Source organism: Corynebacterium sp. MSK150 (assembly GCF_030229215.1).
Classification (GTDB): domain Bacteria; phylum Actinomycetota; class Actinomycetes; order Mycobacteriales; family Mycobacteriaceae; genus Corynebacterium.
In genome coordinates, this window is sequence record NZ_JASPHM010000008.1 from 24063 (window position 1) to 132633 (window position 108571).

Sequence of the window (108571 nt, forward strand, 5' to 3'; positions counted from 1 at the left end):
ACCCCTCCAAGTGCTCCGGCAGCACCTGCACCACAGGCACCCGCGGCACCAACTTCGCCACAAGCTCCCCAAGCACCAGCGGCACCAGCCGCTCCTGCAGCACCGGCCGCACCCGCAACGCCGGCTGCACCGCAGACTCCCGCAGCACCGAGTGCACCCACCCCTCCAAGTGCTCCGGCAGCACCTGCACCACAGGCACCCGCGGCACCAACTTCGCCACAAGCTCCCCAAGCACCGGCAGCGCCCGTCGCACCAGCTGCTCCCGCAGCACCGAGCGCACCCACCCCTCCAAGTGCCCCGACAGCACCTGCACCAAAGGCACCAGCCGCGCCGACCTCTCCTAGCGCGCCCGCAACGCCTGCAGCACCTGCAGCACCGAAACCGCCAGAGGCCCCTGCTGCGCCCACGCCGCCAAAGGCTGAGCCGCCAGCCGCACCGGCCCCGCCAGCACCGCCGGCGGCTCCGGCACCACCGGCGTCGGAAAGCGTGCCAAAGCCACCTGAATCTGAGTAGGCGCGCAGGGGCATTGGTGCGTACGCTGTAGTCCATGCATTTTAATGCGGGACTCCCCACCGATGCCCTGCTGCTGGCGGCAGGCGCAACTGAAAATACAAATTCCCTCGTCTCTTTCGCTTGGATTATGGCCGCGGCTCTACTCGCGCCGCTGGTCTCTTATATGTTGGGCTACCGCCTGCCGTCGGTGGCCCTCTTGTTGATTTTCGGCATGATTATTGGCCCTTCCGTACTCGACCTCGCCGCCGAGGACGAAGGCATCGAAATGCTCAAGGAGCTCGGCGTGGGCGCGCTGTTCCTCCTCGCGGGCTTTGAGATTCAAATCTCTACCCTCAAAACCAAAGAAGCCGGAACGGCCCTATCTACCTGGATCATCTGTGCCCTCGCCTGTGGCGTGGGCGCCTACTTCTTGGTGGATAACGTGCCAGGTGCCATCGTCGTCGCCTTGGCACTAACATCAACGGCGTTGGGCACGCTCACGCCGATGCTGAAACAGGACCGCATTCTGGGCACCAAGGTGGGCAACTCCGTGATGATTCATGGTGCCATTGGTGAGGTCGCCCCCATTACCGCAATGGCGCTGTTGCTGGGTACTCGTTCCACGCTGACGACGATGATCATTTTGTTGTTCTTCATCATCATCGCCGTTGCCGTCGCCGTCATGCCAGCGGCCATCGCCTCGACCATCCCTTGGGTAAAGGCCGCCTTTATCTCCGGTGCGGGCTCCACCAACCAAACGATTTTGCGTCTTATCATCCTGATTCTGGCCATCCTCATGGCCGTAACCGCAGTCTTTGAGCTCGATATCGTGCTCGGCGCCTTTGCCGCTGGCATTATTTTGAACCGCATCATCCCGGATGAATTCCACCGCCGCCTGGAGCACCGCCTCGATGTGGTGTTTTATTCGATGCTTATCCCGGTCTTCTTTGTGGTCTCCGGCATGAGCATTAGCTGGGATACCATCGCCAATAATCCGTGGAAGGTACTGGGCATTCCAGCCCTTATTCTGGTGACGCGTGGTCTGCCGGTCTTCCTGCGCGAAAACGTAGCGCATACCGGATCCGATATTGAAACCATCCGCGAGCGCCTCCAAGTGGGCTTGTATTCCGCCACCGGTCTGCCGATCATCGTGGCGGTGACCACCTTGGCGGTGAACTCGAAGATTATGGAACCCGAAAATGCCTCCATCTTTGTCTCTGGCGGCGCACTTACCGTCGCCCTCTTCCCATTCCTCGCCAGCCTGGTAGGAGGAAAGAAGCAGCCCGAAAAGAAGGACGAGGCAAACTCTACCGCTGAGACCAAGGACCTATAGGCAGCGTTCGCTAAGAGCACGCCCCTAGCAGGGAGGAAATTTCCTAAACTGGGAAGCGTGAGTAATAACTTTGGTTCTTCCCCTATCAATCGGACCATGCGCCTGTCCGATTCCGAGCGCAACGATGCCATCAATGACCTCGCCCGCGCCGTGGGTGAAGGCCGGTTAACCATGGAGGAGTTCGAGGACCGCTCGGACGACGTCATGCGCGCTAGCACCCACCAAGACCTCGTGCCCGTCTTTCAAGACATTCCGGCGCGTGGTTCCCACGAGGTCAAGGTCTATTCCCGCGGTGAGGTCACGCGCGCCCATAATGCGGGCAAGAAGCCAAAGTTTGCGACCGCCCTTTCCGGCTCGGTGCTGCTTGCCGTTGCCAGCCCAACGCTTATCGTGATGAGCGCGACCTTGAGCAGCCCATGGCTTTTGCTCGGGGGCGCGGTAGCAGCCGCGCTCATCCCTATCCTGTGGATTCTGCTCTACGTTGCCAAGGTGGGCCCTTCCTCGTGGCACGCCCCATCCGTGCGCCAAATTGAAAAGGAGCAATTGCGTGAGATTCGCGCGCTCACGGCGCATGAGCGCGCACAGCAAAAAATGATCGAAGAAAAGATGTGGGCCGATCGCCGCATGCAAGCCGGCGAAATTACCGGACAGGCCATGGATCTGGCCAAGCGCAAGTTCAACGAGTGGAATAAGAAATAGTCATCGCCACTGTTAAAGCGTTTTGTGTGGCTGTGAATCGTGGCACAATATTCCCATGACTTCTCCGAAACACCGCATCTTTGACCAGTCCGACAAACTCAAGGGCGTCGCGTATGACATTCGCGGCGAGGTCTCTGCGGAAGCGGAACGCATGGAGCTCGATGGCCACACCATCTTGAAACTCAACACCGGTAACCCAGCCGTCTTCGGATTCGAGGCTCCCGATGTCATCATGCGCGATATGATCGCTGCCCTGCCTACTTCCCAGGGCTATTCCACCTCCAAGGGAATCATTCCTGCTCGTCGGTCCATTGTTACCCGCTACGAGCTAGAAGATTTCCCACCCTTTGATATCAACGATGTCTTCTTGGGCAATGGCGTCTCCGAGCTCATCAGCATGACCACCCAGGCGCTGCTTAATAATGGCGATGAGGTTCTCATCCCGGCGCCGGATTATCCATTGTGGACCGCAGCTACGTCCCTGGCAGGTGGCACCCCAGTGCACTACCTGTGTGATGAGGACGATGATTGGAATCCATCCATCGAGGACATCGAGTCCAAGATCACGGATAAAACCAAGGCCATCGTGGTCATTAACCCGAATAACCCAACGGGTGCGGTCTACTCGCGCGAAGTGCTACAGAAGATAGTAAATATCGCCCGCGAGCATAACCTGCTCATCTTGGCTGATGAGATCTATGACCGCATTCTTTATGACGGCGCGCAGCACATCTCCATCGCTTCGCTCGCCCCAGACCTGCTCACCATCACATTTAATGGCTTGTCCAAGGCCTACCGCGTGTGTGGTTACCGCGCTGGTTGGATGGTGCTCACTGGCCCTAAGCACCACGCCCGTGGCTTCATCGAGGGACTGGAGTTGCTCGCCGGAACGCGCCTGTGCCCGAATGTGCCGGCGCAGCATGCTATCCAGGTGGCGCTAGGTGGCCGGCAGTCCATCTACGAGCTCACCGGTGCCGGCGGGCGCCTTCTGCGCCAGCGCAATATTGCCTATGAAAAGCTCAACGAGATTCCGGGCGTTTCTGCGGTAAAGCCAATGGGCTCGCTGTACCTCTTCCCTCGCTTGGATCCGAACGTGTATGAGATCCATGATGATGCCAAGCTCATGCTGGATATTTTGAAGGCAGAAAAGATCCTCATGGTGCAAGGCACCGGCTTTAACTGGCCGAACCCGGATCACTTCCGCGTGGTGACGCTGCCGTGGGCATCCCAAATTGAAAACGCCATCGAGCGCCTTGGCAACTTCCTGGTGAGCTATAAGCAGTAGTTTTTCTCCCCCACCAGTTGCTAATGATACTGATAGTCCATAACAATATGGTGCATGGGAAGACATTCTGCGGGACCTAGATCTCAGCCGACCCCTAGTTCATGGCGTCGGCTCTCTACTTCGATAACTCAGCATCCATGGCGAATAACTTTGCTCGGTGTGCTCGTCACAGCGCTTATTGCCACCATTGCGGGCATGGCATTGCTGTGGCCTCAGAGTCCAGCCTCCGAGCACACCTCCACCGATTTTCGGCAAACCTATGCCCTCAACCACCCACAGGTCGAGGGCACGGTCGATACGACAGACCACTCGGCTTGCCAATCGGAACTTACTGGGCAGGCCTTCGATACGCCGCCACTTATTCCTGGGACTGAGGAAGTGCAGTGCGACCGTGCCCTAGTCAACATCACCTCCGGCGAGGACGAAGGACGCATGACCCAATTGGTCACCTACGGCAATGCCGGCGATCCGCAGCTCAAACCGGGCGACAACATTGTTCTTTCCAAGGCTAATGACCCTTCCGGTGCTGTGTCCTATGCTTTCGCTGATTATCAGCGCACCGGAAACCTAGCTCTGTGGGCAGTTATCGTGGCCGTCGTCATTATCGCTTTTGCGGCCTGGCATGGCGTGCGCGCCCTTATCGGCTTGGCGTTCAGCCTAGGCGTGATCTTTGCGTTCCTCGTCCCTGCTCTTATCGACGCCCATAACCCCCTCTGGTCCGCCCTTGTCGCCTGTTCCGCCATCATTCTGTTCGCCGTTCCTCTTGTCCACGGCCTAAATTGGAAATCGGCATCGGCGGTGGGCGGCTCCCTTATCGCTCTCATTCTTGCAGCAGCGTTAGCGTGGGCCGCTATCGATAGTTCGCAGCTACAAGGCTATAGTTCCGAGGACAACCTGAAGCTACTTCTTTATATGCCCAACGTGTCCATCGTGGGCGTGCTCTTATGCGGTTTTGTGGTCGGTGCCTTGGGCAGCCTTGCCGACGCCGCCGTGGCCCAAGCATCCACCATTACCGAACTCCACGGAGCGGACCCTGATGCTCGCCCTTCACAGCTTTTCCTCTCCGCAATGAAGGTGGGCCGCGACCATATTGCCTCAATGGTTTATACGCTAATTCTCACCTATACCGGCGCGGCCTTGCCGCTGCTCATGCTGATTACCGCAGCAGAACGCCCCGCAGGCCAGATTTTAAGCAGCGATCTCGTCGCAACGGAGCTGCTGCGTTCCGGAGTAGGTGCGATGGCCTTGACCCTCGCGGTTCCCATCACTACGGCCATTGCAGCTTTCACAGTGCCACAGCGCGCACAAGCTTAGGGCCCTTATACAGAAGGCTGAGCAGCGAAATAATCACACTGCTCAGCCTTTGTACCTCAGAAGTAGAGGACCTAGAGGGTGCGCCCCAAGGCCTCAACCTTCCAGCCCGCCTGCTGCCAGTCCGCGACAGGCAGCACATTGCGGCCATCGATAATGTGCTTATTGTCCACGAGCTGGCCTGCCTGCTGCGGATCCAATTCCTTGAACTGCTTCCACTCGGTTGCCAGAATAACTAGCTCAGCTTCGCGCAGGGCATCGTCAGAGTCCGCGGCGTAATCCAAGGTGGGGAATACCTTCTTCGCGTTGTCCATGCCTTCTGGGTCATAGACGGTTACTGCCGCGCCAGCCAGCGACAGGGAACCGGCAACGGCAAGGGCGGGCGAATCGCGCACGTCATCGGAATTCGGCTTAAACGCGCAACCCAATACGGTCACGCGGTGGCCAAGCAGGGAGCCATTGAAGGCTTCCTTGGCAAGGTCCACCACGCGGTCACGGCGGCGCATATTGATAGCATCCACCTCACGCAGGAAGGTCAGCGCCTGGTCGGCGCCAAGCTCGCCAGCGCGGGCCATGAAGGCGCGAATGTCCTTGGGCAGGCAACCGCCACCAAAGCCGAGGCCGGCGCCAAGGAACTTGCGGCCGATGCGCTCGTCGAGCCCAATGGCGTCGGCAAGAGCGGTAACGTCTGCACCAGCAATCTCGCAGATCTCAGAAACGGCGTTGATAAAGGAAATCTTGGTGGCTAGGAACGCATTAGCGGAGACCTTGACCAGCTCTGCAGTCTGCCAATCCGTCACGATAAACGGGGTGTCTTGCGATAGCGGCTGGGCATAGACCTCGCGCGCTACCTCTTCGGCGCGGCTTTCACCCTCGCGCACGCCGAGAACAATGCGGTCTGGGGTGATGGTGTCCTTGACGGCGTAGCCCTCACGCAGGAACTCCGGGTTCCACGCGATTTCCACGGTGGTGCCTTCTGGGGCAAGCTCATTGGCTAGCTCTTGGAGCTCCGCCGCGGTTCCCACCGGAACGGTGGACTTACCAAAGATGATGTGATCACCCTTGAGCTTGGGCACCAGATCCGTAATGACGGCTTTCACGTAGGTCATATCGGCCGCATAGGAACCACGGCGCTGCGGGGTACCTACACCCAAAAAGTGCAGGTTGCCGAACGCGGCTGCTTCTTCATAGTCCGTGCTGAAGTCAAGACGGCCGGCCTCGATATTGCGCTCGAGAACCTCCGGTAGGCCCGGTTCATAGAACGGAACCTTGCCCGATTTAAGAGCGGAAATTTTATTGTCATCTACGTCCACGCCTAGTACTTCATGGCCAAGCTCGGCCATGCAGGCAGCATGGGTTGCACCCAAGTATCCGGTGCCGATTACAGTCATACGCATAAAGCCCCATATTAGAGGCTCTATGTGAATGCCGGTTTAAGCCTATCGAAAATTCAGGTAAGACTTCGATGGCGTCGGTCCGCGCTGACCCTGGTACTTCGAGCCCAGCGAGCCGGTGCCATATGGGCTTTCCGCTGGTGAAGTCATCTTGAAGATAGCCAGCTGCCCCACCTTCATGCCCGGCCACAGGGCAATAGGCAGGTTGGCGGTATTAGAAAGCTCGAGCGTGATGTGGCCGGAAAAGCCTGGGTCAATAAAGCCCGCGGTGGAGTGGGTCAACAATCCTAGGCGGCCGAGGGAAGACTTGCCTTCCAAGCGGCCGGCCAAGTCTGCCGGCAGGGTGAATTTTTCCAGCGTGGCGCCGAGCACGAACTCGCCTGGGTGCAGGATGAAGGACTGATCTTCTTCTACCTCCACCAAGGTGGTGAGGTCCGGCATTTCCTCTTTGGGGTCAATATGCGTGTACCGCGAGTTATTGAAGACTCGGAAATACTTATCCAGGCGCACATCTACGGACGAGGGCTGGATAAGTTCGCTGTCGAAGGGCTCGATGCCCAGTTCTTCGGCGTCAATGGCGGCACGGATATCACGATCTGAAAGAAGCACGGCCCCAATTCTACTCATGCTAAAGGCCGCGGTGTATAGTAGGCCGGAGCGTACAAACGCGCAGTGCCGACGTAGTTTAATGGTAGAACTGCAGCTTCCCAAGCTGCTAGCGCGGGTTCGATTCCCGTCGTCGGCTCCACTTGTTTTCCCATTTCATGGACTAATTTCATACCTACAGGATGGACCATGACAGCCCCTATCTTCACGCCTAAAACCACAGCGGATCTTCGCGCTGAGCGTGAGCATGTACTTCAAGATCTTGCGCCCCGCACAATCGATGAGCTCCACGAACAGCGCGCGGTTGATCAAATCTTGGTCATCGACGAGGCAACTCTGAATCGGTATGAAGCCCTGTGCTTTGTTATCGGCGACTAGACAGACACGTTTTCTCTCAAAGCTACATCTTCCCTAGCCTGAGATTCAAAAACTACCCCCACGCCAATACCAGGACGCACCGCAACAGACCCCACACAGGAAGGACACAATGGGCAAGCAGGAACCAGCGGAAAACACCGACGCAGCCAAGAAAAAAGGCACCAACCACAACGCCATCATCGCGTTGATCCTGATTCTCGTCGGCCTTGGCGTCCTGCTCTACCCCGTCGTAGCCACGCAATGGAATAACTACAACCAGTCCCGCGCCGCGGAAGAGTACGCAAAGCTCGAAGAACAAGCCCCGCCTGAGGTTCTGCACACCGCGTGGGAGGAAGCACAAGCCTACAACGCCGGGTTGGGCCAAATCAGCATTGGCGACGCGTGGACCACCACCGATAACGAAAACTCCCCCGAGTACCAGCGCTACCGCCAGTACCTGTCGGTATTGTCTGAGACCGATGCCATGGGTCGTATCGTCATCCCCTCTATCGATTCCGATCTGCCCATTTATCACGGCACTTCAGAAAAGGCGCTCTCCCGCGGCGCTGGCCACCTCTACGGCACGGACCTACCTGTCGGCGGCGTAGGTGATGGCGAGGGTCGGCACGCAGCACTTTCCGCCCACACAGGCCTACAAAATGCCACGCTGTGGGACAACCTCACCAAGGTCAAGAAGGGCGATGCTTTCTACATCGCCGCCGGCGGCGAGAAGCTCAAATACGAGGTACACGATATTCGGGTCGTCGAGCCTGCGGACACCAGCTTGCTCCACCGTGAGCCAGGCCAGGACCTCGTTACGCTCATTACCTGCACCCCCTACGGTGTTAATACCCACCGCTTGCTCGTCGCAGGCCACCGAGTGCCGATGGATCCGGAAGACGAGACCGCGTTCAACAGCTCGGGTGTTCACTGGCAGTGGTGGATGTGGGCCATCCTGGCTGCCACTGCCATCATCGTGCTTCTGCTCATCTACTGGTGGCGCAAATATGTCAGCAACGCCAAGGACACCGCGCTTGACGACGACCCGCAAGACTCCTAACCGCCAATGAACATGCAATAAGGCCCGCCCTTCCCTGGAAGAGCGGGCCTTTTCTAAAAGTAGCCGCAAGCGGTGGTTCTATACCCAGCGGCGTCGCAAAGCGAGGCACCCTGCCGCGACAATTGCGGCGCCAGCGAGAGCCCACAGGCCTACGCCCTCACCACCGGTCTTGGGCAGTGCACCCTTGGTGATGTCAGCGACCTGAAGGACGCCGATCTTCTTCACACAGTTGGCAGCGGTGTCAGACTCAGCGCACCTATTACTGGTGATCGCGGTCCCTCCGGAGAGCACCTTGATGACTGCATTGCCATTCTGATCCCACTCCGTCGAGAACTTGATCGGCGCGGGCAGCAGGTTATAGCCGTTCGGCGCCTTCGTCTCGATGAGGTAATAAACGCCAGGGGCATCCAAGCCTTCGAGCTTGACGCGGCCTGTGGTGGTGGTCGTGGACTGCTTCACCACGGGGTTAGCATCAACGTTGACGCTGCCATCCGCGTTTAGCTTCAGGTTGCCGTTAGCATCACTGCGGTGGACGGTGAACTGCGCGCCGCCAAGCAAACCGTCGGTTTGGATCTCGTCCGGGTTGTCCGGATTATAGCTCGCCTTTTCGAGCAGGACGTCCATAGTTTCCTTGGTCTCCAGCGGGATACAGTCAGTATCCTTCCAGCCGCCTATTTCTGCCTCGTTCATGAGTCCAAAGTTGGGCTCGTGCAGGCCACCCTTGGTGTAGCAGCGGGAGTTACCTGCAGGCTGGCTCGGGTACCCAGCGGGTACGGAGGTGCTATCCAGCTTTGTACGGTCCAGCTTGAAACGCACCGTTACCTCGTAGACGTGCTGCCCAGTGCTTCCGTCAACACCCTTGGGTTTAATGATCTTCGGAGTGTCATTCTTGTTGAGCTCAAAGGGGCCGGCACCTTGGTACGCACGCGGCTGGCTGGTCTTGTTGAACTCGTCCTTGAAGATCACAGTGGCCCCAGTAACCGTGGCAGCACCAACAAACCTCGGGGTGTCCGTGAGCTTGCCGTAGATCACGTCGTTGGTGTCGAAGCCAGGTGCGTCCGGTGCCTCAACTACGACGTTGTACTTCGCGGTATATTCATTCGCTGCACCAGGAACAGGTTGCGGTGTGCTGTCGACGGCAACCTTATTGAAACAGGCTTCAGTAGCGACGTTGTCATCTTCAGCCGGGCTAGACTCCCCGTCCGTAGCCTGGAAAGCAACCTTGTTCGGACTACATACCGTCTTGAGGTTGCCGTTCTCATCTTTTCGCACCGGCGCAGAGACGACATACTCTACCTTCGCGTGTCCGGGAAGGGTACCCACGTAACCCTTCATGTACCCCACCTCACCACTTGTGGCTGACGGCACGTCCATCCCGGCGTAAATGCCGCTCTCAGGTTTGATCTCATTGGGCCCCGGACCACGGCCGTTGACCACGGTAGATCCCGGACCAAAGCCCTCAAACTTTGCCGTGGGGTCGGTAGCGTTCACACCATAGTGAGTATCCGTTGGTAGGTATTCCCAGAACGTACCACCCGAGCTGGCATTGTCCGTAGTGTTTTCCACGGAGATAGTCCAAAAAGTCCGCACCTCACCGTCCACCACCTTGGTCTCGGAGCGTTGCTTCTTCACCGCAATGTTTGATTGCAGCGCTGGCGGCGGCGGAACTAGGTCGGAGGCCGCGTCCGTGTTAAATGAAGCAGGCAGGTTGTTCATTATGTTGACCAGCTCGAACTTCGGGCTATCATCATCTGGGTTGGTGATCTTTAGCTCAAAGCCCAGCTGATTCGCATTCGCACTACCCGAGCCAAAGCCCAGGTTTCCATTGGAGTAGGTCCACGCCTTGCCCCAAGAAGCAGAGGGGTTCGAGATCGTGCGCCCATCGAAGGTCTTGATGCCGGTGAGATCCCAGGTCCTGATGTCGCCGGTCTGTGTGTCAATGCGTTCAAGGATAAGCTTGTCGCCTGCCTGAGCCTTACTCTGGAAACCCCACATATACTTCTGGGCCTGCGGGAGCACCGCCCAGTCCTCCGAGTAGGACTTCTGGCTTCCTAGCACGCGTTGAGCCGTGACTTTGTCGACGTCGACCTTATAAAGGTGACGGCTACCAGAAGTGGACGTGTTGGCCACAAAGAATCCCTCGCTGGTGTACACGCCAGCGTTGAGGACATCCCGGTCGCCGCTCGTTTCAAACGGGGTACCGGTACTTCCGGCCTTTAAAATAGGCCCAAGATTATATACTTCACCGGTTGCCGGATTGATCTGAAGGAGATTTCCTGCCGGGTAGCAAGGATCACCATTTCGGCCGCGACTCTGGCTCACCGCATAGAGCCAGTTATCACTCGAATCAAAGGCTAGAGCATTGTACACCCAGGGAGTGGACTCTCCCACCTGGCGAAAGTCTCGGCCTTGGTTGACTTGACGGCTCAGAATGGAAGTGTCTCGGCGAAGATCCTTAGGTTCACTGGTTACAACGTAGACAGGGCTACCGTCGGCAAATTCAGCTGGGGTGAGATCGCGCTTTGGCTGTCTGCTTGTAACCGGATCTTGGCACTCCTCTTTCGCAGGAACGGTGAAGGAAGCTGTAAACACTGTATCGGCTGGCCCGCGGTGAACACCCTTAAACTGAATCTGTGCGGTGCCACCAATAGTAATCTGCGGCAGGATGACTTGGTATTCCTTGGCGCTAATCCTTTTGTAGGTCACCTTCGCCTCATACCAACCTCCGTTGGCACCGGTGTAATAGATCGTCAGGTCATCAGGGTTAGTCGATAAATAACTGTTAACGCTGGATTTGAGGGTAACCACCGTGCCTTGCGGAATGGACAGCTGGCCGCCAAAAAGCTCACCGGCCGGAATCTTAAAGTTCGGGATATAGCGGGTTCCCTTGAGCACGTATCCATCGTTTACCATCGTGATGGTGCGGTCGCCTGCAGCGTACGGGGTAATGTTCGGCGCCGCCATCAGACGGGCTGGGGCCGCGTCAACGTCAGCAATATCAAGCGGCTCAGTCACCTCCGAAGGGGCTTCTAAGGCTTCGCTGGATTCAGGTGATGACGTGCTGGTAGTCTCCTCGGCTACTCCACGCACGTCGACGGACATCCCGCTCAGTTCGGATTCCTCTGCGACCGCTGGGATCTTCAGTGAGAAAGCTGCCCCTGCTGGCACGTCAGTAGAAAGGCCAGCGATTCGGAAAGTCACTGAAGAACTGGTTGATTTTACAACGAGGTTGTCTCCTTCGCGGACGGGGATCACTTCGCCGTCGATAGTCAGTGTGTAGGCCGAGCCGTCGAACTCCAGTCCTGCAGTCTCAACAGTGAATTCCAACTCCTCCACGGTTCCGGCGTCAACAAAGTGGCCTTCAAATGTTGCGGAGTCGCCAACAGTCAGGCTCAGTTGGTCTGCGGAATCGAGCTTGGTGCGCAGGGTTGTGGTTTGTGCTTCGGCTACGGCACCAACGATTCCGGGCAGAGCAGCCGGTGCAGCAACACCAACAACGAGAGCCAGTGCAGCAATGAACGCCGCAAGAGCACGCCAGCGGTACACAACCGGCTCGACCGGATGAGAATCTGTCCAGGACATTAGCGTCCCTCGCTTTCTGAATTCTTCCTACGGCTAAAGGCAATCATCACGAAACCAGTGGCGATCAACACCATCGCTGCGGCAACCACACCGAGTACCTGCGCACCGGTCATCGCCAATGAGCCACTGTTCCCCGACGGAGCTGCCGGAGTGGAGGTCTTACCTGCACCTGGAGTACTCGACGGTGTTGTCTCGGGTTGGTGTGGCGGATTCCCAGGCTTAGTCGGTGGATAGTTTGGAGTTGTTTGCGGCGTGTTCGGATGCGACGGCGGAGTAGTCGGCGTCGTGGGCGGCGTTGGTGTTTCATCCGGTTTGTGAGTCTTGGCCACAATTACTCCTGGCACTGGTTTCGGATTGTCCGCCACAGTGTGGAATGGAACCGCTACCACAAATGGGTTGATCTCCCGGTAGGAGTTATCTGGCGCCGACGACGTCACTACGTAGAAGCCATCCGCTAGACCGTCAAAGGTCACTTCTCCATTGGCATCGGTGACCTGGTCCACGTGCACGTCGGTACGCCATTCACGAACCTCGGCCAGACCCGCGTCTTGCACGCGTGCTACATCGTCAGCGTTGTTTGGATCTAGGCCGGCGAGCCGGGCCAGATGTATCGTGACTCCCTGAATCTTTCCCGAAGGTGCCTGCCCATCGTCGTCGGGATTGCCCTGCGTAAGCCGAACAGTCACCGTATCCGTATCTACGGTGCGTTCCGCACCAGTAGTCTGTTGCCCGACAACCTGTACCGCACCCGCAGCAACGACGCCCGGCCCTGCGAACGCAACCGCACACGCTACTCCGACGGCAACCACTCGGGCCGACCATGCATTTGTCAACCTCTTCATCGCCTTACTCCCGCACGCTACTTTCCTTATTAATAACTTCTTGCACCCCGGTAGCCGCCTTCTGGCGACGCAGCCACCACACCAGCCAACACCCAATGACAATCACCGCAGCCAACAGCGCGTACATCCACCATTGCCAGCCCGGACCATGGGAGTTTTCAAACACCGACTCCTCCCCAGGCTCCATAGGAACCTGATGGCCACGCACCAGCAAGCGATGCGTGTTGATCCCGTACGGGGTGCACGTAATCAGTGTGACGTAATCCTGATCAGCGACTGGCCGTAGGCCATCTACCTCGCTCGGCAGCACAACTTGAATGTCGTCTACGACGTACTTCAATTTGTGGCCAGCAACCTGGATATAGAACACATCTCCCTCGGTGGCAGAGTCGAGGTGATCAAACATCGTCGAATTTGCCAGACCCGTATGCCCCGTAATGACGGAATGGGTTCCTGATCCACCGACCGGCAGGTCAGAACCATACAAATGCCCCAAACCACGCTGCAGTGTCTTATCTGCGGTGCCATGAAACACCGGAAGATCAACGTCTACTGCTGGGAACACGAGGCGGGCCATCGCTTCGGTCTCACCCAACTGCTTCAAATAAGCCTCATAGTCGGGATTGTCTACCCCGATACGGTTCAGCCACGGATCCAAGATCGGACCCGACGTATGTTCTTCGTTGTATGCATGTGCAGCATCCCACACCGAATCCTGCACCTGCGCCGGTGTCTCTTTATCCAGTCGCGCATATTCCTGCGCCACTCTTGAGGCGTTCCAATTGTTCCATGCGGTCGAGACCACTGGGTACAGCATCACCAACAACCCAACGACAACGATTACCGCCGGAAGGACTAGGCCTCCACGGAGCCTGTGCCGTCGGCCTGCATTTTGGCCTACCACCGTAGTCAACGACCCGCACCACCCAAAACAATGCCCCACGCGCTAGCGCAGCGCGACCGGGATTACAACGAAAGAGAATGAAGGGGACTGAAGTCTATACCTAGCCCAGTCCCCTCACTGGGTCGAGCACCATATTTTGATTACCCGACCCGCAGCGCAGACCATCATGGACAGTCTGCGCCACCGGAACTACGCCCGGCTATTAGTTGCGCGCGGTACGACGAGCGAACCAAGCACCAGCAGCAACAATTGCTGCGCCAATAGCAGCCAGGATGCCCACACCGGCACCACCGGTCATCGGCAGGTTCGGGGTGTCGCGCTTGATGTTTTCAATTTCAGAAACAAGGGTGACGGCGTCGTCACCCTCGAGCTCACCAGTCTTCGCGATGTTCTCGCGGGTGAACTCAATTTCGGTAACAGGGTTTTCCGGCAGTGCGTAGCCCGCTGGAGCCTTGGTTTCCTTCAGACAGAACTTCTTGATGTCGGTGACCTGTGCGTTATCTGCGAAGTCGGTGACGTGCAGTCCGTCGATGGTGATGGTGCCGTCAGCACCGGTGGTCCACTTGTCCTGCTCCTTGACGGTCAACTTACCGCCCAGCTTATTTGCCGCGGTGCACTGGTATAGCTCGAACTCAGCACCTTCCAGGACCTTACCGTCCTCCTTGCCGTCCTTCTTCACAACCTTCAGCTTGCCGTGGTAGGTCACGACCTCATTGGTCTTGTTCTTGACCTCGTTGCCGGTGTTCGGGTTGTTGAAGATGACGTCAGCCTGGTTCTTCAGCTCAGTGGTGTCGCCCACTTCCTTGCGCTTGACCTCGAAGGTCAGAGACATCTTGTCACCGGACTTAACCTTGGCAAGGCCCTGGTCGGTCAGCTTAACGACGAGCTTGTTTCCGTTCTCAGCCGGATTGTTGACCTCGTAGTCACCGGCACCCAGAGCGGTCTCTCCAGCCTTGACCTCGGTGACCTTCTGGAAGTCCAAACGCTGGTCCAGCCGATCCTCGAAGCGGAAGGCGGTCAGGCTCTTACCCGCACCCCAGGTCGGAGCATCCGCGTTGATGGTGTAGGTGTACGCGTCCTGGATGTTCTGATCTGCATCCTTGACAGTCTTCTTGGTCGTGGTTTCCGTGTTCTTCGGGTACGCGATGACGTCGTAGTTCCAGGCATCCGATGCCTCGTTAACCATCGGCACCGACACGATGAACGGAGCGCCGGCAACGATGCCGTCCGGAGCGTTAGTTTCCTCTACCAAGTAGATGCCCAAAGGCAGATCAGTGAAAGCTGCCTTGCCATCAGTGCCGGTGGTTTCTTTCTTGGTTTCCGCAGTCTTCTTGTCGTCCTTGACGTCAGCAGCCGACTTCGGGAACGCCGCCCAATCATCCTTCTGCAGGTCGTAATCGAGCTTGGTGATCTTGTAGGTCACGCCAGACAGAGCCTCACCCGGAACGCCTGCCATTTCCTTACCGGTAGCCGCAGTACCAGACTCAGCACCCTTCTTCTTGAAGAGGGTGATAGAGCCCTTTTGGTTGAAATTGATGTTTGCCTTGTTCACGGCGCCCTGCTCAGCAGCAGGCTGTGCATCGACAGCACCGTCTTGCGCCAGGGCCCCCGGAGCGGAGATACCCATAGAGAGGCCAACGACGGCAGCGAAAGTAACCGAACGAGCGGTACGAGAGATCTTGTTCACGGAAACTGGTCCTTTACACGAGTTCTGAAATGAGGCACCGCGCCTCATTGGCTGTGTGCAATCCATTCCCCACGGTTCACGCACCATGACCTGACTCGTTGCTAAGAATCTTTCGCCTGCCGAGAGTAGTTTTCAGGTGGAAACGTCTACGCAGGCCCCAACCTTAACTAACGATAGCCTGTGGATTACATAACTAGATTCTACCCCAGCGTGTTGGGCAAAGTCCCCGACTAAAGCTCCTCCCCCGCAAAACCGGCTAAACTTCTCAAGAATCCGCACGGTCCACCCAAACGTGAAGACTCCTTCTGCAGTTCAACTAATGCTTTCGAGACGTCATCTAGTTTTGTGTGAAACTGAACACATTGCCCCTTTAAGAGGGTAAGCCTGCTCGATTTTACACCCGTTACATAGAATGCAAGCTTCACGCAGGAGAGTAGCTTCCCAGAGAGCACCTTCCAACGACGACGAAACGAACCATATATGCTGCCAATACCACCAGGTAGAACATCCCCTTTGATGACCCATAAAAGGAAGCGTCACCAAGAGCGCTCAAGGTACCCTGAACTCATTTAGATTCTCAGCCTTCAACAGCCCACGTACCAAAGAGTTAATAGCGTTAAGATTCCTGACAAGAGCTCTCTACGTACTCTGAGCCTCGTCGACAGCACGAAGAAGCGCCGCATAGGCACCGCCGCACGCAAGCAGCTCGGCGTGGGTGCCGCGCTCGACCACGCGGCCAGCGTCGAGGACGATGATCTGGTCGGCATCGCGGATAGTGGACAGGCGGTGGGCGATGACCAAGCGGGTAGCATTCGCGCCAAGCACTGCCTCCTGGATGGCGCGCTCCGTCTCGTTGTCGAGGGCGGAGGTGGCCTCATCCAAGATGAGCACCCGTGGTTGGCGCAGCAACGTGCGGGCAAGCGAAAGGCGCTGCTGCTCACCGCCGGAGAAGCGGTAGCCGCGCGAGCCCACCACTGTGTCCAGACCTTCCGGCAGCGCGGCGATGACCTCGTCCACGCGCGCGGCGTTAAGCGCCGCCCACATCTGTTCCTCACTCGCATTCGGCTGCGCGAAGAGGAGGTTCTCCCGCACCGTGCCGTGAATCAGGTAGGTCTCCTGGGAGACCACGCCAACGACCTCCGCGCGCTGCTCAGGTGGAATATCGCGCAGGTCGACCCCGCCCAGGTGCACGGTGCCTTCGGTCGGATCGGCAAGGCGCGCAAAAAGTGCGGCCACCGTGGACTTGCCGGACCCGGTATGCCCCACTAGCGCGGTGGTGGTGTGGGCGGGGATGGAAAGGGAGACGTCGGAAAGCGCGTCGGTGTCGGTGCCGGGGTAGCGGTAGGAGACGTGCTGGAGGGTGAGGGAGGCGTCGGCAAGCTGCGCGGGCTCGGTGGCCTCATGAAGCTCGGGTTTTAAGTCCAGGTACTCGAAGATGCGGCTAAACAGCGCCATCGACGCCACCCACTGCGCGCCCACGTTGAGCAGGCCGGTAATGGGACGGAAGATCTGGGTCTGCAGGGTGGAAAAGGCGATGAGCGTGCCAATCGTAATGCCCGGGCGCAAGCCGGCCGCCAGGTAAATCAGGGCCGGCATCACGCCGAAGATGATTTGCGTCAGCGCCATGCGCCAGCGCCCGGCCAACTGCGATTCCAGCTCCAAACGGATGAGGGAGCGGGAGGTTTTCTCAAAGCCGTCATAGACGCGCTCCTGCGCACCCAGCGTGGCCGCCAGGCGCATGCCGGACACGGACAGGTTCTCCGAAATGGTCTGCTGCAGCGTCGCCTGCGCGCGGCTGTTTTTCTCCATGAGGCTGCGGCGCAGAACGGCGGCGCGGCGGGTCAGCCACACTGCAGGCGGCAGTACCACCAGGGACAAAAGCGAGAGGGTAGGCGAAAGCGCCACCATCGCCACCAACGTAGCCACAGTCATGGTGAGGTTGCTGGCCACGGATGTCGCGGTTGTGGTCACCATGCCGCGCATCGCCGCGATGTCATTGGTCAGGCGCGACTGAATCTCACCGCCGCGGTTATTGGTAAAGAACTGCAGCGACTGGCGCTGCAGGTTGGCAAAGACCTGCGTGCGCAGCTCGTGCATGATGGTGTGCCCCACCCGCGCCGACAGAAAGGACTGGATAACGCCGATGGCCTGGGAGACCACGGTGATGGCCAGCATGCCGCCGACGAGCCACAGCAGCAGCGCGGTGTCGTGTTCAGGAATGGCCTCATCCACGGTGCGGCGCACCAGGAAAGGCTGCACCACCGTCAGCCCGGAGGTGGCGATGATGAGTGCCACCACCAGCAACAGCGTGCCGCGGTGCGGGCGAAACAGGCCGGCGACGCGGCGGAAGGCAACCGGGTGCTGGGCCAGCTGATCGATGTCCGCCGGGTCCTTCACCGCGGTGTGCATCGGCCGGGTCATGGCTTAACCGCAGGTAACGATGGGCTGCGGGTCGTAGACCGTGGTGGTGGTCTCCCGGGAGATCTCCTTGCCGGAGAGGTCCTTGATCACGCGGGTATCGGAGGTGGTGAAGCCCGGCGCGCCGGAGGAGGGCGAGCAATCCTCGCTCACCGACTTGCGCTGCGGCTCCGTCTTGGCCCAGCGGCCGTTGTTCACAGACTCAACGTCGACGGTCTTAGTGCCCTTCAGGCGCACGGTGATCTTGCCGCCACCAAAGTCGGTCTCAATGCGGACTGGGGTATTGAAGGTATTGGTGAACTGCAGGTCGATGGCGCCCTCGTACACGGTGGCCTCGCGGCCGGCTGGGTAGCGGGAAATGTAGTACGAGTGCGGGGTGTGGGCGGTGTCTTCCATGCCCGCAAAGTAGGCAGCGTTGTACAAGGTGGTGGCAAACTGGGAGATGCCGCCGCCCACGGCGGAGCCGGAGTGGCCATCGATAATGATGCCGGACTCAACGTAGCCTTGCGCCGTGCCGCGAGGGCCCGTGTGGCCGTTGAGGGAGAAGGTCTCGCCTGGGTTGACCACGGCGCCGTTGACCTGTTGGGCTACCAGCTCGATATTCTTGCCGGAGGCAGCGGAGTAGCCCTCAGTGGTGAACTCGCCCACGGTGTCGTTGAAGGTCGCCTTCTTGGCATCGTCGGTGGTGAACTCTGCCGGGTCCGGCTTGTAGGTAGCATCCCACTCGCGGTCATCGCCGGTCACGCGCTTGTCAAAGTCCTGCATGGTCGGCTCCCAGTCGATGATCTCGCCATCTTCGGACGGGGTGATCTGCTTGTCGTTGCCGTTGAAGGAAATCTTGGCATTTACGCCGGGGACATCGGCTCCCTCGGAGCGCTCGGCCAGCAGCTCCTGCGCGCGGTTGGTATCCACGGCGAGCTTGAGCTTACCGTCCTTCTTTTCAATGCTGGTGAACTGGGAGATTTCCGGCTTATTCAGGGTAGCGGTGACATTATTCTTGGCCTTCAATGTAATGGGATTATCCAGCGCCTTGGCGGCATCGCCGGTGCGCATGGCCTCGATAGCTTCATCATTGATGGCCGGCTCTACTTCTTCTGGGTCCACGTCTACGCCCTCGGAATCGAGCCAATTATCCGTAACCGCATTGTGCAGGGAGCCGGCATCCACGGTTTGGCCGAGCTTGGGGTCGGTGACCTTGAGCTCACCATTGTTGAGCTCCAACATGCCATCAACTGGATCGGTGGAGAGATCCTTCTTCACGCGGTCCAAGGCCGGCTGAAGTTGGACCTCGTCCACGTTGGTTTCTACCGGAATATCCCGGGTGGGGCGGAAGAAGCTATACAGGCGGGTAAAAGGATTGAGGGAAGGTTCTTCAATATTGTCTACGGCGCGCTGGTTATCCAGGGCAAGGCCCGATTCGGAGGGAACGAGTTCCGTGTGGAGGTCGCCGGAGGTAACGCTCACGGGCTCGGTTTCTACGCCCGCGAGCTCATCTTCGAGCTTCTCCACGGCGGCGGTGCGATCCATGGCGGAAATATCCACGCCGTTGACGGAAACGGCGCGCGGAATCTTGTCCTGGTTTGCTGCGACATCCCAGGCATAAGCAATGCCCGCGATCAGGACAAGGCCGACCAATGCGCCGAGCGCGATGAGCCAGCCTTTAGCACCATTTTTTCCTTCTGCCTTTTTCACGCCTTAAAGGTTAACGGTTTTAGTGGCATTTTTCCTAGTCCTGTGCAGGCTCGGGTGCAGCGCCGGCCGGGGGAGCGCTGACATGGCGAGCCGCGTCCGCAAGGCGTTCGAGTGGCAGGCGGCCGCCGTTGACGGCGCCGACGACGGCGTCGATCACCGCATTAATATCGCCTTCGGTGGACCACAAGGGCATGTCGGCTCCGGCATTGAGGGAGGCCACGACGGCGTCGGCAAGCGGGAGCGAATCTGCAATCGCCTTCATGCCGCCGATGTCATCGGTGTAGATGGGCCCGTCGTACTGCAAGGTCTCGCGGGCTAGGCCATAGGCTTCCGGCAGAATGGAAGCGGGAGTCTGACCATCGCCCAGGCCGGGCACGGCGAGGTGGCCCATCATGAGCGCGGCATTGGGTGCTTGGGGAAGAGCGGTTTTAAAAGGAATGAACTCGTGGCCTTCTAGTTCTTCCAGCGGCGGGGTAACGGCCTCGGCCAGGTGGGTATCGCCAGAAGCACGGCCGTGTCCCGGGAAATGCTTGAATACGGCCTTGACCCCAGCGGATTCCAGCCCGCGGGCAAAGGCCGCGCCATACTCGCCTGCTTGGACCGGATCGGTGGAAAAGGATCGATCTCCCACCACCTCTAGGCCATTGCCATCGACGTCAAGCACCGGTGCAAAGTCCACGTTGATGCCATGCGCCTTCAGGCTCGTGCCCATCTCGTGCGCAAGCTGCTCCACCTCTTGTGGGGAACGCTCGGCCGCCATCTGTTGCGGCGCGGGATATTCGCCCAGGATCTCCGAGAAACGTTGCACGCGCCCGCCCTCAAAATCGATGGAGACCTCAAAGTCGCGGCCTACCTCCTGGCGCAGGGCATTAATATCGCGGCCCTCTTCCTGCAGCAGGTTTGGATCCGCCCAGCTAGGAATAAAGAGTCCGCCTACACCGGCATCCAGCTTGGCCTTGGCATCGTCGTAGTTGGTAACCGGCGGCATCAGCACCGAGGCGGCCATGGCGCGGATGTCCTGCTGCGGGGCGGCCTCCTGCGAAGTCTCTTCGGGCGCTTCGTGCGTCGCGGCAGGTGAGCTTGACGCAGCCGGGGTGGTGGAGTTTTGGCTCTCGTTGTCCTCTTGGGTGGAGGTAGAGCAGGCTCCCAAGGCCGTCACGAAGGCGAGGCTGGCAAGGATGCGCGGAGTTTTCATGCCTTCTAGTGTGCAATATTCCTCGCGTTCTGTCGCAAGCGGTGGGTAGACTAGTGACATGAGTAACGGCGAGACAATGCTAATTGCCTACGATGGCACCGAACGAGCCGGCCGCGCCCTCGAGTACGCGGCCCAGCTGCTGCGGCCCACCACGGTAGAAATCCTCACCGCCTGGGAGCCGGTAGCCCGGCAGACCGCACGCGCCGTCAGCCGCACCGGAATGCACCAGTCCACCGTTTCCCCGGACCGCGTCGAAGAGGATCCGGCCTATGAGGAGGCGCTAAAGATTTGTCGCCAAGGCATCGAGCTGGCCGAAAGCCTGGGCCTAGCCGGCCGTGCCCACCTGGTGGAATCCGCCACCACCATCTCCTCCGCCATCATTGATGCCGCGCATGAGCTGGACGTGGACGTCATCGTGACCGGTACCCGCGCCCTGACCGGGTTCCGCGCGTGGTGGACCAACTCCACCGCCGACCAGATTGTGCGCAATGCCGGCCTTCCCGTCTTCATCGTGCCGCAGGAAAACGAAGATGACGCGGACGATGATGAGGCAGAATACTTCTAAATAGCTGCTAGTATCTTTAGCCATGGCTCTGGAAACCGATTCTTTGAACAAGCGCACCCTTGGCCCTGCCATCGGTAGCGCTGTTGTGGGCATCGCGCTCGGCGTCATCACCATCATCGGCATCGCACAATTCTCGGGCACCGATACCGTGCCAGAAGGCAATGCGGTTTCTGCTTCCGATGCGGTTTTGGGCGGCCCTGAGTACGGATCCCGCAACTAGGTGTGCGTACCCTCCGCGGGCGGCTTGCCCGCCCCTACCCGCTGGGGATTTTTGCCCTAGCGCTCATCCTTCTCGTGCAGCCGTGGGGGTTAACGGCCGCCGATACCAAGCATGATCTGGCAGCCAATCCGCTGCACTTTCTCCGCGGGGCGCTTAGCGCCTATACGGATACCTTTACCCTGGGGCAGCTGCAGAATCAGGCCTATGGCTATCTCTTTCCCCAGGGACCTTTCTTCGTTTTAACCCAGCCACTGCCCGATTGGGTGGCCCAGCGCCTGTGGTGGTTGCTGGTCTTGAGCGTCGGCTTCATCGGATTCCATAAGCTCGCTTGCAAGGTGGGCCTGCGTGGCTGGTGGGTCTGGGTGGCAGCGATGCTCTACGCGTTCTCGCCTCGCGCGCTTTCTACCCTGACCGCCATTTCTTCTGAGACCTGGCCGGTCATGCTCGCTCCCTGGGTTATCCTGCCCTTCCTCAACACCAAGCTCACCTGGCGCGATGCCGCCGCGGCCACCATCCCGGTGGCGCTGATGGGTGCGGTCAATGCCACCGCGACCATCGCGGCGTGTATCCCGGCCGCTGTAATCCTGCTCTACCGCCGCGCCTTCACGCCCGGCGCGGCCTGGCTCTTAGGCTGCCTGGCGGTATCGGCGTGGTGGATCGGCCCGCTCGTCGTGCTAGGCCGCTATGCCCCGCCGTTTACGGAATTCATCGAATCCGCGCGCGTGACCACGCGCTGGCTCAACTTGCCAGAGATTCTGCGCGGCACCACGAGCTGGACGCCGTTTGTCGATACCGAGCGCGTTGCCGGCTATGAGCTAGCCACCGAGTCCTTCTTTGTGCTGTTCACCATGGGAATCGCAGCCGTGGGCATGTACGGGCTCACCAAGCTGCCGCGCGTGTGGTCCGTCATGCTGGTGGTGGGCATCGCTGTGCTGGGCTGCCAGGTGGCGTGGTACCTCGATGCGCTCGATGGACCGCTGGCCGCGCTGCGCAACCTGCATAAATTCGATCCGCTGGTGCGCATCCCGCTGCTGTTAGGCGTGGCGCGCGCCTGCGCCCATCTTCCACTACCGAGGAGTTTGCGCCCCACCAAGAGGCAGACGGTGGGTGCACTGACGCTGCTGTTGTGCATCGCGGTGGTCTCCCCGGCATGGTCACAGCGCTTGCTGCCGCTGGGCGCCTATAAAGAGGTGCCCTCCTACTGGCACGAGGCCACGGACTTTATCAATACCCATGCCGCCGATACCCGCACGCTTATCTACCCAGAGGCGTCCTTCGCCCGGCAGACCTGGGGGTGGACGCGCGACGAGCCGGCCCAGCCGCTGCTCGATGTCCCTTGGGCCGTGCGCGATGCCATTCCGCTCGTGCCGCCAGAGGCCATCCGCGGGCTCGACGGCGTCATGGCCGCACTCAAGGAAGATCCGGCTACCGGCGTGCGCTCCCTGCAGCGCCTGGGCATCGGCGCGGTCATGGTGCGCCACGATCTCTTCACCGGCGAGGACGAGGCCCTGGCCAGCAAGTTTGGCGGCGAAGTCCATCGCTTCGGCGAAGTCGATGTCATCCTGCTCAACCACGCCGGCATGTCCTTAGGGCCCACGGACCCAGTGCGCGTGGCCGGCGGCGGGGAAGCCTTGGCGCTTCTCGACGCCCACTCCACCCCCACCACCCGCCAGCTCGTCGATCGCGACGCCGATATCGTCACCGATACCCCGACACTCACGGACCGCAACTACGGCACCCTCGATGGCCCCATCTCCGCGCCCATGGCCGCGGACGACCCCAGCCACGTGAATAACCGTCTGCGCGATTATCCCTCCGCTGGGCCGCTTACCCAGGTGGAAACCCACGGCGGTTCGGTAGCGGTCTCCTCCTCGGCCGCCGATGCCACCGCCTTTGGCGGAGCCCAGCCGGAAAAGTCCGCCACGGCCGCCGTGGACGGGGAGAACTCCACCGCCTGGTGGCCCGCGCCGGGCGATGATGCCGGGTGGATTGAACTGCGCGGCGAATTCACCCAGCCGCGCCTCAAGCTCATGGCCACCAGCGCCACCACGGTAACCGTGCGCTCTGGCAGCGCGGCCGTAGACGTGGACTTACAGCCCTTCCGCTCGCAGGAAGTCCGCGTTCCCGGTGGCGATACCGAGTCCATCCGCGTGGAGTTATCCCACCGCACCGGCATCGCGGAGTTAGGGGTGAAAGGCCAGCCGGTCGAGCGTGTGGTGACCGTCCCGGATACCTCCCCTGACGTGCACCAATTCTTCTTCCAGCGCATGCTGCAGGATACCGGCGTGCTCATCCGCGATTTCACGGCGCCGCGCCCCATGCGCGTGACGGTGGATTCCACCAAGCCCGTGCTTATCGACGCCCACCGCTACTCCCCCGGCGAATCCCTCACCCTCAGCCCTGGCACGCACCGCGTGCGCACCACGGGGCCGTGGGTAAGCCTGCGCGAGGAGGGCTGGCAACCAGCGGGCTCCTCCGAGCCCACCGGGTACTCGATTGCAGCCGCTGATGAGGATCGCCTCTTGGTCACCGGTCGCGCCTTCAATAAGGGCCTGCGCGGCTACCTAGGCGAGGAAGAGCTCGCCCCGCGCGAGATCGATGCGGCCACCCAAGCTTTTGTCATTCCGGCCGGCCGCTCCGGTGACTTCCGCATCACCTTTAGCGCCCAACCGGTTTACCGCGCCACCCTCCTCTTCGGCGGTGCGCTGGGGTTACTTGCCCTCGGCCTGTGCATCCTGGCGGCCGCGCGGCGCCCGTCCCAGCCTGCTTGGCGCGCGCCGCGCGGCGGTGCCGCTTCGGCCGTGGTCGCACTCGGCGCGCTGGCCCTCACCGGCTGGCCGGCCGCGGTCGCGGCCATTGCCGCTTGGTTAGTGCTGCGCTGGACCACCATCCCGCGCGCCTACCTCGCGCCCGGTGTCGTGGCGGCGGCCGGGGCGATCCTCGCCCGCGCGCCGTGGACATCAGGATCCTATGCGGGCGATTCGCTCCTGCTTAGCTGCTTGTGTGCCGCGGGCGTGGCCTGTCTTTTCGCCTCCGACCGAGGAGAAGATCCCGGCCGGGACGCTCGATGAGCGTATAGCTCGCGGCCGAGACCACCACGGTGGCCACCACCGTTACAGCCAAAATCACCCAAAAGTCCAGGGGCTTCCCGCTAAACAGCGGCACCCCGGTAAGCGGAAACGCTAGTCCCAGAATGGCCACATGCCATAAGAAGATGGAATAGGACCACGCGCCCAGTGCTTGCATGAGCGGGCTGGTCAGCCAAGACTTATCCCGTGGGGCGAGCGCTACCGGTATCACCACGACTGCGGCAAAGGCCGCTCCCGCAATGATCCGGCGGGAAAATTCACCTGGCTCTGGATGCACCAGCCCCTGCGGCCCGAACCACTCACGGCTGGAAATCCACAGCACCACCGCTGCCACGAGCCACCATGCCCAGCGCGGCCGCAGCACGCGTTGCACGCGCCGGCTAACACCGGCCTCTTCGCATTCCGCGGCCAGCATTCCCACGGCAAACCACGAAGCATATGCCGGCGGCCAAATCTGCGAATTGACCTGATCCTTGGCGTAATCGGCCACAAAGGGAACAAAACCCCAGGCCCAGCTAACAACGGCGCCCAGCGCGATGGCTGCTACCCGCCAGCGCCGCGGCAGCGTACCGAGGAGCCACACCAACAAAGGCAAGGCAAGGTAGAAGAAGAACTCCACGCATAGCGACCACAGGTGGGTAAGCCCCGGCGCTAGCCCGTCCACCACATAAATCTGGGTGGAGGTGAGGTTGCTCAGCAGTTGGGTGAGGGTGAGCGAGTGGGCGTCGGGAAGCAGGAGCATCACCGCCACCACGCAGGCATAATATGCCGGTAACAGGCGCGCCACGCGCGAGCGCCCGTAGCCGGATAAGGTGTGCAAGCCGCGGCGACGCCACAAGAGGAAGGCGCTAAGGGCAAAGAAAACGGCGACAAAAAAGTCGAAGCGCCCCGCAAAGCCCCACCCGGTTCCGGTCTGAAAAGACACGTGGGTAACAATGATTCCAAGGGAGGCGACCGCGCGTAGACCGTCTAGCTCCGGCAGATGCTGGGGTACGCTTTTCACAGATGCCTGCGGCTGCACGCTTGCTCCTAACCCCGGATCGACCTGAAACTGATTGGACATATTACTGCAATGAAACGCTACCTTTGGCCACGCTCGCCACTGGCGTGGGTTGTCATTGCCGCCGTCATTTTTTTGGTGCTGGGCACCGTGGTGCCGCCGCTGTATAACAATCAGACTCGGCCGCTGGCCTTCGACCAAAACATCAACACCGTCACCGCGCCGTCGGCCGGGGTGTGGATGGAAGCGCCCGAGTTCATCGCCGGGGCCAAAGCCTCTGGCGATAGCAAGGACCCGCAGTGCCAAGAAAAGCAGGCACCCATGTGGTGCTATCTGCACCACGACCTGCTCACTATCGAGCGCAATACCACCACCTCTGAGGTGGCAGAAGATGATGCGCTCGCTAACTCCGATTCGCTCTCTCGCCTGCTCGCCGGCAATACTCCCCTTGCCCAAATCACGGAGCATTCCGTGTTGAACCGCGAGTCCACCTACCCAGTCGCTGCGCCAAAGGATAAATGGGACTTTGTCCTACCGGCGCTGGATACCGGCATGGCCCGTACCGACTTCGAGCGCGATGGAATCAACTACTTCTTTCCCTCCGGTACCGAGCAGCGCTCCTATCCGTTTTTCGATCTAGCGACGCAATCCTCCACGGCGGTGGACTTCACCACGATGGAAAGGCTCGACGGTATCCCTACCTATTCTTTCCACCACGATATCCAGCCCATTTCCTTGGCTGATATGCGCAAAAGCATTACCGCCGAGGTCGATACCGGCACCGGCGATAAGCAACTAGCGGCCAAGGATTTCCGCATCTCCGGGCCGGCGAAGCGGTTCTACGACGCCGAGTCGCGCGAACTCCTCGGCCTAGATGCCACTGACCGGGTCACGGTGGAGCCCTTCTACACCATCGGCCGCGATATCTCCGTCGAGCCCACCACCGGCACCATGGTGGACCTGCGCGAGAACATCAAAATCTTCTTCGCCGCGGACGAAAAGCAGGCCGGCACCATGGTGGCGAATGATGATACAGAGGACCGTTCCATCTTTGCCGCCGATTTGCGCTGGTCCGATGAGACCCGGGCGGAGCGCCTGAATGAGGTGCGTCCGGTCATTCGCACCATTCGCGCCTTGATGGTGGTCGGCTGGGCCGGCAAGGCTATCGGCGTTGGTCTATTGCTCTGTGCTGCCTATATGTACATGCGCCGCCATCGTGAAGGCTAGGCGTCTTTTACTCCTCGCATGGGGCGTCCTCCTCGTGGCCGCGGTGTGCTGGCCCTTTGCTTTGCCCGGCGAGTTCTTGTGGCGCGATATGGCATTGCTTGACCATCCGGCGCTTTCCCCTTCTGCCTTTGGCGGCGGCAGTCTGCCTGCCCGCAACGCACCGCAAGACGGTTTCCTTGCTCTCGTAGGCGGCGCGTGGGCGGCACGGGTGCTCATTTTTGCCGCCGCCGCGTCCTCCGCGCTCACCGCGGCGCGCTGGGCACGCTCTACAGTCGCCGCGGTGAGCGCGATGGCGGTGGCGGTGGCCAATCCCTTCGTCATCGAGCGTCTCTTGCAGGGCCAGTGGTCGCTTGCGGTGGCTGCGTGGCTGCTGCCGGTCATCGCGTGGGCAGGAAAACAACGCAGCTGGGTGGCGTGGCTAGCTATGTGGGGAGCATCGCTTACCCCTACGGGTGGTCTCTTTGCCGTGGTGACCGCGGCGGTGACCTGCCGCAAGCGGGTAGCCCTCGGCGGCGTGATCTTGTGTTTGCCGTGGGCCATTCCGGGCATGTTCAATCCCGCCGCACCCGGCGATACCGCAGCGGCGGTGGCCGCGTTTGGCCCGCGGGCGGAAGACTACGTCGGCACCGCGGGCGCGCTGCTGCGACTCGGCGGCATATGGAATGCGGAAGCGGCCATCGGGTTCGCTGTGTGCGGTGTCATCGTGGCAGTCATCGCCTTGCTCGGGGCGTGGCGGGTTCCCGCGCGGTTAAGCGTCCTCGCGGCGATGGGGCTTGGCGGGGCGATGTTCTTCTGGCTGGTTCCCGGCGCGCTGGTGTGGTCCATCGATCACGTACCGGGGGCGGCGCTGCTGCGCGATAGCGGGAAACTGACCATGTTGGCGTTGCCGCTCTATGTGGCCTCGCTGGGGGCGCTGCCGAATCTGCCAGCGGCACTGGCAACCGTGGCTGCGACCGTGCAGCTGCTGCCCGTTCCGGGACGCCTCGCAGTGTTCGCGCCGCGGGATACGGGGATAGATGAGCAGTTGGTGCGCGCGATTGACGGCCGAGTGGCCTTCTTCCCAGACCGCGCCAACCTCGTGGAGGTTCCCGGCGGCGTGGCCGTCGACCCCTATTCCAAGGCGGTAGCCATGGTGGAATCGGGAGAATTGAGCGTGGACGGGACCGTGGTGGACCAAGCCTCGCCGCAGTACCGCGCGGCACTGCGCGCGTGGGAAGAGCACGATATGGACCGGTTGGCCGAGATCGGCATTGGCGTAGTCGTGGTGGACGGTGCCATAGCCGCGGAAACGAACGCGCCGCGGCCGCAGGTTCCGTGGGCGCTTACCGCTTTGTGGATGGCGTGTCCGCTACTAGCCCTTGCAGCAATTCCGCGAACTGCTCGCCGGTCTTCTCCCACGAGAAGCTAGCGGCAAAATCCCGCGCGTTGGAGCCGAGGGTGCGGCGCAGTGGGGCGTCGGCAAGCAGCTGCTTGGTGGCCGCCACGAAGTCCTCTTCGCGCTCTACCAGGATGCCGGTCTTGCCGTTAATAACGCTGTCACGCAGGCCAAATGTATAACCTACAGTGGGGACTCCATGTTGGGCCGCCTCCATTACTGCCAAACCCCACCCCTCTTTGCGCGAGGGCATCAGCAGGGCATCGGCACGGGCCAGCAAAGCGTGCTTATAGTCCTCGGTCACCTGGCCGCGGAAGCGCACGCGATCGCTTACCCCATGCTCCTCGGCATAGGCGCGCAGGTTAGCCTCCCACCAGCCGGAGCCGATGACGTCCAGGACCGCGCCCGGGGTCTGCGCCACCGTATCCATGGCATGCTCGATCTGCTTATGTGGCACTAGGCGCGAGAGCGTGACCAGGTGCACCTCGGCCTCTCGTTCCAGGGAAGGAACATGGTCCGGAACCGGGTCCAGGCCATTGGCGATGATGTGCGCGCCCTTAATGCCCAGCGCCTCTAAATCCTCACGGGAGGCCTCAGACACGGTGACATAGGGAGCGCCGCGATACACGCGCGGGGCCACCCGGGACTCGAGGAACCAACCGAGCCGGCCGAGGAGTGGACCTGCCACCGGCCACTGTTCGCGGTGGCAATGGTGAGTAAGCAGCACCGTCGGTGCTCCAGACACCAGGCGAGCGAAGAAGGGGATGCCATTTTGTGTATCAATCACCGCATCCACTCCGCGCAGGTCCCCCAGCCCCAGGCGGCCGGCCAGCATCGCCGCCCAACCACGCGGATACACGCCAAATTTGGCGCCGCCGCGACTATAGCGCACGCCGTCGCGCACCTCCCGGCGCGCGGCATTCATGTGCTTGGAGGTGCGAAAGACCACCTCGTGGCCCTGGGCTGCCAGGTACTCGCCCACGCGCTCCAAATAGCGCTCCGAGCCACCGCCTTGCGGGTGGGTGGAATCGCGCCAGCATAGTAAAAGAATCTTCATCGTGAGGTATTAGCCTAGTGGGTTATGAGACATACCCGTGAGATGGCCACGCTCCGCCGCTCCATTCAGCTGCTGCGTTCCTTCCGCTTTGAGCAGACGCACCCGGAGATTTTTTACGGCGGGCTCGCGGAGGATACGGCCGCGCTGGTGGAGAACCTCGGCCGCGACCTGGGCGTGCAGCTTTCTGGGGCACGGGTGCTCGATGTCGGCGGCGGCCCAGGCTATTTTGCGGACGCCTTTGCCCGGCGCGGCGCCCGCTACGTGGGATTGGAGCCGGATGCGGGCGAAATGTCGGCGGCCGGTATCCACTTGAGCAATTCCGTGCGCGGCGATGGCACCAACCTGCCCTTTGCCGATAATTCCTTTGACGTGGTCTATTCCTCTAACGTGGCTGAGCACATCCCCAATCCCTGGGATATGGGCGAGGAGATGCTGCGCGTAACCCGCCCCGGTGGCCTCACCATCCTGAGCTACACGGTGTGGCTTGGCCCCTTTGGCGGCCACGAGACCGGCCTGTGGGAGCACTACATTAGCGGCGAGTTTGCCCGCGACCGCTATACCCGCCGCCACGGCCATCCGCCCAAGAATGTCTTTGGCACCTCGCTTTTCGACGTCCCCTGCTCCGCCGGCCTTGCCTGGGCTAAGAGCACCGGCGCGCTCAAACTCGCCTTCCCCCGCTACCATCCCAGCTGGGCTTGGTGGCTCACCCGTGTACCAGGGGTGCGGGAGTTTGCGGTGTCTAACCTGACGTTGGTGTTACAAATGTAGCCCCCAACAACGCTGACGTCGCTGGGGGCTAGTTAAGCCTGGTTCTTAAGAGGCGTTTTCTACGCGCTCCTTCAGGGCGTGGAACTGGTCCCACACCTCGGACGGGACGCGGGAGCCCAGGAAGTTGAGGTAGCTGGCGTTATCCTGCATATCGCCTTCCCAGTCCTTCGGGTTGACGGCAAGAGCGGCGCGAACGTCCTCGATATCGAAGTCGATGCCCTCGAGGTCGATATCCTCGGCGCGGGCGGTGTGGCCCACGACGGTTTCCTCAGCCTCAACGTTGCCCTCAATGCGGTCAATGATCCACTTGAGCACGCGGGAGTTCTCGCCGAAGCCCGGCCACAGGAAGCGGCCGTCGTCGCCACGGCGGAACCAGTTAACCAGGAAGATAGACGGCATGCGGTCGCCACCCTTTTCACCCATATCGATCCAGTGCTGCAAGTAGTCACCAGCGTTGTAGCCAATGAACGGCAGCATAGCCATCGGATCGTGGCGCAGGGTGCCGACGCTGCCCTCTGCTGCAGCGGTCTGGCCGGAAGCCAGCAGGGCACCGATCATGGTGCCGTGGTTCCAGTCGAAGGCCTGGGTTACCAGCGGAACGGTGGTCTTGCGGCGGCCACCGAAGAGGATGGCGTCGATCTTCACGCCCTGCCAGTCGTCGTACTCCGGAGCGGCGCTCGGGCACTGAGAAATCGGAACGCAGTAACGAGAATTCGGGTGCGCTGCCTTTGTAGAAGATTCCGGAGTCCAGTCTTCGCCGGTCCAGTCGATGAGGTGCTCTGGCGCCTCCTTGGACATCTCCTCCCACCAGACATCGCCGTCGTCGGTAAGCGCAACGTTGGTGAAGATGGTGTTGCCCGGCTCCATGGTCTGCATGGCAATCGGGTTGGAACCGTAGTTGGTACCAGGGGCCACGCCGAAGAAACCGTTTTCCGGGTTAACTGCGTAAAGGCCGTCCTCGCGCAGGTGCAGCCAGGCAATATCGTCACCGACGACCTCAGCCTTCCAGCCCGGAATGGTCGGGGTAATCATGGCCAAGTTGGTCTTGCCGCACGCCGAGGGGAAGGCGGCTGCAACGTGGTACTTCTTACCTTCTGGATTGGTGAGCTTCAGGATGAGCATGTGCTCAGCCATCCAGCCTTCTTCCTTGGCCATGACAGAAGCGATGCGCAGCGCGTAGCACTTCTTCGCCAGGATGGCGTTGCCGCCGTATCCGGAGCCGTAGGACCAGATTTCCTTGGTTTCAGGGAACTGGGTGATGTACTTGGTGTCATTGCACGGCCACGCAACATCTTCCTGGCCCGGCTCTAGTGGGGCACCCACGGAGTGCAGGGCGTGGACGAAATCGCCGTCGGTACCAATCTTGTCCAAGGCTTCCGCACCCATACGGGTCATGATGCGCATGGAGAGCACCACATAGGCGGAGTCAGTCAACTGCACGCCCAACTTCGGTTCCGGATCGCTAATCGGACCCATGCAGAAGGGAACCACGTACATGGTGCGGCCCTTCATGGAACCACGGAATGCTTCCGTCATCTCCTCCTTCATCGCAGCAGGCGGTGCCCAGTTATTAGTAGGACCAGCGCCATCTTCGTGCTCGGTGCAGATGAAGGTGCGGGATTCCACACGGGCAACGTCGGAAGGGTTGGAGCGAGCCAGGTAGGAATTAGGGCGCTTTTCCTCATTCAGCTTGATAAGCGTGCCCTTTTCCACCAGCTCTGCGGCCAAACGGTCAGCCTCGTCCTGGGAGCCGTCTACAAAGACCACCTGGTCCGGCTGGAAGAGCTCAACGTTCTCGCTGATCCAGCCGATAAGCTTTTCGTTTTTAGTCGGCAGCTCTCCGACGAGCCCTGGGATAGTGGCGGTCATTAGTAATTCTCCTGAGGGTGGGTATGAAAATTGGGGAAATAAATCCCCAACTGTGCCTTTCACCTCAAGATTAACGTGCTTGTCCGAATAATTTGCGCAGATTTTGTCACACCGGTTATATCCACCGCGTTTACCAGAACTTCACCAAGCGCAACCACAGATACTGTGTTAAAAATCGCCTTTTCCCATCCCCCTGTCTGGGGGTCTATTACCCTCCCCAGCGGCAATCAAAACGATCATCTTCCACCCCCAACCGGGACCACTGGTTATACCCGGATTGACCTCGCCACACGTGACCCACGGCGCGGCGTATTGCTTGGCAGGGCTAAGCAGGGAAAAATAGGCCGCAATGAATAACACAGATAACTCTCAAAACACCCGCGCTGGAGAAATGCCTCCAGGTCGCCCGCCACAGACCGACTTCAATGCCGTATTCAACAACGAGCTCGACTACCCACGCCTAGGCAACGTCACCTTCCGCCGCGGCACGCTGACCGAAAATCAGCATGAGCTTTTTGAAAAGCGCTGGCCAGAACTAGGCCGCACACTGGAAGACGAGGTCATTGACCTCGACGCCTGGTTTGGCCGCAGCGGCGCCAAGACCATCGTGGAAATCGGATCCGGCACGGGTACCTCTACCGCCGCCATGGCGCCGAAGGAAGCCGATACCAATATCATCGCCGTCGAACTCTACAAGCCGGGCTTGGCCAAGCTACTGGGCCAGATCGAGCGCGAAGGCATCGACAATATCCGCATGATTCGCGGCGATGGCATCGAGGTCATGGTGCGCATGTTTGCTCCGGAATCCCTTGATGGCATCCGCGTCTTCTTCCCGGATCCCTGGCCAAAGGCCCGCCACCATAAGCGCCGAATCATCCAGTCGGGAACACTCAATCTTTTTGCTTCCCGCCTGAAGAAGGGCGGCGTGCTGCACGTTGCTACCGACCACGCCGGATACGCCGAGTGGATCGATGAGCTTGTGGACGTAGAGCCGAGCCTGGATTACAAGGGTTGGCCGTGGCCAGAGTGCCCGCAGTTGGTGGACCGTCAGGTCATCACCAAGTTTGAGGGCAAGGGCCTAGATAAAGAACACGTCATCACGGAGTATCTCTGGGAGAAGAAATAAATGAGCACCTACCTACTTGTCTGGGATGCGCCCAATATGGACATGGGCTTAGGCTCTCTGCTCGGTGGCCGCCCCACCGCCGCACACCGCCCGCGCTTCGACGCCATCGGCCGCTGGCTGGTACACCTTGCCCAGGACGTTGATGCGGAGCCACGCGCCGATGTCTTTACTAATGTCACCCCGGGCGGCGCCGATGTCATCCGCCCATGGGTTGAAGCCATCCGCAACGTGGGCTTCGGCGTTTTTGCCAAGCCCAAGATCCACGAAGACGACGACGTAGATCCGGATATGCTCGACCACATCGAAAGCCTCCGTGAGGATCTAGCTGGCGTGATTGTTGCCTCCGCCGATGGCCAGAATTTCCAGGAGCCTTTGGAAAAGCTCATCGCGGAAGGCCTTCCAGTGACGGTCCTCGGTTTCCATGAGCATGCCGCGTGGGCCGTAGGCCACGCAGATATCAATTTTGTGGACCTGGAAGATATCGAGGGTGTATTCCGCGAGCCGCTACCGCGCGTGAACCTGGATAATCTGCCTGAGGGTGGTGCATGGCTGCAGCCATTCCGTCCCCTGGCTGCGCTGCTTAATAACCGCTAGGAGGCTGCCCCAATGTTTGAAAAATGGGGACGCTTTTCCTATGCGCACCGCCGGCTCATCCCCGCCATCATCGTCGCCGCAATCCTTGCGCTCTTCATCGGCTTTGGCTTGCAGCTCGAAGACCGCATGAGCCAGGAGGGCTGGGAGGATCCCAATGCGGCGTCGACAAGCGCGGCCCAGATCGAGCAGGAAGCATTCGGCCGCGATAACTCCGGCGATGTCATCTTGCTCTTCCATTCCCCCGATGAGAACTTCGACGCCGCCAAGCAGCACTTGGCGCAGTTGAAATCGGAGTACCCGGACCAGATTGACTCGGTGACCAGTTACTTCGACACGAAGAACCCGAACCTGGTCAATGCTGATCACTCGCTGGCTTTCGCCGCTATCGGCCTGAAAGGCGATGATGAGCAGACGCTGAAGGATTTCCGCGCCATCGAGGGCGCTCTTACGGATACCACCGCACCGGTGGAGATTGCGGGCGCCACCGCGGTTGCTGATGCTCTTGATGAGGGAATGTCCCACGATATTTCCCGCGCCGAAAAGGCCGCCCTGCCACTGGTAGGTATTCTCCTGCTGGTGGTCTTTGGCTCCGTCGTCGCGGCCTGCATGCCGCTGGTGGTCGGTGGGCTCTCCATCTTGGGCTCTTTGGGCATCCTGTCCATCCTGGCCGGTTTCTCGCAGGTCAATGTCTTTGCCCAGGCCGTCGTCACACTGCTAGGGCTTGGCCTAGCCATCGATTATGGACTCTTTATGGTCTCGCGCTTCCGCGAGGAGCTGGATAAGGGCCGCTCCACCGAGGAGGCCGTGGCCACCACCACCGCAACAGCCGGCCAAACTGTGGTTTTCTCCGCAGCCATGGTCGCCGTTGCGCTTTCCGGCCTCTTCCTCTTCCCCCAAGCCTTCCTGAAATCCGTGGCCTATGGGTCCATTTCTGCAGTCGGCTTGGCCGCGCTCCTTTCCGTCACCGTGCTGCCGTCCATTTTTGGCATGCTCGGCCCCAAGATCGATACCTGGTCCGTGCGCCGTACCTCGCGGACGGCTCGCACTATTCAGGACACCTGGTGGTATAAGCTTCCACGCTGGGCCATGCGCCATGCCCGCGGGCTGACCATCGCCGTATGCGGCCTGCTCATCGCGCTTACCCTGCCCGTCATGAGCATCACCTTCGGTGGCATCAACGAGTCCTACCTGCCGCCCGACCAGGACACCCGCGTGGCACAGGATAAATTCAACGAGGAGTTCCCAGCCTTCCGCACGGAGCCGGTCAAGCTCGTGGTGGAAAATGCCTCGAACCAGCAGCTTGTCGACGTCGTCATGCAGGTCCGCGGCCTCGACGGCCTCACCGAGCCCATGGCGCCGACGACCGCCACGAAGGATGGCACCACCGTCCTTTCCGCCGGCATTGAAGACCGCGATGATTACGCGAAGATCGTGCACGAGCTGGAGAAGGTCAAGGCCCCTGAGGGCGTGAACCTCTACGTGGGCGGTACTCCCGCCATGGAGGTGGAGTCCCTCGATGCACTCTTCCACACGCTGCCGTGGATGGCGCTCTACGTGGTGCTGGCTACATTCCTGCTCATGGCCCTAGTCTTCGGCTCCTTTGTACTGCCGATCAAGGCCATTGTGATGACACTGCTGACCTTGGGCGCAACGCTGGGCATCTTGACGCTGATGTTTGTTGCCGGCTTGGGCTCGGACTTCCTCAACTTCACGCCCGGCCCGCTCATGAGCCCGATTTTGGTGCTCATCATCGCCATTGTCTACGGCCTGTCCACCGATTACGAGGTCTTTTTGGTCTCCCGCATGGTGGAGGCCCGCCGACGCGGTGCTTCCACCGACGAGTCTATTGCGGCCGGCACCGCGCATACCGGCGGCATTATTACCGCAGCGGCGCTCATCATGATCGTGGTCTCCGGCGCTTTCGGATTCTCCGATATCGTGATGATGAAATACATTGCCTACGGCATGATTTTTGCCCTGCTTATCGACGCCACCATTGTCCGCATGCTCCTCGTTCCGGCCGTCATGCACTTGCTGCGCGAGGATAACTGGTGGGCCCCTAGCTGGCTGCGCCACGCCACCACCACTTTGACTGGCGGTGCGACGCACCGCGGCAAGACTGTTCCCTTCACTGAACTCAAACAACGCCTCGAAGGGGGTAAGTAAGTGAAGAATTGGCTGCGCCTCATCGCCTCGCTCATCGTCCTGCTGGTCTTGGTTTATGTCTTCCGCGATGAGCTGGACTTCCTGCGCGAAGGCTTCTCGCGGCTGTCTCATTCCAACCCGGCCGCGATAGCACTGGTGATCCTCGCATCCATCATGGCGGTGCTCGCCATGGGCGAGGTCATGCGCTTGCTCATTCGCGCCGGCGGCGTCAAGGTGCCGGCCGCAGAAACCGCAGCACTGACGTTGGCCGCTAATGCCTGGTCCACCACTCTTCCGGCCGGCCCAGCCTTTTCCGCCATCCTCACCTTCTATGTGCAGCGCACATGGGGCGCGTCCGTCATGCTGTGTGGCTGGTTCTTCGTGCTGTCCTCTGCAATTTCCACGATGTGGCTCGTGCTCATTGGCTTGGGCGGCGTGCTCTTTCTGAACGCGGATATGGCGCTCTGGTCCCTCATCGGCACCTTGGTGCTCATGCTGGCGCTTTCTGGCGGCCTCTTCTGGCTGACCAATCATCCGGATACCATCATGCGCTGGCTCAACCGCCAAAAGCTCATTAAGGGCTCCAAGCGCGAAGCCCTCTTGGACCAGGTCAAGAATCTGGAGGAAGTTCACCTTACCCGCCGCCAATTCGGTTGGGTGTCCTTCTACTCTTTGGCCAACCGCCTGATCGACATGGTCTCGCTATGGGGCTGCGTGTGGGCCGTTACCGGCCACCTGCCCGCCCTGCACGCTGGCGAGGACACCACGACGATGGCCGGCGTGGCGCTGGCCTATCTCACCGCTAAGCTGGCCGGTTCCGCTCAGGTCACGCCGGCCGGCCTCGGTACGGTGGAAGCCGCGATCATCGCCACTCTTGTGGCCACGGGTATGACCGCGGTGGACGCTACCGGCGCGGCCATCATCTACCGCCTTATCTCCTTTGCCTTGATCACCATCATTGGCTGGCTAATCTACTTCTGGCACTATGCCCGCAAGGGCGTTACCTACGCCGCCTTGAACCGAAAGGAAAACGCATGAGAATCGCCCCCATTATCGATATCATCGCCCTGATGCTCTTCGCCGTGGCTGCCCGTCTCGCCCACGGCGGTTTGAGCTTTTCCACCTGGATAGATGCCTTTTGGCCCTGGGCCGTAGGCGCGCTTATCGGCTGGGTCATCATCCTGGCTACCAAAGCGCAAGGCAAGTGGAAGGAAGGCGGCATCGTCTGGCTGAGCACCGTCGTGGGCGGCATGGCCCTGTGGATGCTCGTCAATGACCGCCTACCCAATTGGAGATTCCTCATCGTAGCGACGGTGATGTCCGCACTATTTTTCTTTGGCTGGCGGCTTTTCGCCCGCAAATAAAAATAAGGAGGGTTAAACCCTCCTTATTTTTTCTCCACTTACTTGGAGATTACCGGTACGCCTGCCTGATTGAGAATATCAACGATGAAACCGATAAGTTCGCTGACGATATCCACAGCGCTAGACAGAATCATAGATAACTCCTTCACTAGGATTAGCTCTTTATATGCTATCCAAGCACAAGGCATTACATCGGCGCAATAGTGTGCTTCTTCGGCAGATCGCTTTCCTGCTTGGTGGCCAGTTGGCGCAGTGCCTGACGGAGCGCCAAGCGCGACTGATTCGGCTGAATCATCGCATCTAGATAGCCGCGCTCGGCCGCAACATACGGAGCGGTCATGGTCTCATCGTAGAAGTCCATGAACATCTTCTTGGTCATCTCTCGCTGCTCAGGGGTCTCGGCGGCCTCGAGCTGCTTACCGGCGATCATCACCACGGCAGCGGCCGCGCCCATCACGGCGATCTGCGCGGTCGGCCACGCCAGGTTGATATCACCGGTCAGGTTCTTCGAGCCCATCACCGCATAGGCACCGCCGTAGGCTTTGCGCACGATGAGCGAGACCTTCGGCACGGTGGCTTCCACCACGGCGAAGGCGAACTTGGCGCCGCGGTGGATAAGTCCCACCTTTTCCTGTTCCACGCCCGGCAGGTAGCCCGGGGTATCCACCACAAAGACCAGCGGAATATTGTAGGCATCGCAGATGCGGATGAAGCGCGCGCCCTTATCGGCGGCGTCGGCATCAATGCAGCCCGCAAGGTGCATGGGGTTATTGGCCACAAAGCCAACGGTCTTGCCATCGATGCGACCGAAAGCGGTGATCATATTGGGCGCGAAGTTCTCCTGAATCTCAATGAGATCCTCGTCATCGCCCAATTGGGTCAACAAGTCCATCATGTCGTAGCCAGCATTGGTGTCATCCGGCATGAAGGCGTTGAGCTCTTCGTCTTCGGCCACTTCGGCGTCGGCAGGCGCAGCGAACTCCGGCGCCTCATCAAAGCAGGTCAGCGGCAGGTGATCGAGGAGATCGCGGACCATATCAAAGGCGTCGTCCTCGGAAGGGACGACCGCCGAGACATTACCGTTGAGCTCCTGCTGGCGAGCACCGCCCAGCTCGGCGGAGGTGATGTCCTCACCGGTAACCTCACGGATGACGTTCGGGCCGGTGACATACATTTCTGCTTCCTCATCCACGGCAATGACAAAGTCCGTGGTCACAGGAGCATAGACGGCGCCACCGGCGGACTTGCCCATCATGATGGAAATCTGCGGGCTGCGGCCGGACAGCGGGAGCTGGCGGCGGGCGATCTCGGAATACATGGCCAACGAAGTCACCGCATCCTGGATGCGGGCGCCGCCGGAATCCTGGATACCGATAACCGGGCAGCCAATCTTGATGGCCATGTCCATGACCTCGGTGACTTTCTTACCAAAGGTCACGCCGACAGAACCGCCATAGACGGTCTTATCGTGAGCGTAGATACACACTGGGCGGCCGGAGATGCGGCCATAGCCGGTGACTACGCCATCAGAATAAATGGCGTCAGGGTCGCCCGGGGTCTTGCCCAAGGAGCCGGTTTCGACGAAGGAACCCTCATCTAGCAATTCATTGATGCGTTGACGAGGGGTGGTGCGCCCAGCCTCGTCGCGGCGCTTGCGGGAGCGCTCACTGCCTGGGTCCTGCGCCTTATCCAGGCGCTCGCGCAGGTCAGCGAGTTTCTCAGCGGTTGTCTGCTTGGCCGCCACGTATCTTCTCCTCGATCCATTCGTCCATATGCTTGCCCACGATGCCGATGGCCGGCTCGTCGGGCACTGCAAGGTGATCGCCTTGCAGCTGCACAATTTCTAGATCCTTAACGATAACTCCCCAACCGCCGTCGGGGTCAATCTCAGCGTAGCGCGGCTCCAGCTCAATCGCACCGTCGTGCATGCGCTCGGAACGGAAAAGCAGAACCGGCACGGTGACATCGGCCCAGCGATGGAAGTCGATCTTGGCCAGAATCTGGTTATCCACAAAGGAAGCGCGCTGGTGCTCCAGTACGCCGGCGGCAAGGCCGTGCTCGGAGGCGTCGGTAGTAGCAAGGAACTCCGCCAGCATGGTCATGAGCGCATCTTCGCCCATGGTCTCAAGCATCTCGTACGGCGGCTCGAAGTCCAGGCCGTAGGTCTTTTTGGCAAAGGCCGCGTAGCGCTCCCACCGGGCACGGGTTTCTTCCGGGGTATCCGGCGCTGGGTTCGACGGCTGGGTGGTATCCAGTAGCGCGATGAACGCCACGTCCGCCGAATCCTGACCGCGTTGGGTGCGCTGATGCAGCTGATAGGCCACCTCGTAGGCCAGCGCGCCACCGAAGGACCATCCGCCGAGCACGACCTTGCGGCCGCGAGCGTAGTGCAGGATGTCCTCGATATAAGCCTCGGCGCGCTCCTCCAGCGAGCCCTCAATGCGCTCTACGCCGTAGACTGCGACGTCCTCAGGCAGGCGGCGCGTCAGTGGCTGGTAGACCACAGTGGTGCCGCCAGCTGGGTGGAACATGAATACGGCAGGACCATCAGACTCGCGCAGGACGCGGATATTGCCTTCTACCTCGGTCTCCAATCCTTCCCGGACGAGGTCGGCCAAAGTCTCTAGCGCCTCAGCCTCGTGGACCTGCTGGGCGGTGACCTCGATGCCGGCACGCTCGGTGAGGCGCTCGGCGATCTGGGTCGCTACCTCATCGCTTACCTCAGGCAGCGCCGAGGTAACGCCCGCAGCTGCCTTACCGGTAAAGGTGGCCCAGGTGCCAAAGACCATGCGCTCCGAGGCATCGCGCGGGGCAACGCCGACGCCCTGGCCGGGTTCGTCTTCTTCTGGTGCAGGGGTGTCCGCAGAAGCAATGTCGCTGGTATCCACACTGCCGCCGGCTACGGCCTCTTCCACCATGGCAATGACGTCGGCCAAAGAGGCGTCGCGAAGCGCCTGCACCTGCAGCGGCGGAATCTGGAAGTCATTTTCCACGCGGTTCTTAATGCGCATGCCCATCAGGGAATCCAGGCCCAAGTCAATGAGCGGCAGCTCGCGCGGTAGGTCAGAGACGTCGTAGCCCATGGATTCCGACACGATGAGCGCGAGACGGTCTTCCACGGTTTCCTCCGCGGGATCCCAGCGCACGGCATCAACTTCTGCGGTTGCTGCAGGCTCGCTTTCAGGCACATCGGCCACGCCCGGGATGGGCGCCACGCCCAAGTCCAAGGCGGAGGCAAAGCCTTCCGCCAAAAGCTCGGTCTGCGCACCCCGGACAGCGTAGACGGCCACGGACATGCCACCGATGGACTGGCTTACCACCGTGGTGACCTCACCGCGCGGTGGCAGATCGGCATGCTCCTCGGTAGCGATGATGCGCGCCCCAGGCTTGACAGCCTCGGCCGCGGCCTCCACGATGGCCAGCGCGGAAGGTGCCTGGTCCGCATTGGTAGAGAAGGCCACCTTTCCCTCTGGCAGGTTGACGCGTGCGCCCGGCAGGCCGGATACGCCGGCCGACGGACGCGCGTTGGTCCAGAAGCGCTGACGGTTGAACTGGGTATAGGGCGCCTCTACGCGCGCACCAGAGCCAAAGACCGCGCCAAAATCTACCGGCATGCCGGCAACATAAAGCTTGCTGAGCAGATCCAGCAAGGACTCGGTGGGCTCCACCTTGCGCTTCAACGCATACAGCAGCTGGGCATCGGCCTTGCCCACGGCGAAGGCGGTGGACATGAGGCCCATCAGCGCTACCGGGTTCGGCGAGATTTCTACCAGCTGGGTGTGGCCGGCGTTGAAGGCCGCCTCGGTGGCATCCTGCAGGTAGACCGAGTGGCGGGTCATGCGCAGCCAGTAATCCTCATCGTGCACGGTGGTACCAGGACGATAAACCTCGCCCTTATCTACGGAGGAAAACAGCGGGGTGTGCAGCGGCTTGGCTTCCATGCCGGCGATGGCTGCATGCAGCTCGCCCAGGATGGGGTCCACGGCCGAAGTATGCCCGGCGGCCTTCACATTGAGCGCACGGGCGAACTTGCCCTCGCCGTCGAGCTTTTCCACCAGGTCCAGCACCTCTTGGCGGGGGCCGCCCACGGTGGTCATACCGGGTCCGGTATACACGGCGGGTTCGATATTGCCGTCGAGCGCGGCAATGTCCTCGGCCGAGAGCTCTACGACGGCCATGGCTCCTTGCTCGGCATCGCTTAGCGACGCCTCACCCTCACCCATCAACCGCGCACGGTGGCAGGCAATGACCATGGCGTCCTCTGCGGAGATGCCGCCTGCGGCATAGGCCGCTGCGATCTCGCCCATGGACATGCCCATCACGCCGGCCGGACGAACGCCAAAGGAAGCAAGCAAGTCCGTCAATGCAATCTGGATAGCGGTGATGGCCACCTGAGCGGTCTCGGTGTCATAGGTTTGGGCATCGTCGTTGACGATATCCAGGATGGACCAGCCGGACTCAAAGTCCACGATGGCATCCAGCTCTTCCAAGCGGGCCTTGAACTGCGGCGAGAGCGCAATCATGTCCTTGGCCATCTTGCGGTGCTGGGATCCGAAACCGGAGTAAACAAATACTGGGCCCGGGACCTGCGGGGAATCCGCAGCGGCGATGCCAACGGAAACCTTGCCCTCAGCTACCTGGCGCAGGCGCTTGACCGCTTCCTCGGTGGAGCTAGCCGTCACGACGGCGCGGGAACGGGAGTGGTTGCGGCGGGCGACGGTGCGGGCGACGTCGACAAGCGCGGGCTTTTCCGCTTCAATGAAGTCTGCCAACAGGGCCGCAGCGCGCGCCCGGCGCGAAGGCAAGAGGCCAGAGACCGGCAATGCGACCGTTTCAGTGGAAAGCTGCGGCGCGCGTTCGGCCGGGGTGCCGCGGTAATCGGTGAGCACAACGTGCGCATTGGTGCCGCCGAAACCAAAGCCGGATACGCCAGCGACCTTGTGGCCGGAGTACTCGGGCCACTCGCGTGGATCCTCGACTACCTCGAGATGCTCGGCCTCGAAATCGATATAGCGGTTCGGCGCCGAGTAATTGATATTGGCCGGAATCACGTCATTGCGCATGGCCTGGATGACCTTAATGAGGCCTACCACACCCGCGGCGGATTCGGAGTGACCGATATTGGTCTTGGCCGAGCCGAGCAAAATAGGAGTATCGACCCCACGCCCCGCGCCGAGCACGCGGCCTAGGGCGGAGGCCTCGATCGGATCGCCCAGAATGGTGCCGGTGCCGTGGGCCTCGATATAGTCCACGTCCTGTGGATTTACGCCCGCATCAGCATAGGCGCGGCGCAGCACATCCTCCTGTGCCTCCGGGTTCGGGGCGGTCAGGCCATTGGAGTGGCCATCGGAGTTGACGGCCGAGCCCTTGATGACGGCGAGGATATCGTCGCCGTCCGCTTCCGCGTCCTCCAAGCGCTTGAGCACGAGGACGCCGGCGGCGTCGGCACGCACGATGCCATCGGCGTCATCCGAAAAGGCGTGAATGGCGCTCGTTGGAGAGGTAACGCCCAACTCCGAGAACGCCGTGGACGCATGCGGGGCGGCCAGAATATTCACGCCGCCGGCCAGCGCCACGTCCGCGCTTCCCGTGCGCAGATCCTTCATCGCCTGGTTCACCGCCACGAGGGAGGAGGAGCAAGCCGTATCCACGTTGATGGAAGGGCCGCGGAAATCCAAGGCATAGGAAATGCGGTTGGCCACCACAGCAGAAGAAATGCCAGTTAGCGCATACGGGTGCATCTCGGCGGAATCCGCGCCGATGAGCATGCCGTAGTCATTATTGGTCGAGCCCATGTACACACCGGTCTGCGTGCCACGCAGCTCATTGGCAGGAATACCGGCGTTTTCTAGCGCTTCCCACACCAGCTCCAATAGGATGCGCTGCTGGGGATCCATATTGGCGGCCTCAAGTGGGGACAGGCCAAAAAATTCCGCGTCAAAGGAGGCGATGTCTTCAAGGTAACCGCCATCGGTATTCTGCTGAGCGATCTTCTCACTCATGACCGGATCGGCGGAGTACTCGGACCACCGGCCCACTGGCAACGGGCCGGTGCCTGCGCGGGATTCCGCCAACATAGACCAGAACTCTTGGGCGTTCTTGGCGCCCGGGAAGCGGCCGGAAAGACCAATGACCGCAACGTCGGATCCCTGCGCGATCCGCGGGGCGTACTCTTCCGGCTGGAGCGCCGCCGGTGCGTTCAGCAGGCGGTCCGCCAGCAGCTCGATGGTGGGATACTCATATGCCACGGTGGCATCGAGGCGGGTGCCCAGAAGGTTTTCCAGCTCGCCGGATAGCACTACAGCATCCCGCGAGGAGAGGCCATAATTTTCCAAAGGCTTGGAATCTAGGATCTCTTCGGCGGAAACACCGGTGGCCTGGGCGACCCAGTCACGCAGCCATGCTCGCAGTTGCTCGATGGTCATAAAAAGGTCTTTCGTTACGGAAAAATACTAAATGGCGTAGGGGTATATCGCTATATTTTGTCACTTTGTTAGCGATATATCAGAATCCCACATAATTCTTCTTGGCTACGCGGCGCGCAATCTTGCCGGAGGACGTGCGGTTGATTTCGCCAGGCGCCTTCCACACGATGTCATCCGGAGTGATGCCATGGTGGGCAGTGACCGCGGTGCGAATGGCCTCGGTGGCCTCGGAATCGCCGGACGGCTGCGCATCATCGGCTCGCTCCACCAGCAGGACGAGGGACTCAGAGTCATTGCCTTCCACGGAGAAGGCAGCAACGGAATCCGGGCGAACCTGCGTGGAAGCGGCTTGCACCGTGCCCTCAATATCCTGCGGATAATGGTTGCGTCCAGCAATGACGATGAGATCCTTCAGGCGGCCGGTGATATACAGTTCCCCATCCACGATGGCCGCCAAGTCTCCGGTGGCCATCCAGTAATCGTCTTCCGGCAGGCCATCCTGTTGACGCTCACCCAGGGTATTGCGGAAGGTCGCAGCGGTTTCCTCTGGGCGGTTGAGGTAGCCGGTGGCCATGTTGGGACCGTGGACCCAGATTTCTCCGATAACGCCGTCCTTTACCTCGGCGCGCGTTTCCGGATCCACAATGGCGAGGTGCTGGTGCGGAACGCACTGTCCATTGGAGGCGTAAGCGACGGTGTCATCGGATTTCTCCTCGATGACGGCACGACCTGCGGCTAGCTCCGCGCGGTTAAAGTGCGAGATGACCGGGCGCTTGTCAGTTTGCGGGGTAGACACAATAAGCGCCGCTTCTGCCAGACCATAGGACGGGCGCAGTACGGAACGGTCCACGCTGAAGGCTTCGAGGAAGGAGTCCACGGCCGATTCGGTCACCGGCTCGGAACCGATAATGATGCCGCCCACGTGCGAGAAATCTGCATCCTTGGCATGGCGAGCGGCGAGTTCCAAGGCAAAGTTCGGGATGGCGGCATAGGTGGCCTGCTTGCCCGCGGTGAGGCGCCGGACCCAGCGATCCGGGTGCTGGATGAAATCGCGCGGGGTCATCATCTCGAAGTCGAGGCCCAAAATGGTGACGAATACGGCAAGGATGATGCCCATATCGTGGTGCATCGGCAGCCAAGAAACGATGCGGGCAGGCATCTGCAGCTGCAGTGCCTGGAAGATCTGCGCCACGTTGGTAATAATCGCGCGATTGGTGAGCTCCACGCCGGCCGGGGTGCGGGTGGAACCGGAAGTGTACTGCAGGAAGGCAGTGTCTTCTGCGGTTCCCTCCACAGGAGTCCAGGAGGAAGCCAAAGAATCAGGAAGGGCGTCGAGGGAAATGATGCGCGGGCGCTCGCGTTGAGCGGAAAAGTACGTGCGCACTGCCGCCGCCGATACGCGGTTAGTCACCACGATGGACGGTTCACAGTCACCAAATACGGCCTTGAGGTGTTCCGAGTGCCCCGGTTCGTTGGGGTCATATAGCGGAATCGGCACCATGCCCGCATATAGAGCGCCCAAGAAGCCGAATACGTATTCTGGTGAATTACCAGCCAAGATAGCCACGCGGGTACCAGGCTCTGCCACCTGCTGCAGGCGCGCCGCCACCACCTTGATGCGGTTATTGACCTGTGCGCGGGTGAGCTCCCGGCAGGTTTCTTCCTCACCGTAGATCCACTGGCGCATCACCACGCGGTCTGGTTCGGTCTCCGCTTGGAAGAGCTTCTCTGCCAACTGGGCCAAGGTGAACTCGGGCGCTAAGAACTGCCCCATCTGCGCTTTTAGATCCATCGATTCTCCTTAGGTAAATGGTTTCGGTAATAAAACTATCGGAGTTGGGGGAATGGTTGTTACGCGGCGTCGATAAGCTGGCGGGCCCAGCCCACTACCCACTGGTTGGCAGTCGTGCCATCGATAACGCCACTATTAGAGGCGTACTGCGCATGCACGCCATTCGCGGCAATCAAACCCTGCGCGCGCTCTAGCGCATTAGTCACGTTTGGCGGGGCATCACACACCGAATCATTGGGCGCACAAATCTGGAAAGTGCGATCCGCGAGGCTACCGAACCCATTCTGGCGCGCACCACGCATGGAAGCCCCCGGCACGATGGGCTGAACCAATCCGGATACCGGCTGAAGGGCAATTTCAGCACCCACGCCGCCCACCTTGCGGCCTGGGTTTTGCCCGACGCCATTTTGGCGGCGGCCGTCAGCGATAAGGGCCACGCCTGCGATGTTTTCCGCCGGGACCACGCCCTGGCCGCCACCAATCTCATCGGCAACGTCGCCAGCAATCACGGCACCCTGAGAAAAGCCGCTCACAATGAACTTGGTAGCTGGGCAGCTTTGGTGAACGCTACGCAGCTCGTCATTCATCTTGGCGGTTCCCTCATTGCGGGAATCGTCGTAACTCATCTCATGTTGCGCATTAATATTTTTGAATTGCGCGGTATAAGGAAGGGTCCAGACCTTCACGTCGTCCCCGTAGGCTTCCTGCAGCGGCTTCGTAATAGACAACATGAACGAGCGCGGGTTCGCAGAAGGATTAATGGGGTCATCGTCAGCCGCGGACTCCCAGGTACCCGGGGCAGAAATGAACTCCACACGGGGGCACCACTCGGGCTGCTGCGGTTGCGGCGGCGCAGCCTGCTCCGAGGTATGCGGAGCCGGGGAATCAGTGCCTTGGTTGAAGTAACGCGACGCGCCCACGCCGATGACAGCTAAAACGACGAGGGCCGCGACAACGGTAATAGTTTTTCGCATGGATTAGTTGTACCAGGTAAACCTAGCAAATCCCTGAACGTGCGGAATCTTTGATGAGCTGGGAAAGCTCCTCAAAACTCTGCGTGGTGCGCTGCTGCTCGATGAGCTGGCCGGCAACCGCAGAAATGGTGACCTCATTCTCGTCGCAGGCCGCTTTGCCAGCTCCGAGAAGCTGATCCTCTACGCCATCGACGTTAACGCCGGCGTCCTTGAGCTTGTCCAAGTACTTGGCGTCCTGTTCCGGCACCTCAGCGGACGGGATTTCAGAGATCTCGCGCGCACCGCGGTCTTCTTGCGACTTAGAGGTGGCACTCTCCGAAGAAGAGGAAGGGGCCTCGGACTCCCGCTCGAGGGGCGCGACCTCGGTCTCTTGCGGCGGTTCGCTATCCACCGTGGCGGAATCGCAGCCCGCAAGACCCAAGCACAGCGCCGCGCCCACAACTACTAGCTTGCGCATAGCTACTTCTTCTCGGTCCGAACCTGGCCGAGGACCTCGCTGATCTTGCCGTGCTGGAATTCCTGGCTCAGGCCGCCAGCGGCAATCTCGGAATAGTCAGAAGTAGGCCAGCCGAACTCGCCCTGCTCCCAGCCAGCCTGGCCCCAGCGGTCCATGATCTTGCTCTTCAAGATGTAGTGCGCACCAGTCTTCGGGGACCAGTAGATGCTGCCCTTCTCAAAGGTCTGGAAGAAGCCGCCGTTGACGGCGTTCTCACCGGACGTCGGGAAGCCGAGCGCAGATTCAGCGCCGCCCATGTCCTTGTACTTGGCGCCGATAGCACCGTGGACTACCTGGTTGGAGCCATCCGGATTACGGGTCAGGATGCCATCCTGGAATTCCTGCATGTAGCCCTCGCCGACCTTCTTAACCGAGCCGGTCGGGTACTTCAGGTCGCCCTTTTCGTAGCCGTTCTTGCCCCAAGCCTGGAACATATCACCGGTAATCTCCCACGCGCCGGTCTCCGGGGACCAGTAGATGGAGCCGTGCTCGAAGTGCACGAAGCGGCCCTTGCCGTCCGGGGTCTTAGACTCGCCAGTCTTAGGGAAGCCCAGCCAGGAGGTAGGTCCGCCGATCTCGGCGTAGCGGGCACCAATGCGGCCGAAGAGGGCGTGCGCACCGGTATCCGGGGACCAGTAAGCGGTACCAGACTCGAAGTCCTGGGCCTTGCCCTTCTTGGCGACGTCGTACTCGTTATTCAAGCAAGAGCCAATGACGCCGCTCTTGGTTTCCTTGGCGATGGCACCGATAACCTCACAGTCCGCACCGCGATCAGCCGTGTCCATCTCGAGGGCATCTGCGATGTAGGGCCATGCCTGCTGCATCTCAAACTGCCAGTATTCCCAGCTGTGCACGCCGGATGGGCGGAACTTAATCACAGGGTTAATCTTGGCGCGCTTTGCGTAGTCCACATAGGTTTGGGTGGACATGCGGGAAATGACCTCCAAGCCCATGCCGGCGAGGTTTGCTTGACCCTTGGCCACGGAGTTGGCGTTACCAAAGTCATCCTTGCCCGAACCTGCAGAGACATAGACCTTCATGTCCTTCAGGTTTTCAATGCCCAGCTTCGGATCGTGGTCGATCCAGTTTTGAGAACCTGGCTCGCCCCACATCTTGCGGGAATCATAACCGCCGGCATCGCGCTGCGCAGCCATAATGGCTTCCGGCATGCCGCGCGTAGTGGTGTCCAGGTAACCGGAGAAGGAACCCACGAAGTTAAACAGGTGTGGGTTGCGCTCAGCCAAGTTCATCGCGGCGGTGCCGCCCATGGACAGGCCGGTGACCGCACGCTTGTGGTTCGAGCGGTACTCATTGTCCAAAATAGGGATCAATTCCTTGGTCAGGAAGGTCTCCCACATGTAGCGCTTACCGCGGTCTGCCTGCTCCCAGTCCGAGTAGAAGGAAGATTCGCCGCCTACCGGCATAACTAGGTTGACGTTACGGTCAGCGTACTGGTTCAAAATATTGGTCTCGATGGTCCAGCCGGACTCATCGTCACGCGCACGTAGGCCGTCGAGCGCCCATACCTCTGGGAACTTCTTTTCCGGGTGGGAGTACCAGTCACGAGCAAGCTGGATTTGTACCTTCTGCTCTTTGTCCGGCATAGCCGCGGACTTGATGTAGACCATCAGGTGGCGGTTGGTCAGGTACTCCACACGGTTGATCTTCACGCCCTCCGGCAGACCCTTAACATCCGGGTATTCGGTGTTCAACGGAGTGCGGGCGGGCGGATCCTTCGGTGCGAAGTGATCGGACAGGCTGGAATCGCCGCCGATGGCGGAAGAGAGATCGCCTACGGAAGATTGTGCGGTGGCGTTTGGCAGCAGAGCCAAACCCACGGCAATAGCGGTAGGTACTGCGGCCACTGCAAGGCCCTTGCGAGCTTTGCTCGGGGAAGTGCTTTTGCGCATAGGTAAACGTCCTTGAAGATTTGCCGCGGTACCTTTCCGAGGGTTCCCCTCCCCCGGACCGATGCCTGCGGCGTGAGCTGTCTATCGTGTGCTCAAGTTTAAGTTGAACTTGAGACTTACGCTAGACTGACACGCCGCTACATTGCCGGGGAGTTACCCGGGTTATCCTGTCCGCTGACGCGGTACAGGTGCTCGTTAACAAACTCGCCGACGCCCCAGCGCGCCAGCTCCCGGCCGTAGCCGGAGCGGTTCACGCCACCGAATGGCAGGCCTGCTGCGGTTACCGACGCCTCGTTGACAAACGTCATGCCATCGTTGAGCTGGTTTGCTACCTCGAATGCGGCATCCAGGTCGGTACCCCACACGGAGCTGGACAGACCATACTCCGAGTTATTGGCAATCTCGATAGCCTCTTCAACATCCTTGGCCTTGTAGACAATAGCCACAGGGCCGAAGATCTCGTTGCAGCCTACGTCGGTGGATGGGTCGACGTCGGTAAGCAGTGCAGGCTCCATGTAGGCGCCCTCGCGGTCAATCTTCTTGCCGCCTACGCGAATCTTGGCGTCACCATTGGCCGCGGCCTTTTCCAGGCGCTCCACAATCTCATCGCGAGCACCGATGGAGGACAGCGGACCAATGTCGGCATTCTCGTCGTCATAAGTGCCGACCTTCATGTCCCCAATCTTCTTCTCCAGGTACTCCACGGTGCGGTCGTAGAAGTCCTCCAGAACAATGAGGCGTTTTGGCGCGTTGCAGGCCTGGCCGGTGTTGTACATGCGGATCAGGCTGTACTGATCCAGTACCCACTCCAAGTTCTCATCATCAATAATCAGGAACGGGTCGTTGCCGCCCAGCTCCAGCACGGACTTCTTGTAATTTTCGCCAGCAGTCTTGGCCACGGCAGCACCCGCGCCCTCCGAGCCGGTCAGCGAAACACCCTTGATGCGCTTGTCCGCTACAAAGGCATCCATCTGGGAACCGGAAGCGTAGATGTTGATGTACGCGTCCTTCGGCAGACCAGCCTCTTCCAGGATGTCCTGGCATGCCTGGGAAGACAGCGGGCAAATAGAAGCGTGCTTGAGCACAATGGTGTTACCCAACAGCAGGTTAGGCGCCGCGAAGCGGGCTACCTGGTAGTACGGGAAGTTCCACGGCATGATGCCCAGCAGTGGACCGATCGGCTCCTTGCGCACTACGGTCTTGTCGGCATTCTGCGCCGGCAGGTACTCGTCGGCAAGCAGCTCGTGCGCGTGCTCGGAGTAATAGCGGTAAATATCGGCAACAATCTGTACCTCGGCCTTGGCCCAACGGGTCAGCTTGCCCATCTCGCGGCCGATATGATCGGCTAACTCATCAATGCGCTCTTCATAAAGATCAGCCGCGCGGGACAAAACCGCAGCACGCTCCTCGATGCGAGTGGTCCGCCATGCATCGTAGGCCGCGGTGGAGCGGTCTAGGATGTCATCGCGCTGCGAATCATCGATACGTTCAAACTGGTCTTCACTCTTGCCTGTGTTTGGATTCTCAATAGCGAACATGCGCCCCTGTATAGTCCCAACTCACAAGCCTTGCAATGATCCCCTCCTAAGCTTGAGGAATCGCTCCCACGTCAGCTTCCAATGAATATTCCGGGGTGCGAGAGGACCTGCCGCTCGGTCCACTTCGTAAGTACCATCCTCAAACATCCAGACAATATCTCCGGTAAACGGGTCCATGATGTATCGCACCCGACCATCCGTCTTCACGTTATGGTGATGCTGGCACAGGCTCACCAGATTTCCCACACTGGTAGGCCCTTTGTCGCCGTACTCCACTCGGTGATCCAGTTGACAATAGTGCGCTGGCATTGAACACCCGGGCCACCGGCAGGTCGCATCCCGTCCCTGCGCCCAGGCACGTATTTCTTCTGAGGGAACATACTTTTCGACGTCCTTGGCGGTTAGAGTTCGCACTGCAGAGTCATGTGCTAAGTCCTCCCCCAGGTCGCACCATCCTGCGCTAGGAATAAAGACGCGGGAAGGATCCTCGCCGGTGCGATAGGTGTTAATTACCACTTTGGTACTAGTGCGGTTAAAGATCAGGTTTTCCAGTGCCTCCGCCTTTGCCACCCCGTCTTGTGCTGCCGCTTTATCAACATGCCTGGAGATCGCCGCCGCTGTGGCCTTATCTGTCTTCAACACGATCGTGGCCTGTCCACCCGAATAGGACACCGACACTGCACGCTCGATTTGCGCCGACAAATCTGGCTTCAGCAGCCCATCAATGAATCCGCGCAGGAAATTTCGGATTTCCGGTTCCGTCGGCACATGCTGTCCTGGGTCTTTGGGCGTGAGGAAATCTGCCAAGGCCGCATCAACCAGTTGGATCTGCGCTTCGCCCTCGCCGAGGGGGCGCAATTCCACGTCAATGACTTGGAGTCGCGGAAGGTCCAAAATCCAGTGTTCCGTTTGTACCGCGGTAGTAAGCGGCAGTTCGCGCATCCGAAAGTGGGCTTGGATCGCACTTGATACCCGCCATCGCGAAAGACCGAGCCTCTTGGACAATACGGCCAGTGTGCAATCAACGTCGTCTTCTAACTGTGGCAGCACTGCCTGGAACAGTTGCCATGATTGAATTCTTTGCACCATGGCCATGACACACACGGTGTCCTCCATGTCATTGGTAGAAAAATACGCCTGTTTTGGTGGTGCGGTAGCAGTAGTCACGAAAGCTCCCCCTCTGAAAAATTTCGCACACCCAATCGAACTAACGCCCCTAGATTAACGCAACGCCGCGACACCCGCAATAGTTAGACGCATCTTTGTTCGACACTCGTCGCAAAAGAAAATCCCCTTTCCTTAAGAAAGGGGATTCGGCCGCAAGAATTACCAAGCGTTCATGACGTTAAGCACCTGTGGCTTAGAGCGGTTGAGCTGGTAGCCGAACTGCTCCCAGTTGTGCAGGCCCTGGGCCGGGTAGTCCACGGTCGGGTTCAGGCCTTGCAGGCGAGCGGCGCCCTCCCACACGCGGGTGGTGATATTGGAGCCGAACTCGAGTGCAGCACCGGCGGCCTGGTGCTCCGGCAGGTAGTGACCATCGCCAGCACCTGGAACGCCGGAAGCGGCGGAGATATACAGGTTGGTATTGCGCAACTTCGGAATAAGCAGCAGCGGATCGTTCTGGAAACGCTTCGGGTTAAACAGGGAACCGTACATAGCGTTGATGTTGAATCCGCCCGCATCCAGCATGGCAAAGCGCATCATGGTCTGAGCGCCCGGGACCGTGGTGGTCAGGAAGCCGGAGTAGGACAGCGCCTGACGGAACTGGTTCGGGTGCTTTGCGGCGAGGGTCAGAGCAGCACCAGCGCCCATGGACAGGCCAGCAATGGAGTTATTGTTGCGGGCAACACCGAAGTTGCGCTCCAAGTAGCCAGGAAGCTCGCTGGTCAGGAAGGTCTCCCACTTGTAGTTGACCGGATTTTCCAGGTCGTAGGTAGCAGGCCCCTGCCAGTCAGCGTAGAAGGAAGCAGCACCACCGACGGGCATAGCGAGGGTGATGTTGTGCGGCTCGTAGGTCTTGGCAGCATTAACGTCATTTACCCATGCGTTTGTGCGCTCGGTGGCACGCAGGCCATCCAGCAGGTAGAGGGCAGCATTGCCGCCGCGCTTTGCCGGCTGAACCTGCACCGGGATGGTGCGGCCCATAGCCTGGGACCATACGTCGCAACGCTGGACCCACCAGCCGACCTTGTCCCACTCACACGTACCAGTGGCGTCACGGCGCAGCCAGTCGCGGTTGGCTGCCTCTGCCGGCTGGGAACCCGCCACGACGGCCAGGCCCAAAGCTACGGCAACTGCCATGATGACTGAAAGGACGCGACCCTTGATGGATGCAGTCATCTTTCTCCTTCAAACTACTCGGTGATTGTCACTAAGTTCTATCGTCCGGAACCTGTATACCGTTAACGTCACGGATCGATAACAATGTCACAGAATAGTGTAACTTAGGTTCCCCCTAAAGTCTGCATTTAAAGGGATTAACGCAGGTAGTCAGAGGGATTAGCAGAAAAAGTGAGGGTCCGGCCGTCGGTCAGGGAGAATTTAATATTTTTCCAGAAACGGTCCCAAGTTAGGGGTTCCCTGTATGTGGCGAAGAGTTTCTGAAAATCGGCGTCGGCAAGCGCGGCGCGAGCCTTGGCTGCCTCGTACTTATCAATCCACGCCGGTATCTCGTCGATATCGGCCGCGGAATCTGCCACCTGCCACGACATATCCAAGCTCTTGTCGTGCCCAATGCGCCCGCCCTCGATGCGCGGCTGGCGCGCCGCCAAAGGGTTGCTGAGGCCGATATTATCCAGCACGCGAATATCCAGCGGCGCATTCATGGAAGACAGGCCCAAATTGAGCAGGTAAACGGTCGGCGGATCGGTGCGCGAAGGGTCTGCAGGCGTGGCCGTCCACGAGAACCTATCTTCGCCCTTGATATAGCGGAAGGTCATCGCGTCGCCGGCCTCTAGCTCGTCGATTCCCTCCTGGTAGTCCTCCATAAACTTGGCGCCAAGGAATTCTTCGGCCCGCATAGGAGGATCCTGGCGCTGGGTGGCATAGGTCCAGAAATCGCGCTCGTCCACGATGGAAATTTCATCCGCATAGATGCTGCGATCCACCGGATGGCCGCGCAGAACGATAACCAGCGCCCACACCGCGCAGAGGACGGAGACGATCCACATGCGTACGCTAACGACAAAAATCGGAAGCAGAAGCGCAAAAAGTGGTAGCAGCAGCATGCGGCCGTGCATAAAGTCTCCACCCACACGCAAGACGTAAAGCGTATGGATGAGCGCCGCGCCCACAAAAAGATACGTGGCAGTGGCGGTGGATCGCAGAGCCGTGGGGCGCAGGTCCGCCTTCCACAGACCCGCAATGGCAAGCACGACAAGCGGCAGGAAGAGCCAGTACGGGCCGGCGAAATCAGCTAAGTAGCTAAAGCCCTTGCTCCATTCGGAACCCGCCGCGGACTTGGCCACGGCCGTGTGCGGGGTCAGCAGGCCGTAGTAACCCATGCGGAAAATCTCATAGGCCAACGGCAGCGGCACTGCGGCGGCAAGAATCTTCCACCAGCGGTGGGATACGAGCAGCACGATTCCCACCAGGCCGCCGTACAGGGCGAGCTCTGGGCGCACCAGCCAGGACAGTCCGGCCCAGAAGGCGAGCCAATAGGCGTCGCTATTGCTCCCGGAGTGACGGCGCGGGCGCGACCACCGCAGCAGCAGCCACCACAGCACCGCAAGGTAGAAGATGCACAGGCCCCATTCCAGCCCGGAAGTAAAGAAGTCCCGGGCCGGTGGCAGGGCCAAATACACAAGTGCGCCGGCCGGAAGGACGGCGCCAGAGCGCATGCTTGCCGACGCCCCCGTGCCGACAACCATTGCCGCTACCGCCAAGAAGAGGCCCAAGTAAATGGCGATGCCTTCCAGGTTTGCGTGGGAGACCCAGCGCACGAGGAAGATGAGATACTGCCATAGCGTGGAAGTATTGGCCTCCACGCGCTCGCCCATATTGAATACGGGTCCGTTTCCAGCTTCGAGATTGCGCACGGTACGCAGGACGATGAGGCCGTCATCGGAAATCCAGCGGCGAGCGAAGCCGCCCCAGAAAGATAAAACACCGATCACAAGAATGACCGCTGGGGTACTCCAGCGGGCGATACTCTTGTGATCGATGTTAAGCACGGGGAGAAAGTTTATCAGCCCCGCAGAAAATTTCTATATCGATTCCGCTGTGTCTAGAACAACGGCATGATATAAACCGCCATGGCAATGCAGGCGAGCCAAGCCAAGGCGAGAACCTGCAAAGTGCGGTCCTCCAGTGCAATCTCGTCCGGTGCGCCGCCCTGGCCGCGGTCCACATCGGCCGCATAGCGGAGGATGGCGATGGTAAACGGCACCATGGAAATCTGGTACCACACGCCACCGGTCTGGGCGTCATTTGCGAGTTCGAAGCCCCACAAGGTGTAGCAGATGACCACAGCGGTGGCGGCTAGGGTCCACACGAAGCGCAGGTAGGTGGGCGTATACCCCTCCAAGGACTTGCGGATTTTCGCGCCGGTCTGTTCTACCAACAGGATCTCCGAGTAGCGCTTGCCGGAGGCCATAAACAGCGAACCGAAGGCCGCCACCAGCAGGAACCACTGGGAGAGCTCGATGCCTGCGGCTACGCCACCGGCCATAGTGCGCAGCATGAAGCCGGAGGACACCAGCGCAATATCGATCACCGGCATATGCTTCCAGCCAAAGCAATAGCCCAACTGCAACGCGATATAAATCGCCATCACGATAGCCAGCTGCGGGCCGGCGGTGGCAAGGAAAGACAGGCCGATGGACAGGACGATGAGCACTACGGCCATGACATAGGCGAGCTTAATCGGCAGCACGCCCGAGGCAATCGGGCGGAAGCGCTTGGTCGGATGCTCTTGGTCCTCGCGCCAGTCCTTCGCATCGTTAATCAGGTAGATGGAGGAAGCGCCGAGGCAAAAGACGACGAAGGCCAAGAGGACGTCGAGAAGCACGCGGCCGTGGAATAACGCATCGGCGCCGGCCGCGGCGGGGGCGGCCAGCACCAGGACGTTTTTGACCCACTGCTTGGGGCGCAGGGCCTTAATCATGCCATCGGCAAGATTCTTCGGCGGCTTGCGCTTGCGGCCGGTATCTACGCCGGAGGTGTGCGGTTCCGAATGGAAAAAGTGCTGGTTTCCATCATCACTCATGCTTCATTCCTTTCATCACGACCTCCGCGGTAGCAGCGCCGATGGCCGCACCCACGGCCGTATCTGTTGGGTAGTGCACTCCGAGCACCATACGCGACGCCATCATTACCGGCACGCCGAAAAGGGGCGCCTTGCGGTCGGTAAGGCGGCTTACCGCCACCAGGAATGCGGTGGTCGAAGTCGCGTGCGAGCTGGGGAAAGACAACTTGGAGGGGGTCTTTACCCCCACGCGCACGTACGGATAATCCGGGCGCTTGCGGCGCACGATGCGCTTGAGTACCACGCTGGCGGCGTGCGCGAGGAAGGCGGCGGCTCCAACACGGATCCAGCCTTCGCGGCGGCGCTTGTCGATGCCCGCCCCTACCGCAGCGCTGCCCATCCAGCCCAAGGCATGCTCGCCCCAGTGACTAAGCCCTCGTGCGGTGGGCAGCACGCCGGGCACGTCGAAGGCTGCACCCTGGATGGATTCGAGGACGCGCGATTCTGCTACGGAAAGCTTATTGGGCATCGAAGACCTTCTTCCAGGACTCGCGCGAAGTCAGCTCCGGCTGTGCCGCGCGGTATTCGGCGCGCAGGTCGTCGAAGTTCTCCTCGATTTCCTTCAGCAGTTCGCGGGTCTGGGTCACGAGGTCCTTGGCTAGGTCGCGATCACGCTTGCGGAAGGCCACGCCGGTGCCACCCGCGGTGGACACAGTGGCCGAATCTACGCGGGACAAGGTGAACCAGCGGGCCTCGTCCGGGGTGAGGTTGAGCTGCGGCGCCTCATGGTGCGCAGCGTCTTCCTTGCTGACGAGGTGCTTGAGGCCCTTGATGGCCCACGGGATCTTCTTAATCTTGGCCAGGCGGCCGCCGATATTGCGGGTGGGCACGCCCGGCGCGCCGGTGGGAGCCGGGAGCTCATCGGCGGATTCCAGGATCACGGCATCGGAGTAGTTCTTGCGGATCTGTGCGATGCGCGGCAGCGAAGACTCCAGGATGTCGAAGAGATGGTCTGGCCCGGCCAGGAAGTCCCGCATGGCCTCAATTTGGATGGCCATGGTGGAGTATTCCATGCACATGGTGTGCTTGAGGGTGGACTTAAAGATGGACTTGGTAATGCCCTTGGCCGGTCCCTCGTGGTACATCGCGGCAACGATGAGGCGGTTGCGCAGGTGGAAGTAGGCCTGCCAGTCAATGGCATCGTCCTTGTCGGCCCAGGCCATGTGCCAGATAGCGGCGCCCGGCCAGGTCACCGTGGGGAATCCGTTGCGCGCAGCGCGCAGGGAGTACTCGGTATCGTCCCACTTGATGAAGAGCGGCAGCGGCTGGCCGTTGGTTTCTGCCACGATGCGCGGGAAGAGGCACATCCACCAGCCGTTGTATTCCACGTCAACGCGGCGGTGCAGCGCGCGGGAATCATACTTCTTGGGATCCAGGTGGGTTTCGCGGGTGCCGATGGCGCGCAGCGGGTACTTGGCAAAGTCGTGGTCGTAGACGGCGTGCGGCGCCGCGCCCCACATGAAATCGGCACGGTTAACCTGCTCGCCGGTAGTGCGCAGCTGGGAGCGCTCCTGCAGATTGAGCATCTGGCCGCCGACGATGATGGGCTTGGCCGCGTAGCGGGCCGCCTGAACCGCACGCAGCACGGAGTCCGGTTCGATGGCGATGTCATCGTCCATGTACAGGATGAAGGGCGAATCGGTATTTTCCAGCGCCTCGTACATGATGCGGGAGTAGCCGCCGGAGCCGCCCAGGTTGCCCTGGCGGAACTCGCGGAAGCGGTCGCCAAAGTGGGCCACCGCCTCGTCGTACCCCGGCTCATCGGCCGGGTGCTGGTTGCCTTGGTCCGGCATGAGGACGAAGTCGATGATCTCATCTACCACCGGGTCCTCGGCCAGCGCCTTGAGCGCTGCCACGGCATCGGTCGGGCGGTTAAAGGTGGGGATGCCAACCGCCACGCGCTTGTCCTGCGCCGGCTGTTCGGTGCCGTCCGGCAGCAGCTGCGGGCCGGGGGCATGGGGGGAGCACCAGGCGGCGTCGGCAAGCGTGGTTTCCTGCTCGGCGGTGATATCGAACCACAGCCAGCCGCCGTCCTCGAAGTTCTTAAGCGGCAGCTCAAACTCGTGGTGGCCGGTGCCTACCAGGTGGTTGGCCACGGAAATGCGCTGGCCATCCTGCTTGGAGCGGTAGAGGGAAATATTTGCCTGGCCCTCAATGTCTAGGCTGAGAATGACGGAGCGCAGCTGCGACCAACGGCGCCAATAAGAAGCCGGGAAGGCATTGAAGTAGGTCTCAAAAGAGGCTTCCTCGCCGGCAGGGATGGTTACGGAAGTGCGGTCAAACCAGCTAAGGCGTTCACGGTTTTGCTCGGCCTCGATGAGGTAGAGCATCCGCACATCAAAGGGCTCGCCGCGCTTAGGCAGCAGGATGCGCTGCAGGGGCTCATGGGCCTGGGTGTTGTTGGCAGTCACGATAGCTTCGATTCTCCAAACGGTATAAACAGTAGTCAGCGATTTAGCGTAGTTGCTTTTGCATAAGTACTACGGTTTACACGCGGAGCCCGTATGATGGAACATCATGAGATGGGTTCCTTGCGCGGCAGCAGTAGGTCTTCTCACTGTAGCCAGCGCGCCCGCCGCTATCGCAGAGGAAAAGCCCGCGGTGGAGTTTCTGGACCACGCCCAAATCCTCAGCAATTCGGACGAAGACGCCATCAAATCGCAAGCACAGTCCATGCATTTGCCGGATTCCGTGCACGAGGTTCTCTACGCTACGTATCCGAATTCAGGCGAGGATTTTTCCCGGACTCTATTCCATGACTTGGAACGCGAGCATCCGCATTTCATCAATGGAAGTGGGCTACAGAAAAATGTGCTCGTCATCGCGGTAGGTTTTGAGCCCAATAGTATGGCCGTGCACTGTGGCACAGAGGTGTGCCAGGACATCAAAATTTATGACGAGGGCCGCGTAGACGGCATATTGGACCAAATGCGGCCGGCGCTGGCGGACGATGACTATACCGTCGGCATGATCCTGGCGACGCGCGCCGCCGCAGACACCACCGTGCGCCGGCAATATACGCAGAATGTGCCCACGTGGTCCGTGTTCATTGCTGCTACGTTAGCGATCGTGGTCCTTGGTGCGGTTGGCCTCATTACTTACTTGTTCATCCGCCGCGCCCGAGTGCGCAAGCGCTTCGATTATATTAAGGGCGCTCGCGACGGGGCCGAGGAGCTCATTAGACACACGGAGGCACGGATTGACGCCCTGCATTCCCCTTTGGCGGGCGACTACCTAAAGGTACAGTGGCGCTCTCTGGTCAATCAGTACACCGATGCGCGGCCGACGCTCAAGGCGCTGGAGAACATCCAGGACTATTCCCTGCACGCTGCTTCCATCAAGGAGGCATACAAAGCGCTCAAGCAAATCAATACGGCCGCAGCACAGATAGATTCCCTGGAAAATTTCTGCGCCGGCGATACCGCGGTGCGTGCAGGCGAGGTGCAATGGCTGCTTGGCGACGCCCAAGCGGCCCTCTCCCGCCAGCCCGACAACGCCAGCTTGCGCCAGATAACGCAGCGCATTAATGACCTGTCCCAGGATTTGTCGCGGGAAGACTTCGATTCCGCCTTCGCTCGCGTCCTCGAGGACTACCACCCCATGGTGGGCGCGCTGCCAGAACGGCTATATCCGCAGCGCGACCGCAAAACTCCCCCACTGTTGGGCACGCCGGAATGGCGCCCCGGTATGGGCACGCACTACATGCCCTATAGGTTTGCGGGCTTCTGGGTGGCTAATAATAACGTCTCCTCCCAGCTGCCCAACCCGTATCGCTTCTAGGCGTTGACCGGCTCGGTCACCGGATCGATGCCCAGCTTATTGAGCATGTAGAGCACGCGAGCTTCGAGGTCATCAGCCAATTCGCGCGCCTCCTCCACTGTATCCGCAGCAGGAATATCCCAAATCTTGATGTCCTTGCCCGCCTCATCGCGCTCTACCTCGCGGCCCAAGAACACGATGTAATCCGGCATCGCTACCGTGCGCACCTCGTCGAGGTACTTATTCGGGGCCTCGCCCATGCCGCGCTCGTTCATGACGTGGGCAAGGTGGCCTTCCGCTTCGTTTTCTGGGTGAGCAACGGCGGTATCTACAAAGAGGGCCTCGCCGGCGTGCTTGCGGGTCAGTTCCGCTGCGGCTTGGGCCAGCGCATTATTGGTACCGGCAGCAAAGCGAACGTGCAGGCGGTGAGCACCGAAGTAGTCGCGCACTTCACGCTCCACCAAAAGCGGCACGAATTCATCGAGCTCCGCCTTCTTGGTGTGCTTGGCAATAACCTCATCGAGCTTGGCATCGATTTCCGCGGCCGTGTACTCGTGGCCGTAGTTCTCGTGCAGATCCTGGCGCAGGGTTTCAAACTGGTTCATTGTTATCCCCTTTCTCGGATTATTGTCCCGTTTGCTAATTGTTAACCTGTCGTTAACTTTAATAGTTAACGTTGGGTTAAGTCAAACGGTTGGGAATAACCCAATAGTTTTCTGCACTGAAAAGCGGAAAGGCCCGCCGGGAGTTCCGGCAGGCCTTCTTGGACTGTTCTTTCTTTTTATCGGGAATGCGCGATGCGCGGCTACGCAATTTCAGATGCTCCTGCAACCGCTCCGGCGACATTTTCCACATGCGGCGGTCAGCCATGCCGTCACCTCCTTTCCTCAGAGGTAATCAAGCATAGCGCTTAGCGGCCACGCTCCTGCTCAATGGCCTTGCCCTCGTTCCAGAACGGAGCCAGCTTGATGTCGAACATGCTCAGCGCGGAGACGATAACCATGCACATGTCGACATCGACAGACAGCCCGAGCCAACACGTTTACAAGCAGGAAATCGGCCACAAAGTGCACATCAATCCCCCGCTTTAGCACCGGATCTGACCGAACACGTCAGCAAGTCATGCGCTTTTGAAGCCCGATCCCCACGAAAACTAAACCACTCTCGGGCGACACTCTTTTAGTTTGAATTAACCAGCCTTAAGCCACCTTCAGGACGATTAACAGACTAAAATCTGGGCACTTCACTCGAGTTCGTTTAACGTATTGGGCAGAGCAATCAGCGATGACCGCTCACCCTTATTCCCCATCACTCCCCTATGAAAGGAGGCCTCAAGTGACCGCAACACTGACACTCGCCGATGTCGCCCGGCTGACCGGCGTTACGCGCCCCGCGGTCAACGAGTGGATTCAGCGCTTTAACTCCGAATCCATCGCGCCCTTCCCCTCCCCTTACGGAGAACATGATGGCCACCCCTACTACGCCATCACCGAAGTTCAAGACTGGCTGCGAGCAACTAAGCTCGGCCACCGCGACACAGCCGTTGAAGATGCCCTCTTCTATTCTTCGCTCTACCGAATGCTGCTCCGCAATCCGGCACGCGCGGCCTTGGGTCTTTTGGACTGCAACACGGCTCTCTCCCCTCAGGATTTTTCGCCCTCTGCTGCAGTAATCGACTCTCTTACCGCGGCGTACCAGCGCGCAGCAGACAACATTCCTTCTGATGACCCTGAAGCTGACATCGCGCAAGCAGCAGACCAGGTAGCCGAGGCAGCTTTCGGAGCCGCGGCCGCGCTCGCCCGTCTTGCAGATGACCTCAGTGCTCAGCGTCAAATAACACTCTCTTCCCGATTTACTTCCCGCGCTATGCAAGCAGTATCGGAAGCCCTCACGTTAGAGAACCCAACTCCACCTATCATCCCTACTGATGAATACAGCCTAGGTTTCGTCACTGGACTCGCCCGGGAACTCGAAGAAACTCTGGCGCTCAACATCGGATATCGAAAGGACTGCGCACCAGGTTCTCTCTATTGGGCCGAACTAGCGTGCCGAAACGTGGAATTCATCGACGCTAGCGAGGAGATCCCAGCGAATTCTCTTATCGTCCACGCTGCTCCTTCCCTTCTCAAGAATGCGCCCGAATACTTCGAGCACCTCCAAGACTTGCTCGACAACTTGGACGAGCACGGCGCAATGTTCTGCATTTCCACCGCGGACATGCTTATCGAGGACTCTTTAGCGCAGGTCGTCCGACGGCGTTTCCTCGCACCGACCGAAACCGGCGCAATTGCACCGCTGCGTTACAGCGCACGGCTGCCCCGAGGCATTTTTCCGTACCGCGGACAGAAGCAGGGCGCACTATGGATTCTCAAGCGCCCTAATCGCAAGGCCATAGGCAACCCTGCCGATGCTGCTGCCGTTATCGCTGACGTGCCGGACCTTAAGACACCCGGTCTCGTCTCAGACTGGGCAACCATGCTCGCCACACCGGATGAAGCGCGCAAGCACACCTTTGTCCGCGGTCGTATTCTTCGCGCAGCTGATGCCTGGCGCAGTCGTACTCATTCTCTCGATGACTCGGTCTTTTCTTCTACGTCGACATCCTCCGCCGCCGATCTCATGCACACCGCACTTCAAGCAGGATTAGACATCAGTTCAGTAGGGTTGGAGGACGCGCAGCCAAAGATTGGTATGCGCGCTGAATCGGGGGCAACGCGCCTTGAGTACCTACCGTGGAAGGCCGCGACCAACGCTCGCACTGGGGTACTGCAGAAACTCAGCGGCTCCCGCATTGCCGAACGTGATCTCGCCCCTGAAGCAGTAGCAAAACTGGAACTCATCGGTGAACCCGAAATTCTGGGGAGAATTCCACAGGGCGCACGGTGCATCGATCGTCTCCGGCTGGAAGACATTGCACCGCGCGGCACCCTCACAGAACCAGGGGACGTGGTCTTCATCAAGAGCCCAAGACCACGCGCGTTCATCGATGAGGAAGGCGGCAAACTAGTCACTGCACCGGCGCAAGCACTACGATGCCGTACCTTCCGTGGACGCAGCCACACTCCCTTGGAACAGGTCTGCATTCCCTACCTCGTAGAGAAGGCTATTAACGAAGCTGTCTCCTCCGAGTTGGGATCGGTGTACTTCCCCGTCTTTCCACGTGGGAATGCGAAGCACCTCGGCTCGGTGGAACACCAGCTCCGCGCACGACGCCAGCAGCTCTTAGAACAGTTACATAGCCTCGATGAACTTGAGCACGGCCTCGTCATGTCGATAGGTACCGGTGCTGTCACCATCGCTGAATCTCGTGTGCAATCCCCGCCAGGCTAATAACAGAGTTCAACATTCAAACACACAAACACCGTTATATGTAAGGAGAAAAATGACTAACTCAGTCAAGGATGAGCAGAACGTAGAGTCTGCCTCCGCCACCACCCTCAAAGAGCTCAAGGACACCTTATGGAAGGCAGCAGACAAGCTGCGCGGTTCCATGGACGCATCCCAGTACAAGGACATCGTCTTGGGACTGGTATTCCTCAAGTACGTCACTGATGCTTTCGATGCCCGGCGCGCAGAACTACGTGCCGAAGGCGAGGAGCGCGGCGATAGCGAAGAGTACATCCAGGAAGACCTGGAGGATATCGACGCTTACCGTGAGAAGAACGTTTTCTGGGTCGACCCCATCGCTCGCTGGACCTTCCTGCGTGACAACTCGAAGGGAAAGACGGCCGACGCCGGCCAGGAGTACCAGTCCATCGGCAAGCTCATCGATAACGCGATGAAGCAGCTCATGCTGGACAATGAGTCGCTATTAGGTACCCTGCCCACCAACTTCGCCTCAGAGAGCGTTGATCAGCGCCGTTTGGGCGAACTCATCGACTTGTTCAGCACCACGCGCTTTACCGCGGAGGGTCCCGAGCGCGCCCGCGATTTGCTGGGTGAGGTCTATGAATACTTCCTGGAGAAGTTCGCTCGCGCTGAGGGCAAGCGTGGCGGCGAGTTCTACACCCCGCGCCCCGTCGTCCGCACTCTCGTGGAAATCCTGGAGCCGACCCAGGGTCGCGTTTACGACCCGTGCTGTGGCTCAGGCGGCATGTTCGTTCAGGCAGAGAAGTTCCTCGAAACCACGGAGAAGGACCGCACTGCTCTGGCCATCTACGGTCAGGAGCTCAATGAGCGCACCTGGCGCATGGCCAAGATGAACCTGGCCATCCACGCTATTAGCTCCGCTGGCCTCGGCGAGCGGTGGGCCGACACCTTCGCCCGCGACATCCATCCGGGCAAGCAGATGGACTACGTCATGGCCAACCCACCGTTCAACATCAAGGATTGGTCGCGAAACGAGGAAGACACGCGCTGGAAGTACGGCGTCCCGCCCAAGCGCAATGCAAACTTCGCGTGGATGCAGCACATCATCTCCAAGCTCACTTCTCAGGGCGAGGCCGGCGTCGTCATGGCCAATGGCACGATGACGTCGAACTCCTCCGGAGAAGGCGATATTCGCAAGGCCATGGTGGAAGATGACATCGTTTCCTGCGTCATCGCACTTCCTGCGCAGCTCTTCCGCGGCACGCAGATTCCGGTCTGCGTCTGGTTCTTCGCCAAGGACAAGAAGGCTGGCTCCAAGGGCACCATCGACCGCACGAACCAGGTGCTCTTCATTGATGCCCGCGAGCTCGGCCACATGATTGACCGCACGGAGCGCACCTTCAGCGACGAAGACATCCAAAAGATTGCGAACACCTACCGCTTGTGGCGCGGCCGCACCTCCGCACCAAAGGGCGAGGCCTACGAGGACATCGCCGGCTTCTGCAAGTCCGCCTCCCTCGATGACATCCGCGACGCCGACTTCGCGATGACTCCTGGCCGCTACGTCGGCTTCGCCGAGGCCGAAGAAGACGACGAGCCCATCGACGAGAAGATTGCCCGACTCACCGGCGAACTCACCGCCGCGCTTGACGACGCCGCCCGCTTGGACAAGGCTGTGCGCGAACAGCTGGGGAGGTTGAAGTAATGAATATCTTGACCATGCGCGAGCTGACCAAGTTCGCAATCGGCGGTGGCTGGGGAGCAGAAGAACTTCAGGACGACACAAACGAAGTTACGGTCATTCGGGGCGCAGATTTCCCGGCTGCGGCTTTCCAAGATATTTCTTCGGCTCCAATCAGATTCGAAAAATCCTCTAGAATCCCAAACCGAGTTCTGAATCCAGGCGATATTGTCCTTGAGGTTTCAGGCGGTACAAAGGCTCGCCCAACCGGTAGAACGATCTTTATTACGCAAAAGATGGTTAACGATGCAGATAGTCCCCTAATTCCTGCTAGCTTCTGCCGACGTCTCGTAATTGACACAGAAAAAGCGGTACCCCACTTTGTTTATTACTGGCTCCAGAATATGTATGCCAAAGGACAAACGTGGAATTACCAAAACCGATCCACCGGCATTGCAAACTTTCAATTCGAACAGTTTCTCGACCGCGAGACCGTCCGTTTGCCAAACCGGCAAGAACAGCTAAAAATCGCTCATTTGCTTGGAGCTCTTGACGATAAGCTTGCCGCAAACCAAACGTCAATTTCAAAAATCGATGAAATCCTAAGAGCCCTTTGGCAAAAAGAACTTTCTCTTAGCAACGTCTCTGCTTCCTTAAGCTCATTAGCGTCATTTATCAATGGTCGCGCTTTTACGAAGGGAGCCTCTGGAACAGGCCGAGTTGTCGTCCGCATTGCAGAAATGAATTCCGGAATTGGAAGTCGAACCGTCTACAACGACATCGATGCGGCACCAGACAACGTCGTCGATCCCGGCGAACTTCTATTTTCTTGGTCGGGAACCCTCATGACCAAGCGTTGGCCCTTTGACCAGGCAATTGTCAATCAACACATCTTCAAAGTGGTTCCCAATGGACAACTGGATTTATGGGCTCTCCGTCAAGCAATCGATGCTCAGCTCGAATATTTCCAAATGATTGCCGCTGGTAAGGCCACAACGATGGGGCATATTAAGCGTGGCGATTTAGACCAGGAAGTCGAAGTCCCCGCCCAGATGTCGGAAGAAACGAATCAACTCGGAAATTCACTTTGGAGACTTGCCACAAGCCTTGAGATCCAGAATTTACAACTCGCCCGCACCCGCGACGAGCTCCTTCCTCTCCTCATGAGCGGCCGCATTACGGTCGGTGAGGCGGAGGAGGTTGCGAACGTTGCGGGCACGGCGGCGTGGGAAAGCTAAGCACCCCTACCTCTACAACCCCTAAGGAGAAGCTCATGCTGAGCGAAGAATCCCTCGAACTCATCGTCCAGGACAACCTGGCTGACCTGGAGTGGGTGTCTGGGCATGGCCCAGACTTTGCGCCGGGCTCCGGCGAGCGCGACACGTGGAATGACATCGTGCTGCGCGGGCGTCTGCGCAATGCCGTGCGCAACCTCAACCCGGGCGTACCGGAGGAGTACCTCGACCAGGCGATTGGTGAGGTCATCACGCCGAAGTCACAGTCCGCGATTGCGGAGAACCGGCGCATTCACCAGATTCTAGTGGAGGGCTACCGCGGTATCGAGTACATCGACCACGAGGGCAACGTGCAGAACCCGACCATCTATTTCCTGTCCTCCCAGCCGCACAAGAACGACTACTTGTCACTCAACCAGGTCACCGTTGCGAACCTTGATGGAGAGCGTCGATTCGATGTGGTCTGTTACGTCAACGGCATGCCGCTGGCGTTCATTGAGCTGAAGAAGACGGGCGCGAATACCTCCGTCGAGGGCGCATACAACCAGCTGCAGACGTACGTCAAGGAATTCGGCATGGCCTTCCGCTTTGCCAATATTGTGATTCCTTCGGATGACCTCAGCGCGAAGTACGGTACGCCGTTTACTCCGTGGAACCACTTTGCGCCGTGGAATGTGAATGAGGACGGCAGCCCGGTAGACCCCAACAACATGGTTGTGGCCGGCGAGCCGGTCACACAGCTGGACCTGTTGCTTGATGGTCTGTTTAATGTGGAGCGTTTTGGACAGCTCTACAGCGACTTCACGGCGTTCGATGACACGGCCGAGGGGCTAGTCATGCGCATAGCGAAGCCGCACCAGTACTTCGCGGTGACCAAGGCTGTGGGTTCCACGATCACGGCGGCGCGCGGCGACAAGCGCGCTGGCGTCATCTGGCACACGACGGGTGCGGGCAAGTCCATGGAGATGGAGCTCTACACCGCCAAGATTATGCGTCGGCCCGAGATGCACAGCCCGACCGTCATTGTGCTCAATGACCGCACGGAGCTCGATGAGCAGCTCTTCGAGACCTTCAACCGGTCCACCATCCTGCCGGAGGCACCGCGCAATATCGAGTCGCGTGCTGAGTTGCGTGAGCTGCTCTCACAGAAGACCTCCGGCGGCATCTACTTCTCCACGCTCCAGAAGTTTGGCTTGAATGGAAAGGGCGAGCTCCGCGAAAAGGAGCACCCTTTGCTCTCTGACCGCAGCAACATTGTGGTCATCGTTGATGAGGCACACCGCTCCCACTATGGCTTTGGCGATACCGCCGCCGATGGTTACGCACAGCACCTGCGTAATGCGCTGCCGAATGCCACCATGTTGGCGTTTACCGGCACCCCGCTCAAGGAATGGGACCGCGATACGCGCAAGGTCTTCGGTGATGACGTCGACATCTACGACATGAACCGCGCCGTCGAGGACGGTGCCGTCGTTCCCGTGTATTTCGAACCGCGCCTCATCCCACTCAAGCGCATTGCTGGGATTACCGATGACGAGATTGATGACACCGCTGAGGAAGTGCTCACGGGTCTCGACGAGGTGGAGCGCGACCGGATTCAGCGCTCCGTCGCCGCGTTGGAGATCATCTATGGTTCCGACGACCGCTTGGATGAACTGGCTGCGGACTTCGTCCGTCATTGGGAAGACCGCCGCGAGAACATGCAGGAATTCATCGGTGCACCGGGCAAAGCCATGATCGTGACCGCCACACGTTCCATTGCGGCACGCCTCTACTCCAAGATCGTGGCGCTGCGCCCTGAGTGGCACTCGGATGCCGATGACAAGGGAAAAATCAAGGTCATCTACTCTGCCGCGCCGTCCGATCCGGATGAGCTCAAGGTCCATATGCGCCGCCCGAGCGCGCTCAAGGCCGTGAAGAACCGCATCAAGGACGTCGACGACGAGCTGGAAATCGCCATCGTTCAGTCCATGATGCTCACCGGTTTCGATGCGCCGCCCCTGCACACGCTCTACATTGACCGCTCGCTCAAGAGCGCGCTACTCATGCAGACCCTCGCCCGCGTCAACCGCACGTTCCGCGATAAGCAAGACGGTCTCCTCGTGGCCTACGCACCATTGGTGGAGAACCTGGAAAAAGCTCTTGCGGAGTTCACCCTTAACCCTTCCGACGACGGAACCAAGGTCACAGGCCAGGACGTTGAGGAGGCAGTAACTCTGGCGAAGGGATTCCTGGCTCGTCTCGACGACATTGTGGGAATCGAATGGAAGAACACCGCTTTCATCGATGACGCCAACCTTCGCCGTGCCTTGCTCGATGTCACGGGCTTCCTGCGCAATCCGAAGACCGAAGGCAACTACGACCCCGAGAAGCCAAACGCGCGTCCCGTCGCTGATGAGTTCAAACGTCAGGCTGGAAGGCTCGCGCGTGCCTGGGCACTAGCTTCGGGCAGCCCCGACGCCGAGGAGTACCGCGACAGCGTGCGGTTCTACTCCGAGGTCAAGAACTGGCTCATCAAGCTCGATGCGGGCGACCGCGTGGCCAATGGCGAGCCGATTAGCGACTCCATCCGCAACGCCCTAGGCAAGCTGGTCGTTGATTCGGCTGAGGCCACCGGTGTCATCGACATCTACCGCCAGGCCGGGATTGAGATTCCGAACTTGCAGGATCTCACCGTCGACCTGTTCAAGGACAAACAATCCCCCTCTGAGGTCTCGTTGCTCATCGATGCGTTGCGCCGCCAGCTCCAGCAGGAAGCCCGCACCGCCACAGGAAACAACGAGCTGCGCTCCAAGCAGTTCTCCGAGCGGATCACCGAGCTGATGAATCGGTACACCAATCAGCAGCTCACGGCCGCTGAAATCATCGCCGAACTCATCCGCCTGTCCAAGGAGATTGTCAAGGAAAGCAAGCGCGGTGAACAATTCACCCCGCCACTAGGCAATGACGAGCTCACCTTCTTCGACGCAGTGTCGACAAACGAATCCGCAACCGAGCTCATGGACGACGAAGTTCTTGCTGAAATCGCACGCCAGCTCGTTTCCATGCTGCGTCGCGATGCAAAGACCGACTGGACAGTACGCGATGACGTACGCGCGAAACTACGCCGCTCGGTCCGCAGGTTGCTACGCGACTACAAATATCCACCGGACAAGGCGCCGGAGGCCATCAAGCTCGTGCTTGAACAGATGGAGAAATTCGCGCCAAGGTATTCAGCGGCGGCGCGCGAACAAGGTGACGTTGAACACCGTGGTTAGCCCTGCAGCCGATAGCGCTGCTTCGGGCTCTTCAGCGGCTCAGTGCGCACGATGACGCCTTCCTCAACAAGTTCGTTGATGATCCTGCGCACTCCGTTGAGGGACAGCCCTGCAGCCCCTGCCAATTCGCGGCTGGACGCTGTCCTGTGTTCGCGAAGATAGTCGAGCACGCGCCCACGGGTTCCGCCGCCCGACGCCGCGGTGCGCTCCGGGGTAGTCGGATTTCGCCGCGCAAAGGTGAGTTCAAATTCGGTCAATGAATCCCGTGGTACCGGCGGCGGCAGCAGCTGCTGTTCCAGTTGGTCGAGAATCTCGATATATCCGGTACCACGATTTTCCGCAACGTACCCATCTCCGTCACCGGCAGGAGTCACCTCCAGCAGCGCAGACAAATGCTGATTGCGCGCGCTAGACATACCCGCAGTGCCCAATCGATCAACGGTGACCGTTCCATAAAGACCACCGGGGTTGAGGATCTCCAGCCGGTCGACATACAGGTTCACTTGTACCTGCGTGCCCCGCGCCTGCGGCGAATAGTCACGGTGCATAAGCGCATTAGCGACTGCCTCACGCACGGCCTCCGGAGGATAGTCCGGCAAGTCCTTACGGAAGACTCCCGCGATTACGCCTCCGACGCGCATATTGCGTCGGACTGCCCGCACGGCATCCGCGACCAGCACCGGAATGGGCCCCACCAGACTTTCGTTGTCGAGGAAGCGCTGCTTGCCCAACCCGGCCGCTTTATCGGTGCCGGGATATGCTGCAAAGGTCACGTTGAGCCGCGGGAAAAACTGTTGCGGGTAAGTGCCCGCTGCCATGAGCCCGCCCAGAGTTGGCACTAGTTTTCCGTTGTCGTTCCGGGTAATCAGGTGGAGCGCTAACATCGCCTCTTCATCGCTCAACCGTCCAAAAATGCGTTCATGGATGGAGCGCTCGCGGGCCAAGATCTCGGCCACAATGTCAGGATCCAGATCGTCGATGTCAGCAGCCGGAACCGGCTCCAGATCCCATTCCGGCTGGGTCTTGTTTTCCTCCAGCCGGTCAATCTCGTATGGCTTTAGTACGCGGTCCCCATCATGGACCCGGATATAGCTGCCGTGATACTTCGACTGGGAAACGACCCAGCAAGGCTTCTCAAAAGGAGCACATTCGGGAATGGTGCCAACGACAATGCTCGCGCCCTCCCACTCAACAATGTCGATCTGGGCGCGAACCGACGGGGTTACGAGGTCTGCGCATGCGCCAGCCAGGGCATCCGCCATGGCAGTAGCATCAAAGCCTGGTACCGTAACGAACCCGTTGTCTTCATCCAGCCCCAAGATGATGATTCCACCGGTCCCGTTAGCAAATGCAGAGATAGAGCGAACGAGCTTCTTGGGAAAACCTCCCACAGCTGCCTTGACCTCAACGGCGCGCGTATCGGTGTCCTGAGATCGCAGGCTTCCAATGATCTCGGCGATTTCCGCCTGGTCATCGTCCCAGACCACAATCACTCACCCCCTATCAGCGCTCAACGCTCCTGAACACCCTCAAACACTACACACAACACTACACACACTGTGGGGTGTTGTGTAGTGTTCATGCGCGTTCCTTGTCCGAAATTCTCACAGTACGGGATGATTTCGCAGGTCAATCATATTTTCCCGGTCTGCGCGACACTACACAACACTACATACAACACACCACCCAACACTCCATAGTGTGGTGTGTTGGGTGGTGTGTTGAGTGTTAAGTGTTCTGTTGACGGAGTTCGGCTTAGTGGCCGCGCTCCTGCTCAAGCGCCTTACCCTCGTTCCAGAACGGAGCCAGCTTGTTGTCGAACATGCTCAGCGCGGAGGCAATGGCCATGTGCATGTCGAGGTACTGGTAGGTGCCCAGGCGGCCGCCGAAGAGAACCTTATTATCCTTCGACTCCTGGGCGGCGAGCTTACGGTAGGCCTCCAGCTTGGTACGGTCCTCTGGGGTATTGATTGGATAGTACGGCTCATCGCCTTTGTCGGCGAAGCGCGAATACTCCTTCATGATGACCGTTTTATCCTTCGGGTACTTATCCTTGCGCTCCGGGTGGAAGTGGCGGAATTCGTGGATGCGGGTATAGTCCACGTCCGCATCGTTGTAGTTCATCACCGGGGTGCCCTGGAAGTCGCCGGTATCCAGCACCTCCAAGTCAAAGTCGAGGGTGCGCCAACCCAGCTCGCCCTCGGCAAAATCAAAGTAGCGATCCAGTGGGCCGGTGTAGACCACGGGCGCATCTGGGGACTCGGCGCGCAGCTCTTCGCGCACTTCAAACCAGTCGGTATCGAGGCGGACCTCGATATTGTCATGATCGGCCATGTTTTCTAGCCATGCCGCGTAGCCGTCGACCGGCAGGCCCTCATAGGTGTCGTTGAAGTAGCGGTTATTGAAGGTATAGCGCACCGGCAGGCGGGTGATATTCGCGGCCGGCAGCTCCTTCGGATCGGTCTGCCACTGCTTTGCGGTGTAATCGCGGATGAAGGCCTCATACAGCGGGCGACCGATGAGCGAGATGGCCTTCTCCTCCAGGTTTTGCGCCTCTTCCGGGGAGAATTCGCCGGCCTGGTCCTTAATGAGCTGGCGGGCCTCATCTGGGGAGTAGTAGCGGCCGAAGAACTGATTGATAAGACCCAGGCCCATCGGGAATTGGTAGGCGGTGCCATCGTGCATGGCAAACACGCGGTGCTGGTAGTCGGTAAAATCGGTGAACTTATTGCAGTAATCCCACACGCGCTTATTGGAGGTGTGGAAGAGGTGCGCACCGTACTTGTGCACCTCGATTCCGGTGGTGGGTTCGGCCTCGGAGTAGGCATTGCCGCCGAGGTGATTGCGGCGCTCCACAATGAGCACCTTCTTATCCAGCTGGCTAGCGGCGCGCTCGGCAACCGTTAGGCCAAAAAATCCAGAGCCAACAACGATGAGGTCATAAGAAGTCATGGCCTCCACTTTATTGCACTACGGCAGCTGACACGGCGCATCGGCGTGTCGCAACAGATTTCACAGAAGTCACAAACGTACCATCACTATCAACTCTTAACTTTTGGCAACCGTTTTTACAGCTGCACAACCCTAGGGAGATAACAGTGCAACAACGACGTCGACTAGTACCCACCAGGTCAAAGTGGTCCACCCCCGTCATCGCGGCGGTCACCTCCATCGCGCTCGCCGTAACGGCCGCATTCGGCGGACAGCAAGTTCTCAAGACCCAAGACTCCGGCAACGGCGCCCCCATTGAGGTCAAAAATTCCTCCTCTAGCTTCAGTGACGGCGAATCCATCGTCGTTGATGACCCAGCCGTAGCCGCTCAGGGCGACGGCGAAAGCCGCCGCGCGGTCAAGCAGTTCCACCGCGACGAAACCTTCAACATGTTCGCCGTCACCTGGGAGGGCAAGCGAGATATCAACTCCTTCGTCCGCTCCAAGCAGCAGGACGGTTCCTGGAGCGAATGGCTGCCCATGGATGCAATGAATTACACCGAGGGCAAGAACGGCACCGAGCTCATCTTCGTGGGCGATACCAACGATGTGCAGGTCTCTATGGCCAATGTTGACCTCGTGACCGGTTCCAACCTGGATAAGAAGGAAGACTCCCTCCTGGACAAGGCCGCCAAGGGCGCTGATGCCAATCGCCCCGCGCCGCTTGCGTACAACGTCGGCGATATCTCCCCCGTGGCCGATGAGCGCACCCAGGTTGCGGATCTCGACGCCGTGTTTATCGACGGTAACGCCCAGGAAGGCGAAGCCATCGAGCCCACCGCAGAAACCGCGGGCATGCCCAAGGTGGTCACCCGCGCCGGCTGGGGCGCAGACGAATCTAAGCGCTGCCAGCAGCCCACCTACGACGATGGCATTAAGGCCATGACCCTGCACCACACCGCGGGTACCAATAACTACACCCGCGCACAGGCAGCGGCACAGGTACGCGGTGCCTACGAGTACCACGCGCAAAACCTGGGCTGGTGCGATATCGGATACAACGTGCTGGTGGATAAGTTCGGCACCATCTACGAAGGCCGCTACGGCGGCTTGGACAAGGCCGTACAAGGTGCCCACGTGGGTGGCTTCAACTCCAATAACTGGGGCATTTCCATGATTGGCAACTACGAGCAGGCTGAGCCTTCCCGTGAGATGCTCAACTCCGTGGCCGAGATTGCTGGCTGGAAGGCCGCTATTTCTGGCATCGATCCAATGGGCAAGGCCAGCTTGTACTCCGGCGGATTCAACGGCTCCAAGTTCTCTGCAGGAACCATGGCCACCGTGCCGGCGTTCGCGGGCCACAATGACTTCCACTACACGGCCTGCCCTGGTCAGTACACCACGCGCCATTGGGATGAAATCCGTAAGAACACCAAGCGCAAGGCGGACGCCATCAAGTCCGGCAAGAACAGCACGGACCTGAACTGGCAAGAGTCTCCACAGCCCAATACCCCCAAGACCCCGCAGGATATCCCCAATACCCCGCAGCAGGTGGGCGAAGAAATCACGTCCTCGCTGGGCGACGTCGAGGTCCCAGTCTCCACAATCTCCGCCTTGGCCGGCATCGCTGCTGCCGTCTTCGGCGTGCTCATCGCCAACGAGCGCGTAGAAAAGCCAGACACCGACCAGAAGGTGGCGGGCAACCTGACCACCGGCGATATCCCGGAGATTGTCAATAAGGTTGTCCAGGTCTCCAGCAACGAAGGCCTGAAGGAATCGTGGACCTCCGTTCTCAACGCTTTCGGCCCAGTCCTAGGCTTGGCAGTCGGCGGCCCGGATACTACCGACGGCGGCAAGATCCTCTACCAGCTCTTCCAGAATGGCGTGGTGCTCTCCTCCAAGGAGTCCGGCACCAAAGCGCTCACGGGTAAGATTGCCAAGAAGTGGTCCGAGGGCGATAATGCCTCCAAGCTCGGCCTGCCGACCTCCAACGAGGAAAAGAATGGCAAGGAAATCCGTGTGAAGTTCCAGGGTGGCGAGATTGTCTACAACACCGAAACGGAAAAGGTAGACATCTTCACCGACTAGAACCAGCGCTCTAGCACCTTAGCGACGCCCGCCTGGTGGTTAGCCACGGTGACCGCATCCGCGGCCGCCTTAACCTCCGGGTGGGCGTTTTCCATGGCCACTCCGCAGCCGGCCCACGTCAGCATCTCGATATCGTTGGGCATATCCCCAAAGGCAATAGTCTCTTGCTGGGCGACGCCGGTATGCTGCGCCAGCCATTCCACCCCGCGGCGCTTGGTCACATTGGGCGCGGCGACCTCCAAAATGCCTTCCTGCATGGAATAAGTCAGGTGCGCAAGCTCCGGATCGATGTGCGGCGCAATGAGCTCATAGAGCTCTGGGGCGGAGTAGTCCGTGTTGCGGATGAGGAACTTCACCGCCGGCTGCCCCACTAGCTCACCCATGCTGACCACGCCAAAGCCTTCAAACAGGGCGTTTTCGGAGTAGTGGCGCTCGACTACGAAGAGGTCCTCGACGGCGTCGGCAAGCGAGCCCCCAGCCCGCTCCGCGCCAAAGCCCACGGTGCCCAGTACGGTCTGGGCCACGTCCACCACTTCCGCCAACGCGGCGGGCGAAAGCTCATGGGCGGACATCACCCGATCCTCTGCGGAGTCATACAACACAGCACCATTCGAGGTCACGCATACCGGCCGCACGGGCAGCTGTTCCAGCACCGGGGCTATCCAGCGAAACGGACGGCCGGTAGAAAGCGCAAAATAGGCACCCTGTTGGACTGCCCGCGCCACGGCGTCACGGTTGCGACGCGGGACGCGGTGGTTGCGGTCCAGCAGGGTGCCGTCAATATCGCTCGCGATGAGGCGAGGCGCGCGGGCTGGGAAATTCTCCATACCCGCGAGTTTACGTCAGGACTTAGAAGTTCAGGTCCTCGTCCTCGTTATCCTCCCACTCCAGGGAGCGCTTAATAGCGCGCTTCCAGTCGCGGTAGAGCCCTTCTACCTCTTCCTTGTCGCGCTTCGGCTTGAATACCTTCATGTCTCCGGCCTGGCTGCCCAAGACGCTGAGGTCATCCCAGAAGCCATGATCCAGGCCTGCCGCGAAGGCAGCACCGGTGGCGGTGGTCTCGATATTCTTCGGGCGGTGTACTTCCACGCCGAGGATATCGGACTGGAACTGCATCAGCAGTTCATTCATGGTCATGCCACCATCCACGCGCAGCTCGGTAATCTCCACGCCGGAATCCGCCACCATCGCGTCGGCAACATCGCGCGTCTGGTACGCGGTGGATTCGAGCACGGCGCGAGCCAAGTGCTTGCGGTTAGCAAAGCGGGTCAGGCCCACGATGACGCCGCGGGCATCCGGGCGCCAGTACGGAGCGAAGAGTCCGGAGAAGGCCGGCACGATATAAACGCCGCCATTGTCCTTAACCTCGCGCGCGAGGTTTTCGATGGACGCAGCGTTGGGGATGATCTGCAGGTTATCGCGCAGCCACTGCACCAGGGAACCGCCCATGGATACAGAACCCTCGAGGGCATACACGGGGCGCTCGCCCTCGCGCTGGAAGCAGACGGTGGTCAGCAGGCCGTTCTCGGAGAACTTCGGGGTAGTACCCGTATTCAGCAGGAGGAACAGGCCGGTTCCGTAGGTATTCTTTGCGGAACCTGCGCGGAAGCAACCCTGGCCGAACATCGCGGACTGCTGGTCACCCAGGATGGCGCGGATAGGCACGCCGGAGAGCGAACCGCGCTCACGCACGGTACGGAAATCGCCCAGGGACGGGCGAATCTCCGGCAGCATGGACATCGGGATGCCCATTTCCTTGCACAGTTCCTCATCCCACTCCAGCTTTTCGATGTCCATAAGCAAGGTGCGGGAGGCGTTGGTGACGTCGGTGGCGTGCAGCGCTTCACGGCCGGCATCGCCCTCGGCGCCGCCGGTGAGGTTCCACAGCAGCCAGCTATCAATGGTGCCGAAAAGCAAATCGCCTGCCTCGGCACGCTCGCGGGCACCTTCGACGTTATCGAGGATCCACTTCACCTTCGGTCCCGCCGGGTAGGAGTTGATAATCAGACCGGTGCGACGGCGCCACTTTTCTGGCCCTTCCTCGCCCGAGAGTTCCTTACAGATGGCGGTGGTACGGGTATCTTGCCAGACAATGGCGTTGTAGACCGGCTTACCGGTGTGCTTATCCCACACCACGGTGGTCTCACGCTGGTTGGTGATACCTACCGAGTCAATGTCTTCCACGGTGATATCGCCGTTTGCAAGCGCTTCACCGACGGCGCGACGGGTATTGCTCCAGATTTCCTCCGGATCATGTTCTACCCAGCCCTTTTCCGGGAATATCTGCTCGTGCTCGAGCTGGCCAACGGCAACCTGCTCGCCGTTGTGGTCAAAGATGATGCAGCGCGTCGACGTGGTTCCCTGGTCGATAGCGGCGACGTATTTCTTGTTAGTCATGTGTCTAGTCTCCTATGCGAAGATGGAATTAGAGCGCAACGGACAACAGGCCAACGGCTACGGCCGCGACCAATGGGGCCACGATGGGGACCCAAGCATAGCCCCAGTTCGCGCTGCCCTTGTCCTGGATGGGCAAGATGAATGCATAAGCAATTCGCGGGCCCAGGTCACGGACCGGATTGATGGCATAACCCGTAGGGGTACCAAGGGAAAGGCCAACCGCCACCACAACGAAAGCAACAGCAAAGTAGCTCATTGGGCCAAGCTCGCCGCCGGTGGGGCCGAAGGCGATGAACATCAACAGCACGCAGGTGGCGATGAACTCCGTTACCGCATTCCAGCCGTTCTTAGGATGTGCCGGCTTGGTAAAAAAGATACCGTTCGTGTCCTTATTGGCGCCGGTGACATTTCCGGCGTCGTCGTAATTATTGGCGTCGAAAAGCTGCTTGAAGGCAGCCCATGCCAGGATGGCGCCGAGGATAGCGCCGAGGATCTGGCCCAGGAAGTAGTACGGAACCAGGGACCACTCGAGCGAGCCATTGACGGCCAACATTACGGTGACGGCGGGGTTAAGGTGCCCGCCCGTGGGATCGGCCACGCTCGCGCCGACGAAAACCGCCATACCCCAGCCCAGGGCAATAACTATCCAATCGGAGCCGCGTGCGCCAGAGGTGCGCAGGTTTACCAGCGCACATACGCCGTTACCTAGAAGGAGCAGCAACGCAGTGCCAATAAACTCCCACAGGAATGCATCAAATCCGGTCATAACTTATACCTCGTTTTGGGTGGGTCGGGCGGATCCTGCGCGTACCAAAATGTCATTGGCCTCACGGTCAGTTACCGCAGCTTCTGCTTCAAGTTCGGCCTGCGTGTGGGCCTTGAATTGGGATACCTCGCGCTCCTTGTCGGCGTCGCTCCAGCCCAGCAGCGGTGCTACAAAATCAGCAACAGCCGGGGCAGCGTTCACACCGCGGTCGCCGTACTCGATGGCGATGCGCAGGCGGCGGGACAGGATGTCTTCCAAGTGCAATGCACCCTCGTGGGTGACGGCGTAGCGGACCTCGGCCCACAGGTAGGACTCGGCACCAGGAACTGGCTCGAGCAAGGAGGCGTCCTCAGCTGCCGGTGCCAAAACCTCACCCAGCAGGGAGCCATAGCGGCCGAGCAGGTGCTCAATGAACTTCTCGCTCAGGTTGTAGCGACGAGCCAAGGATGGGACCTGGTTGGCCAAGGCGTGGTAGCCGGCGGCGCCCAGGATCGGGGTTTGCTCGGTGATAGACTCCGGGACCTTGGTATCCAGCTCCTCCACTGCCAGGTCCACGGCATCCTTACCGATGACGCGGTACGTGGTGTACTTACCGCCGGCAACAGAAACCATGCCTGGGGCCACGCGTGCAACCGCGTGGTTACGGGAAAGGTTGGTGGTGGAATCGGACTTGCCGGACAACAGCGGGCGCAGACCGGAGTAGACGCCCACGATGTCATCGCGGGTGATCTTGCGGCGCACGCGCTGGTTAACCTGATCCAAGATGTAGTCAATATCGGACTTGGTTGGTGCCGGATCTGGCAAGGAGAGGCCCTTTTCCCAATCGGTATCGGTGGTACCGATAATCCAGTACTCGCCCCACGGGATAACGAAGAGAACGGACTTTTCGGTGACGAAGCACAGGGCTGCCTCTGCATCGAGCGCATCCTTCGGCACGACGATGTGCACGCCCTTAGAGGCGTGAACGGTGAACTTGCCCTCCACGCCGGCCATCTCTTGAATCTTGTCATTCCACACACCGGTGGCGTTGATAAAGACCTTGCCGCGCACGGTGGTCTCGCGGCCGGTGGCGGTATCGCGTACCTTGGCACCTACGATGCGGCCGCCGCGGTCCTTGTCAAAGCCAATGACCTCGGTATTGGTACGTACATCGGCGCCATACTCGGCGGCGGTACGCAGCACGGTCATGGTGTGGCGGGCGTCATCAACCAACGTGTCGTAGTAGCGCACGCCGCCCACAATGGCATCGTCCTTCAGACCCGGGGTCACCTTCAGCACGCCCTTGCGGGTGAGGTGCTTCTGCATTGGGACGCTCTTCGAGCCACCCATGAGGTCATAAAGAGTAAAGCCACCGAACATCATCACGCGCTCCCATACGTGGTGGGTCAGCGGGAAGATAAACTTCAGCGGCTTCACCAGGTGGGGTGCCAGGGTGGACATGTTCAGCTCGCGCTCCTTGAGGGACTCTGCCACCAAGCGGAAGTCAAACATGGCCAGGTAGCGCAGGCCACCGTGGAACATCTTGGAAGAACGGGAAGAGGTACCTGCGGCGAAATCGCGCGCCTCAATGACGGCGGTCTTGAGGCCACGGGTAGCGGCGTCCGCTGCCGCACCGGCGCCTACGGAACCGCCACCGATGATGACTACGTCGTATTCCTCATCCGCGTACCCATTCCATAGATTTTCAAAGTATTCGGGGTTAAAGGATTGGTTGCTTTGCTGGGTCATTGCTGACCGCATCTCCTTCCTTGGTGCTAGCATGTGCCTGCGCCATAAATCCATGAATGAGATGGCAAAAGCACAGCTAAAAGCAGTTAAATTGTGGTTTCGGTGGAAAGATTCGCACCGCGACTGCAGAGACTTTATCTCCTGAAATCTATGTTAGGGGTCACGGACGTGAGTTACACATGTGGTTACTCACACGTAAGTTTCAGGCCCGTAAGCAGTCAGTTTTCCTAAAATACTTAGACATTCAAAAAGAAAAAACACCCCCTCACGGGGGTGTAAAGCGGACGGAAAGCCCGCGCTATTTCTGCGCTAACCGCGCCATTGCTTCAAGCACTTCGGACATTCCGGCTTTCTCGGCAGAATAAGTGACCGCCTGGGCACCCTTAACCACCTCAATAGGGGCAGTTTCCAAAGCCACTACCGACATCCAGTCGAGGAAATCCTCATCCCCTTGCTCGTTAGCAAAGACCAAAACTTCTTCCGGCTTAGCTTTCAGATCCTCGAGGATGCGCTCCACGCCTTGTACCGCGGTCGCGGCAGTGACGGACAATGCATCGGTATCGAGACGCGGCTGCACAGCACCCTCATCAAGGACAACGCTCCACACGGCTTGCGGAACTTCCACCTCACCGGCGGGTGATATCACAATCAGGACTTCGGCTGCCGGGTAGATATCTGCCAAAGCCTTGTGCAATCGCGGAGTCAGCGCGCCATCTTCCCAATTCAGCGCGCTGCTCTGCGCCACCACCACGCGGGGTATGGAAGAGAATTGCGCCTTCACGCGGTGCGGCAAGCGCGAGACGATAAGCCGGGATTGGGTAGCTGCCGCCAAAAGGCCTTGCTCTGCTACGGAACCGGCCCATATCTCCTTGCTGCTGGCCGCGATGGACGCTTGGGTTTGCGCGACCTCCGACTTCAGCTGCGCCATGACATCCGCGACCTTATCGCGACCTTCATCCAAGCCGCGGGTTGCCTCTTCTACTACGGCGTTGAGGTTGTTCTTGATCCACTCCAGGGTCTCCGGAGCGGTACGCGCCTTATTCTTTGGCTCCTCCCCGTCTTTTCCCTTGGCGGCGGCCATGTGGTTGCGCACCAAGTCAACCGTAGTAACGGAGACGCGTTCTTTGAGGCCCACTAGATCGTCGCGCAGTCGGCGTACGCGGTGGCGTTCTGTTTCTACTTCAGCATCGCGGGCTTCTGCCTCTTCAAGGGTAGGAGCCCCTCCACCCTTACGGGCGGGCACCCAGTATTCACCGGCAGGCATGGGCCCAAATTCGGCTTCGTACTGCTCCCATAGTCCTTCCAACGCCTCTTGCATACGGCGTCGAATCTCCGCGGTATCAGCCTCCGCATCGCCGGTGGGATAGTACGGTTCGAGGGCGGTAATAAAGACAGGGGTCTTGGTCCGCCCCAGGTTCTTTTTGTGCCCCTTGGTCCACAGGCGCTGCGAACCAAAAATGACCTGTGGGATTACCGGCACCCCCGCCTCATAGGCAATACGGGAGGCGCCACTTTTCATGCTGCGGATTTCAAAGCTGCGGGAAATTGTTCCTTCAGAAAACACGCCCACGAGTTCGCCGTCCTTAGCCAGCTGTACCGCTTGGCGGAAGGAGGCGCTGCCATCGATACGGTCAACTGGCACGTGGTGCATGGCCTTCAACAACGGACCTGCCACCGGGGCTTTAAAGATTCCAGCTTTAGCCAGGAAGCGTACGAGACGCTTCTTGCGATAGGCCAAAAAGGCGCCGAAAAGGAAGTCCATGTAACCGGTGTGGTTGCAGACCAACACCGCGCCGCCCTGATCGGGGATATTTTCTTCCCCCGAAAGGCGCATTTTTAATCCCTGTGCCAGAGTCACCCCCCTGCCGATGTGGGTGATCTGGCGGTACAGGAAATTCGTCGCAGCGTTCATAACTCTCCAGGACGACGGCGGACTTACTGCGGGGTCAGGACATCCTTGCCCACGAAGGGGCGCAGGGCCTCAGGGACAACGACGGAGCCGTCGGCCTGCTGGTGGTTTTCCAGAATGGCAACGAGCCAGCGGGTAGTCGCCAGGGTGCCGTTCAGGGTAGCTGCGGTCTGGGTTTTGCCGTTCTCGTCGCGGTAGCGGGTGGACAGGCGGCGAGCCTGGAAGGTGGTGCAGTTCGAGGTGGAGGTGAGCTCACGGTAGGTGCCTTGGGTAGGAACCCAAGCCTCATTGTCGAACTTGCGGGCCGCCGAAGAACCGAGGTCGCCACCGGCAATATCAATGGTGCGGTAGGGCAGTTCCATGGCTGCAAGCATGTCCTTTTCCATGGACAGAAGGCGCTGGTGCATTTCTTCCGCGTCCTCCGGCTTGCAGTAGACAAACATCTCCAGCTTGTCGAATTGGTGGACGCGCAGGATGCCGCGAGTGTCCTTACCGTGGGAGCCAGCCTCACGGCGGAAGCAAGAGGACCAGCCGGCGTATTGCAGCGGGCCGTTGGAGAGGTCGATGATCTCATCCTTGTGGTAACCGGCAAGGGCCACCTCAGAGGTACCGACGAGGTACATATCATCGGCCGGCAGGTAATAAACCTCATCGGAGTGCTGGCCCAAGAAACCGGTGCCGGACATAATGTCTGGGCGAACCAGGACTGGCGGGATCATCAGCTTGAAGCCAGCTTCGCGTGCCTTCTGCGCCGCGAGCATCAGCATTCCCAGCTGCAGGAAGGCACCATCGCCGGTGAGGTAGTAAAAACGAGCGCCGCCTACCTTAGCGCCGCGCTTGACGTCAATGAGGCCGAGGGACTCGCCCAACTCAAGGTGGTCCTTTGGCTCGAAGTCGAACTCAGGAATCTGGCCTACTTCTTCTACCACTACGAAGTCATCTTCGCCGCCGGCCGGGGCACCTTCGACCACATTATCGAGCTTGTACTGCAGCTCTTCCACCTTGGCCTCAGCGGCAGACTGTGCCTCTTCCGCCTCCTTGACCTTGGCCTTCAGCTCATTGGAGCCCTCCAGCAGTGCCGGACGCTCCTCTGGGGAGGCTTGACCAATCTTCTTGCCAAAAGCCTTCTGTTCAGAGCGCAGTTCGTCGGCCTTTTGGATAGCAGCGCGGCGCTGCTCATCAGCTTCCAAGAGCTGGTCTACGAGGGAGGGATCCTCACCTCGGTTCACCTGGGAAGCACGGACAACGTCGGGGTTTTCGCGGAGTAGCTTGAGATCAATCACGAATGTAAGTTTAGCGTATTGGCAACATCTTGCGGTGGTAATAACCAGCGAATTATGATGGCTTTATGTCCGCCGTTCAGCTCCCCGCCCGCACAATTACGGACGGTTCCGTTCCAAAACACACCCAATTGCACGATATCCTCGAAGAATTGTGCCGCACGACCCTCAAACCCGGCGATATCCTGCCCGGCGAGAGGCTTCTTGAAGAAACCTATGGCGTGTCACGGATCACGGTACGCCGCGCCATCGGAGATCTTGTCGCGGCCGGAAAATTGCGGCGCGTCCGCGGAAAGGGCACCTTCGTAGCGCCCAATCCCCTTGTCTCCCGTCTCCACCTAGCCTCATTCTCGGATGAGATGGGCGCACAAGACGTCACCGCCTCCTCCAAAATCCTTACCAGCGGCCGCAGCAGCGCCCCGGAGGATGCCGCCCTCTTTTTTGATACGCCCGCCCAGACCGAACATATTCACCTGCGCCGCCTGCGCTTGGGCGATGGCGAGCCCTACTCCATTGATGACGGCTGGTATAACTCCACGTATGCGCCCAGCCTCCTAGAAAATGACACCTACAATTCGGTCTACGCCATTCTCGACTCCGTCTTTGACGTCCCTATCACCGATGCGGATCAAACGGTCTCGGCGATTTCAGCCGATGCGGACACTGCTCCGCTTCTCGACGTCCCCCTGGGCACGCCACTTCTGCACATCGTGCGCTACTCCCGCTCGGGCGATAGGCCGGTGGAGTGGTGTTCCTCCGTCTACCGCACCGACCGCTACCGGCTGACTACCCGGGTGGCTAGGGAGAACAGTATCTAGCCAGCACCCTGCTTAAAAGGTAAGATTAAGGGCCTTATGAAGAAATCACCTGCGTGGCGTTCCGCTGTGGCCGTCCAGATTGTCTTGATTGCGGCAATCGCGGCGGCCGTTTTCATGGGCATCTATGGCGTTATCAGTTCCCATAAATCGGGTGGCGAAGATACTACCGCTGCCCAGCAGCACAATAGCGGGGATACTTCAGAAACCGCCGCCCCTAAACCGGAGCCTTTCACCGCTGCGGCCGCCGGCGCTTGCTTGACGTGGGACATCGCCCAGGATGGCTCCGCCACCGGGTTCAAGGAAGTGCCGTGCTCGGAACAGCACCGCTTCGAGGTTTCCAAGACCGAAGACCTAAGCATCTACCCCACTAGCGAATTCGGCCCTGACGCCACCCGCCCAGCGCTAACCCGCCAACACCAATTGCGCGATGAGCTGTGCGAATCCGCCACTGTGGGCTACCTGCACGGTAAGTGGGATCCGAATGGTAAGTACGATGTGGCGTCCATTCTGCCGCCGCAGTCCGCCTGGGATCGTGGCGACCGCACCTTGCTGTGCGGCCTGCAAACCACCGATGATCACGGCGTACCGCAGCTTACTGCCGGCAACGTCGAGGCCTCCGAGCAGGCAAACCTCGCCAAGCCGGGCGAGTGCTTGGCCATCGATGACAAGCAGGTTCCGCACGTCGTTGACTGCGCTAAGCCCCACCAGATGGAGACCGTTTCCGTCATCGATGTGGGCAAGCAGTTCCCCGACGGCTACCCGGACGGCAAGGATATGGACAAGTTCCTGTCCGATACGTGTACCGCCGCCACCGAGGACTACCTTGGCGGCGAGGAGCAGCTCTACCAGTCCACGCTGCAACCATTCTGGGGCTCTATCACCGAGGCCTCGTGGAACGGCGGCACCAAGTCCGTCAATTGTTCCCTTGTGCATGCCCGCAAAGGCGGCGGTTTCTCTGCCATCACCGGTTCCGCTACCGGTGGACGCCAGGCGCTGACTATCGACGGCCAACCGCCGGAGGAACGCCCTGAGCGCAATCCACTGCGTGAGGACAAGGACAAGAGCCCGGCACCCGAGTCTGCCGCCCCCGCCCCGGCCCCAGCGCCCTAATGGTCGAGGTATCAGAAGAGCGCTTCGATGAGATGGTCAACGAGGCGCTGGATCAAGTCCCCGAGGAATTCGTGCGCCGCATGCGCAACCTCGTCATTTTGGTCGAAGATGAAAATCCCGATAACCCTATGCTGCTAGGGCTCTACGAGGGCGTAGCACTGCCCCGCCGCACCTTCGATCACACCGGTTTCCTGCCCGATGCGATCTTCATTTACCGCAACACGCTGCAGCGCTGGTCCGGCAGCGAAGAGGAATTAGCAGAGCAGGTCAAGGTCACCGTATTTCACGAACTCGGCCATTACTTTGGCCTCGAGGAAGAGGAGCTGCACCGCCTGGGCTGGGGCTAGAGCTCCGTATCCGCCCACCGGGTTAACGTCCACTCACCAAAGTCCTTGCCGCGCGGTTCCATCACCATAAAGCGGCAATTGGCCAGGTAGCCGGTATAGGCAAAGTCGGAGTCAACGCCCGTGGCATGTTTGGTGACCACGCGGATGGCGGCGCCGTGGCTGACAAGGATGACATCGTGGTCGTCGGCAAGCTGCTCCGCAATGCCTTCCAGCACCGGCTGGTAGCGCGCCAGCACATCATCCAAGGTCTCGCCGCCTTCCATCCCGGCGCCGCGCTCGCCATCGCACCAGCCACGCATGGCCACCATGTGCGACCTATGGGCATCCTCGCTGCCGTCCATCTCCCAGTCACCGGCGAAAATTTCGTGCACGCCGTCGATTACGTCAACGCGCTGGGAAAATTCCGGCATACCGCGCTCCTGCTCAAAGGCGCGTGCCGCCAGCATCGCGGTCTGCTGAGCGCGCAGGGCAATGGAGCATTTAAATTCCACCTCGCGCTCGCCCACCAACTGCGCTAGCTCCCGGCCTACCTCCGTGGCTTGGTCGCGCCCGCGCTCGGTAAGCTCTGCCCCGGGCGGGCGGGTATCGAGGAGGCGGGAAATATTGGAATAGGTCTGGCCGTGACGCAGCAGGATAATTCTTCCGGGCATGCTTCTAGATTATTGGCCCCTGCGCGCCCGCGCTACCCAATCATCCGCCGCTGCCAGATCGCGCGGTGGCTTGCCCGCAGGGGTTGCCGCCGGCCAGGAGCCGAGGAAAAGCAGGTCCTCTGCCCGCAACCACAAGGCCCGCAGTGCCTCCGCCACCGGCTGGTCGTCAATGTGCCCGATAAGGTCCACGTAGAAGCGGTACGTACCAAAGGCCTCCCGCGTCGGCCGCGACTCAATCCGGGACAGGTCCACACCGCGGTGCGCAAAGTCCTGCAACGCCCCCACCAGGCTGCCTGGCTCATTTGGCAGGGTGAAGATGACGCTGGTGCGGTCCTGGCCAGTCCTTGCAGTGGGTTTTCCCGGTCGCCCCACCAGGACAAAGCGCGTTGCGGCGCCCTCGACATCTGCCACGCCCTGGGCGATGGTCTCCAGCCCAAAGATCTCGGCGGCCCGCGCCGGAGCTGCGGCTGCATCCGCTTCCCCACGGGCTACAGCCTCAGCCGCGGCGGCATTGGAACTGGCCGGCACGAACTCTACCTCCGGCAAATTGTCTTTTACCCAACCGCGGATTTGCTGGAATGCCACCGGGTGGGTGCTCAACCGCGCAATGTCGCCCGCGCCCTGCCGGGTCATGATGCTAAAAGCCACGGGGACATCCACCTCGCGGTAAATCTGCACCGGTTCGGCTTCAACGAGCGCATCAAAGGTAGTGGTGACAGCGCCATCAACGGAATTTTCAATGGCTACGCAGGCGTACTCGGCGTGCCCGGCGCGCACGGCGGCCACGGCCTCCGAAGGCGAGCCAACCGGCATGGTCTCTACCTGCGGCAGGTGCGCGGCAAACTTATGCACGGCCGCTTCCGTAAAGGTGCCGGCCGGACCGAGGAAGGCGATGGTGGTAGTCATGCACGTCACCTTAGCCCACTAGACTGGTGCCCCATGGACTTTTCCGTAGAACAACTCCGCGCGGATCTGCACGGCCTTACCCCCGAGGAGCACGGTTTCACCTACCTGGATGTAGACCGCGAGCCCTCCGGCCGAGGCCGGCTGAGCGGCTGGGTCCTCTCCGCCAAGGATCTCTGCGATGTCCGCGGCATGCCCACTACCTTGGGAAATGTCGATCGCACCTACTACCCCGAGCGCAGCGATGCCTTTATTGAGGCCTTGGAGAAGCAGGGTGCGCGCATCATCGGTAAGTCCTCCACCCCGGAGTTGGGTCTGCGCGTGGATACGGAACCAGTGGGCCTGCCCCATCCCGATAATCCCCTCTATCCCGGCTGCACTCCGGGTGGTTCCTCGGGCGGTGCGGCGGTCCAGGTCGCGCGGGGGTTGCTGCGCGCGGCGCACGCCAGCGATGGCGGCGGTTCCATCCGTGTGCCGGCCGCGGCATGCGGCGTGGTGGGCTTTAAACCGGCAGGAAAAGAACTGGGTGTGCAGGGCTTTATCACCCGGACCGTGGCCGATAATGCCTTTCTGCATGGCCACCGAATGATCACCCCGCGCGCCCGCATTGGTCTGCTGGTAGAGCCGCTGTTTTGTGATGCCAACGTCGATGCCCACCACCTGCGCGCCGCCCGCGAGGCCGCCCAACGCCTACAGGCAGCCGGCTTCACCGTGGTGCCCATTTCCCCGTATCCGCAGGCCCGGGCCACCTTTGCACATTTCCGCACGACCTTTACCTCCCGCCTGGCGGGGCTTAACCCGGCGGCGGGCTATGCGGAGTGGATTGCTCAGCAGGGCCGGCGCGTGAGCGCCGCTGAGCTGGCCGCGGCGCGGGCGCATGTCCGGCAGCTACCTGGCTTGCTGACCCAAGAGTGGGGAGTCGATGCCATCCTCACCCCAATGCTGACCACGGACCCGCCGCGTATTGGTTCATTCCTTTCCCTGCCCCATGCGGAGAATTTCGCGGCCCAGACCCGGTGGTCTCCGTGGGGTTCCCTCTTCAACATGGCCCGCCTGCCAGCCATTTCCGTGCCATGGGCCGTTCCCAATCACCCGCCAGTAGGCGTGCACCTAGGAGGCATTACGCTTTCCGACGCCGCCCTGCTCGGCCTCGCCCACATCCTCCACCCATGACCAAGTCCTTACGCGCCGAGCTACTCATCGTCCTCACCCTCACCTTTGGCATTTCCGGGGTGCGGGCGGTGTTGAACCTCATCAATTCCCTGGCCTCGCCGCAGCGGCTCGACGAGCAATCGGTCACACTCAATTCCAGCCAATCCTCCCTTGCCGGGGTGGATATGGGACTGCAGCTGTGCTCGGCCGCCGTGCTCTTTTCCTATGGAGCCTTAGCGCTTTTCCTGCTGGCCAAGGACCGCATAATGCCTCGTGCCCACCGCGCCCGCGACTGGCTAGAAGGCGCAGGGCTTGCCACCCTCATTGGCATCCCGGGGCTCGCCCTGTATTTCTCGGCGGTCCATTTCGGGTGGAGCAAGGAGGTCATCCCCGGCGACTTCGCCAATGCTTGGGTGGAAATTCCCGTTTCCCTCCTCAAGGCCGCTGCCAACGCCTTCGCGGAGGAAACCGTGGTGGTGATGTGGCTTATGACGCGTTTGCGCCAGGCCCGCTGGTCGCTGCCAGCTGCGCTGGCCGCCAGCTCCATTCTCCGCGGTTCTTACCACCTCTACCAGGGAGTTTCCGCTGGCTTTGGCAATATCATCATGGGTTTAATTTACGGCTATTACTACCACCGCACGGGGCGGGTATGGCCTTTGGTCATAGCGCATTTTCTTATCGACGCCGTCGCTTTCGTGGGTTATTCCTTCCTGTGAAAATGCCCTTAAGGGGACGTCGCGAAGCAGGCGTTGCTCCCTGCTCCTTGTAAGGTATAGCGCATGACTGAATCAGGACGAGATCCGCATCGGGAGGCCCGCCGCGCCGGCGACGACTCCTCCACTGAATTCGTCCTTGGGGCCGATGGACGTCCCCTCAAGGATCGATACGGCCGCCCCATTCGACGCCGTTCCTCCGCCCGCCCGACGCCGCGGCGCGTGGAACCCGAGCAACAATCCTTCCGCGCTCCGCAGCCACAGCGGCAGCAACAGCCCCCGCGTCGCACTCCGCCCCCAACGCCGAGCCGCTACCCCAGCCAGTACCGCGCGCAGCAGCGCCCGCCGCGCCGTACCGAGCCGCGCCCCGCACCCCGACAGCGCCCACACAGCCGCCGCAAGAAGGTCAATCCGGCCAAGCGCGCCCTCGGGTGCGTTGGCTTGGCGCTCGTTGTCCTACTGGTATTCAACCTCGTCTTCATGTTCTGGACCGATGCCCGCCTCACCCGCGTGGAGGCGCTGCCAGAAGAACAAGTGTCTAATACCGCCGGCACCAATTGGTTGCTCGTCGGCTCCGATTCCCGCCAAGGCCTCAGCGAGGAACAGCAGGCGGAGCTAGGCACCGGTGGTGATGTGGGTGAGGGCCGCACCGATACCATCATGCTGCTGCACATCCCTCGTACCGGCAAGGCCAAGCTCGTTTCCATCCCACGCGATAGCTACGTGGAAGTCCCCGGTTTTGGCATGGACAAGATCAATGCCGCCTTTACCTACGGTGGACCGCAGCTGCTTACCCAAACCGTCGAAGGCACGACCGGTCTGCACATCGACCACTATGCCGAGATCGGTATGGGTGGCCTAGCTAATGTGGTCGACTCCGTCGGCGGCGTAGACGTATGCGTGAAGGAACCCATCAATGACCCGCTGGCCGGCATTGATCTCCAAGATGGCTGCCAGAAGCTCAAGGGCCGCGACGCCCTCGGTTACGTGCGCACCCGCGCCACCGCCATGGGTGACCTTGACCGCGTGCAGCGACAGCGCGAATTCTTCTCCGCATTGCTGGATAAGGTTGCTTCCCCGGCCACCCTGATTAACCCATTCCGCGCCTTCTCCTTGGTCAACCACACCGCCTCCTCGTTCATCGTGGGTGAGGGCGACCACGTCTGGCACCTGGCCCGCGTGGCACTAGCCATGGGCTCCGGCGTAGACACCGAGACCGTCCCCATCGGCGGTTTCCAAGATACCGAGGTAGGCAACGTCGTCCTCTGGGACGATGAAGCAGCCGCCGGGTTGTGGGATTCTCTCAAATAGCGATCAAAAAATGGCCCTTCCTCTACTGGGGGAAGGGCCATTTTCCTGTCTTTAGCGCAGGGTCACCTGGCGGGACTTGATGTTTTCTAGCTGCTTGCGCTCATCGGCGTTCAGCTGGGCATCATTAGAAATTTCTTCCTCCAAGGCCTTGTCCACGCGGGTGAGGTGGTCCTCATAAGAAGCGTGGTCAACCTCTGGATCCAAGTCGAAGACCGGAGCGATGAGACCGTGGGTGCGGAAAACACCGGCGAACTTGGTGCCCTCGCCCAAGTTCAGCTCGCCGCGGGCGGCGACGCGCGCCAGTGCGTTCAGGAATGCGGATTCATCGTCATTCGGGCGGACCCAACGGATGTGGGCCTTGCCGCCGCCGGCATTTGCCCAAAAGGCCGCACCGGTAATGTTCTCGCCCACCTGATAGGACTCAATGACGGAATCATTAGCGGCGCGAAGCGACTGCGCAATCTGCGGGGTGACCTGTGCTCCCTCCGGAATCCACCATTCGAAGTCCTGGTGAACCTGCACGTCGAGGGTAGCGGAGGCATCGATAAGCTCCTCCAACTTCGGCTCCGAACCGTCAGCCGCGGTGGATTCCAGGGTGGCGCCCGGCTCATTATTCTTCACCCAGTTAAGGGCAAAGGCGAGGTCGCGACCCGGGTTGTGGGTATGGGACTGCACCTGCAGGCCCACGAAGGCATCGCCGCCAAATTCGGTGTCCCGAACAAGCGCAGCAGAAGCACCCGGCAGGACGGTGGCTACATACACGTTCTTATCGCAGCCTTTAACGTCAAGCTTGGCAAAAGCGGAGGGGACGAACTCCTGCATGGCGACCAGGGAGGCCTCCGCAGCAAGTCCGCCGTAGGGGCGGGGGTCCTTTTCCAGGGCGGCGCGCTCCTTGGCGCGGGCAGCGAGCTTTGCCTGGCGGCGGGACATGCCCTCAGGCAGCTGTTCCTTGTTCTTTTTCTTCTTGGCCATGCCTCCAAGATACCTGCTTACTAGAGCTCAATGGCATGTAGGGCCACCTCGGGTTGATTGGTGGCCAGCATATCTACCCCGTTAGCCCACGCCCACTTCATGTCCTCCGGCTTGTCTACAGTCCAGAGATAGGTAGGCAATCCCTGCGCGCCGATAATCGCCGGACGCAGCTTCGCGCGCAGCAACGATACGCCGAGCGCGGTGGGCTTGGACAGCATTACATCGGGACGGTTGACATGGCGCTCCCAATCGCGACGAAGATAAATCCGGTCCATGTGCGGCGCCAAGTTCTGCATGCGGCGGATGGCGTGGTGGGAAAAGGAAATGACGTGGATCCGGGGGTCGTCGAAAAGCCCCGCATAACGCAGGCGCAGCACCGTTTGCTCCTCCAGGATGTCACCCTGCCCGGAGGGGTGCTTAGTCTCGATATAAAGGTGGTGCGGTGTGCCCTGAAGTAGTTCCAAGAGTTCGTCGAGAAGCATCATACGCTGGCCCGAACCGATGTCAACGCCGCGCAATTCTTCCCAGTCCATCTTGGAAATGCGGCCGGGGCGCCCCGCGGTGCGGTCCAACGTGGGATCATGCTGAACCACTACTTTTCCATCGCGCGTCAAGCGCACATCGCACTCGACGCCGTGAATTGGCAAATCTAGGGCTTTTTCAAAAGCTAGAGGGGATAGCTCCGGATATTTTCCGGAGTATCCCCTATGAGCGACAATCTTCACTAGCCGAAGAACTCTTCCTTGATGTCATTCAGGGTCTTGGCAGAAGCATCGAAACGCTCCTTTTCGTGCTCATTGAGCTGCAGCTCAATCGCGCGCACGATGCCGGAGCGGTTGATGATGGCAGCGGTACCGATGTAGAGATCCTCTACACCATACTCACCCTGCAGGTAAGCAGATACTGGCAGCGCTACGTCCTGGTTCTGGATGACGGCGGCGGTGATACGGGCCAGGCCCATGCCGATACCGAAGGAAGTGGAGCCCTTAGCGTCAATGATGGAGTAGGCGGCATCGCGGGTGTCTTCGAAGATCTTCTCGATGCGCTCTGCATACTCCGGATCCGTATCCAGCTTCTTGGACATCGGGACACCTGCGATATTCGCGGTGGAGATGGCTGGCAGCTCGGAATCGCCGTGCTCGCCCACGATGTAGGCGTGTACGGACTTCGGTGCAACATCTTCCAGCTCGCCCAGCATGTAGCGGAAACGAGCGGAGTCCAGCACGGTGCCGGAGCCGATGACGCGCTTGTGGTCCAGGCCGGAAGCCTTCCATACGGCGTAAGTCAGGATGTCCACTGGGTTGGAGGCAACCAGGAAGATGCCATCAAAGTCATTCGCCATGACATCGGAGACGATGCTGTTCATGATCTTGACGTTCTTGCCCACCAGGTCCAGGCGGGTCTCACCCGGCTTCTGTGCGGCACCGGCGCAAATGACGACCATATCGGCGTCTGCGCAATCGGCGTAGGTGCCCTTGGTGACGCGGGTGCGGGTGGGGGCCCAGACAACACCGTGGTTGAGGTCCATGACGTTGCCCTCTAGCTTCTTTTCATCGATATCGATGATTGCCAGGTGGTCAACGATGCTTTGGTTGATGAGAGCGAAGGCGTAAGCGACTCCCACATCGCCGGCACCAATGAGAACTACTTTGTTTCCTACATGATTTGCCATGACCCCATTGTGCAACTCTTTGAAGATTTTTGCACGGGCTAAATCTCACACTGAAAATCCCACCGAAATCTGGGATAATCGGGCATTATGAAACGCGCACTCCGCCGCGCTGCACTAATCGCTCTTGGCGTAGCCGCGGATCTCACGCCCATTGTCCGTATGACCAGCCGGCAAACCTTACCGCCCAATATGTCGGCTGGAATTTTGGGTGCGGAATTAGCTACGTGGGCGGCTGTTTCGCCCTCCTTACTTCCCCGCCCGTGGTGGGTGACCGCTGCCAACGTGGCAATCGGGCAGGGCATTGGGCATCTAGGTGCGGCGTCAACAAGCTTCGTGCTCAATAGCATTGGCAAGCGCCCGCAGGACCGCCTCGGACCACAACATCGACAAATTATGCACCTTGCTATTGGCGCCGGGACTGCATTTAATGCCGTGCTTTCGCTGCGCAACCAGAAGAAGCAGGCGGAGTTGGTCAATAAGCAGCTCGTGCGGGGGCCCGCCACGGCGGCCATCGGCCTGGCCGCGGGCACCGCGGGCTACGGCACTCTCCTACTCATCGGGGAGGCCACGCAGCTTGCCGTCACTAAACTGTCACGCCAGCTAGGCCGGTGGGTGCCTGCACTCGTTGCTTGGCCGGTGGTTACCGCAGGACTGAGCCTCACGGCGTTTGCACTTTCTGACCGCGTGGTCTTTCGACGCTGGCTACGCTCGCTATCGCACCAAGCGCAGCGAATAAATAAGCAGATTTTCCCTGGCACCTCCATGCCCTGGGAGCCGGAGCGCTCCGGCAGCCCGTGGTCGCTCGAGCCGTGGTCGGCATTGGGACAACAGGGACGCCGCTTTGTCTCCAACGGCCCCCGAGCCCGCGATATCCGCACAGTAACGGGAACCGATGCAAAGGAACCCATCCGTATCTACGCCGGATACATACCAGGGCGCTCCTTCCAGCAATCCGCGGAAAAGATCCGCGCCGAACTCGAACGCACCGGTGCCCTGCGGCGCGAAACTATCGTCATCCAAATGCCTGCCGGCTCGGGATGGATCAATAACTGGGGTGCGTGCTCCTATGAGTTTTTGACCGGCGGTGATTGCGTCACCGTCACCATGCAGTATTCCTACCTGCCTTCGGTTTTTTCCTACCTCGTGGATAAGAACGCACCGAAGCAAGCGGCCCGCGAATTGATTCGGGTGGTACAAGAAGAAATAGATAGGCTGCCTAAAGAAAACCGCCCGCGGCTTTATTTCGCAGGTGAATCGCTTGGCGCCTACGCCATTATGGATAACTACCATAATGCGGAAGACCTACTTTCCGCGTGCAATGGCGCGGTTTTTTCCGGCCCTCCGCGCATGACGCACTTTACTCAGCGCCTGCGCCGGGATATTGGTTCCCTAGAACGCCTGCCCGTTATCGATGGCGGCAAGCATGTCCGCTACGCGGCGGCCCCTGACCATACGCTGCACGACGCCTTTGGCAATGACTACGCCCATACCTGGCGCCGCCCCCGCATGCTTATTGCCCAGCACGCTTCCGACGCCATCGTGTGGTGGGATCTCAACCTTCTCGTGCGCAGGCCCACCTGGATTCATGAACCGCAGCCGGAAGCGCTGCACGCGGATACCTTCCGGCAGCTGCATTGGGTTCCGTTCATTACCTGGTGGCAAATTGGCTTGGACCAGATCAATTCCCTCAACGTCCCTGGCGGGCACGGACACAACTATTTTGAAGAAATGCTCTGGTATTGGGATGAGGTCTTAGGATCCCAATCCCGCCAATCGCTCACGCCGAAGTTGGCCAAGAAGATTGCCCGCTTTATCCGGCGCGACGCTTAGTCGCATTTCACCCCAGTACTGTGGTGCGGGCAGTACCCATTAGGCACCTTATATAGGTACTGCTGATGCTCATCCTCAGCCAGGTAGTACTCCCCAGAATCAGTTTCGGAGAGGAGTTTGACCTCCGTGGTGGTATCCCCGAATCCGAATTCCTTGAGTTTTTCTGCATAGGAATCCACGATGCCCTGGATTTCTGCGCGCTCTTCCTCCTTGCGTGGGTAGAAAGCAGAGCGGTATTGCGTTCCTACATCATTGCCCTGGCGGAAACCCTGCGTGGGATCGTGCGCTTCTAGGGCTTGTACGACAAGATCGCGCAGGCTGATGCGCTGCGGGTCATAGACCACCTCCACCGCTTCGGCATGGTTGGTTAGCCCACGGCACACCTCATAGTACGTGGGATTCGGGGTGGTACCGCCCGCATAGCCCACCGAGGTGGACTCCACGCCTTCGGTCTCCCAAAACATCTTCTCCGCACCCCAGAAACATCCCAATGCAATAAGAATGGAGCGCTGCCCGTCCTTCCACGGCCCGGTAATCGGTGTTCCTAGAACGGCGTGCGGGGCGGGGTCCACAATCGGCTCCGTTCGTCCCGGCAGAGCCTCGTCTGCAGCAACGAGTTTGGGCTCCGGCTTAAACATCCACATGAGGTATAGCTCCTTCCTTATTCCTTCTTCCCAACGTTGTACTGCGAAAAGCTATTCCGCGGCCAGTTAATATTCTCGCTAGTTCCACAATTCGAATTAATCATGGCGAAATCTTTCAACCGTGCCTATCATCGGGACACGTACCCGAAGAAAGGATTTAACAAATGGCTGTTTACGAACTTCCTGACCTCCCATACGCATTCGACGCACTGGAGCCACACATCTCCGCAGAGATCATGGAGCTCCACCACGATAAGCACCACGCAACCTACGTTGCTGGCGCTAACGCCGCACTCGAGGCACTCGAGGAAGAGCGCAACGGCGAGGCTAACCCGGATCGCATCCGTGCCCTCTCCAAGAACTTGGCGTTTAACCTGGGTGGCCACACCAACCACTCCATCTTCTGGAAGAACCTGTCCCCGAACGGTGGCGGCGAGCCAACCGGCGAGCTGGCAGAGGCTATCAACCGCGACTTCGGCTCCTTTGAGAAGTTCAAGGCTCACTTCTCCGCTGCTGCTACCTCCCTGCAGGGCTCCGGCTGGGCCGTTCTGGGCTACGACCACATTGCTGGCCGCCTCATCATCGAGCAGCTGACCGACCAGCAGGGTAATACCTCCATCAACTTCACCCCGCTGCTGATGCTGGATATGTGGGAGCACGCTTTCTACCTGCAGTACAAGAACGTTAAGGCTGACTACGTTAAGGCCGTATGGAACGTCTTCAACTGGGATGACGTTGCTGAGCGCTTCGCTGCAGCCACCAAGTAACTCCTTTTAGTTACTTCGGCCGCCCCTTCGGGGCGGCTTTTTCTATGCCCGGATAAACTCCCGGAATTGCTGCACTGGGGGTGCGTCGTCCCCGGCGCGCCACACTAAACCGAGCTCGCGGTACGCTGGCGGCGTGAGGGGAATCAAGCTCCCCACCTGTAGATAAGGATCATCCAGCGGCAAAAGCGCCACCCCGAGTCCTGCCGCTACCAGCCCCGCAACGGTAGTAAGTTCCATCGACTCGAAGACGAGGTGGGGGCTAAAGCCAGCGTCGTCCGCGAGGGCATCGAGAAGCATGCGCGTGCCATAGCCCGGCAGCATGCCGATGAACGGTTCTGCAGCGAATTCCGCTAGTTCCACCTCCCGACGGTTCGCTGCCCAGTGACCCTCCGGCACCGCAAGGCCTAGTCGCTGCACCTTAATTTGGTGCCAGCCCAGGGCTGCATCAGGCCGCGGGCCCACGAGAGCAAGGTCAGATTCGCCGTTTTCCACCCTGCTCACCAGCTCCTGCGCCGCGCCTTGATGCAGGCGAATATCCACGTGCGGGTGCTGCGCGCGATAGCTCTTGAGCAGGTCCGGAACCAACCAGGTTCCCAGCGAGTGCATGAAATCTAGGCGCACGGTGCCGCGTTCTGGATCCATGAGGCGGGCAACATCGTCCCGCCCTACTTGGTAGGCGCGGAGCATTTCCCGCCCAGCCGCAGCGAAAGCCCTCCCACGCGAATTCACGTGTAGGGTGCGCCCAGTGCGCTCGAAAAGGCGGGCGCCAAGACTAGCTTCTACGCGCTGTACGCGGCGGGTCAGCGCGGATTGGGAGATCCCCAGTTCATCGGCCGCAGCACCCACGCGACCATGATCCACCACGGCTAGGAAGCCGCGAACATCCTCCACATTCATGCATACTCCGCATCGTTTAGTGTAATTTTCCACATTTTACACATACTGCATAGCCGGGCAGGCTAAATGATATGACTCGAACGCGGCGCGCAACGGTAGCCATGCTCCTTGTGGGCTTGGCTATTTTCTCCAGCCTGTATTCCACCCAAGCCATTCTTCCCACGCTGGTAGACAACATGGGCCTTTCTTCCGCCGAAGCGGCCATGACCGTATCGGCCGCCACGGGCGCGCTGGCCCTATGCGTGGTGCCCGCATCGATCCTCTCCGAGCGTTTCGGCCGCGGGCGCATCCTGCTCATTTCGGCCGTTGCCGCGACCGGCGTGGGGCTCATTGTGCCCCTTGCCCAGGAGGGGTGGCAGCTCATCGTGGTACGCGGCCTGCAGGGTGCGCTGCTGTCCGGCGCCCCCGCCACGGCAATGGCATGGCTTTCTGAAGAACTCGATGACAAAGCCCTGCCGCGGGCTATGGGCCTATACATTGCAGGTACCTCCGTCGGTGGCCTTACCGGCCGCCTCATCCCCACCGGATTGGTGGAGATTTCCACGTGGCGCTGGGCGCTTTTCGGCTCGGCACTGGTCTCACTCGCCTTTGCCATTACGGCTTGGCTGCTGCTTCCTACCCAACGCAATTTCCGGCCTAAATCCATCCATCTCAAGACCGAAAGCCGGGCGCTCTTGGGCCATTGGGCCAACCGGGATTTGGCCTTGCTCTTTCTCACCGCATTCCTGTCCATGGGCACGTTTGTCTCCATGTATAACTTCTTAACCTTCCGGCTCATCGATGATTTTGGTCTGGCTCCTTCGCTAGCCGGCTTGGCTTTCCTGTTCTACCTTTCTGGCACCTGGTCCTCGGCTCGGGCTGGAGCGCTGGTGGCGCGAATCGGCCACGGGAAAACCCTGTGCAGCTCGGCTGCACTTTTTACTGTGGGCATCGCGTTCTGCGCCGGTAACCTTCCGCTGACGCTTCTCGGAATGATCGCCTTTACCGTGGGCTTTTTCGCCGTACACTCCACCGCCTCCGGGTGGGTGGGCCAGATCGCCACCCACGACCGCGCGGAGGCCTCCTCGATGTACGTGTTCTGCTATTACTTTGGCTCTTCTGTGGTGGGCGCGTGTGCCGGCTTGCTTTTCGACGCCCTATCGTGGCCCCTCTTCATTGCTTTCTTCACCGCCGTAGCCCTCGCCCTTACTGCGCTGACTTGGACCAAGATTAAATCCGGCTAAAATCGGTTTTATGCCTGAGAATAAGTGGTCGGCGCGGACATGGCACCGCAAGGCCTCCCGTCCCGTCTCCCTATGGATGATGGTTTTCATCCTCGTGGGTGCAACGCATACCTTGGTCCCGAACTACCGGTGGGTACTCATCCACCTCTTCACCCTCGGACTGGTAAGCAATAGCATCATCGTGTGGTCCCAGCACCTCACGGAGAAATTCACCCAACAGCGCCTCCCCGAGTCTGCCCGCCCTACCCAATTAGCCCGCATCTACGGCCTCAATGCCGGAATCATCCTCGTGTTAATCGGCCAAATCCTCATGGAGTTCTGGTCCCAACACTGGATTGTCACCCAGGTGGGCGCCACGCTCATTGCACTGATAATGCTCTGGCATGCGGTATCGCTCTTCCAGCAATGGCGCGGTGCCAAAGATAAGCGTTTCCGCCCCGTGGTGGGCGCCTATGTACTTTCCGCCCTGTGCCTGCCGGTGGGTGCCATCTTTGGCGGGCTGCTGGCCGTTTATCCCGGACATCCCACACTCCTGCTTGCCCATATAGCTGCCAATATCGGAGGATTCATCGGCTTGGCCGCGGCCGGTTCTCTCACCATCCTTTTCCCCTCCATCTGGCGGACCCAAGGTATTAATCGCCACATGCACTCCTCCTTTGCACTGCTCGCAGTCGGTGTGGTTGCCACCATCGTGGGCGCTTTCCTCGGCTTCCCCGAGTTGGGACTTATCGCCTACTGCTGCGGTTGGGCGCTGAGCTTGCAGCAGTGGCTCGCTAATGTACTGACGGTGGCTAAGGGCCCGCGCGATCGCATCACCTTTGCCTCGGTCTCCGTGCTCATGGCCTCGCTATGGCTGGTGCTGTCTTTGGTGTATTACACGGTGCAGCATTTCTTTATGCCCGAGCCGGCGCTGCCCACCCTCGCCTTGCTGGTGGGGTTTGCCGGCCAGCTGCTCATCGGCGTGATGAGCTACCTCTTGCCCAGCACCATGGGTGGCGGCCCCGCTGCCGTCCGGGCGGGCTTGCAGCAACTGGACAAACTCGGTCTCCTGCGCGCCACCTTTGTCAACGGTGGCCTGCTCATCTGGATCGGCACCGATATTTCCCTGCTTAAGGTGGTGGCCTCCCTCCTGTGCATCCTGTCCCTGGCGGTCTACCCCGTGCTCATCGCCCGGGCGGTCAAGGCCCAGAAGCAGGTCTTGATGAAGAAGGCGGAGGGCCCGGATCCGAAGCCGGGGCCAGAATGGAACCAGGTCTATGCGGGCATAGCGATCCTCGCGGTCATCTACGCCATATTTACAGCGCTGTAGTACCCGGCGCGCCGGCATCCATCCACTCGCGAACCGCGCGGGTGGCCTGGACATCGCCGGAGTTATAGTCCAGCAAGCGCTGCCGCGCCACGAGGTCACCGGCTAGCGCCTCGCGGCGCGCGTTCACGGATTCTTCGCCGTCGAAGTCTTCTTCTGGCCAGGTAAAGCCCGCTTCCGGGGCGACTACCTTCAGGCCTAGGCCAAAGGGGCCGGCGAAGGATCGTTTGACGTGGGCGAACATATCCACCCACTCCGGTGAAGAGATAAACTCTTCTACTTCCCGCTCATCCACCTCGCGGAAGCGCTGCGCGGACATGCGCATCCAGTGATTTTCACCGTGGGCCGAGTAGCAGTATGCAGCAAAGGTTTTGCCCTCCGCATGGGCTTTAGCACGCACATCCATCAGCCAGCGCCAGAAGGCCGCAAAGCTCTCTGCCTCGGCGCGCCCGCCCAACGGATCCCACGTAACAAATGGGACATAGTTGCCGTCGTGCCAGGCCCCCCATAGGTACGCGCCCTGGTCCAGGTAGGCTTCCATATCCACGTCCACCTCCACGTCCGCACGCGGAACGTGCACGTCGCCGCGGCGCAGCAACACCTCCCCGGCACGCCAGGCAGCAGCAAGGCGGGAGGGTTCGCCCAGGTCGGCGTCAATAAGCGCCTGCACGGTAGTAATCCCGCGCTCGCGGTAAGGCTTAGCACGATCGCCGGATAGGAAAAGCGAAATATCATCCGCCGCCACCAGCTCCTGCTCGCACAAAGACCAAAAGCGGCAGCTCGCGCACTCCTTAACCCGCACCGGCGCGGTAGGAAGCGGCTGATTCCAGGCGCGTTCCAAATCAAACTTCGCTGTTTCCGTAAAAAATGCCCGGGTACGGTCCTGCCCGATGGCCCCGCCCCGGCCAGAATCGAGCCCGAGATCCTGCAAAGCACGGGCGGCAAACGCTAAGCGGTAGCCATCTACCGCATGATGGCGCAACTTATACGGCGCCTCAAGCGGCTCACTCAGGCCCAAGCGATGGGTGGGTACCGCCGGCGTCGTCTTGGTGCCATTCTTGCGGGCCACACGGTGATTGGACACGATAATTGGGGTGTACTTATCACCCTCGCGCAGCAGCAAATCTACGCACACCATCCACTCCGCGGTGGCGAAGACCGCGTTGGTGATGTGCGTATACCCGGAAGCTAAGGCCTCAAGGGTGCGCATGGAGCGCTCCCACTCATCACCTTCCAGATCTATGCGGCGAAACCTGCCAGAGCCCTTGCGGGGAAACATCTGCATGACGGCCTCCGCTGCGGCCGCGTGGCGTTCCGCCCGGGCAATCGAGGCATGGGTACGCGGCATCTCAGGGTGCGCGCGCCGCTGCACTAAGCGGTAGCGGCACCCCACCAGATCCGAAGCAACAACCACATCCTCCACACCGGGTGAGCTTAATAGAACGGCAAGGTAAAGTTGAATCCAGACTCGATCAAACGTGAGGGAAATTTAATGAGCATTCTGAAGAAAGTTAAAAAGGCCCGCCAAGAAGCACGCGCACAGGCAAAGGCCGCCAAAACCCGCGCCAAGGCAGAGGTAAAGGCCCAGTCTAAGGACCGCCGCCGCCAGCAAAAGCTCCTGGCCAAGCAGGAAAAGCACCTCATTAAGTCGGAGGAAAAGGGCCTTAAGAAGCGCCGCAAGCACGAGGAGAAGATGGCCAAGAACGAGCTAGCCAAGCTCAAGGCCGGCCGCTTTAACTCCGATAACATCAAGCGCTATGCCGGTGCACTGCGCACCGCCGCACCCCTGCTGCTGCCGCTCCTCTACCGCGGTTACGTGGGCCTGAAGACCGAGGGCGAAAAGCGCAAGGCCGCTAAGGCGGGCGTGAGCTCGGATCAGATGGCTTCCTTCTCCGGCTACGGTGCGCCGCTCAAGGCCCGCACCGCCGGCATCCGCAACTCCCTCGATAACACGGACGTTCCGGCCGGCTTCAAACGCGATGTGCGTGACCGTCTGCAAGAAGTAGACTCCGCCATCGATAATGCCGAGTTCATGACCGAACAGCAGCGTCGCCGCGCTCACAAGACCATTAGCTCGGAAATTGACTCCATTACTGCGGAAATCCAGCAGCGCCTGGCCCAGTAAAAGAGATACACGCCGCCACCGCCTCCTATTCGGTGGTGGCGTTTAATTATTTTCTATAAAGATCCGGGATTTTTCGGGAAAAGTATTTTCGGCCAGAAAAAGTTGCTGATAATCTTCTCACCGCCCTACCCCTTTAACACCGTTTATGCTCTCTGTACTTGGTGCAATTTTTAAAATTGGAGGAAATACGTCCCGCCGTGAAGTGACCCAATTTTACGACGATTTGGACCACACCCTAATCCCTGAAGACCAGCTAGAAGTCGTTCGCTTCAGCGTAAACGGTCAAAATTACCGTATCGATCTCGCCACGGATAACGCGCGGCATTTCCACAACCTGCTCCCCCCTACGTGGACGCCTCCCGGATTGCCCCGGCCCTCGATGCGCAGCGGGCAAGCCCCAGCCACATCCGCGAATGGGCCCGCACCCAAAGCCTGCCAGTGGCGCACCGCGGAAAGATCCCCCAGGACGTTATCGAGGCGCATAACGCCGCTAATTAAAGCACGCCTTGCTCGCGCGCTGCCGCCACCGCAGAGGTGCGCGAGCGCACGCCCAATTTGTCATAAATGTGCACAAGGTGGGACTTTACCGTGGCCTCAGACAGCATGAGGTCCTGGCCAATCTGCCGGTTCGACGCCCCCGCTGCTACCAGCTGCAAGACCTCGAGCTCACGCGGCGTGAGCGAGGTGCGTGGCGTACGCACGCGAGTCATCAGCCTATCGGCCACGATGGGAGATAGCGCCGAATCACCCTCCGCAGTCGAGCGCACTGCGGCAAGCAGCTCCTGGGGTGGTGCATCCTTGAGCAAATAGCCCACGGCACCGGCTTCGATCGCGCCGAGGATATCCGCATCAGTGTCATAGTTGGTAACCACGAGGACCTTGGGCGGGGTGACCATCGCGGAGCGAATCTGCGCGGTTGCCTCCGCGCCGCCCATAACGCGGGTCCCTTCCACACCCGCGCCGAAGCGCAGGTCCATCAAAATGACATCGATGCCGCCCGCCTGCGCTGCCGACACCGCAGCTTCGGCCGTAGCGACCTCCCCTACGACGTCGATATCCTCTGCGCCCTCGAGCACGGAGCGCAGGCCTAGCCGGACGATTTCGTGGTCATCTGCCAATAGGACCCGAATCACGACATTCCTCCTATCGATGTCATTGTCAACCAAAAGTTTAATCTACCCGGTTGCCTAAGGGCATACTAGCTGACACGGCAGTGCCCTCCCCCGGCGCGGATTCAATAATGACCTCCCCACCTAGCTCTTGTGCGCGGCGCCTAATTGCAGCCAGCCCAATATGCCCCAGTCCAGCCGGGGTACTTTCCACCGCGGCCGGATCAAAGCCCTTGCCGTTATCCACCACATCCAGGCGCACCTCATCGCCCTCATAGGTCACCGTGATCCGGGCGCGGCTTGCCTCTGCATGCTTAACGACGTTCCCCACAGCGCCCTGTGCAATCCGCAGCAGCGCCGCTTCTATCTTCATGGGCAGCTGCTGTACCTCTCCTTCGGATTCCACCTCGACGTGGATATCTCCGGTAGTGCCGAAATTTTCCGCCATACGGGTCAACGCGGCCTCAAGGGATGCCTCATTGAGCGTCGGCGGTTGCAAAGCGGCAATCATTGCCCGTGCTTCGTGCAAGTTATCCGCGGCCGTCCTGCGGGCCAGCTCGATGCGCTCTCGCGCTTTGCTCGCGTCCTGCTTATCCAGATCACGGTCCGCCGAATGCAGGAGCATTTGAATGGAAGACAGTCCCTGGGCAAGGGTGTCATGAATCTCGTGCGCAATGCGCTGACGTTCAGCCACCATGCCGGCATCGCGCTCCGTGGCTGCCAGCTGCGAACGGGTTTCAATCAACTCTTTATTCATCCGCGACAGCGACCGGAAGGCGTAGGTGATTGCTATCGTCACCAGCGCCGAGACCGCCGGCCCCATGACACCGCCAAACGTCAGACCCTGCGGAATCTGCACCACCACGGTGATGATCGAGGCAACGATGACGCACGCGATGCCCGCCGCCATGTCCAGCACCGTGAGGTACAAAAAGAACATGGCGAAGACCAAATAGATTGCTGCCGGTGCTACGAACAGGTCCGCCACCCACAGCACCGAGAGTATGCACAGCCACAGGTAGCGCACAGGCCGGGCCCAATATTCCCCGTAGACCGAGCCTGCGAAGTACACGGCCGCAAAGCCCACCAAAAGCAGCAGGTTGATGATCGCTTGCGAAAGCGGCATCCGCGCGGAGGTAAAAATGCCCACCACCAGCAGGCCAGCGGTCAGGATATGGATGCCGGTGCGCAACGCATCGGTATCCCGGTCTATTGTGGAGCTCATGCGCAAAAGCCTACTTCCCCTACTCGCCCTAGCCACCTTTGGGATCGCTGGCTGCGATTCATCCGCACCCACCCCTGCACCAACAACTACGGTCACTCCGGAGGCTTCGGAGGCACCGGAGGTTAACGTCGCCCAAACCGCGGAAGTCAATGACTGGAGCGATTGCCCCTACATCGGCCCCGGCTGGCTCGAAGAAACCAACGGCCAGCGCCTGACCAAGCAGGGCATCGACACGCGCTTTCCCACCCCGGCCTGCGTCTTTTGGTCCTACCAGGACGAGCCACAGGCCACCGTCATCGTGCGCGATATGCCCACGGTCGACGACGCCCGCGCCGCAGTGGATTGGGCCGCGCCTATCGACGCCACCGAACCCGCCTCCTTCGACGGCTGGGAAGGCGGCCGGGGCGTGGTCAATGAGCATGCCGTGTATGCCGTCCAGAAGGACACGCACGCGGTGCTGGTGTGGAGCAACCAGCAACAAACCGTGAAGTCGGAGCAAATCGCCCACGAAGCGATCGCCAACTTGGGCCTTTAAACTGCGACGTCGTTATACGGCATCATCGGCGACAGCCACGGGAATACAACTTCCATAAGTAGGAAGAAGACTCCCACCGCAATAGCAATGGCCAAGATGACCTTCACCGGCGTCGGCCCCGGCAAGAGATTCCACAAAGCGCGATACATTATTTCTCCTCTTTTTCTACTTCCATAGCGTGCACAATCATGCGCTCCGCATTGGAAAACTGCGGGTGACACGTGGTCAAGGTCAAGATCTCGCGGCTCGGTTCGGCGTCCGACTCTGGCACGGGGTTGGTCACCGAGACGTCGCCAGGCGTCGTAATGTGCCGGCCAGCCACGTGCGAATACTCCGGCGGGATTCCATTGAAACAGTCCGCCTGCTCGCCATCGATGGGCAATACGCGATAGGTAATTCGCTCCTTCTGCGTTTCCACCACGATGTCATCGCAGGTCTCTAGCTTGCCCAAGTCATTAAAGGGAGCCCCCTTGCCCACGCGGTGGCCCGCAACCGCAAAGTTGCCCATCTCTCCCGGCATCTGGGAATCCACGTAGCGGCCAGGGCCGCGCAGCAGGTCATCTTCATTGGTGCCCTCAATGATGGCGAAGCGGTAGTCAGAACCGAACGTGGGAATGTACAGCTGCGCGAAAGCCTCACCCAACTCCGGCTCCAACTTCTGCCGCGGATTGCGCCATTGCTCGTCAAGGTGGGCGCTCGCCTCCTCCTGCAGTTGACCGGATTCTACATTTGTCCAATAGGCTTCATAGAATGCAAAGAGTAAAAGAACCACGCCAATGGTTAGCATGAGTTCCCCAAGAACTTTAGTCATGCCTTAAACCATACTGCCCATGAAAGGTTGAGCATGTACGAAGTCTTCATGTACCCAGTTTCCGGAATCATGAAATTCTGGCACTGGCTCATCAGCAGCTTCGTCGGTGAATCTACGGCCTGGCTGATTTCCATCATCCTGCTGGTTATCACCGTGCGCGGCGTCGTTGTTCCCTTGAACTGGATATCCGTACGCTCCGCCCGCATCGGCGCACTCATCCGCCCGGAGAATAACCGCATCAAAAAGCAGATGAATAACGCCACCACCACCGAGGAGATGGCGGAGCTCATGCAAGAGGAAAAGAACCTCATGAAGAGCTATAACTACAACCCCGCAGCCGGTTGTGTTCCCCCGCTCATCATGATTCCGGCCTTCATCGGCCTTTATCAAGTGCTCCTGCGCATGTCCAATATTGAGCGCGGCTCCACCACCGTGGGCATGTTGAATGCCTCCGACGTCTCGGCCTTCCGCGAAACCACCTTCTACGGCGCTCCGCTGACGGATTTCGCCCGCGAGCACGGTGATCTGATCAATCCCATCCTCATTGCCGCCATCGCCTTTACCATGGCTAATTCCGTCATTTCCCTCGTGCGCAGCTTCCGCACCACTCAATTTGATCAGAAGGTCAACCGCCGCGTCTTCATACTCATGGGCTTTTTGCTGCTGGTAATCCCTTTCTTCCTGTGGCACCTAGCCCAAACCGGACCTATCCCAGTGGCCATCATCCTTTACTGGGGCTGCGCCTATCTCTTCATGCTGATCCAAACCGCTATCTTTGAGATCATTTTGCACCGCGACTACCCGCTTACTGAGGATGTCCACGCTATGCGCCGCGAAAGCATTCGCCGCTGGCGCAAGCGCGAAAAAGAACCCGCCCTCTCCAAGGAGGAGAAGAAGCGGGTCAGCCAGCTACGTATGGAGGCCCGAAAGTACCTTAAATCGAATAATCAGCAGGGGGAGCAGAAAGCATCTGAGTAGCCAGGTCGCGGGCCGTCTGCAGCGGCCCAATCTCCTTGGTAAGCCGAGCCCCCGCACGGCCGCCATCCAAGAAAATCAACAGCTGGCTCGCCTGCGAGGACGATGGGTAACCATTGCGCTCTGTTAGCAAGGCCGTCAGAGTGGAATGCACCCAATTACGGTGTTCAACGCAGGCAGCCACGATACCGTGTTCCGCCTCGGTTTCTGGGCGCGGATACTCTCCGGCCGCATTCAAGAAGTGGGAGCCGCGGAATTCCTGCGTGGGTTCTTCCTCGATCGCCTTATCAAAAAACGCCAGGATCTTTTGATCCGGATCCGTCATCTCCGCGGTGCGCTGTTCCCAGTCTTGGCGGAACTTCTCATCCAAAGCTTCTACATAAGCGATAACGAGCGCGTCTTTGGAACCAAATAAAGAGTACAAAGAAGCTTTAGCCACATCCGCCTCGCGCAGGATGCGGTCGATTCCGATGACACGAATGCCTTCGGTGGTAAAAAGCTTGGTCGCCGATTCCAGCAGCCGGCTGCGCGGGCTGGGCCGATTACGGCGCGACTTCTTCTCTGCCATGGGTTCCTCTCTAAAACGACAAAGCCGGTTCATCTATACTTTATAGACAAACCGGTTTGTACGCGAATTAAATTCGGGCTACTTCTTAATGAGCCCCACGATCCACAACAGGATACAAGCACCACCCGTAGCGGCAATCAAGGAGAAGATCCATCCACCTTCCTCAATGTTCAGGAAGTGGATAATCATGCCACCGATGATGCCACCCAGCACACCAACAATAAGGTTGGTCAGCAGGCCGTGGTCGCGCTTCATAATCTTCTCAGCCAGCCAGCCGGCAATGATACCAATAACAATCGAGCTAAAGAGCCCCAGACCCAAATTCATGCAATCCTCCTAAATTAGCGGGTATACCTTAGCGTACACGAGCGCACACTACCTAAGGCGGCCCCACACAACAAGAGCGCTCCGCCCTTGTGGGCGAAGCGCTCTATGAACAGTAGCTTTTAGCTTTCCTCATCCGGACGGACAACCATCATCGGGCACGGTGCGGACTGCAACAGTGCGCGAGATGTCGAGCCCAAAAGCATACCTTTAAAGCCGCCGCGGCCGTGCGAACCTACAACCAATAGCTGGGCGCCTTCTGCAGCCTCGGTCAAAGCGTTCACTGGACGGTCACGGGTAATGAGCTTCTTTACCTCAACCTCTGGGTATTCCTCACGCGGCTCCTTCAGATTCTCAGTCAGAAGCTCGCTCTGCTCCTTTTCAATATCAGCCCACTCGGACTGGGCGGCCGACAGACCCGCCAAGGAAGCCTGCACCTGCATATCCATCCAAGTATGCACGGCGATCAAAGCAGCACCGCGGGCTTGTGCCTCACGGAAAGCGTAAGCCGTGGCCTTCTGCGAAACCTCGGAACCATCCACGCCGACGACGACAGGGCCGTACTTGGTGGAGTCCGTGACATGATTATCTTCGCGAACGACGACCACCGGGCAAGAGGCGTGGGACACAACCGAAGCGGAGACAGAACCCATCACCATGCCGGACAGGCCACCCATGCCGCGGGAACCCATAACGATCATGGTGACATCATGCGACATTTCCAGCAGCATATCGATCGGGGAGCCCTCGGCCACGGTGTGACCAATCTTCAGCTCTGGGGCTACCTCATGAGCGATGGCGCGAGCTTCCTCGATCTTCTCGAGGGTCTCGGCCTGCAAATCGTCGAAAAGCTCCTTTGGCGGAACCATGCCTTCTGCGTACAGGAACTGTGGCATGGTGTAGCTAGATGCGATTCGCAGTGGAATCCCGCGCTTCATAGCCGTATTTGCGGCCCAACGAACTGCATTCTTCGATGCATCCGAACCGTCAACGGCAACGACTACAATGTCTTCCTTAGCCATGATGTGTCCTTTCCGTGGTTATACCTCAATTGTAGTACGGATTAGGCTTGAGGGTTGACGGTTGCAGCCTCGGAATTCGACGGGAACATAACGGTGTACACAAACTCCAGGACGGTGCGAATTACGGCACCAATACCTTCAGAGAAAAAGGCAACAACCGGTTCAATGAGAGCGTTAAAATCCATGGACAAAACATTAATACATCGCCGAAAAGGTTTCACGCCTTTGCCGATTAAAGACGGCCTAAACCCAACCCGCGTGCGCACTCCCGAAGCAGGCATAACAGCCTGGGATTTTCTTAGCGCAGTCATTTCGGCACAACGCCATCGACACCCCGACGACGACGCTTCGGCCCTCCAGGCGCGTTTCGACTCTGGCGAGGTTGTCCTACGCAATCAAACCAAGCTCCGACCGGACTCGATATTGAGCCAGGACGAGGACGTCTTTTTCTATCGCATGCCGGCGCCCGAAACACCGGTGCCTTACGACGTACCCATCCTCTTTGAAGATGACCATATTCTCGTCGCCGATAAGCCGCCCTTTATGGCAACCATGCCACGCGCACGCCACATCGTACAGACCGCTACAGTCCAGCTCCGACGAATGACAGGAAACGACGAGCTCGCCCCGGCGCACCGCCTCGACAGACTTACCTCTGGAATTTTGTTATTCACCAAGCATCGCGATGTTCGCGGCGCCTACCAAACCCTCTTTGCGGAAAAGCAGGTACAAAAGACCTATCAGGCGATCGCCGAATACCGCCGCTTTCCGACGCCCCTACAGTGGTCCTCCCACCTCACCAAAACCCCCGGCGAAATCCAGGGCCGCATAGGTGGTGGCAGCCCCAACGCATTTACTACTCTGGCTGCAGTAGAACTAATAGATAACGCCCCGTATGAAAAAATCCACGGTGAACTGCCACAATTAGGCAAATACACCCTTAAACCCACCACGGGCAAGACCCATCAATTGCGTCTCCACATGTGGCAGGCTGGTATACCAATCCTGGGTGATCCTGTCTATCCAGAAATCTATCCCGAAGACGCAGAGGATATGCGTATCCCAATGCATCTCACAGCGACCCACATTGAATTTACTGACCCGCTTAGCGGGAAGCACCGGGAGTTCGAGTCCGCCCTTCCTCTCTACACGCACCGCTTAATCGATCACACGTAGCCGTCATATTATTGTGTAGACCGTGAAACTGTCACGTGGCGAAAAGTAGAACCAAGACAGACGCTTTATACGATTGGATAAGTGGAAGTCACCGAGGCATTCCTTATCCTTAGATCCCCAGGAATAAGCACAGCTGGGTGCGGGGACACAACCAGTTGCGACTCTGAAGTGTTCTACTGGGGCGCCTAATGGCTATAACTTCAACGACCACGAAAAGCGGCGGTATGCAGCACGCCACGAGTTCCGTCGGGTTTCGTCTGCTTCTGCAAAACGTGAAAAGAAGGAGACGGTGGTTTGCCGTCTCCTTCTTGTTGTTCCAATATGAAGTTGTTTGTTGTTGTTTGGTGTCGGCGGTGACTTACTCTCCCACAACCTCCCGGTTGCAGTACCATCAGCGTGTGCAGGCTTAGC

General features: G+C 59.8%; 92 protein-coding genes, 1 tRNA gene and 1 pseudogene. 40 read left to right on the top strand and 54 right to left on the bottom strand.

Annotated features, from left to right (window positions below; genetic code table 11):
- A partial coding sequence (locus tag QP941_RS11625; protein ID WP_350309278.1) for a hypothetical protein occupies positions 1–220 on the bottom strand: 220 nt, incomplete at its 3' end.
- 120 nt (positions 221–340) lie between these two features.
- On the bottom strand, positions 341–499 hold the full coding sequence (locus tag QP941_RS11630) for a hypothetical protein (protein WP_350309279.1): 159 nt from the start codon (positions 497–499) through the stop codon (positions 341–343).
- Positions 500–547: 48 nt separating this feature from the next.
- Between QP941_RS11630 and QP941_RS06360 the strand changes: the two genes are divergently transcribed.
- The 4 genes from QP941_RS06360 (at position 548) to QP941_RS06375 (ending at position 5123) form a co-directional block, all read left to right on the top strand.
- Complete coding sequence (locus QP941_RS06360; RefSeq protein WP_284868415.1) at positions 548–1825, top strand: cation:proton antiporter; 1278 nt, start codon at positions 548–550, stop codon at positions 1823–1825.
- A 57-nt stretch (positions 1826–1882) separates the two neighbouring features.
- Positions 1883–2524 carry a DUF1707 SHOCT-like domain-containing protein gene (locus QP941_RS06365; protein WP_284769134.1) on the top strand — a complete coding sequence of 214 codons (642 nt, stop codon included), beginning with the start codon at positions 1883–1885 and terminating at the stop codon, positions 2522–2524.
- 55 nt (positions 2525–2579) lie between these two features.
- Positions 2580–3809, top strand: a complete 1230-nt coding sequence (locus tag QP941_RS06370) for a pyridoxal phosphate-dependent aminotransferase (RefSeq protein WP_284868416.1) — start codon at positions 2580–2582, stop codon at positions 3807–3809.
- Positions 3810–3959: 150 nt separating this feature from the next.
- Positions 3960–5123, top strand: a complete 1164-nt coding sequence (locus tag QP941_RS06375) for a YibE/F family protein (RefSeq protein ID WP_284868417.1) — start codon at positions 3960–3962, stop codon at positions 5121–5123.
- Between the two features lie 71 nt (positions 5124–5194).
- On the opposite strand, the gene QP941_RS06380 is transcribed toward QP941_RS06375, so the two are convergent.
- Complete coding sequence (locus QP941_RS06380) at positions 5195–6517, bottom strand: UDP-glucose dehydrogenase family protein (protein WP_284868418.1); 1323 nt, start codon at positions 6515–6517, stop codon at positions 5195–5197.
- A 42-nt stretch (positions 6518–6559) separates the two neighbouring features.
- Positions 6560–7123, bottom strand: a complete 564-nt coding sequence (gene dcd, locus QP941_RS06385) for a dCTP deaminase (protein ID WP_005329405.1) — start codon at positions 7121–7123, stop codon at positions 6560–6562.
- Positions 7124–7188: 65 nt separating this feature from the next.
- Between dcd and QP941_RS06390 the strand changes: the two genes are divergently transcribed.
- The 3 genes from QP941_RS06390 to QP941_RS06400 all read left to right on the top strand — a co-directional run bounded on the left by QP941_RS06390 (position 7189) and on the right by QP941_RS06400 (position 8537).
- A tRNA-Gly gene (locus tag QP941_RS06390) sits at positions 7189–7262 on the top strand.
- 47 nt (positions 7263–7309) lie between these two features.
- Complete coding sequence (locus QP941_RS06395) at positions 7310–7498, top strand: hypothetical protein (protein WP_005325457.1); 189 nt, start codon at positions 7310–7312, stop codon at positions 7496–7498.
- 109 nt (positions 7499–7607) lie between these two features.
- Positions 7608–8537 (top strand): class C sortase, encoded by a 930-nt coding sequence (locus QP941_RS06400; RefSeq protein WP_284868419.1) that lies wholly within the window; start codon positions 7608–7610, stop codon positions 8535–8537.
- Between the two features lie 78 nt (positions 8538–8615).
- On the opposite strand, the gene QP941_RS06405 is transcribed toward QP941_RS06400, so the two are convergent.
- From QP941_RS06405 to QP941_RS06435, 7 genes are all read right to left on the bottom strand, one after another.
- On the bottom strand, positions 8616–12119 hold the full coding sequence (locus QP941_RS06405; protein ID WP_284868420.1) for a prealbumin-like fold domain-containing protein: 3504 nt from the start codon (positions 12117–12119) through the stop codon (positions 8616–8618).
- The gene (locus QP941_RS06410) at positions 12119–12961 is read right to left on the bottom strand and encodes a surface anchored protein (protein ID WP_284844657.1); all 843 of its coding nucleotides are present in this window, start codon (positions 12959–12961) and stop codon (positions 12119–12121) included. Before QP941_RS06410 ends, QP941_RS06405 begins: the two co-directional genes overlap by 1 nt.
- Before the next feature lie 4 nt (positions 12962–12965).
- Complete coding sequence (locus QP941_RS06415; RefSeq protein ID WP_284844656.1) at positions 12966–13874, bottom strand: class C sortase; 909 nt, start codon at positions 13872–13874, stop codon at positions 12966–12968.
- A 193-nt stretch (positions 13875–14067) separates the two neighbouring features.
- Positions 14068–15552 (bottom strand): SpaH/EbpB family LPXTG-anchored major pilin, encoded by a 1485-nt coding sequence (locus tag QP941_RS06420; protein WP_284868421.1) that lies wholly within the window; start codon positions 15550–15552, stop codon positions 14068–14070.
- Between the two features lie 639 nt (positions 15553–16191).
- The gene (locus QP941_RS06425; RefSeq protein WP_284868422.1) at positions 16192–17973 is read right to left on the bottom strand and encodes an ABC transporter ATP-binding protein; all 1782 of its coding nucleotides are present in this window, start codon (positions 17971–17973) and stop codon (positions 16192–16194) included.
- 3 nt (positions 17974–17976) lie between these two features.
- Positions 17977–19662 (bottom strand): VanW family protein, encoded by a 1686-nt coding sequence (locus tag QP941_RS06430; RefSeq protein WP_284868423.1) that lies wholly within the window; start codon positions 19660–19662, stop codon positions 17977–17979.
- A 34-nt stretch (positions 19663–19696) separates the two neighbouring features.
- On the bottom strand, positions 19697–20857 hold the full coding sequence (locus QP941_RS06435; protein WP_284868424.1) for a glycoside hydrolase family 3 N-terminal domain-containing protein: 1161 nt from the start codon (positions 20855–20857) through the stop codon (positions 19697–19699).
- A 58-nt stretch (positions 20858–20915) separates the two neighbouring features.
- On the opposite strand from QP941_RS06435, the gene QP941_RS06440 reads away from it, so the two are divergent.
- Genes QP941_RS06440 through QP941_RS06450 form a run of 3 tightly spaced genes read left to right on the top strand, consistent with a single transcriptional unit; the run spans position 20916 to position 24713 of the window.
- Positions 20916–21422 carry a universal stress protein gene (locus QP941_RS06440; RefSeq protein ID WP_284769128.1) on the top strand — a complete coding sequence of 169 codons (507 nt, stop codon included), beginning with the start codon at positions 20916–20918 and terminating at the stop codon, positions 21420–21422.
- Positions 21423–21444: 22 nt separating this feature from the next.
- On the top strand, positions 21445–21642 hold the full coding sequence (locus QP941_RS06445) for a DUF2613 domain-containing protein (protein ID WP_005325448.1): 198 nt from the start codon (positions 21445–21447) through the stop codon (positions 21640–21642).
- A 2-nt stretch (positions 21643–21644) separates the two neighbouring features.
- Positions 21645–24713 (top strand): alpha-(1->3)-arabinofuranosyltransferase domain-containing protein, encoded by a 3069-nt coding sequence (locus tag QP941_RS06450; protein WP_284868425.1) that lies wholly within the window; start codon positions 21645–21647, stop codon positions 24711–24713.
- Here QP941_RS06450 and QP941_RS06455 read toward each other — a convergent pair.
- A complete protein-coding gene (locus QP941_RS06455) occupies positions 24634–25794 on the bottom strand; it encodes an acyltransferase family protein (protein WP_284868426.1) in 1161 nt (386 codons plus the stop codon). The two genes, QP941_RS06450 and QP941_RS06455, sit on opposite strands and share 80 nt — an antisense overlap.
- Before the next feature lie 9 nt (positions 25795–25803).
- Here QP941_RS06455 and QP941_RS06460 point away from each other — a divergent pair, with 9 nt between their 5' ends.
- Positions 25804–26958 (top strand): porin PorA family protein, encoded by a 1155-nt coding sequence (locus QP941_RS06460; protein ID WP_284868427.1) that lies wholly within the window; start codon positions 25804–25806, stop codon positions 26956–26958.
- Positions 26948–28366, top strand: coding sequence for an MmpA family trehalose lipid delivery protein (locus tag QP941_RS06465; protein ID WP_284868428.1), 1419 nt, complete (start codon positions 26948–26950; stop codon positions 28364–28366). The genes QP941_RS06460 and QP941_RS06465 overlap by 11 nt, the downstream gene beginning before the upstream one ends.
- Here QP941_RS06465 and QP941_RS06470 read toward each other — a convergent pair.
- On the bottom strand, positions 28281–29390 hold the full coding sequence (locus tag QP941_RS06470; protein WP_284868429.1) for a glycosyltransferase family 4 protein: 1110 nt from the start codon (positions 29388–29390) through the stop codon (positions 28281–28283). The two genes, QP941_RS06465 and QP941_RS06470, sit on opposite strands and share 86 nt — an antisense overlap.
- Positions 29391–29414: 24 nt before the next feature.
- Between QP941_RS06470 and QP941_RS06475 the strand changes: the two genes are divergently transcribed.
- Positions 29415–30158: a class I SAM-dependent methyltransferase gene (locus tag QP941_RS06475; protein WP_284868430.1), complete on the top strand. Its 744-nt coding sequence runs from the start codon at positions 29415–29417 to the stop codon at positions 30156–30158.
- Positions 30159–30203: 45 nt separating this feature from the next.
- Here the strand turns inward: QP941_RS06475 and QP941_RS06480 are convergent, their stop codons facing one another.
- Positions 30204–32027 (bottom strand): phosphoenolpyruvate carboxykinase (GTP), encoded by a 1824-nt coding sequence (locus tag QP941_RS06480; protein WP_284868431.1) that lies wholly within the window; start codon positions 32025–32027, stop codon positions 30204–30206.
- 349 nt (positions 32028–32376) lie between these two features.
- On the opposite strand from QP941_RS06480, the gene trmB reads away from it, so the two are divergent.
- From trmB to QP941_RS06505, 5 genes are read left to right on the top strand one after another with little or no spacing between them, the layout of a single operon-like run.
- A complete protein-coding gene (gene trmB, locus QP941_RS06485; RefSeq protein ID WP_284769121.1) occupies positions 32377–33153 on the top strand; it encodes a tRNA (guanosine(46)-N7)-methyltransferase TrmB in 777 nt (258 codons plus the stop codon).
- A complete protein-coding gene (locus QP941_RS06490; protein WP_284868432.1) occupies positions 33154–33747 on the top strand; it encodes an NYN domain-containing protein in 594 nt (197 codons plus the stop codon).
- A gap of 12 nt (positions 33748–33759) precedes the next feature.
- Entirely contained in the window at positions 33760–35913 is a 2154-nt protein-coding gene (locus QP941_RS06495) for an MMPL family transporter (RefSeq protein ID WP_284868433.1), read from the top strand.
- A complete protein-coding gene (locus tag QP941_RS06500) occupies positions 35914–36930 on the top strand; it encodes a lysylphosphatidylglycerol synthase transmembrane domain-containing protein (protein ID WP_284868434.1) in 1017 nt (338 codons plus the stop codon).
- Positions 36927–37256, top strand: coding sequence for a DUF3054 domain-containing protein (locus tag QP941_RS06505; protein WP_284868435.1), 330 nt, complete (start codon positions 36927–36929; stop codon positions 37254–37256). The genes QP941_RS06500 and QP941_RS06505 overlap by 4 nt, the downstream gene beginning before the upstream one ends.
- A gap of 187 nt (positions 37257–37443) precedes the next feature.
- Here QP941_RS06505 and QP941_RS06510 read toward each other — a convergent pair whose 3' ends face one another.
- The 13 genes from QP941_RS06510 to QP941_RS06570 form a co-directional block, all read right to left on the bottom strand.
- Positions 37444–39000: an acyl-CoA carboxylase subunit beta gene (locus QP941_RS06510; RefSeq protein ID WP_049377556.1), complete on the bottom strand. Its 1557-nt coding sequence runs from the start codon at positions 38998–39000 to the stop codon at positions 37444–37446.
- Positions 38975–43681: a type I polyketide synthase gene (locus tag QP941_RS06515; RefSeq protein ID WP_284868436.1), complete on the bottom strand. Its 4707-nt coding sequence runs from the start codon at positions 43679–43681 to the stop codon at positions 38975–38977. The genes QP941_RS06510 and QP941_RS06515 overlap by 26 nt, the downstream gene beginning before the upstream one ends.
- Before the next feature lie 79 nt (positions 43682–43760).
- Positions 43761–45473, bottom strand: a complete 1713-nt coding sequence (locus QP941_RS06520) for an AMP-binding protein (RefSeq protein WP_284868437.1) — start codon at positions 45471–45473, stop codon at positions 43761–43763.
- 59 nt (positions 45474–45532) lie between these two features.
- The gene (locus QP941_RS06525; RefSeq protein WP_284868438.1) at positions 45533–46447 is read right to left on the bottom strand and encodes a cutinase family protein; all 915 of its coding nucleotides are present in this window, start codon (positions 46445–46447) and stop codon (positions 45533–45535) included.
- Positions 46448–46469: 22 nt separating this feature from the next.
- Positions 46470–46904, bottom strand: a complete 435-nt coding sequence (locus QP941_RS06530) for a hypothetical protein (protein ID WP_284868439.1) — start codon at positions 46902–46904, stop codon at positions 46470–46472.
- Between the two features lie 2 nt (positions 46905–46906).
- A complete protein-coding gene (locus QP941_RS06535) occupies positions 46907–48853 on the bottom strand; it encodes an alpha/beta hydrolase-fold protein (protein ID WP_284868440.1) in 1947 nt (648 codons plus the stop codon).
- Between the two features lie 137 nt (positions 48854–48990).
- Positions 48991–50391, bottom strand: a complete 1401-nt coding sequence (locus tag QP941_RS06540; RefSeq protein ID WP_284868441.1) for an NAD-dependent succinate-semialdehyde dehydrogenase — start codon at positions 50389–50391, stop codon at positions 48991–48993.
- 21 nt (positions 50392–50412) lie between these two features.
- Positions 50413–51558 carry an HNH endonuclease signature motif containing protein gene (locus QP941_RS06545; protein ID WP_284868442.1) on the bottom strand — a complete coding sequence of 382 codons (1146 nt, stop codon included), beginning with the start codon at positions 51556–51558 and terminating at the stop codon, positions 50413–50415.
- Between the two features lie 159 nt (positions 51559–51717).
- Entirely contained in the window at positions 51718–52731 is a 1014-nt protein-coding gene (locus tag QP941_RS06550) for an alpha/beta hydrolase (protein WP_284868443.1), read from the bottom strand.
- A 137-nt stretch (positions 52732–52868) separates the two neighbouring features.
- Complete coding sequence (locus QP941_RS06555; protein WP_284868444.1) at positions 52869–54563, bottom strand: arabinofuranosyltransferase AftB family protein; 1695 nt, start codon at positions 54561–54563, stop codon at positions 52869–52871.
- A gap of 53 nt (positions 54564–54616) precedes the next feature.
- A complete protein-coding gene (locus QP941_RS06560; RefSeq protein WP_284868445.1) occupies positions 54617–55597 on the bottom strand; it encodes a decaprenyl-phosphate phosphoribosyltransferase in 981 nt (326 codons plus the stop codon).
- Positions 55590–56105: a phosphatase PAP2 family protein gene (locus tag QP941_RS06565; protein ID WP_284868446.1), complete on the bottom strand. Its 516-nt coding sequence runs from the start codon at positions 56103–56105 to the stop codon at positions 55590–55592. The genes QP941_RS06560 and QP941_RS06565 overlap by 8 nt, the downstream gene beginning before the upstream one ends.
- Entirely contained in the window at positions 56095–58047 is a 1953-nt protein-coding gene (locus tag QP941_RS06570; protein WP_284868447.1) for a glycosyltransferase, read from the bottom strand. Before QP941_RS06570 ends, QP941_RS06565 begins: the two co-directional genes overlap by 11 nt.
- Positions 58048–58153: 106 nt before the next feature.
- Here QP941_RS06570 and QP941_RS06575 point away from each other — a divergent pair, with 106 nt between their 5' ends.
- The gene (locus QP941_RS06575) at positions 58154–59416 is read left to right on the top strand and encodes a hypothetical protein (protein WP_284868448.1); all 1263 of its coding nucleotides are present in this window, start codon (positions 58154–58156) and stop codon (positions 59414–59416) included.
- On the opposite strand, the gene QP941_RS06580 is transcribed toward QP941_RS06575, so the two are convergent.
- Positions 59413–60000, bottom strand: coding sequence for a three-helix bundle dimerization domain-containing protein (locus QP941_RS06580; protein WP_284868449.1), 588 nt, complete (start codon positions 59998–60000; stop codon positions 59413–59415). The two genes, QP941_RS06575 and QP941_RS06580, sit on opposite strands and share 4 nt — an antisense overlap.
- 76 nt (positions 60001–60076) lie before the next feature.
- A complete protein-coding gene (locus QP941_RS06585; protein ID WP_284868450.1) occupies positions 60077–60265 on the bottom strand; it encodes a DEAD/DEAH box helicase in 189 nt (62 codons plus the stop codon).
- A gap of 465 nt (positions 60266–60730) precedes the next feature.
- On the opposite strand from QP941_RS06585, the gene QP941_RS06590 reads away from it, so the two are divergent.
- Genes QP941_RS06590 through QP941_RS06605 form a run of 4 tightly spaced genes read left to right on the top strand, consistent with a single transcriptional unit; the run spans position 60731 to position 68877 of the window.
- Positions 60731–62725: a helix-turn-helix transcriptional regulator gene (locus QP941_RS06590; protein ID WP_284868451.1), complete on the top strand. Its 1995-nt coding sequence runs from the start codon at positions 60731–60733 to the stop codon at positions 62723–62725.
- A gap of 52 nt (positions 62726–62777) precedes the next feature.
- Positions 62778–64409 (top strand): class I SAM-dependent DNA methyltransferase, encoded by a 1632-nt coding sequence (locus QP941_RS06595; protein WP_284868452.1) that lies wholly within the window; start codon positions 62778–62780, stop codon positions 64407–64409.
- Positions 64409–65623, top strand: a complete 1215-nt coding sequence (locus QP941_RS06600) for a restriction endonuclease subunit S (RefSeq protein ID WP_225746295.1) — start codon at positions 64409–64411, stop codon at positions 65621–65623. The genes QP941_RS06595 and QP941_RS06600 overlap by 1 nt, the downstream gene beginning before the upstream one ends.
- Positions 65624–65658: 35 nt before the next feature.
- Entirely contained in the window at positions 65659–68877 is a 3219-nt protein-coding gene (locus QP941_RS06605; protein ID WP_284868453.1) for a type I restriction endonuclease subunit R, read from the top strand.
- Here the strand turns inward: QP941_RS06605 and QP941_RS06610 are convergent.
- Together QP941_RS06610 and glf are read right to left on the bottom strand one after the other, a co-directional pair.
- Complete coding sequence (locus tag QP941_RS06610; RefSeq protein ID WP_225746293.1) at positions 68874–70370, bottom strand: ATP-binding protein; 1497 nt, start codon at positions 70368–70370, stop codon at positions 68874–68876. The two genes, QP941_RS06605 and QP941_RS06610, sit on opposite strands and share 4 nt — an antisense overlap.
- A gap of 262 nt (positions 70371–70632) precedes the next feature.
- Complete coding sequence (gene glf, locus QP941_RS06615) at positions 70633–71829, bottom strand: UDP-galactopyranose mutase (protein ID WP_225746292.1); 1197 nt, start codon at positions 71827–71829, stop codon at positions 70633–70635.
- Positions 71830–71975: 146 nt separating this feature from the next.
- Here glf and QP941_RS06620 point away from each other — a divergent pair, with 146 nt between their 5' ends.
- A complete protein-coding gene (locus QP941_RS06620) occupies positions 71976–73895 on the top strand; it encodes an N-acetylmuramoyl-L-alanine amidase (RefSeq protein ID WP_284868454.1) in 1920 nt (639 codons plus the stop codon).
- Here the strand turns inward: QP941_RS06620 and QP941_RS06625 are convergent.
- From QP941_RS06625 to serS, 6 genes are all read right to left on the bottom strand, one after another.
- The gene (locus QP941_RS06625; protein WP_284868455.1) at positions 73892–74722 is read right to left on the bottom strand and encodes an HAD family hydrolase; all 831 of its coding nucleotides are present in this window, start codon (positions 74720–74722) and stop codon (positions 73892–73894) included. The two genes, QP941_RS06620 and QP941_RS06625, sit on opposite strands and share 4 nt — an antisense overlap.
- 22 nt (positions 74723–74744) lie before the next feature.
- A complete protein-coding gene (gene glpK, locus QP941_RS06630) occupies positions 74745–76292 on the bottom strand; it encodes a glycerol kinase GlpK (protein WP_284766607.1) in 1548 nt (515 codons plus the stop codon).
- 28 nt (positions 76293–76320) lie between these two features.
- Positions 76321–77058, bottom strand: coding sequence for an MIP/aquaporin family protein (locus QP941_RS06635; RefSeq protein ID WP_005325393.1), 738 nt, complete (start codon positions 77056–77058; stop codon positions 76321–76323).
- Between the two features lie 3 nt (positions 77059–77061).
- Entirely contained in the window at positions 77062–78786 is a 1725-nt protein-coding gene (locus QP941_RS06640) for a glycerol-3-phosphate dehydrogenase/oxidase (RefSeq protein ID WP_284868456.1), read from the bottom strand.
- A 298-nt stretch (positions 78787–79084) separates the two neighbouring features.
- Positions 79085–80698, bottom strand: coding sequence for a lysophospholipid acyltransferase family protein (locus QP941_RS06645; protein ID WP_284868457.1), 1614 nt, complete (start codon positions 80696–80698; stop codon positions 79085–79087).
- Positions 80699–80721: 23 nt separating this feature from the next.
- The gene (gene serS / locus QP941_RS06650; RefSeq protein ID WP_049359893.1) at positions 80722–81978 is read right to left on the bottom strand and encodes a serine--tRNA ligase; all 1257 of its coding nucleotides are present in this window, start codon (positions 81976–81978) and stop codon (positions 80722–80724) included.
- 65 nt (positions 81979–82043) lie between these two features.
- Here serS and QP941_RS06655 point away from each other — a divergent pair, with 65 nt between their 5' ends.
- From QP941_RS06655 to QP941_RS06665, 3 genes are read left to right on the top strand one after another with little or no spacing between them, the layout of a single operon-like run.
- Entirely contained in the window at positions 82044–82793 is a 750-nt protein-coding gene (locus QP941_RS06655; RefSeq protein ID WP_284814985.1) for a GntR family transcriptional regulator, read from the top strand.
- Positions 82794–82829: 36 nt separating this feature from the next.
- Positions 82830–83903, top strand: coding sequence for a septum formation family protein (locus tag QP941_RS06660; RefSeq protein ID WP_284868459.1), 1074 nt, complete (start codon positions 82830–82832; stop codon positions 83901–83903).
- Positions 83903–84250, top strand: a complete 348-nt coding sequence (locus QP941_RS06665; protein WP_005325385.1) for a metallopeptidase family protein — start codon at positions 83903–83905, stop codon at positions 84248–84250. The genes QP941_RS06660 and QP941_RS06665 overlap by 1 nt, the downstream gene beginning before the upstream one ends.
- On the opposite strand, the gene QP941_RS06670 is transcribed toward QP941_RS06665, so the two are convergent.
- Together QP941_RS06670 and pheA are read right to left on the bottom strand one after the other, a co-directional pair.
- A complete protein-coding gene (locus QP941_RS06670) occupies positions 84247–84900 on the bottom strand; it encodes a histidine phosphatase family protein (RefSeq protein WP_284868461.1) in 654 nt (217 codons plus the stop codon). The genes QP941_RS06665 and QP941_RS06670 overlap by 4 nt on opposite strands.
- A 9-nt stretch (positions 84901–84909) precedes the next feature.
- Complete coding sequence (gene pheA / locus QP941_RS06675; RefSeq protein WP_284814990.1) at positions 84910–85806, bottom strand: prephenate dehydratase; 897 nt, start codon at positions 85804–85806, stop codon at positions 84910–84912.
- 33 nt (positions 85807–85839) lie between these two features.
- Here pheA and QP941_RS06680 point away from each other — a divergent pair, with 33 nt between their 5' ends.
- The 3 genes from QP941_RS06680 to QP941_RS06690 all read left to right on the top strand — a co-directional run bounded on the left by QP941_RS06680 (position 85840) and on the right by QP941_RS06690 (position 88979).
- Positions 85840–86976, top strand: a complete 1137-nt coding sequence (locus QP941_RS06680) for an amidase (protein WP_284868463.1) — start codon at positions 85840–85842, stop codon at positions 86974–86976.
- Positions 86973–87671 carry a CPBP family intramembrane glutamic endopeptidase gene (locus QP941_RS06685; RefSeq protein ID WP_284868464.1) on the top strand — a complete coding sequence of 233 codons (699 nt, stop codon included), beginning with the start codon at positions 86973–86975 and terminating at the stop codon, positions 87669–87671. The genes QP941_RS06680 and QP941_RS06685 overlap by 4 nt, the downstream gene beginning before the upstream one ends.
- A 63-nt stretch (positions 87672–87734) precedes the next feature.
- Positions 87735–88979, top strand: a complete 1245-nt coding sequence (locus QP941_RS06690) for an LCP family protein (protein WP_284868465.1) — start codon at positions 87735–87737, stop codon at positions 88977–88979.
- Between the two features lie 51 nt (positions 88980–89030).
- Here QP941_RS06690 and QP941_RS06695 read toward each other — a convergent pair whose 3' ends face one another.
- The 3 genes from QP941_RS06695 to QP941_RS06705 are packed head-to-tail and all read right to left on the bottom strand — an operon-like array spanning position 89031 to position 91623.
- The gene (locus tag QP941_RS06695) at positions 89031–89951 is read right to left on the bottom strand and encodes a DUF5926 family protein (RefSeq protein WP_284868466.1); all 921 of its coding nucleotides are present in this window, start codon (positions 89949–89951) and stop codon (positions 89031–89033) included.
- Positions 89952–89971: 20 nt separating this feature from the next.
- Positions 89972–90676: a glycerophosphodiester phosphodiesterase family protein gene (locus QP941_RS06700; protein ID WP_225746280.1), complete on the bottom strand. Its 705-nt coding sequence runs from the start codon at positions 90674–90676 to the stop codon at positions 89972–89974.
- On the bottom strand, positions 90676–91623 hold the full coding sequence (locus tag QP941_RS06705) for an L-lactate dehydrogenase (RefSeq protein ID WP_225746279.1): 948 nt from the start codon (positions 91621–91623) through the stop codon (positions 90676–90678). Before QP941_RS06705 ends, QP941_RS06700 begins: the two co-directional genes overlap by 1 nt.
- A gap of 87 nt (positions 91624–91710) precedes the next feature.
- Between QP941_RS06705 and QP941_RS06710 the strand changes: the two genes are divergently transcribed.
- On the top strand, positions 91711–93453 hold the full coding sequence (locus QP941_RS06710) for an alpha/beta-hydrolase family protein (RefSeq protein ID WP_239278629.1): 1743 nt from the start codon (positions 91711–91713) through the stop codon (positions 93451–93453).
- Here the strand turns inward: QP941_RS06710 and msrA are convergent.
- Positions 93450–94097 carry a peptide-methionine (S)-S-oxide reductase MsrA gene (gene msrA, locus QP941_RS06715; RefSeq protein WP_284815012.1) on the bottom strand — a complete coding sequence of 216 codons (648 nt, stop codon included), beginning with the start codon at positions 94095–94097 and terminating at the stop codon, positions 93450–93452. The two genes, QP941_RS06710 and msrA, sit on opposite strands and share 4 nt — an antisense overlap.
- Before the next feature lie 164 nt (positions 94098–94261).
- Here msrA and QP941_RS06720 point away from each other — a divergent pair, with 164 nt between their 5' ends.
- Complete coding sequence (locus QP941_RS06720) at positions 94262–94864, top strand: superoxide dismutase (RefSeq protein ID WP_005325362.1); 603 nt, start codon at positions 94262–94264, stop codon at positions 94862–94864.
- A gap of 42 nt (positions 94865–94906) precedes the next feature.
- Here QP941_RS06720 and QP941_RS06725 read toward each other — a convergent pair whose 3' ends face one another.
- Positions 94907–95761 carry a LysR family transcriptional regulator gene (locus QP941_RS06725; RefSeq protein ID WP_239278631.1) on the bottom strand — a complete coding sequence of 285 codons (855 nt, stop codon included), beginning with the start codon at positions 95759–95761 and terminating at the stop codon, positions 94907–94909.
- Between the two features lie 71 nt (positions 95762–95832).
- On the opposite strand from QP941_RS06725, the gene QP941_RS06730 reads away from it, so the two are divergent.
- Positions 95833–96984, top strand: a complete 1152-nt coding sequence (locus QP941_RS06730) for an MFS transporter (RefSeq protein ID WP_284868467.1) — start codon at positions 95833–95835, stop codon at positions 96982–96984.
- Positions 96985–96994: 10 nt separating this feature from the next.
- Entirely contained in the window at positions 96995–98293 is a 1299-nt protein-coding gene (locus tag QP941_RS06735) for a copper oxidase (protein ID WP_284868468.1), read from the top strand.
- On the opposite strand, the gene QP941_RS06740 is transcribed toward QP941_RS06735, so the two are convergent.
- Complete coding sequence (locus QP941_RS06740) at positions 98280–99713, bottom strand: TM0106 family RecB-like putative nuclease (protein ID WP_284868470.1); 1434 nt, start codon at positions 99711–99713, stop codon at positions 98280–98282. The genes QP941_RS06735 and QP941_RS06740 overlap by 14 nt on opposite strands.
- 69 nt (positions 99714–99782) lie before the next feature.
- Between QP941_RS06740 and QP941_RS06745 the strand changes: the two genes are divergently transcribed.
- The 3 genes and pseudogenes from QP941_RS06745 (at position 99783) to QP941_RS06755 (ending at position 100913) form a co-directional block, all read left to right on the top strand.
- Entirely contained in the window at positions 99783–100415 is a 633-nt protein-coding gene (locus QP941_RS06745) for a DUF6474 family protein (protein WP_284767268.1), read from the top strand.
- Positions 100416–100560: 145 nt separating this feature from the next.
- Positions 100561–100698 (top strand): annotated as a pseudogene (locus QP941_RS06750) (hypothetical protein); the annotation flags it as partial.
- 65 nt (positions 100699–100763) lie between these two features.
- Positions 100764–100913, top strand: a complete 150-nt coding sequence (locus tag QP941_RS06755; protein WP_284868471.1) for an Lsr2 family DNA-binding protein — start codon at positions 100764–100766, stop codon at positions 100911–100913.
- Here the strand turns inward: QP941_RS06755 and QP941_RS06760 are convergent.
- The gene (locus tag QP941_RS06760; protein WP_284767266.1) at positions 100910–101548 is read right to left on the bottom strand and encodes a LuxR C-terminal-related transcriptional regulator; all 639 of its coding nucleotides are present in this window, start codon (positions 101546–101548) and stop codon (positions 100910–100912) included. The two genes, QP941_RS06755 and QP941_RS06760, sit on opposite strands and share 4 nt — an antisense overlap.
- Before the next feature lie 37 nt (positions 101549–101585).
- A complete protein-coding gene (locus tag QP941_RS06765) occupies positions 101586–102749 on the bottom strand; it encodes a sensor histidine kinase (protein WP_284769253.1) in 1164 nt (387 codons plus the stop codon).
- Between QP941_RS06765 and QP941_RS06770 the strand changes: the two genes are divergently transcribed.
- Positions 102748–103284 (top strand): DUF2020 domain-containing protein, encoded by a 537-nt coding sequence (locus tag QP941_RS06770; protein WP_239278638.1) that lies wholly within the window; start codon positions 102748–102750, stop codon positions 103282–103284. The two genes, QP941_RS06765 and QP941_RS06770, sit on opposite strands and share 2 nt — an antisense overlap.
- Here QP941_RS06770 and QP941_RS06775 read toward each other — a convergent pair.
- Together QP941_RS06775 and QP941_RS06780 are read right to left on the bottom strand one after the other, a co-directional pair.
- Positions 103281–103433: a hypothetical protein gene (locus tag QP941_RS06775; protein ID WP_049377502.1), complete on the bottom strand. Its 153-nt coding sequence runs from the start codon at positions 103431–103433 to the stop codon at positions 103281–103283. The two genes, QP941_RS06770 and QP941_RS06775, sit on opposite strands and share 4 nt — an antisense overlap.
- Positions 103433–104095 (bottom strand): class E sortase, encoded by a 663-nt coding sequence (locus tag QP941_RS06780; RefSeq protein WP_239278640.1) that lies wholly within the window; start codon positions 104093–104095, stop codon positions 103433–103435. The genes QP941_RS06775 and QP941_RS06780 overlap by 1 nt, the downstream gene beginning before the upstream one ends.
- 33 nt (positions 104096–104128) lie before the next feature.
- Here QP941_RS06780 and yidC point away from each other — a divergent pair, with 33 nt between their 5' ends.
- Positions 104129–105073, top strand: a complete 945-nt coding sequence (gene yidC / locus QP941_RS06785) for a membrane protein insertase YidC (RefSeq protein ID WP_005325343.1) — start codon at positions 104129–104131, stop codon at positions 105071–105073.
- On the opposite strand, the gene QP941_RS06790 is transcribed toward yidC, so the two are convergent.
- From QP941_RS06790 to QP941_RS06805, 4 genes are all read right to left on the bottom strand, one after another.
- The gene (locus tag QP941_RS06790) at positions 105030–105638 is read right to left on the bottom strand and encodes a TetR/AcrR family transcriptional regulator (protein ID WP_005327015.1); all 609 of its coding nucleotides are present in this window, start codon (positions 105636–105638) and stop codon (positions 105030–105032) included. The genes yidC and QP941_RS06790 overlap by 44 nt on opposite strands.
- Positions 105639–105716: 78 nt before the next feature.
- On the bottom strand, positions 105717–105965 hold the full coding sequence (locus QP941_RS06795; protein WP_005325340.1) for a GlsB/YeaQ/YmgE family stress response membrane protein: 249 nt from the start codon (positions 105963–105965) through the stop codon (positions 105717–105719).
- Positions 105966–106084: 119 nt separating this feature from the next.
- A complete protein-coding gene (locus tag QP941_RS06800; protein ID WP_284868472.1) occupies positions 106085–106984 on the bottom strand; it encodes a universal stress protein in 900 nt (299 codons plus the stop codon).
- Between the two features lie 41 nt (positions 106985–107025).
- Positions 107026–107169, bottom strand: coding sequence for a hypothetical protein (locus tag QP941_RS06805; RefSeq protein WP_284868473.1), 144 nt, complete (start codon positions 107167–107169; stop codon positions 107026–107028).
- Between QP941_RS06805 and QP941_RS06810 the strand changes: the two genes are divergently transcribed.
- The gene (locus tag QP941_RS06810) at positions 107150–108160 is read left to right on the top strand and encodes a pseudouridine synthase (RefSeq protein ID WP_502869199.1); all 1011 of its coding nucleotides are present in this window, start codon (positions 107150–107152) and stop codon (positions 108158–108160) included. The genes QP941_RS06805 and QP941_RS06810 overlap by 20 nt on opposite strands.
- A 200-nt stretch (positions 108161–108360) precedes the next feature.
- Here the strand turns inward: QP941_RS06810 and QP941_RS06815 are convergent.
- The coding region (locus tag QP941_RS06815) for a hypothetical protein (protein ID WP_284868475.1) at positions 108361–108571 on the bottom strand (211 nt) is incomplete at its 5' end.

What these genes read in the sequence shown, in the direction of transcription:
- QP941_RS06380 (WP_284868418.1), bottom strand. Translation starts at nt 6,517, where the DNA reads ATGCGTATGACTGTAATCGGCACCGGATACTTGGGTGCAACCCATGCT.
- QP941_RS06720 (WP_005325362.1), top strand. Translation starts at nt 94,262, where the DNA reads ATGGCTGTTTACGAACTTCCTGACCTCCCATACGCATTCGACGCACTG.
- QP941_RS06405 (WP_284868420.1), bottom strand. Translation starts at nt 12,119, where the DNA reads ATGTCCTGGACAGATTCTCATCCGGTCGAGCCGGTTGTGTACCGCTGG.
- QP941_RS06585 (WP_284868450.1), bottom strand. Translation starts at nt 60,265, where the DNA reads ATGGCTGACCGCCGCATGTGGAAAATGTCGCCGGAGCGGTTGCAGGAG.
- QP941_RS06425 (WP_284868422.1), bottom strand. Translation starts at nt 17,973, where the DNA reads ATGACCCGGCCGATGCACACCGCGGTGAAGGACCCGGCGGACATCGAT.
- QP941_RS06575 (WP_284868448.1), top strand. Translation starts at nt 58,154, where the DNA reads ATGAGATGGGTTCCTTGCGCGGCAGCAGTAGGTCTTCTCACTGTAGCC.
- QP941_RS06435 (WP_284868424.1), bottom strand. Translation starts at nt 20,857, where the DNA reads ATGAAAACTCCGCGCATCCTTGCCAGCCTCGCCTTCGTGACGGCCTTG.
- QP941_RS06735 (WP_284868468.1), top strand. Translation starts at nt 96,995, where the DNA reads ATGCCTGAGAATAAGTGGTCGGCGCGGACATGGCACCGCAAGGCCTCC.
- QP941_RS06765 (WP_284769253.1), bottom strand. Translation starts at nt 102,749, where the DNA reads ATGAGCTCCACAATAGACCGGGATACCGATGCGTTGCGCACCGGCATC.
- QP941_RS06725 (WP_239278631.1), bottom strand. Translation starts at nt 95,761, where the DNA reads ATGAATGTGGAGGATGTTCGCGGCTTCCTAGCCGTGGTGGATCATGGT.
- QP941_RS06505 (WP_284868435.1), top strand. Translation starts at nt 36,927, where the DNA reads ATGAGAATCGCCCCCATTATCGATATCATCGCCCTGATGCTCTTCGCC.
- QP941_RS06480 (WP_284868431.1), bottom strand. Translation starts at nt 32,027, where the DNA reads ATGACCGCCACTATCCCAGGGCTCGTCGGAGAGCTGCCGACTAAAAAC.
- QP941_RS06395 (WP_005325457.1), top strand. Translation starts at nt 7,310, where the DNA reads ATGACAGCCCCTATCTTCACGCCTAAAACCACAGCGGATCTTCGCGCT.
- QP941_RS06525 (WP_284868438.1), bottom strand. Translation starts at nt 46,447, where the DNA reads ATGCGAAAAACTATTACCGTTGTCGCGGCCCTCGTCGTTTTAGCTGTC.
- QP941_RS06535 (WP_284868440.1), bottom strand. Translation starts at nt 48,853, where the DNA reads ATGCGCAAAAGCACTTCCCCGAGCAAAGCTCGCAAGGGCCTTGCAGTG.
- glpK (WP_284766607.1), bottom strand. Translation starts at nt 76,292, where the DNA reads ATGACTAACAAGAAATACGTCGCCGCTATCGACCAGGGAACCACGTCG.
- QP941_RS06690 (WP_284868465.1), top strand. Translation starts at nt 87,735, where the DNA reads ATGACTGAATCAGGACGAGATCCGCATCGGGAGGCCCGCCGCGCCGGC.
- QP941_RS06440 (WP_284769128.1), top strand. Translation starts at nt 20,916, where the DNA reads ATGAGTAACGGCGAGACAATGCTAATTGCCTACGATGGCACCGAACGA.
- QP941_RS06645 (WP_284868457.1), bottom strand. Translation starts at nt 80,698, where the DNA reads ATGAACGCTGCGACGAATTTCCTGTACCGCCAGATCACCCACATCGGC.
- QP941_RS06795 (WP_005325340.1), bottom strand. Translation starts at nt 105,965, where the DNA reads ATGAATTTGGGTCTGGGGCTCTTTAGCTCGATTGTTATTGGTATCATT.
- QP941_RS06800 (WP_284868472.1), bottom strand. Translation starts at nt 106,984, where the DNA reads ATGGCTAAGGAAGACATTGTAGTCGTTGCCGTTGACGGTTCGGATGCA.
- QP941_RS06685 (WP_284868464.1), top strand. Translation starts at nt 86,973, where the DNA reads ATGACCAAGTCCTTACGCGCCGAGCTACTCATCGTCCTCACCCTCACC.
- QP941_RS06580 (WP_284868449.1), bottom strand. Translation starts at nt 60,000, where the DNA reads ATGAACCAGTTTGAAACCCTGCGCCAGGATCTGCACGAGAACTACGGC.
- QP941_RS06745 (WP_284767268.1), top strand. Translation starts at nt 99,783, where the DNA reads ATGAGCATTCTGAAGAAAGTTAAAAAGGCCCGCCAAGAAGCACGCGCA.
- QP941_RS06495 (WP_284868433.1), top strand. Translation starts at nt 33,760, where the DNA reads ATGTTTGAAAAATGGGGACGCTTTTCCTATGCGCACCGCCGGCTCATC.
- QP941_RS06655 (WP_284814985.1), top strand. Translation starts at nt 82,044, where the DNA reads ATGTCCGCCGTTCAGCTCCCCGCCCGCACAATTACGGACGGTTCCGTT.
- QP941_RS06370 (WP_284868416.1), top strand. Translation starts at nt 2,580, where the DNA reads ATGACTTCTCCGAAACACCGCATCTTTGACCAGTCCGACAAACTCAAG.
- QP941_RS06640 (WP_284868456.1), bottom strand. Translation starts at nt 78,786, where the DNA reads ATGACCCAGCAAAGCAACCAATCCTTTAACCCCGAATACTTTGAAAAT.
- QP941_RS06400 (WP_284868419.1), top strand. Translation starts at nt 7,608, where the DNA reads ATGGGCAAGCAGGAACCAGCGGAAAACACCGACGCAGCCAAGAAAAAA.
- QP941_RS06595 (WP_284868452.1), top strand. Translation starts at nt 62,778, where the DNA reads ATGACTAACTCAGTCAAGGATGAGCAGAACGTAGAGTCTGCCTCCGCC.
- QP941_RS06565 (WP_284868446.1), bottom strand. Translation starts at nt 56,105, where the DNA reads ATGCCCAATAAGCTTTCCGTAGCAGAATCGCGCGTCCTCGAATCCATC.
- QP941_RS06600 (WP_225746295.1), top strand. Translation starts at nt 64,409, where the DNA reads ATGAATATCTTGACCATGCGCGAGCTGACCAAGTTCGCAATCGGCGGT.
- QP941_RS06680 (WP_284868463.1), top strand. Translation starts at nt 85,840, where the DNA reads ATGGACTTTTCCGTAGAACAACTCCGCGCGGATCTGCACGGCCTTACC.
- QP941_RS06775 (WP_049377502.1), bottom strand. Translation starts at nt 103,433, where the DNA reads ATGTATCGCGCTTTGTGGAATCTCTTGCCGGGGCCGACGCCGGTGAAG.
- QP941_RS06695 (WP_284868466.1), bottom strand. Translation starts at nt 89,951, where the DNA reads ATGGCCAAGAAGAAAAAGAACAAGGAACAGCTGCCTGAGGGCATGTCC.
- QP941_RS06550 (WP_284868443.1), bottom strand. Translation starts at nt 52,731, where the DNA reads ATGACTGCATCCATCAAGGGTCGCGTCCTTTCAGTCATCATGGCAGTT.
- QP941_RS06490 (WP_284868432.1), top strand. Translation starts at nt 33,154, where the DNA reads ATGAGCACCTACCTACTTGTCTGGGATGCGCCCAATATGGACATGGGC.
- QP941_RS06515 (WP_284868436.1), bottom strand. Translation starts at nt 43,681, where the DNA reads ATGACCATCGAGCAACTGCGAGCATGGCTGCGTGACTGGGTCGCCCAG.
- QP941_RS06530 (WP_284868439.1), bottom strand. Translation starts at nt 46,904, where the DNA reads ATGCGCAAGCTAGTAGTTGTGGGCGCGGCGCTGTGCTTGGGTCTTGCG.
- QP941_RS06475 (WP_284868430.1), top strand. Translation starts at nt 29,415, where the DNA reads ATGAGACATACCCGTGAGATGGCCACGCTCCGCCGCTCCATTCAGCTG.
- trmB (WP_284769121.1), top strand. Translation starts at nt 32,377, where the DNA reads ATGAATAACACAGATAACTCTCAAAACACCCGCGCTGGAGAAATGCCT.
- QP941_RS06810 (WP_502869199.1), top strand. Translation starts at nt 107,150, where the DNA reads ATGAGAGCGTTAAAATCCATGGACAAAACATTAATACATCGCCGAAAA.
- QP941_RS06560 (WP_284868445.1), bottom strand. Translation starts at nt 55,597, where the DNA reads ATGAGTGATGATGGAAACCAGCACTTTTTCCATTCGGAACCGCACACC.
- QP941_RS06460 (WP_284868427.1), top strand. Translation starts at nt 25,804, where the DNA reads ATGAAACGCTACCTTTGGCCACGCTCGCCACTGGCGTGGGTTGTCATT.
- QP941_RS06670 (WP_284868461.1), bottom strand. Translation starts at nt 84,900, where the DNA reads ATGCCCGGAAGAATTATCCTGCTGCGTCACGGCCAGACCTATTCCAAT.
- glf (WP_225746292.1), bottom strand. Translation starts at nt 71,829, where the DNA reads ATGACTTCTTATGACCTCATCGTTGTTGGCTCTGGATTTTTTGGCCTA.
- QP941_RS06665 (WP_005325385.1), top strand. Translation starts at nt 83,903, where the DNA reads ATGGTCGAGGTATCAGAAGAGCGCTTCGATGAGATGGTCAACGAGGCG.
- QP941_RS06710 (WP_239278629.1), top strand. Translation starts at nt 91,711, where the DNA reads ATGAAACGCGCACTCCGCCGCGCTGCACTAATCGCTCTTGGCGTAGCC.
- QP941_RS06445 (WP_005325448.1), top strand. Translation starts at nt 21,445, where the DNA reads ATGGCTCTGGAAACCGATTCTTTGAACAAGCGCACCCTTGGCCCTGCC.
- QP941_RS06605 (WP_284868453.1), top strand. Translation starts at nt 65,659, where the DNA reads ATGCTGAGCGAAGAATCCCTCGAACTCATCGTCCAGGACAACCTGGCT.
- QP941_RS06770 (WP_239278638.1), top strand. Translation starts at nt 102,748, where the DNA reads ATGCGCAAAAGCCTACTTCCCCTACTCGCCCTAGCCACCTTTGGGATC.
- QP941_RS06730 (WP_284868467.1), top strand. Translation starts at nt 95,833, where the DNA reads ATGACTCGAACGCGGCGCGCAACGGTAGCCATGCTCCTTGTGGGCTTG.
- msrA (WP_284815012.1), bottom strand. Translation starts at nt 94,097, where the DNA reads ATGTGGATGTTTAAGCCGGAGCCCAAACTCGTTGCTGCAGACGAGGCT.
- QP941_RS06635 (WP_005325393.1), bottom strand. Translation starts at nt 77,058, where the DNA reads ATGACCGGATTTGATGCATTCCTGTGGGAGTTTATTGGCACTGCGTTG.
- QP941_RS06625 (WP_284868455.1), bottom strand. Translation starts at nt 74,722, where the DNA reads ATGGAGAATTTCCCAGCCCGCGCGCCTCGCCTCATCGCGAGCGATATT.
- QP941_RS06455 (WP_284868426.1), bottom strand. Translation starts at nt 25,794, where the DNA reads ATGTCCAATCAGTTTCAGGTCGATCCGGGGTTAGGAGCAAGCGTGCAG.
- QP941_RS06805 (WP_284868473.1), bottom strand. Translation starts at nt 107,169, where the DNA reads ATGGATTTTAACGCTCTCATTGAACCGGTTGTTGCCTTTTTCTCTGAA.
- pheA (WP_284814990.1), bottom strand. Translation starts at nt 85,806, where the DNA reads ATGACTACCACCATCGCCTTCCTCGGTCCGGCCGGCACCTTTACGGAA.
- yidC (WP_005325343.1), top strand. Translation starts at nt 104,129, where the DNA reads ATGTACGAAGTCTTCATGTACCCAGTTTCCGGAATCATGAAATTCTGG.
- QP941_RS06520 (WP_284868437.1), bottom strand. Translation starts at nt 45,473, where the DNA reads ATGGATCTAAAAGCGCAGATGGGGCAGTTCTTAGCGCCCGAGTTCACC.
- QP941_RS06360 (WP_284868415.1), top strand. Translation starts at nt 548, where the DNA reads ATGCATTTTAATGCGGGACTCCCCACCGATGCCCTGCTGCTGGCGGCA.
- QP941_RS06540 (WP_284868441.1), bottom strand. Translation starts at nt 50,391, where the DNA reads ATGTTCGCTATTGAGAATCCAAACACAGGCAAGAGTGAAGACCAGTTT.
- QP941_RS06780 (WP_239278640.1), bottom strand. Translation starts at nt 104,095, where the DNA reads ATGACTAAAGTTCTTGGGGAACTCATGCTAACCATTGGCGTGGTTCTT.
- QP941_RS06790 (WP_005327015.1), bottom strand. Translation starts at nt 105,638, where the DNA reads ATGGCAGAGAAGAAGTCGCGCCGTAATCGGCCCAGCCCGCGCAGCCGG.
- QP941_RS06660 (WP_284868459.1), top strand. Translation starts at nt 82,830, where the DNA reads ATGAAGAAATCACCTGCGTGGCGTTCCGCTGTGGCCGTCCAGATTGTC.
- QP941_RS06470 (WP_284868429.1), bottom strand. Translation starts at nt 29,390, where the DNA reads ATGAAGATTCTTTTACTATGCTGGCGCGATTCCACCCACCCGCAAGGC.
- QP941_RS06705 (WP_225746279.1), bottom strand. Translation starts at nt 91,623, where the DNA reads ATGGCAAATCATGTAGGAAACAAAGTAGTTCTCATTGGTGCCGGCGAT.
- QP941_RS06410 (WP_284844657.1), bottom strand. Translation starts at nt 12,961, where the DNA reads ATGAAGAGGTTGACAAATGCATGGTCGGCCCGAGTGGTTGCCGTCGGA.